The sequence below is a fragment of the Mesorhizobium sp. CO1-1-8 genome, assembly GCF_020164875.1.
In the GTDB taxonomy this organism is placed as follows: domain Bacteria; phylum Pseudomonadota; class Alphaproteobacteria; order Rhizobiales; family Rhizobiaceae; genus Mesorhizobium.
On record NZ_JAIUGZ010000004.1, the window covers coordinates 223128 to 331131 of the forward strand.

The 108004-nt window shown below is 63.9% G+C and carries 117 protein-coding genes, 1 tRNA gene, 2 pseudogenes and 1 other annotated feature (1 of these 121 running past the window's edge); of the genes and pseudogenes, 60 read left to right on the plus strand and 60 right to left on the minus strand.

All coding sequences use genetic code 11. The annotated features are described in order from the left end of the window. From LB558_RS09980 to cysK (LB558_RS10005), 6 genes are all read right to left on the minus strand, one after another. Window positions 1-990, minus strand: partial view of a hydantoinase/oxoprolinase family protein gene (locus LB558_RS09980; protein WP_224697403.1) — the 5' portion only. 1053 nt of this gene lie to the left of the window's left edge; 990 of the gene's 2043 nt are visible here — the first part of the coding sequence; it begins with the start codon at window positions 988-990; its stop codon lies beyond the left edge, outside the window. 162 nt (window positions 991-1152) lie between these two features. Next, the gene (locus LB558_RS09985) at window positions 1153-1779 is read right to left on the minus strand and encodes a CDGSH iron-sulfur domain-containing protein (RefSeq protein WP_224697404.1); all 627 of its coding nucleotides are present in this window, start codon (window positions 1777-1779) and stop codon (window positions 1153-1155) included. A gap of 110 nt (window positions 1780-1889) precedes the next feature. Further along, complete coding sequence (locus LB558_RS09990) at window positions 1890-2261, minus strand: hypothetical protein (protein WP_224697405.1); 372 nt, start codon at window positions 2259-2261, stop codon at window positions 1890-1892. Between the two features lie 125 nt (window positions 2262-2386). Next, on the minus strand, window positions 2387-2743 hold the full coding sequence (locus LB558_RS09995) for a hypothetical protein (RefSeq protein ID WP_224697406.1): 357 nt from the start codon (window positions 2741-2743) through the stop codon (window positions 2387-2389). A gap of 49 nt (window positions 2744-2792) precedes the next feature. Continuing rightward, the gene (locus LB558_RS10000) at window positions 2793-4280 is read right to left on the minus strand and encodes a pyridoxal phosphate-dependent decarboxylase family protein (protein WP_224697407.1); all 1488 of its coding nucleotides are present in this window, start codon (window positions 4278-4280) and stop codon (window positions 2793-2795) included. Window positions 4281-4293: 13 nt separating this feature from the next. Further along, a complete protein-coding gene (cysK, locus tag LB558_RS10005) occupies window positions 4294-5382 on the minus strand; it encodes a cysteine synthase A (RefSeq protein ID WP_224697408.1) in 1089 nt (362 codons plus the stop codon). Window positions 5383-5636: 254 nt separating this feature from the next. On the opposite strand from cysK (LB558_RS10005), the gene LB558_RS10010 reads away from it, so the two are divergent. The 3 genes from LB558_RS10010 to LB558_RS10020 all read left to right on the plus strand — a co-directional run bounded on the left by LB558_RS10010 (window position 5637) and on the right by LB558_RS10020 (window position 8401). Beyond that, window positions 5637-7625, plus strand: coding sequence for a BTAD domain-containing putative transcriptional regulator (locus LB558_RS10010; RefSeq protein WP_224697675.1), 1989 nt, complete (start codon window positions 5637-5639; stop codon window positions 7623-7625). Between the two features lie 131 nt (window positions 7626-7756). After that, complete coding sequence (locus LB558_RS10015) at window positions 7757-7936, plus strand: hypothetical protein (RefSeq protein ID WP_023814179.1); 180 nt, start codon at window positions 7757-7759, stop codon at window positions 7934-7936. A 90-nt stretch (window positions 7937-8026) separates the two neighbouring features. Beyond that, window positions 8027-8401 (plus strand): YkvA family protein, encoded by a 375-nt coding sequence (locus tag LB558_RS10020; RefSeq protein ID WP_224697409.1) that lies wholly within the window; start codon window positions 8027-8029, stop codon window positions 8399-8401. An 88-nt stretch (window positions 8402-8489) separates the two neighbouring features. On the opposite strand, the gene LB558_RS10025 is transcribed toward LB558_RS10020, so the two are convergent. The 4 genes and pseudogenes from LB558_RS10025 to LB558_RS10040 all read right to left on the minus strand — a co-directional run. After that, window positions 8490-8798, minus strand: a complete 309-nt coding sequence (locus tag LB558_RS10025; protein ID WP_027161196.1) for a UBP-type zinc finger domain-containing protein — start codon at window positions 8796-8798, stop codon at window positions 8490-8492. Continuing rightward, on the minus strand, window positions 8788-10473 hold the full coding sequence (locus tag LB558_RS10030; RefSeq protein ID WP_224697410.1) for an FAD-dependent oxidoreductase: 1686 nt from the start codon (window positions 10471-10473) through the stop codon (window positions 8788-8790). Before LB558_RS10030 ends, LB558_RS10025 begins: the two co-directional genes overlap by 11 nt. Before the next feature lie 158 nt (window positions 10474-10631). Then, entirely contained in the window at window positions 10632-12116 is a 1485-nt protein-coding gene (locus LB558_RS10035) for a SulP family inorganic anion transporter (protein ID WP_224697411.1), read from the minus strand. A gap of 70 nt (window positions 12117-12186) precedes the next feature. Further along, window positions 12187-12242, minus strand: a sequence feature (sul1 is cis-regulatory element that is thought to sense ions involved in sulfur or methionine metabolism; They are found in Alphaproteobacteria). Between the two features lie 162 nt (window positions 12243-12404). Then, window positions 12405-13249, minus strand: a pseudogene (locus LB558_RS10040) (IS3 family transposase); the annotation flags it as partial. A gap of 39 nt (window positions 13250-13288) precedes the next feature. Here LB558_RS10040 and LB558_RS10045 point away from each other — a divergent pair. The 3 genes from LB558_RS10045 to LB558_RS10055 all read left to right on the plus strand — a co-directional run bounded on the left by LB558_RS10045 (window position 13289) and on the right by LB558_RS10055 (window position 14358). Next, window positions 13289-13636 carry an aminotransferase class V-fold PLP-dependent enzyme gene (locus tag LB558_RS10045; protein WP_224697412.1) on the plus strand — a complete coding sequence of 116 codons (348 nt, stop codon included), beginning with the start codon at window positions 13289-13291 and terminating at the stop codon, window positions 13634-13636. Window positions 13637-13647: 11 nt separating this feature from the next. After that, window positions 13648-14046 (plus strand): hypothetical protein, encoded by a 399-nt coding sequence (locus tag LB558_RS10050; protein WP_224697413.1) that lies wholly within the window; start codon window positions 13648-13650, stop codon window positions 14044-14046. Window positions 14047-14163: 117 nt separating this feature from the next. Further along, window positions 14164-14358: a hypothetical protein gene (locus LB558_RS10055; RefSeq protein WP_224697414.1), complete on the plus strand. Its 195-nt coding sequence runs from the start codon at window positions 14164-14166 to the stop codon at window positions 14356-14358. Between the two features lie 888 nt (window positions 14359-15246). On the opposite strand, the gene LB558_RS10060 is transcribed toward LB558_RS10055, so the two are convergent. Next, window positions 15247-16851, minus strand: coding sequence for an FAD-dependent oxidoreductase (locus tag LB558_RS10060; RefSeq protein ID WP_224697415.1), 1605 nt, complete (start codon window positions 16849-16851; stop codon window positions 15247-15249). 151 nt (window positions 16852-17002) lie between these two features. Here LB558_RS10060 and LB558_RS10065 point away from each other — a divergent pair, with 151 nt between their 5' ends. From LB558_RS10065 to LB558_RS10080, 4 genes are read left to right on the plus strand one after another with little or no spacing between them, the layout of a single operon-like run. Next, the gene (locus tag LB558_RS10065; protein ID WP_224697416.1) at window positions 17003-17539 is read left to right on the plus strand and encodes a cupin domain-containing protein; all 537 of its coding nucleotides are present in this window, start codon (window positions 17003-17005) and stop codon (window positions 17537-17539) included. An 11-nt stretch (window positions 17540-17550) separates the two neighbouring features. Then, entirely contained in the window at window positions 17551-18327 is a 777-nt protein-coding gene (locus tag LB558_RS10070; protein ID WP_224697417.1) for an aspartate dehydrogenase, read from the plus strand. After that, a complete protein-coding gene (locus tag LB558_RS10075; RefSeq protein WP_224697418.1) occupies window positions 18327-19139 on the plus strand; it encodes an alpha/beta fold hydrolase in 813 nt (270 codons plus the stop codon). The genes LB558_RS10070 and LB558_RS10075 overlap by 1 nt, the downstream gene beginning before the upstream one ends. After that, window positions 19129-20868, plus strand: coding sequence for a cobalamin B12-binding domain-containing protein (locus LB558_RS10080; RefSeq protein ID WP_224697419.1), 1740 nt, complete (start codon window positions 19129-19131; stop codon window positions 20866-20868). The genes LB558_RS10075 and LB558_RS10080 overlap by 11 nt, the downstream gene beginning before the upstream one ends. A gap of 29 nt (window positions 20869-20897) precedes the next feature. Here LB558_RS10080 and LB558_RS10085 read toward each other — a convergent pair whose 3' ends face one another. Beyond that, window positions 20898-21644, minus strand: a complete 747-nt coding sequence (locus LB558_RS10085) for an SDR family oxidoreductase (RefSeq protein ID WP_224697420.1) — start codon at window positions 21642-21644, stop codon at window positions 20898-20900. A 102-nt stretch (window positions 21645-21746) separates the two neighbouring features. On the opposite strand from LB558_RS10085, the gene LB558_RS10090 reads away from it, so the two are divergent. The 7 genes from LB558_RS10090 (at window position 21747) to LB558_RS10120 (ending at window position 27971) form a co-directional block, all read left to right on the plus strand. Continuing rightward, a complete protein-coding gene (locus LB558_RS10090; protein WP_224697421.1) occupies window positions 21747-22718 on the plus strand; it encodes a thiamine pyrophosphate-dependent dehydrogenase E1 component subunit alpha in 972 nt (323 codons plus the stop codon). Between the two features lies 1 nt (window position 22719). Next, a complete protein-coding gene (locus LB558_RS10095) occupies window positions 22720-23694 on the plus strand; it encodes an alpha-ketoacid dehydrogenase subunit beta (protein ID WP_224697422.1) in 975 nt (324 codons plus the stop codon). 11 nt (window positions 23695-23705) lie between these two features. Then, entirely contained in the window at window positions 23706-25004 is a 1299-nt protein-coding gene (locus tag LB558_RS10100) for an acetoin dehydrogenase dihydrolipoyllysine-residue acetyltransferase subunit (RefSeq protein WP_224697423.1), read from the plus strand. A 78-nt stretch (window positions 25005-25082) separates the two neighbouring features. Then, window positions 25083-25406 (plus strand): NIPSNAP family protein, encoded by a 324-nt coding sequence (locus LB558_RS10105; protein WP_172349171.1) that lies wholly within the window; start codon window positions 25083-25085, stop codon window positions 25404-25406. 1 nt (window position 25407) lies between these two features. Further along, window positions 25408-26274, plus strand: coding sequence for a hypothetical protein (locus LB558_RS10110; protein ID WP_224697424.1), 867 nt, complete (start codon window positions 25408-25410; stop codon window positions 26272-26274). After that, on the plus strand, window positions 26274-27197 hold the full coding sequence (locus LB558_RS10115) for a 3-hydroxyacyl-CoA dehydrogenase NAD-binding domain-containing protein (RefSeq protein WP_224697425.1): 924 nt from the start codon (window positions 26274-26276) through the stop codon (window positions 27195-27197). Before LB558_RS10110 ends, LB558_RS10115 begins: the two co-directional genes overlap by 1 nt. Window positions 27198-27221: 24 nt before the next feature. After that, window positions 27222-27971: an SDR family oxidoreductase gene (locus tag LB558_RS10120; protein WP_224697426.1), complete on the plus strand. Its 750-nt coding sequence runs from the start codon at window positions 27222-27224 to the stop codon at window positions 27969-27971. A 7-nt stretch (window positions 27972-27978) separates the two neighbouring features. Here LB558_RS10120 and LB558_RS10125 read toward each other — a convergent pair whose 3' ends face one another. Further along, window positions 27979-28731 carry a pyrroline-5-carboxylate reductase family protein gene (locus LB558_RS10125; RefSeq protein WP_224697427.1) on the minus strand — a complete coding sequence of 251 codons (753 nt, stop codon included), beginning with the start codon at window positions 28729-28731 and terminating at the stop codon, window positions 27979-27981. 110 nt (window positions 28732-28841) lie between these two features. On the opposite strand from LB558_RS10125, the gene LB558_RS10130 reads away from it, so the two are divergent. The 8 genes from LB558_RS10130 to LB558_RS10165 all read left to right on the plus strand — a co-directional run bounded on the left by LB558_RS10130 (window position 28842) and on the right by LB558_RS10165 (window position 36341). After that, window positions 28842-29615, plus strand: coding sequence for a GntR family transcriptional regulator (locus LB558_RS10130; RefSeq protein WP_224697428.1), 774 nt, complete (start codon window positions 28842-28844; stop codon window positions 29613-29615). A gap of 141 nt (window positions 29616-29756) precedes the next feature. Next, window positions 29757-30869, plus strand: coding sequence for a branched-chain amino acid ABC transporter substrate-binding protein (locus tag LB558_RS10135; protein ID WP_224697429.1), 1113 nt, complete (start codon window positions 29757-29759; stop codon window positions 30867-30869). Between the two features lie 150 nt (window positions 30870-31019). Continuing rightward, entirely contained in the window at window positions 31020-31970 is a 951-nt protein-coding gene (locus tag LB558_RS10140) for a branched-chain amino acid ABC transporter permease (RefSeq protein ID WP_224697430.1), read from the plus strand. Then, window positions 31970-32965, plus strand: a complete 996-nt coding sequence (locus LB558_RS10145; RefSeq protein ID WP_224697431.1) for a branched-chain amino acid ABC transporter permease — start codon at window positions 31970-31972, stop codon at window positions 32963-32965. The genes LB558_RS10140 and LB558_RS10145 overlap by 1 nt, the downstream gene beginning before the upstream one ends. Further along, window positions 32962-33792, plus strand: a complete 831-nt coding sequence (locus LB558_RS10150) for an ABC transporter ATP-binding protein (protein ID WP_224697432.1) — start codon at window positions 32962-32964, stop codon at window positions 33790-33792. Before LB558_RS10145 ends, LB558_RS10150 begins: the two co-directional genes overlap by 4 nt. Beyond that, window positions 33716-34465: an ABC transporter ATP-binding protein gene (locus LB558_RS10155; RefSeq protein ID WP_224697433.1), complete on the plus strand. Its 750-nt coding sequence runs from the start codon at window positions 33716-33718 to the stop codon at window positions 34463-34465. Before LB558_RS10150 ends, LB558_RS10155 begins: the two co-directional genes overlap by 77 nt. Beyond that, on the plus strand, window positions 34458-35759 hold the full coding sequence (locus LB558_RS10160) for an NAD(P)/FAD-dependent oxidoreductase (protein WP_224697434.1): 1302 nt from the start codon (window positions 34458-34460) through the stop codon (window positions 35757-35759). The genes LB558_RS10155 and LB558_RS10160 overlap by 8 nt, the downstream gene beginning before the upstream one ends. A gap of 417 nt (window positions 35760-36176) precedes the next feature. Then, a complete protein-coding gene (locus LB558_RS10165; protein ID WP_224697435.1) occupies window positions 36177-36341 on the plus strand; it encodes a hypothetical protein in 165 nt (54 codons plus the stop codon). 435 nt (window positions 36342-36776) lie between these two features. Here the strand turns inward: LB558_RS10165 and LB558_RS10170 are convergent, their stop codons facing one another. From LB558_RS10170 to LB558_RS10255, 18 genes are all read right to left on the minus strand, one after another. Beyond that, window positions 36777-37616: a restriction endonuclease gene (locus LB558_RS10170; RefSeq protein WP_224697436.1), complete on the minus strand. Its 840-nt coding sequence runs from the start codon at window positions 37614-37616 to the stop codon at window positions 36777-36779. 142 nt (window positions 37617-37758) lie between these two features. Further along, window positions 37759-38133 (minus strand): hypothetical protein, encoded by a 375-nt coding sequence (locus LB558_RS10175; RefSeq protein ID WP_224697437.1) that lies wholly within the window; start codon window positions 38131-38133, stop codon window positions 37759-37761. A gap of 89 nt (window positions 38134-38222) precedes the next feature. Further along, window positions 38223-38693, minus strand: coding sequence for a hypothetical protein (locus LB558_RS10180; protein WP_224697438.1), 471 nt, complete (start codon window positions 38691-38693; stop codon window positions 38223-38225). 72 nt (window positions 38694-38765) lie between these two features. Further along, window positions 38766-39149, minus strand: a complete 384-nt coding sequence (locus tag LB558_RS10185; protein WP_224697439.1) for a hypothetical protein — start codon at window positions 39147-39149, stop codon at window positions 38766-38768. Continuing rightward, a complete protein-coding gene (locus LB558_RS10190; RefSeq protein ID WP_224697440.1) occupies window positions 39146-39928 on the minus strand; it encodes a hypothetical protein in 783 nt (260 codons plus the stop codon). The genes LB558_RS10185 and LB558_RS10190 overlap by 4 nt, the downstream gene beginning before the upstream one ends. Before the next feature lie 89 nt (window positions 39929-40017). Next, the gene (locus LB558_RS10195) at window positions 40018-40785 is read right to left on the minus strand and encodes a ParB/RepB/Spo0J family partition protein (protein ID WP_224697441.1); all 768 of its coding nucleotides are present in this window, start codon (window positions 40783-40785) and stop codon (window positions 40018-40020) included. 369 nt (window positions 40786-41154) lie between these two features. Continuing rightward, complete coding sequence (locus LB558_RS10200; protein ID WP_224697442.1) at window positions 41155-41802, minus strand: recombinase family protein; 648 nt, start codon at window positions 41800-41802, stop codon at window positions 41155-41157. Between the two features lie 416 nt (window positions 41803-42218). After that, a complete protein-coding gene (locus LB558_RS10205) occupies window positions 42219-43097 on the minus strand; it encodes a toll/interleukin-1 receptor domain-containing protein (RefSeq protein WP_224697443.1) in 879 nt (292 codons plus the stop codon). Between the two features lie 74 nt (window positions 43098-43171). Continuing rightward, window positions 43172-44464, minus strand: coding sequence for a site-specific integrase (locus tag LB558_RS10210; RefSeq protein WP_224697444.1), 1293 nt, complete (start codon window positions 44462-44464; stop codon window positions 43172-43174). A gap of 90 nt (window positions 44465-44554) precedes the next feature. Then, window positions 44555-44639: transfer RNA gene (locus LB558_RS10215), tRNA-Leu, on the minus strand. An 84-nt stretch (window positions 44640-44723) separates the two neighbouring features. Further along, a complete protein-coding gene (locus LB558_RS10220) occupies window positions 44724-45344 on the minus strand; it encodes a 2,3-bisphosphoglycerate-dependent phosphoglycerate mutase (protein WP_224697445.1) in 621 nt (206 codons plus the stop codon). A gap of 33 nt (window positions 45345-45377) precedes the next feature. Beyond that, the gene (gene dapB, locus LB558_RS10225; protein ID WP_224697446.1) at window positions 45378-46220 is read right to left on the minus strand and encodes a 4-hydroxy-tetrahydrodipicolinate reductase; all 843 of its coding nucleotides are present in this window, start codon (window positions 46218-46220) and stop codon (window positions 45378-45380) included. Then, window positions 46217-48076, minus strand: coding sequence for an ABC transporter ATP-binding protein (locus tag LB558_RS10230; protein WP_224697447.1), 1860 nt, complete (start codon window positions 48074-48076; stop codon window positions 46217-46219). Before LB558_RS10230 ends, dapB begins: the two co-directional genes overlap by 4 nt. Window positions 48077-48154: 78 nt before the next feature. Next, window positions 48155-49201 (minus strand): glucokinase, encoded by a 1047-nt coding sequence (locus LB558_RS10235; RefSeq protein ID WP_224697448.1) that lies wholly within the window; start codon window positions 49199-49201, stop codon window positions 48155-48157. Between the two features lie 187 nt (window positions 49202-49388). Then, a complete protein-coding gene (gene mepA, locus LB558_RS10240) occupies window positions 49389-50483 on the minus strand; it encodes a penicillin-insensitive murein endopeptidase (protein ID WP_224697449.1) in 1095 nt (364 codons plus the stop codon). Between the two features lie 79 nt (window positions 50484-50562). Next, window positions 50563-51483, minus strand: a complete 921-nt coding sequence (locus LB558_RS10245) for an SDR family oxidoreductase (RefSeq protein WP_224697450.1) — start codon at window positions 51481-51483, stop codon at window positions 50563-50565. Then, window positions 51480-52634, minus strand: coding sequence for a tRNA epoxyqueuosine(34) reductase QueG (queG, locus tag LB558_RS10250; protein WP_224697451.1), 1155 nt, complete (start codon window positions 52632-52634; stop codon window positions 51480-51482). Before queG ends, LB558_RS10245 begins: the two co-directional genes overlap by 4 nt. Beyond that, window positions 52615-53307: a glutathione S-transferase family protein gene (locus LB558_RS10255; protein ID WP_109667600.1), complete on the minus strand. Its 693-nt coding sequence runs from the start codon at window positions 53305-53307 to the stop codon at window positions 52615-52617. Before LB558_RS10255 ends, queG begins: the two co-directional genes overlap by 20 nt. A gap of 217 nt (window positions 53308-53524) precedes the next feature. Between LB558_RS10255 and LB558_RS10260 the strand changes: the two genes are divergently transcribed. Next, window positions 53525-54331, plus strand: a complete 807-nt coding sequence (locus tag LB558_RS10260) for an undecaprenyl-diphosphate phosphatase (protein ID WP_224697452.1) — start codon at window positions 53525-53527, stop codon at window positions 54329-54331. A gap of 99 nt (window positions 54332-54430) precedes the next feature. On the opposite strand, the gene LB558_RS10265 is transcribed toward LB558_RS10260, so the two are convergent. Continuing rightward, the gene (locus tag LB558_RS10265; RefSeq protein WP_224697453.1) at window positions 54431-54808 is read right to left on the minus strand and encodes a YraN family protein; all 378 of its coding nucleotides are present in this window, start codon (window positions 54806-54808) and stop codon (window positions 54431-54433) included. Then, window positions 54801-55727, minus strand: a complete 927-nt coding sequence (gene rsmI, locus LB558_RS10270; RefSeq protein ID WP_224697454.1) for a 16S rRNA (cytidine(1402)-2'-O)-methyltransferase — start codon at window positions 55725-55727, stop codon at window positions 54801-54803. The genes LB558_RS10265 and rsmI overlap by 8 nt, the downstream gene beginning before the upstream one ends. Window positions 55728-55860: 133 nt before the next feature. On the opposite strand from rsmI, the gene LB558_RS10275 reads away from it, so the two are divergent. Beyond that, entirely contained in the window at window positions 55861-56043 is a 183-nt protein-coding gene (locus LB558_RS10275) for a hypothetical protein (RefSeq protein ID WP_224697455.1), read from the plus strand. Window positions 56044-56116: 73 nt separating this feature from the next. Here the strand turns inward: LB558_RS10275 and LB558_RS10280 are convergent, their stop codons facing one another. The 6 genes from LB558_RS10280 to rph form a co-directional block, all read right to left on the minus strand. After that, window positions 56117-56554, minus strand: a complete 438-nt coding sequence (locus tag LB558_RS10280) for an EamA family transporter (RefSeq protein WP_224697456.1) — start codon at window positions 56552-56554, stop codon at window positions 56117-56119. A 25-nt stretch (window positions 56555-56579) separates the two neighbouring features. Continuing rightward, window positions 56580-56903: a low molecular weight protein tyrosine phosphatase family protein gene (locus LB558_RS10285; RefSeq protein ID WP_224697457.1), complete on the minus strand. Its 324-nt coding sequence runs from the start codon at window positions 56901-56903 to the stop codon at window positions 56580-56582. Between the two features lie 3 nt (window positions 56904-56906). After that, a complete protein-coding gene (gene hemW / locus LB558_RS10290) occupies window positions 56907-58070 on the minus strand; it encodes a radical SAM family heme chaperone HemW (protein WP_224697458.1) in 1164 nt (387 codons plus the stop codon). After that, window positions 58067-58714: an RdgB/HAM1 family non-canonical purine NTP pyrophosphatase gene (gene rdgB / locus LB558_RS10295; RefSeq protein ID WP_224697459.1), complete on the minus strand. Its 648-nt coding sequence runs from the start codon at window positions 58712-58714 to the stop codon at window positions 58067-58069. The genes hemW and rdgB overlap by 4 nt, the downstream gene beginning before the upstream one ends. Further along, entirely contained in the window at window positions 58714-59124 is a 411-nt protein-coding gene (locus tag LB558_RS10300) for a VOC family protein (protein WP_224697460.1), read from the minus strand. The genes rdgB and LB558_RS10300 overlap by 1 nt, the downstream gene beginning before the upstream one ends. A 264-nt stretch (window positions 59125-59388) precedes the next feature. Then, window positions 59389-60105 carry a ribonuclease PH gene (gene rph, locus LB558_RS10305; RefSeq protein ID WP_056585385.1) on the minus strand — a complete coding sequence of 239 codons (717 nt, stop codon included), beginning with the start codon at window positions 60103-60105 and terminating at the stop codon, window positions 59389-59391. Window positions 60106-60303: 198 nt separating this feature from the next. On the opposite strand from rph, the gene hrcA reads away from it, so the two are divergent. The 6 genes and pseudogenes from hrcA (at window position 60304) to LB558_RS10335 (ending at window position 65711) form a co-directional block, all read left to right on the plus strand. Beyond that, window positions 60304-61386: a heat-inducible transcriptional repressor HrcA gene (gene hrcA, locus LB558_RS10310; RefSeq protein WP_224697461.1), complete on the plus strand. Its 1083-nt coding sequence runs from the start codon at window positions 60304-60306 to the stop codon at window positions 61384-61386. Between the two features lie 24 nt (window positions 61387-61410). Then, window positions 61411-61608 (plus strand): hypothetical protein, encoded by a 198-nt coding sequence (locus LB558_RS10315; protein WP_224697462.1) that lies wholly within the window; start codon window positions 61411-61413, stop codon window positions 61606-61608. Between the two features lie 98 nt (window positions 61609-61706). Then, window positions 61707-63059, plus strand: coding sequence for a PQQ-dependent sugar dehydrogenase (locus LB558_RS10320; protein ID WP_224697463.1), 1353 nt, complete (start codon window positions 61707-61709; stop codon window positions 63057-63059). 100 nt (window positions 63060-63159) lie between these two features. Beyond that, window positions 63160-63777, plus strand: a pseudogene (locus tag LB558_RS10325) (LysE family translocator). 197 nt (window positions 63778-63974) lie between these two features. Beyond that, complete coding sequence (gene cysK, locus LB558_RS10330) at window positions 63975-64955, plus strand: cysteine synthase A (RefSeq protein ID WP_127297572.1); 981 nt, start codon at window positions 63975-63977, stop codon at window positions 64953-64955. A 129-nt stretch (window positions 64956-65084) separates the two neighbouring features. Continuing rightward, window positions 65085-65711, plus strand: a complete 627-nt coding sequence (locus LB558_RS10335; RefSeq protein ID WP_224697464.1) for a glutathione S-transferase family protein — start codon at window positions 65085-65087, stop codon at window positions 65709-65711. 31 nt (window positions 65712-65742) lie between these two features. Here the strand turns inward: LB558_RS10335 and LB558_RS10340 are convergent, their stop codons facing one another. Next, a complete protein-coding gene (locus LB558_RS10340; RefSeq protein ID WP_224697676.1) occupies window positions 65743-66987 on the minus strand; it encodes an RNA polymerase sigma factor in 1245 nt (414 codons plus the stop codon). Further along, window positions 66987-67340 (minus strand): YciI family protein, encoded by a 354-nt coding sequence (locus LB558_RS10345; RefSeq protein ID WP_224697465.1) that lies wholly within the window; start codon window positions 67338-67340, stop codon window positions 66987-66989. Before LB558_RS10345 ends, LB558_RS10340 begins: the two co-directional genes overlap by 1 nt. Window positions 67341-67596: 256 nt before the next feature. On the opposite strand from LB558_RS10345, the gene LB558_RS10350 reads away from it, so the two are divergent. From LB558_RS10350 to LB558_RS10360, 3 genes are all read left to right on the plus strand, one after another. Next, window positions 67597-68556 (plus strand): TAXI family TRAP transporter solute-binding subunit, encoded by a 960-nt coding sequence (locus tag LB558_RS10350; RefSeq protein ID WP_224697466.1) that lies wholly within the window; start codon window positions 67597-67599, stop codon window positions 68554-68556. Between the two features lie 79 nt (window positions 68557-68635). After that, complete coding sequence (locus tag LB558_RS10355; protein WP_224697467.1) at window positions 68636-70756, plus strand: TRAP transporter permease; 2121 nt, start codon at window positions 68636-68638, stop codon at window positions 70754-70756. Continuing rightward, window positions 70753-71136 (plus strand): DUF1850 domain-containing protein, encoded by a 384-nt coding sequence (locus LB558_RS10360; RefSeq protein ID WP_224697468.1) that lies wholly within the window; start codon window positions 70753-70755, stop codon window positions 71134-71136. Before LB558_RS10355 ends, LB558_RS10360 begins: the two co-directional genes overlap by 4 nt. 177 nt (window positions 71137-71313) lie before the next feature. Here the strand turns inward: LB558_RS10360 and LB558_RS10365 are convergent, their stop codons facing one another. Then, complete coding sequence (locus LB558_RS10365; protein ID WP_224697469.1) at window positions 71314-71754, minus strand: thiol-disulfide oxidoreductase DCC family protein; 441 nt, start codon at window positions 71752-71754, stop codon at window positions 71314-71316. Between the two features lie 179 nt (window positions 71755-71933). After that, on the minus strand, window positions 71934-72074 hold the full coding sequence (locus LB558_RS10370; RefSeq protein WP_224697470.1) for a hypothetical protein: 141 nt from the start codon (window positions 72072-72074) through the stop codon (window positions 71934-71936). Between the two features lie 377 nt (window positions 72075-72451). On the opposite strand from LB558_RS10370, the gene LB558_RS10375 reads away from it, so the two are divergent. Next, the gene (locus tag LB558_RS10375) at window positions 72452-73321 is read left to right on the plus strand and encodes a Ku protein (RefSeq protein ID WP_224697471.1); all 870 of its coding nucleotides are present in this window, start codon (window positions 72452-72454) and stop codon (window positions 73319-73321) included. 12 nt (window positions 73322-73333) lie between these two features. Beyond that, the gene (ligD, locus tag LB558_RS10380) at window positions 73334-75850 is read left to right on the plus strand and encodes a DNA ligase D (RefSeq protein WP_224697472.1); all 2517 of its coding nucleotides are present in this window, start codon (window positions 73334-73336) and stop codon (window positions 75848-75850) included. Window positions 75851-75862: 12 nt separating this feature from the next. On the opposite strand, the gene LB558_RS10385 is transcribed toward ligD, so the two are convergent. Further along, a complete protein-coding gene (locus LB558_RS10385; protein WP_224697473.1) occupies window positions 75863-76537 on the minus strand; it encodes an ArsR/SmtB family transcription factor in 675 nt (224 codons plus the stop codon). A gap of 68 nt (window positions 76538-76605) precedes the next feature. Between LB558_RS10385 and LB558_RS10390 the strand changes: the two genes are divergently transcribed. The 3 genes from LB558_RS10390 to LB558_RS10400 all read left to right on the plus strand — a co-directional run bounded on the left by LB558_RS10390 (window position 76606) and on the right by LB558_RS10400 (window position 77558). Next, complete coding sequence (locus LB558_RS10390; protein ID WP_224697474.1) at window positions 76606-76821, plus strand: DUF1127 domain-containing protein; 216 nt, start codon at window positions 76606-76608, stop codon at window positions 76819-76821. Window positions 76822-76884: 63 nt separating this feature from the next. Then, window positions 76885-77217, plus strand: coding sequence for an NIPSNAP family protein (locus LB558_RS10395; RefSeq protein WP_224697475.1), 333 nt, complete (start codon window positions 76885-76887; stop codon window positions 77215-77217). Beyond that, on the plus strand, window positions 77214-77558 hold the full coding sequence (locus LB558_RS10400; RefSeq protein ID WP_224697476.1) for an antibiotic biosynthesis monooxygenase family protein: 345 nt from the start codon (window positions 77214-77216) through the stop codon (window positions 77556-77558). The genes LB558_RS10395 and LB558_RS10400 overlap by 4 nt, the downstream gene beginning before the upstream one ends. Window positions 77559-77563: 5 nt before the next feature. Here LB558_RS10400 and mbfA read toward each other — a convergent pair whose 3' ends face one another. Further along, a complete protein-coding gene (gene mbfA / locus LB558_RS10405; RefSeq protein ID WP_224697477.1) occupies window positions 77564-78547 on the minus strand; it encodes an iron exporter MbfA in 984 nt (327 codons plus the stop codon). Between the two features lie 171 nt (window positions 78548-78718). On the opposite strand from mbfA, the gene LB558_RS10410 reads away from it, so the two are divergent. The 3 genes from LB558_RS10410 (at window position 78719) to LB558_RS10420 (ending at window position 80991) form a co-directional block, all read left to right on the plus strand. Further along, on the plus strand, window positions 78719-79042 hold the full coding sequence (locus LB558_RS10410; protein ID WP_024502197.1) for a hypothetical protein: 324 nt from the start codon (window positions 78719-78721) through the stop codon (window positions 79040-79042). A gap of 268 nt (window positions 79043-79310) precedes the next feature. Then, window positions 79311-80294: a threonine/serine dehydratase gene (locus tag LB558_RS10415; RefSeq protein WP_224697478.1), complete on the plus strand. Its 984-nt coding sequence runs from the start codon at window positions 79311-79313 to the stop codon at window positions 80292-80294. A gap of 97 nt (window positions 80295-80391) precedes the next feature. Beyond that, window positions 80392-80991 (plus strand): DNA-3-methyladenine glycosylase, encoded by a 600-nt coding sequence (locus LB558_RS10420; RefSeq protein WP_224697479.1) that lies wholly within the window; start codon window positions 80392-80394, stop codon window positions 80989-80991. Window positions 80992-81259: 268 nt separating this feature from the next. Here the strand turns inward: LB558_RS10420 and LB558_RS10425 are convergent, their stop codons facing one another. Genes LB558_RS10425 through LB558_RS10440 form a run of 4 tightly spaced genes read right to left on the minus strand, consistent with a single transcriptional unit; the run spans window position 81260 to window position 84964 of the window. Then, on the minus strand, window positions 81260-82396 hold the full coding sequence (locus LB558_RS10425) for an ABC transporter permease (RefSeq protein WP_224697480.1): 1137 nt from the start codon (window positions 82394-82396) through the stop codon (window positions 81260-81262). Beyond that, window positions 82393-83313, minus strand: a complete 921-nt coding sequence (locus LB558_RS10430) for an ABC transporter ATP-binding protein (protein ID WP_224697481.1) — start codon at window positions 83311-83313, stop codon at window positions 82393-82395. Before LB558_RS10430 ends, LB558_RS10425 begins: the two co-directional genes overlap by 4 nt. Then, the gene (locus tag LB558_RS10435; RefSeq protein WP_224697482.1) at window positions 83310-84263 is read right to left on the minus strand and encodes an HlyD family secretion protein; all 954 of its coding nucleotides are present in this window, start codon (window positions 84261-84263) and stop codon (window positions 83310-83312) included. The genes LB558_RS10430 and LB558_RS10435 overlap by 4 nt, the downstream gene beginning before the upstream one ends. Further along, the gene (locus LB558_RS10440) at window positions 84260-84964 is read right to left on the minus strand and encodes a CerR family C-terminal domain-containing protein (protein WP_224697483.1); all 705 of its coding nucleotides are present in this window, start codon (window positions 84962-84964) and stop codon (window positions 84260-84262) included. Before LB558_RS10440 ends, LB558_RS10435 begins: the two co-directional genes overlap by 4 nt. Window positions 84965-85068: 104 nt before the next feature. On the opposite strand from LB558_RS10440, the gene LB558_RS10445 reads away from it, so the two are divergent. The 3 genes from LB558_RS10445 to LB558_RS10455 all read left to right on the plus strand — a co-directional run bounded on the left by LB558_RS10445 (window position 85069) and on the right by LB558_RS10455 (window position 87367). Continuing rightward, complete coding sequence (locus tag LB558_RS10445) at window positions 85069-85542, plus strand: CYTH domain-containing protein (protein ID WP_224697484.1); 474 nt, start codon at window positions 85069-85071, stop codon at window positions 85540-85542. Next, window positions 85539-86471: a CHAD domain-containing protein gene (locus LB558_RS10450; protein ID WP_224697485.1), complete on the plus strand. Its 933-nt coding sequence runs from the start codon at window positions 85539-85541 to the stop codon at window positions 86469-86471. Before LB558_RS10445 ends, LB558_RS10450 begins: the two co-directional genes overlap by 4 nt. 89 nt (window positions 86472-86560) lie before the next feature. Further along, complete coding sequence (locus LB558_RS10455) at window positions 86561-87367, plus strand: YiiX/YebB-like N1pC/P60 family cysteine hydrolase (protein ID WP_224697486.1); 807 nt, start codon at window positions 86561-86563, stop codon at window positions 87365-87367. A 54-nt stretch (window positions 87368-87421) separates the two neighbouring features. On the opposite strand, the gene LB558_RS10460 is transcribed toward LB558_RS10455, so the two are convergent. Continuing rightward, on the minus strand, window positions 87422-88423 hold the full coding sequence (locus tag LB558_RS10460) for a helix-turn-helix transcriptional regulator (RefSeq protein ID WP_224697487.1): 1002 nt from the start codon (window positions 88421-88423) through the stop codon (window positions 87422-87424). Window positions 88424-88569: 146 nt separating this feature from the next. On the opposite strand from LB558_RS10460, the gene LB558_RS10465 reads away from it, so the two are divergent. Genes LB558_RS10465 through LB558_RS10480 form a run of 4 tightly spaced genes read left to right on the plus strand, consistent with a single transcriptional unit; the run spans window position 88570 to window position 89841 of the window. After that, window positions 88570-88713, plus strand: coding sequence for a hypothetical protein (locus tag LB558_RS10465; protein ID WP_224697488.1), 144 nt, complete (start codon window positions 88570-88572; stop codon window positions 88711-88713). Window positions 88714-88724: 11 nt separating this feature from the next. Next, a complete protein-coding gene (locus LB558_RS10470; RefSeq protein WP_224697489.1) occupies window positions 88725-89069 on the plus strand; it encodes a hypothetical protein in 345 nt (114 codons plus the stop codon). After that, complete coding sequence (locus tag LB558_RS10475; RefSeq protein ID WP_224697490.1) at window positions 89062-89580, plus strand: hypothetical protein; 519 nt, start codon at window positions 89062-89064, stop codon at window positions 89578-89580. The genes LB558_RS10470 and LB558_RS10475 overlap by 8 nt, the downstream gene beginning before the upstream one ends. A gap of 3 nt (window positions 89581-89583) precedes the next feature. Beyond that, window positions 89584-89841 (plus strand): hypothetical protein, encoded by a 258-nt coding sequence (locus LB558_RS10480; protein WP_224697491.1) that lies wholly within the window; start codon window positions 89584-89586, stop codon window positions 89839-89841. Window positions 89842-89862: 21 nt separating this feature from the next. On the opposite strand, the gene LB558_RS10485 is transcribed toward LB558_RS10480, so the two are convergent. Continuing rightward, complete coding sequence (locus LB558_RS10485) at window positions 89863-90669, minus strand: helix-turn-helix domain-containing protein (protein ID WP_224697492.1); 807 nt, start codon at window positions 90667-90669, stop codon at window positions 89863-89865. Window positions 90670-90782: 113 nt separating this feature from the next. On the opposite strand from LB558_RS10485, the gene LB558_RS10490 reads away from it, so the two are divergent. Next, window positions 90783-91643 carry an SMP-30/gluconolactonase/LRE family protein gene (locus LB558_RS10490; protein WP_224697493.1) on the plus strand — a complete coding sequence of 287 codons (861 nt, stop codon included), beginning with the start codon at window positions 90783-90785 and terminating at the stop codon, window positions 91641-91643. A gap of 131 nt (window positions 91644-91774) precedes the next feature. Here LB558_RS10490 and LB558_RS10495 read toward each other — a convergent pair whose 3' ends face one another. Further along, entirely contained in the window at window positions 91775-92056 is a 282-nt protein-coding gene (locus LB558_RS10495; RefSeq protein WP_127261235.1) for a hypothetical protein, read from the minus strand. A 152-nt stretch (window positions 92057-92208) separates the two neighbouring features. Between LB558_RS10495 and LB558_RS33045 the strand changes: the two genes are divergently transcribed. Continuing rightward, a complete protein-coding gene (locus tag LB558_RS33045) occupies window positions 92209-92568 on the plus strand; it encodes an aminopeptidase (protein ID WP_318011628.1) in 360 nt (119 codons plus the stop codon). A 91-nt stretch (window positions 92569-92659) separates the two neighbouring features. Here LB558_RS33045 and LB558_RS10505 read toward each other — a convergent pair whose 3' ends face one another. Both LB558_RS10505 and LB558_RS10510 read right to left on the minus strand, forming a co-directional pair. After that, complete coding sequence (locus LB558_RS10505) at window positions 92660-93379, minus strand: phosphatase PAP2 family protein (protein ID WP_224697494.1); 720 nt, start codon at window positions 93377-93379, stop codon at window positions 92660-92662. A 14-nt stretch (window positions 93380-93393) separates the two neighbouring features. After that, on the minus strand, window positions 93394-93735 hold the full coding sequence (locus LB558_RS10510; protein WP_013528672.1) for a hypothetical protein: 342 nt from the start codon (window positions 93733-93735) through the stop codon (window positions 93394-93396). A gap of 168 nt (window positions 93736-93903) precedes the next feature. Between LB558_RS10510 and LB558_RS10515 the strand changes: the two genes are divergently transcribed. Beyond that, window positions 93904-95298, plus strand: coding sequence for a sensor histidine kinase (locus LB558_RS10515; protein WP_224697495.1), 1395 nt, complete (start codon window positions 93904-93906; stop codon window positions 95296-95298). Next, a complete protein-coding gene (locus LB558_RS10520) occupies window positions 95295-95954 on the plus strand; it encodes a response regulator (RefSeq protein WP_224697496.1) in 660 nt (219 codons plus the stop codon). Before LB558_RS10515 ends, LB558_RS10520 begins: the two co-directional genes overlap by 4 nt. A gap of 228 nt (window positions 95955-96182) precedes the next feature. Here LB558_RS10520 and LB558_RS10525 read toward each other — a convergent pair whose 3' ends face one another. Then, on the minus strand, window positions 96183-96800 hold the full coding sequence (locus LB558_RS10525; RefSeq protein WP_412033458.1) for a hypothetical protein: 618 nt from the start codon (window positions 96798-96800) through the stop codon (window positions 96183-96185). Between the two features lie 442 nt (window positions 96801-97242). Between LB558_RS10525 and LB558_RS10530 the strand changes: the two genes are divergently transcribed. Continuing rightward, window positions 97243-99246 (plus strand): PhoX family protein, encoded by a 2004-nt coding sequence (locus LB558_RS10530; RefSeq protein WP_224697497.1) that lies wholly within the window; start codon window positions 97243-97245, stop codon window positions 99244-99246. A 224-nt stretch (window positions 99247-99470) separates the two neighbouring features. After that, a complete protein-coding gene (locus tag LB558_RS10535; protein ID WP_027040313.1) occupies window positions 99471-99695 on the plus strand; it encodes a hypothetical protein in 225 nt (74 codons plus the stop codon). Here LB558_RS10535 and LB558_RS10540 read toward each other — a convergent pair. After that, window positions 99687-100877, minus strand: coding sequence for a flavin-containing monooxygenase (locus LB558_RS10540; protein ID WP_224697498.1), 1191 nt, complete (start codon window positions 100875-100877; stop codon window positions 99687-99689). The genes LB558_RS10535 and LB558_RS10540 overlap by 9 nt on opposite strands. A gap of 350 nt (window positions 100878-101227) precedes the next feature. Between LB558_RS10540 and LB558_RS10545 the strand changes: the two genes are divergently transcribed. Continuing rightward, the gene (locus tag LB558_RS10545) at window positions 101228-102265 is read left to right on the plus strand and encodes a phosphatidylglycerol lysyltransferase domain-containing protein (RefSeq protein WP_224697499.1); all 1038 of its coding nucleotides are present in this window, start codon (window positions 101228-101230) and stop codon (window positions 102263-102265) included. A gap of 31 nt (window positions 102266-102296) precedes the next feature. Here LB558_RS10545 and LB558_RS10550 read toward each other — a convergent pair whose 3' ends face one another. Beyond that, a complete protein-coding gene (locus LB558_RS10550) occupies window positions 102297-103058 on the minus strand; it encodes an ABC transporter permease (RefSeq protein ID WP_224697500.1) in 762 nt (253 codons plus the stop codon). Further along, window positions 103055-103981 carry an ABC transporter ATP-binding protein gene (locus LB558_RS10555; protein WP_224697501.1) on the minus strand — a complete coding sequence of 309 codons (927 nt, stop codon included), beginning with the start codon at window positions 103979-103981 and terminating at the stop codon, window positions 103055-103057. The genes LB558_RS10550 and LB558_RS10555 overlap by 4 nt, the downstream gene beginning before the upstream one ends. A 259-nt stretch (window positions 103982-104240) precedes the next feature. Here LB558_RS10555 and LB558_RS10560 point away from each other — a divergent pair, with 259 nt between their 5' ends. Further along, window positions 104241-105602 carry a cytochrome ubiquinol oxidase subunit I gene (locus LB558_RS10560; protein ID WP_224697502.1) on the plus strand — a complete coding sequence of 454 codons (1362 nt, stop codon included), beginning with the start codon at window positions 104241-104243 and terminating at the stop codon, window positions 105600-105602. A 9-nt stretch (window positions 105603-105611) separates the two neighbouring features. After that, window positions 105612-106616, plus strand: coding sequence for a cytochrome d ubiquinol oxidase subunit II (locus tag LB558_RS10565; protein WP_224697503.1), 1005 nt, complete (start codon window positions 105612-105614; stop codon window positions 106614-106616). Between the two features lie 190 nt (window positions 106617-106806). On the opposite strand, the gene msrA is transcribed toward LB558_RS10565, so the two are convergent. Further along, window positions 106807-107544, minus strand: coding sequence for a peptide-methionine (S)-S-oxide reductase MsrA (gene msrA, locus LB558_RS10570; protein ID WP_224697504.1), 738 nt, complete (start codon window positions 107542-107544; stop codon window positions 106807-106809). 142 nt (window positions 107545-107686) lie between these two features. Further along, window positions 107687-107944, minus strand: a complete 258-nt coding sequence (locus LB558_RS10575) for a hypothetical protein (protein ID WP_127261255.1) — start codon at window positions 107942-107944, stop codon at window positions 107687-107689. Window positions 107945-108004: the final 60 nt, after the last annotated feature.

Below are 108004 nucleotides of genomic sequence, written 5' to 3' on the forward strand. Positions count from 1 at the left end.
GGAATCGCCGCCGAGGCCGAAGGTGCGCATGGCGACAGCCTCGACCATGGTGCGGAAGCCGCCGACGGTGGCGCCTTCCGGATCGAGCCTGGGACGGCCGCCGTCGAGCACGGCGACGTCGGTGGTGGTGCCGCCGATGTCGGACACCACGGCATTGTCGAGCCCGGTCATGTGGCGGGCGCCGACCAGGCTGGCGGCCGGGCCGGACAGGATGGTCTCGATCGGCCGCTGGCGGGCAAACGCCGCCGAAACCAGGGCGCCATCGCCGCGCACCACCATCAGCGGTGCCGCAATGTTGCGCGCCTCGAGAAAACCTTCGGTCGCCGCCACCAGCCGGTCGATCATCGAGATCAGCCTGGCGTTGAGCAGCGTCGTCAGCGCCCGGCGCGGGCCACCGAGCTTGGCCGACAGCTCGTGGCTCGATGTGACCGGCAGCCCGGTCTTTTCGCGGATCAGTTCGCGGGCGGCGATCTCGTGTGCCGGATTGCGGGTGGCGAAATAGGCGCAGACGGCAAAGCCGGACACCGAGGCGCCGAGTTCGGGCAGCACTGCCTCCAGCCCGGACAGATCGAGTTTCGCCGCGTTGCCGTGCACATCATGGCCGCCCGGACAAAAAACCACCGGGTCGGTGCCGAGTGCTGCCTTCAGCCCGTCGCGAGCCAGGTCGCCCTCGGAAAAGCCGACCATCACCAGCGCGACGCGGCCGCCCTGGCCCTCGACCAGTGCGTTGGTGGCCAGCGTCGTCGACATCGACACCAGCTTGATGGCGGCGGGATCGGTGCCGGCCTTTTGCAGCACCGCGTCGACGGCGCCGGAAATGCCGACGGCGAGATCATGCCTTGTGGTCAGCGCCTTGGCCTTGGCCAGCACCTTGCCCTTGTTCGGCCCTTCTTGCGGGCCTTCCGTCTCAGACCACAACACGGCATCGGTGTAGGTGCCGCCGGTGTCGATCCCGAGGAACAGCGGCTTTGGCTTGGTCTTGGCTGTCATTTTTGGCGGCGGTCCGGCTGGGGAGTTTGTCTGCCCCTGCCTTTAGCCGAAGCAGGCCGGTCGATAAAGCTGCGAGCGCTGGGCCACGACAGAGTTCGATCTCCCCCTCGTCGGGGAAATGTCCGGCATCTCCCCGACGAGGGGGAGATTGGCAGCATCAACCTACCCCACAAACCCAACCTTCTTGTGCGTACCATCGCAGAACGGTTTGTTGGCGGAATGGCCGCAGCGGCAGAGGAAGGTGCGTTGCGTGCGGTCGACCGTGTGGCCGGTGCCGGTGACGATCTCGAGATTGCCCTCAAGCTTGAGCGGGCCATTGGTGGTCGGCGTCACTTTCAGCGGGCCATTCCTCGCCTCCAGCGCCGGCGTGTCCTTCAGCGTCGGCTCGCCGGTGGCGGCAAAACCGGATTTGGTGTGGCTGCCGTCGCAGAACGGCTTGCTTTCCGAAGCGCCGCAGCGGCAGAGCGTGGCACGATAAGAAGTCTCGCCGTCGAGCACGATCTCGGCGTGTACCGCCAGCGGGCCGTTTTCCCGCAGCCGCACCGTGTTGACCACCGGTGGTTGCTCCTGCGGTCCGCCATCCTTCCTGACATAGATGATGGCGCCCGAGGGGCAGCTTTCGGCGATGGCGACGACCTTCTCGACGCTGGCCGCCTCGGGATGGATCCACTGGCCCGGCGCGTTGGGCACGAAGACGCGCGGATCGCCGAGCACGCAGTTGCGCGAATGGATGCAGCGCTTGCCGGAGAATCCGACGTCGATCTTGTCGCTTTCGACCATGCCGGCCATAGCTGGGCTCCTTTTGCCTGAAGCACGTCGCATCCGATGGACGCGGCGCGCTCTGGGTATCTGTCCAGGCTATGGCTCCAGCAGGAAAAACCGTCAAGCTGGCAAGCCGGTCAGGGGACCAGATCGATTTCCTCGGTCTCGCCGCCGCTGCAGGTATAGCAGCAATCCTCGCATTTTTCCTTGTTGCCGGGACCAACGCCCCAATAAGTGCCCTCGTCGCCATCGACCCAGGCGCCGTAGCAGATCGATTCGCCCTCGTTGCACGATATCGGCAGCTGTTTGGTCTCGCCATCGTCGAGGAAGTAGTCCTTGTCGTCGCCCGGCCAGACATAGTCGCGGTCCTGGCTGTAGAGTTCGACGCGCATGGCGTTGGGGTGGCTGTTCTTGATGGCGAAGGTGATATCGGCGGCGTGTGCGGCCGGCGCAAACAGCGCGGCAAGCGACAGCGCGACCAGCGTGCGGCGCGCATAGGCGTAAAACATGATAACCCCCTGAATAAGCGGCCCACCCGGCCGCGGGGCGACCATTGCATGCAGCGCTGAATCGCGGAAGTGGGCCGGACTGGCCGATCCCCGACTTAATTTGGGTCGAATGAAACTTCCGCGTTCTACGGCACCAGATCGATCGTCTCGGTCGAGTGTTCCACGCAGATGAAGCAGCAAGTGTCGCAGGGCTGGTCATTGTCCGGCCCGACGCCGGCCGAGAGGCTGTCATTGCCGTCAACCCAGGCGCCATAGCAGATATGTTCGCCCTGATTGCACGAGAGCGGCACGGATTTCTGCGACCCGGGGGCAATCAGGAACACCTTGTCATTGCCCGGCCAAACCGTCTCACGGTCGCGGCTGAACAGCTCGACCGCGACAGATTCCTTGCGCAGGTTCTTGACGAAGAAGGCCATGTCGGCGGCCTGCGCCGGGGCGGTGAAGACCAGCGCCGCCAGCGCAACCATACGAAACAGCGTCACGGCCTGGATCTCCCGAATCATCGAGGCAGAATCGCATGCCTGCCCGTAACTAGGAAGGCGCGGAACCCTGCGTCGCGATCTCAAGCCCTAGCCGCACCGTTTCACGCACCAGCAGGTCGAGATCCTCGCGCCGTGTGCGGTGGTTGGTGATAGCCACGCGCAACCAGTGCTCGCCATGCACCGTGGTGTCCGAAAGGGCTGCAAGGCCCTGCTCCTGCAGCCGCAGCATGATCTCGGTGTTGAGCGCCTTCAGAGCCTCGCCCGTCAGACCGGGCTGGTAGCGGAAGCAGACGATGTTGACGGTCGGCGATGCCGCCAGTTGCAACCGCGGCGCGGCCTCGATCAAGCCGGCAAGATAGACGGCCTGGGCAATGTTCTGGTCGATCAGGCGGCCGAATTTCTCGACGCCGTGCTGCTTCAGCGCCATCCACACCTTCAGCGCGCGAAAACCGCGCGACGTCTGCAGGCCGTAATCGTGCAGCCATTCGCCAGAAGCGAGGCCGCGCGGCGTCGATTCCAGATATTCCGGCGTCACCGCGAAGGTCCCCCGATGCGCGGCGGCATCCCTGACCAGGGCGCAGCCGACCTCGAACGGCGCGTGCAGCCATTTGTGCGGATCGAGCGCGACCGAATCCGCCCGTTCGATGCCGGCGACGCGATGGGCATTTTCAGGCGCAATCGCGATCAGCGCGCCGATGCAGCCGTCGACATGGAACCAGAGGCCTTCCTCATGGGCCAGCTTCGCAAGCGCCTGCAAATCGTCGATCGCCCCGGTGTTGACGGTGCCGGCCGTACCGATGACGCAGGCCGGCTTGAACCCTGCCGCGCGGTCTTCGGCAATGGCCGCACGCAAGGCATTGATATCAATGCGCAGCCCGGCATCGGTCGGGATGCGGCGCAGCGCGCGATTGCCGTGGCCGAGCGCTTCCATCGCCTTGCGGTGGCACGAGTGGATCTGCTCCGAGCCGTAGAAGCGCAGCGGCTTTTCGATGGCGGCGACACCATGCTCGCGCACGTCGATGCCGGCCTTGACGTTGCGCGCCACGGTCAGCCCGATGATGTTGGCCATCGAGCCGCCGCTGACCAGCGTGCCGCTGGCCGAAGCGGGAAAGCCCAGCATCTCCTTGCACCAGTTCACCACCTGGCTGTCCATCAGCCCGGCGGCGTGGTTGCCGCCGCCCAGGTTCGAGCCCTGGATAGCCGCTAGGAAGTCGCCGAGCGCGCCGGTGAAGTTGCTCGACCCCATATACCAGGACCAGAAGCGCGGGTGGATGTTGCCCATCGGGTAGGACATCACCGTGCGGGACACCTCGGAATAGACAGCATCCAGCGGCGCCGGCGTGCGCGGCAGCGGCGCCGAGAAGGCCTCTCTCACATCGGCCGGCATCTCCCGCCAGACCGGGCGGTCGCGCACATCGCGGAGATAATCGACCGCATCGTCGATGACCCGGTGCGACAGAGCCTGCACATCGGCCCAGTCCGGGGGATCGAGCGTTTCCTCGGCCACCAGGCCGAGGTTTTCTTGCACGGCATCCATACCAGATCTCCCGTCAAACCGCCGGGAACTGGCAGCCGGGCGTCGAGCGCGACAGGGTGGTCTCGTCGGCATCCATCTCGGCCTCGATGCCGTTGAACAGCGGCGTCGACATGTAGCGCTCGCCGGTGTCGGGCAGCATGCACAGGATCACCGCGCCAGCCGGCGCCTTCTCCGCGACCTGCCGTGCCACGGCGAAGGTCGCGCCGCCGGAAATGCCGGTGAAGATGCCCTCTTTCCGCGCCAGTTCCCTGGCCCATTTGATGCCCTCGGGCCCGGCGATCGGCATCACCTCGTCATAGAGGCTGGTGTCGATGGCTTCCTGCAGCACGTTGGGGATGAAATCCGGCGTCCAGCCCTGGATCGGGTGCGGCTCGAAGGCTGGGTGGCTGGCGGCGGGGGCACCATCGGCGCCGCGCTGCTGCACCTTGCCGCTGCCGATGAGCTGCGCGTTGGCCGGCTCGGAGAGCACGATACGGGTTTCCGGACGCTCGCGGCGCAGCACGCGTGCCACGCCGACGACCGTGCCGCCGGTGCCATAGCCGGTGACGAAGCAATCGAGCCGCGAGCCGGCGAAATCATTGACGATCTCGCGCGCCGTCGTTGTCTCGTGGATGGCGGCGTTGGCGGCCGTCTCGAACTGGCGGGCAAGGAACCAGCCATTGGCCTCGGCCAGTTCCACCGCCTTCTTGTACATGCCGAAACCTTTTTCGGCGCGCGGCGTCAGCACCACCTTGGCGCCCAGCATCCGCATCAGCTTGCGGCGCTCGACCGAGAAACTGTCGGCCATGGTGACGACCAGCGGATAACCCTTTTGCGCGCAGACCATGGCGAGGCCGATGCCGGTGTTGCCGCTGGTCGCCTCGACCACCGTCTGGCCCGGCTTCAGCGCACCGCTGCGCTCACCCTCCTCGATGATGTTGAGCGCCAGCCGGTCCTTCACCGAGGCGCCGGGATTGAAGTACTCGGCCTTGACGTAGATCGTCGCGTGGGACGGTCCGAGATTGTTGATGCGTACCACCGGCGTGTCGCCGACGGTGTCGAGAATGCTGTCGAAAAGGCGGCCACGGCCGGCCGTGGTCCTGATCTTCTGCTGCTGCAACATCTTGGTCTCCCTGATTGTCATCGCGTTTTGTCTTCACAGGCCGGTTACAAACCGGCGGGTTGGGCGGCGAGGTTTGGTGACCTTGCCGCGATAGGACTGACATGCCGCACAGCGGCAATGGCGGTTTCCGGCGCTGAAATCCGCTGCCGGATGCGCCGTGTCGCGTTTGGTGATACAGGAGAGGCCGACAGGCCAGCGTGGGAGCAGGCGTGGAAACGCACGTGGAATCCATCCGATCGAGGCCGGACGGCGAGATGCCGATCCTTTCCGTGCGCCTGCTCGGGCCGCTGATGATCTCCTGCAACGACATGTCCGTTGCGCTGCCGTCGTCACGCAAGCTGCGCGCGCTGCTCGCCTATCTGGCGCTGGCGCCGCATCCGGTCGGCCGCAGTCGCCTGTGCGAGTTGTTGTGGGATGTGCCGAACGACCCAAGGGGCGAACTGCGCTGGTGCCTGAGCAAGCTGCGCGGCGTGCTTGATATGCCGGGCCGGCGTCGGGTCTCCACCCAAGGCGACACGGTCGCACTCGATCTGAGCGATTGCCTGGTCGACGCGCTGGAGGTCAGCCGCGCCGCCACGCAGGGGCTCGGCACCCTTGATGTCGACCGCTTGCGGGCGCTGGCCAAACTGTTTGCCGGCGATTTCCTCGACGGGCTGGAGCTCGAGCGCAGCCCGCATGTCAACAGCTGGCTGATCGCACAGCGACGCCGCTTCAGCGCTTGCCACGCTGCCGTGCTGGAACAGCTTGTTGGAAGTCTGCCGGCCGATGGCGACGAGGCGATCGCGCATCTCGACACCTGGGTGGAACTGGCGCCGTTCGACACGCGTGCGCATGCAGCACTTCTGGCCGGTCTGGCCGGGCGCGGCGAGGCCGGTGCGGCCGAAGAGCATCTGGCGGCGGCGGAACGATTGTTTCGGTCGGAGGAGCTGGATTTCGCACCGCTTCGCGCGGCCTGGCGGGCGATCCGTGACCGACAGCCGGGCACCTCGCTTCGGGCGGCCTGCCTGTCCACGTTATTGCCACTGGCGGCCACCATGCCCACCGCACCCGGCCCGGTCGAGCCCAGCAACGCTTCGCTGGCGGTGATGCCGTTTGTCGAGGAGAGCGGCGGCACGCGCGGCGGATTGGCCGACGGTTTCACCCACGACATCATCACGCGCCTGGCCAAGCTCAGGGATTTCTTCGTCATCGCGCGCGGATCGGTGTTTGCGCTGGCAGAGCAGAACATCGCGCCCGAGGATGCCGGCCGCCGGCTGAATGTCGACTATGTCGCCACCGGCACGGTGCGCAGCCCGTCCGGCCGCCTCATCGTCAGCGTCGAACTGATCGAGGTGCGCAGCGCCAGGATCGTCTGGGCCGAGACCTTCGAGCGCAGGCCCGATGACATCTTTTCCGTGCTCGACGACATCGGCAACAGCATCGTCTCCTCGATCTCGGCCGAGATCGAAACCGTCGAGCGCAACCGCGCCATGCTGAAGGCGCCCAGCTCGCTCAACGCCTGGGAGGCCTATCATCGCGGCCTCTGGCACATGTACCGCTTCACCCAGGCGGAAAACGAGCAGGCGCGGCATTTCTTTGCCCGGGCTTTGCAGCTCGACCCGACCTTTGCCCGCGCCTATGCCGGCCTGTCCTTCACCCACTGGCAGAGCGCCTTCCAGCGCTGGGGCGACCGCGACCGCGAAAGCGCGCTGGCCTTCGAGAGCGCCGGACACAGCCTACTGGTCGACGACCACAATCCGGCCGCGCACTGGGCAATGGGCCGGGCGCTGTGGCTGCGCGGCGAGCAGGACGGTTCGCTGCTCGAACTGGAGCGGGCGGTCGATCTCAGCCCCAACTTCGCGCTTGGCCATTACGCCCTGTCCTTCGTGCATTCGCAGTCGGGCGACCCGCAAGCGGCGATAGGCTCTTCCGATCATTCGCGCCATCTCAGCCCGTTCGACCCATTGTTGTTCGGCATGCTGGGGGCACGCGCCATGGCGCATGTCCGGCTCGGCCAGTTCGAGGAAGCGGCCGAATGGGCGGTGAAGGCGGCGGCGCGGCCCAATGCCCACGCCATCATACTGGCGATCGCCGCGCACTGCCTGGCGCTGGCCGGACGGCTCGACGAGGCGCGCGGCTTCGCCGCCGCCATCCGCAAGACAAGGCCGGACTATTGCGCCGACGATTTCATCGGCACCTTCCGCTTCGAACCGGACGCCGTAGCGCTGTTCCGGCAGGGCGCCAGCCGCATCGGGCTGAACTGAAGCCCGGGATCGCCATCTGGGGGATCGCCTGGGAATTTCGCCTCAAATCCGCCGGGTTAACGAAGTCGGAAGGAGTTGTTTAACCGTTCGCGGCTATGTCATCGGCCCGGGGGGCCGACAAAGTGAGTATGATGAGCAACAGCCCCGACAAGCGCAATGAATGGCGCGCCATATTTTACGTGCAAGCTCGCGTTGCCATCCTGTTTGTCCCGGTGGTCGCCAGCCTGCTGATCATAGCGGCGCTTGCCGGAAACGAACGCAAGTCGGTTCCCAGCATGATCGACCCGACCGTCACCGGCTCCGTGCGGTAGACCGGCGGTCATCGGCTCTTCGAGATGCTCTCGCAGGCGGGCGCCTGGCGTGCGCTATCGGCGGTCTTCATTTGGCGCTAAAATCATCCGATGGCACTGAATGAGTGGGCCCGAACGATCAAGCGCGATGTGCATGCGCTCTACCTCGCCGCTCGCGATCCCCGAACGCCCTGGTACGCCAAGGCGCTTGCGGTGTGTGTTGCAAGCTATGCCTTGTCGCCAATCGACCTGATCCCCGATTTCATTCCGGTGATCGGCTATCTCGACGACGTAATCCTTGTCCCTTTGGGCGTCCTTGCCGTGGTCAGGATGATACCGCCCGAGGTGATGGCGGAACACAGAAAGACCGCCGCGCTGGCCGCCGACAGGCCGGTGAGCCGCTACGCGGCGGTCATCATTGTTTGCATCTGGGCTGCCTCGATCGTGCTGGCCGGGTGGCTGGGGTATCTGTATTTCGTCGACTGACTGCCAAGCCGTTCAGCAGGGAGGCCGCCGCCAGGAAAGCCCGGATGGATCGCGCTTTTCTCGGGATTCCTTCGCCATGCGGCGCCGCTCAAACAAAGCGCGGGATCGGGCCGTTCTGCGGGGTCACGTCGTCGCCGAGGTCGACAAACACCTCGTCGACATAGCACCATGCCCAGCCTTCCGGGGGATCGTAGCCCTCGATGATCGGATGCTTGGTGGCGTGGAAATGCTTGGTGGCGTGGCGGTTGGGCGAGTCGTCGCAGCAGCCGACATGTCCGCAGGTGCGGCAGAGCCGCAGATGCACCCATTGTGACCCGCTCTTCAGGCACTCCTCGCAGCCGAGCGCGCTCGGCGTCACCTTCCTGATGTCGCGCGTATGTCTGCATTCATCCATCATGGTCTCCTGCCATTCGAGGTGTGTCGGCGTTGCCGCGCGCGAGATAGGCATGCAAGGCCGCGACCACCTGGGCGCCTTCGCCGACGGCCGCCGCGACACGCTTGACCGAGCCGGCACGGACATCGCCGATGGCGAACACGCCGCTGCGGCTCGTCTCCATCTGCGCCGATCCTATGTCCGAGCCGGTGCGCACGAAACCCCTGGCGTCCAGCGCCACATCGCACTTCGCCAGCCAATCGGTGTTCGGGTCGGCGCCGATGAACAAAAAGAGATGGCGGATCGGGCGCGTCGTTTCCGTGCCGCTGGCGCGGTTGCGCCAGTGCACCGTGGCAAGATTGCCTTCGTCGCCTTCCAGAGCCACGATTTCGGTCCCGGTCAGCACCTCGATGTTCGGCTGCGCCCGGATGCGCTCGACCAGATAACGCGACATGCTGGCATCAAGGCTGCCGCCGCGCGCCAGCAGCGCCACTTTGCGCGCATGGCTGGCCAGATAGACGGCCGCCTGCCCGGCCGAATTGCCGGCGCCGACCAGCGCCACTTCCTGGCCGACGCAAAGCCGGCCCTCGATGGGCGACGCCCAATAATGCACGGACGTTCCCTCGAACCGCGCCAGATTGGCGACATCGAGGCGGCGGTAGCGCGCGCCGCTGGCGATCACCACGCTGCGCGTGCGCACGGTCTCGCCGTCGCCGACATCGAGCCTGTAGCGGGCACCGTCGGTGGCGGCGCTCAAAAGCTTCGCCTCGTCCGGGATCACCATTTCGACGCCGAATTTCTGCGCCTGATTGTAGGCGCGCGCCATCAGCGCCATGCCCGAAATGCCTGTGGGGAAACCGAGATAGTTCTCGATGCGCGAGGAGGCGCCGGCCTGTCCGCCGAAGGCACGGCAATCGAGCACGATCGTCGACAGCCCTTCGGAGGCCGCATAGACCGCGGCCGCCAGCCCCGCCGGTCCGGCGCCGACAATGGCGACGTCATACACCGTATCGGCATCGATCGGCCGCAGCAGGCCGATGCAGCGGGCGAGGTCCTTCTCGCCGGGGTTCATCAGCAGCCTGCCGTTCGGACACAGCACGATCGGCAGGTGGTGCGGATCGACCTCGAAGCGTTCGACCAAGGTTTTGGCGCAGGGATCGCTGTCGGAATCGAGCACGCGGTGCGGCTGGCCGCTGCGGGCGAGGAACCCCTGCAGCCGCAACACGTCGGCATTGTCCTGGGGTCCGATGATGATGGGCCCGCTGGTGGCGCTCTCCAAAAGCCCGACGCGGCGCAGTATCAGCGCCCGCATGATGCGCTCGCCGAGATTGGCCTCCTGCACCATCAGGTCGCGCAGCCGCTGCGAGGCGATGACGAACGCCTCCACCGGTTCGGCGGCCTGCGCATTGACCAGCGAGGGGCGAGCCGAAAGCTGCGCCAGCTCGCCGACGAAGCTGCCCGGCCCATGCGTGACGATCGTCTCGCGCCGGCCAAGCCCGCCGTCCTGGGTGATGTCCACGCTGCCCGACAGCACGACGATCAGACCGGGCGCCACAGCGCCTGCCGTGACGATGTTCTCGCCGGCCGCATAGAAGCTGGCCTCGCCGAACCGGCGCATGCGGTCGATGTCCACCTCGGCCAGCGTGGGGAACGCCTGGTCACGGCGGGCACCGAAGATCTGGGTGGTGGATTGAGACATGGTCTCGAGCGTAGCGAAGCGGGCGCTGAGTTTGAAGCGGTTTGTTGGAGCCCTGACCAGGAGGGGAGGTCTGGCTGGCAGACACCACGCCGTCATCATCCTCGGGCGAGGAACCAAACCGAGACATCAGCCGAAGAACCTCAGTCGGAGGACCTTCGTCAGTGGCTGAAGACTCGTTCCAAAGCACCCGGCTCATTGTGCATGGCAAGTTTGTCCATGATGGTGACGCTGGCCTCGTTGAGACCGACCACCTCCACCTCGACGCCCTCGCGGCGGAACTTAAGAACGGCAGTGTCGACTGCGCCGACGCCAGTGAGGTCCCAGATATGAGCGTGAGTGACGTCGACAAGGGCGCGCTGGAGGCGCTCCTTGAAATCGAACGCGTTCAGGAAATCCTCCGCTGAAGCGAAGAATAACTGGCCCTCGATAAGGTAATGGCGCTCCGCGCCGTCGCTACTGAGGGTCGAGGTGACGCGGAAAATCTGCGACACTTTCCAAGCGAAGAAGATGCCCGAGAGCAGCACGCCCACCCCGACACCAAGCGCGAGATTGTGGGTCCCGACCACGGTGATCACTGTCGCCAGCATGACGATGCTTGAACGACGGGGGTGCTTCCTGAGATCGTTCAGAGAAGACCAGCTGAACGTACCGATCGATACCATGATCATGATGGCGACCAGGGCCGGCATGGGAATGACGCGCAGCCAGTCGCCGAGCGACATGAGCATGAACAACAGGAACGCCCCGGCCACAAATGTGGAAAGCCGCGTGCGCCCACCAGATTTGACGTTGATAACCGACTGGCCGATCATGGCGCAGCCGGCCATGCCGCCCAGGAACCCGGTTACGAAGTTGGCGATACCCTGGCCAACACATTCACGGTTCTTGTCGCTTTTTGTGTCGGTCATCTGGTCGACAATGGACGCCGTCAGCAGGCTTTCGAGCAGGCCAACCGCGGCCACGCCTAGTGAATAAGGCAAAATGATCCACAGCGTTTCCAGCGTGAAAGGCACGTCTGGCAGCAGGAAGGTCGGCAGGCTCGACGGCAGTTCGCCGAGGTCGCCCACCGTCCGCACGTCGATGTGAAGCAGCAGCGATAGGATGGTGAGCACGATGATGCACACCAGGGGCGAAGGCACCGCCTTCGTGATGCGGGGAAACAGATAGATGATGGCAAGGCCGAGACTGATCATCGCATAGGTCTGCCACGGCATGCCGACCAGTTCCGGCAGTTGAGCCATGAAGATCAGAATCGCAAGCGCGTTGACAAATCCGGTCATCACCGAGCGCGACACGAACCGCATCACATACCCCAGCCTAGCGAAGCCGGCCGCGACCTGGACCACGCCGGCCAGAATGGTTGCCGCGAGCAGGTATTGCAGACCATGGTCGCGCACCAGCGTGACCATGAGCACGGCTGTCGCCGCGGTCGCTGCTGAAATCATCGCCGGCCGGCCGCCGGTGATGGAGATAATCATGGCGATGGAGAAAGAAGCGTAGAGCCCAATCTTGGGGTCGACGCCGGCAATGACAGAAAACCCGATGGCTTCTGGTATCAGCGCCAGGGCGACAACAATGCCCGCGAGCACGTCGCCGCGCAGGTTGCCGCGCCACTCGTCGCGGTAGGTTTTGAATGTGAGCATGGAATTCCGGTCAATCATTTCCAGACCGCGACGGACCGCAGGTCCATCATTGTCAGCGCAGATCTGGTTTTGTTGTCCGGCGGATCGGCGGCCGGAAGAGCCACCCGGAATTGCACCGGGTCCATCTTGGATTTCTGCACATAGCCGCAATTTTTGGTGCAGCGCAACAAGTCTTTGCTGCACGGCGTAGGCGCTGGCCCCGCTGAAACGGCCGTCTGAGAGGTGACCCTGAGCCGCGCCGCAACAAAAAACCCGCCACGGTGAACTGACCCCTTAGAGTTGGACGGTTCATTGAGTTGGTAGGTTTAAGGGCTGGTTCCTGTATTGCACAGGGGCCAGCCCTTTGAGTTTCAGTTTGATGCGGCGGTGGTTGTAGTAGTCGATGTAGTCCGTGATGGCGTCGTCCAGGCTTTGGACGGTGTCGAAGGTTCCGGGATGGAAGAGCTCGGACTTGAGGATTGCGAAGAAGCTCTCCATCGGGGCGTTGTCGAGGCAATTGCCTTTGCGTGACATGCTTTGTTGGAGGCCTCTGGCTTCCAGCCTGCGTTGGAATGCTGGCATCTGATACTGCCATCCCTGATCGGAATGCAGGATCGGCCGTTCGTTCTCACCAAGCCGGGCGAGGGCTTTGGTCAGCATATTGTCCACCATATTGAAGCGAGGGCGCTGCGCGGTCTCGAACGCGACGATCTCGCCATTGTAGAGGTCCATGACCGGGGACAGGTAGAGCTTGTCGCCGGCCAGGCTGAACTCCGTCACGTCGGTCACCCATTTGCGGTTGGCGCGGTCGGCGCCGAACTTGCGCTGCAAGAGATCGGGAGCTGTCCGCCCAGCCTCACCTCTGTAGGAACGATACTTCTTCGGCCTGACCAGCGACTTCAATCCCATCCCGGCCATCAGGCTCTGGACGGTCTTGTGGTTGACGCACCGGCCCAACCGGCGCAGTTGCGCAGTCACCGGCGGTAGCCGTAGCGGCCCTTGTGGTTGTCGAAGATGGTCTTGATCGCCTCCTTCAACGCCGCATGGCGATCCGGACGCGTCGCTGCTTTCTGTCTGTAATAGAACGTGCTGCGCGCCACCTTCGCCAGCTCGAGCAACCCCTCAAGCGGATGCAACGGCCTTAACGCCTGGACGCCGGTGTAGGCGCGCAAGCCTCTCTGCGGACGCGGATCGTGGCGGGCCTGGAAGCCGCCTATGAGGCGCGGCTAATGGACCGTTTTCTTGCCGGTGCAACGGCCGTACCGGGCCTGACGCTCTACGGAATCGCTAGCCGCAACCGACTGCACGCGCGCGTGCCCACCTTCAGCTTCCGGCTGGCTAACCGGTCGCCGCAGGAGATCGCGGTTGCGTTGGCGGGCCAAAACATCTTCGGCTGGGCGGGCGATTTCTATGCCCACGAAGCTTCGGGCCAACTCGGCCTGCGCGAGAAGGGCGGCGTCGCCCGGCTCGGACTTTCGCACTACGCCACAGCCGAAGAAGTCGATCAGGCCGTCGAGGCCGTCGCCCGGCTGGCAGCCTGACGGGGGAATGCATGGACTACGCACGCATGGTGATCGAGAAGGAATCGCCAGAGGAATACGACTACGGCCGCATTCGCTTCAACCTCTCGGAGAGTTCGGTGCGGGACCGCAGGCTGTCCGATTTCAACCTTTCGGTTCCCGACCTCCTGCTGCCCTATGGCGAGCACTGCGGCGACCCCGAGCTTCGTGCGTACGTCGCGGCGCAGAGCAAAGGGCTTGCCGCGCATGATGTGCTGGTGGCCGCGGGCGCGGCTGGCGCGCTGTTCATCATCGGCAAATTCATCCATCGCCGCGAGCCGGCTGCTATCGACAACCAGGCCATATCCATGAGCCGCGTGAGACCGCCATTCCTGCATTCAACCGGATCATGGACCACATGGAGACGAACAAGCAACTGCAAGATAATGTGACTTTCAGCCACGCCTATTCGCTGGCCGAACTCTCCAGGACGAACTCAACAACATTGCTGCCCGCATGAAGGCGCTGGGCGTCACCCTCGCCAGCGCGGTCCCGTTGGTAAAGGAGCTATGCCGCTTCGTGAACTGCAGGAGGCCGGTATCAAGGTGATCTGCGGTACCGACAGCGTGATGGACTGGTGGGATTCCTTCGGCAATTGCGACATTCTGCAGAAAGCCCACGAAATCGCCCGGATTCAGTATCGCAGCACGGAATATGGGATCAACCGCGCGCTTGGTTACGCGACCGGCTTCGTCTCGTCCTAAAGACCGGCAAAGCCGACCGAATAGGCGCGTTGTCGCGGCATTCTGAACCCGGAAACATCGATCGCAAATGCAAGGACGAAAGCTGCCTCGTTTCATGCGGAGGCGAATGGAAGACAAGGCGTAGGTGAAATCGCATTCAACAATAGGAGGTCTTGTGCACGAACTTTGCATACAATTTTGACAGGAGCTTTTTCGATGACATAGCTTGGATGCGAGCGCCGAAGCGCGAGGCCGAGACGCCGAAGCCCGAATAGCCGCCGACATAGACCGCTTTGTCTCGATGATAGCGCTGGAAATGCACGGCCATGCGCGTGGCGAGGTCGATCGGTCCGCTCCAGGCATGGCTGAGGCGAAGACTTCGAGTTGCGGGAAGGCGGAGAAGAAGGCGCCGGCCGGCGGCACGTAGGTATCCAGCGCGCGGTCCAGGCCGGCGAGATTTCGCGCCAGGCGTAGGCAAGACCTCCGATCAGACGCATGTAGTTCATCTGCGTGCGCGTGTCGTAGACGCCTTGGCGGTTGCGCCAGCCGATCGACTGCATCTGCGCGGCGGAGAGTGGCCCGGAGGCAAGGACCCGGTCGCGCACGGCAACCACGCGTCGCTTGATGCGGCGGTCGCCTTCCGCGAATGCGGGGTGTTCTCGTAAAACGTCTGTCTTCGTTCAGATTTTCCAAGCGTTGGCGCGGCACCCTAGCTTGCCCGTCCCAAACTGCTCCCCTACGGAGCTGTGGGTTTCGATCCGGCGATAAGCGTCACAATCTGTATCGTGTTTTTGGTCGAGGTGGTCAAGGCCATGGGGATGTACGAGACGACAGCCAAGTTCACAAACTGAGCGGTCGCCGAGTTAACATGGAAATTGCGGTCGAGACCCGGGGATCGATGATCGCCGCTCATCGGTTCTGATGCAGGATCGTGTCGGCGGCGATGAAGCCCCATGTCAAATTGGGACCCAGCGTCGTGCCGGCTCCTACGGCGCGCGTACCGATGGGGTTGGCCATGGCGAGCCCGGCCGCATAGAGGCCGGGAATTATCGAGCCGTCCGGTCTCAGCACCTGCGCGCGCTCGTTGGTGCGGGCGCCGCCCTTGGTGCCGAGGATCGAGCGATTGATCGTCATGCCAAGATAGGGAGGCTTGTCGATCGGCTTCAGCCGGTTTTCGGGACCGTGCGCCTTGTATGCCTCCCAGCCATTTTCCCCGCGGTTGAAATCCGCGTCGTGCCCCTTCGCGCAAAAGCCATTCCAGCGGGCGATCGTCTCCTCGAGTGCCGCGGCAGGCAGCCCGAGCTTGGCGGCAAGGCCAGCGATCGTATCGGCCTTCTTGATCCAATCGCGCTCGTAGGAGGCGTACCAGCGAAAAGGCAGCGACGTTTTCAGGAAACGATGGTCGCCTAGCAGGTAACAGGGCAGATGGATCGGTGCTCCATCCGGCCCGCGGGCATCGATCGCCTCGCCGATATTGAAGGCGTTTTCGCTGACAAACCGCTTTCCATCGCGATCGACCACGATCGAATGCGGCTCGGCCTGAAAGGTCATCGGCAAGCCGTGCTTCTGTCCCTGGTAGCGCGTCGGCAGGCAGGGATAGACGTTCGCCTGGTCCATGCGGTCCAACTGCGCGCCGACGGAAGCCGCAAGCTTCTGGCCGTCGCCCTCATTGCCGCGCGGACTACCGATCCGGTCGAAGGCGCCGGGGAAGTGGCGCGCACGCATCTCGGCGTCCCATTCGAAGCCGCCGGTGGCGATGACGACGCCTCGGCGCGCGACAATCCTCTTTCGTTGACCCTCGTTTTCCACCTCCGCGCCAGTGATACGTGAGTCCGAATCCTGCAGCAGGGTGACGGCGCGCGTTCTCAGCTTAAAGGCGACGCCGGCATCGAGACAGCCCTTGATGAGCCCGGTCATCAGTGCCGTGCCCTGGCCGCCCGAATTCGTCAGCCATCGCCATAGAAGCTTCGGCCAGACCTTGAACCCGGCGCGGATGGGATGATGATAGAGATCCAGGTCGACGATCTCCTGGTAGGTGAAGCTGTGCGGCAAGGTGGAGCGGCGCAGGCTCCGTGCAAACTTGCCCAGGATACGGCGGCTGAGCGGCCTCGGCGAGAGCATGCGGCCGTAGAGCTTGCCGCCAGGCGCTTCGGCAAAGGGGTCGGGTTCGTTGATCAGGCGGAAGTCGAGCGGCGTGTTGCCGGAGAGGAAGCGCAGCATATCCGGCGCCGCCTGGGCGAAAGCAGTCCAGAGCGCGTCTTCCTTCCGCTCCCACCCTTCGGGCGCGACGGCGCGCAGGTAGGCGAGCGCGTCCTCGCGGCTGTCGGGGATGCCGGCTTCGGCCGCGACATGATTGGCCGGTATCCATACACCCGCTCCGGACATGGCCGATGTACCGCCCAGCCATTCGGTCTTCTCGATGACCAGCACTTTGAGACCGCCTTTGGCGGCCCGCAGGGCCGCCGAGCAGGCAGCCGAGCCCGAACCGATGACCAGAACGTCGCATTCGTCCATTGGCGTTCCCCTGCTTTTTCATAGCCGTGTCACTATAGGAACAGGAAATTGGATCTGTCTACTCTTGTGTCGACACTTTTTGCATTGTAGCTTCTCTGAAGTCGCCAGCGTCCCCGGCATGATCCCGCAACTCTTTCGACAGGCAGAAACCATGGACGATACCCGCCTCTCAGCCGCTCCGTCCGGCATCCATGTTTCCGGATCCGAAACCCGCGAAAGCTACTGGCAGCCGGTACCGGCAAACGGCCATATCGACGTGGCGTTGGCGCCGCATATCGTCGGCATGGAGCACCCCTTCGCACTGGGCACGCAATCGGTCGCGCCCGGCGGCTATGTGCGCGAGCACACGCATGACCGCAATGAGGAAACGATCTATGTCATCGAAGGCCATGGCCGTGCCGTCATCGACGGCAAGGAATATCCGCTGACCCCGGACAGCGTGGTGTTCCTGCCGAAAAATGTCAGGCACATGTTCATCAACGATGGCGAGACGCGGCTGCGCTGGATCTGGCTGATAGTGCCCAATGGTCTGGAGGACTTCTTCCGCCTGATCGGCAAACCGCGCAAGCCAGGCGAGCCCGTGCCGTCCAACTTTCCGCGTCCGGAAAACGTGCTGGAGATCGAGCGCAAGACGGTGTTCGGGGCTGATCTCGCCGACAAGTTCGATCCCACGAAACAGATCCCCTGAAGCAGGCCAGGATGCTGACGATTGGCCTCATCGGCTACGGTGCGATCGCGCACGAGGTCGTCCGCGCTTTCCCGCCGGATGCGGTTCGCTGGGTGGCGCTGTTGCGCGAAGGCGCCAGCCCGGCATTGCCGGCACATGTCGGCGCGGTGACGCGGCTTGACGCATTGATCGACGCGCGCCCCACGGCAGCGGTGGAAGCGGCGGGCCAGCAAGCGGTGGCCGCCTGCGTGCCCGCGCTTCTTGAAGCCGGCATCCCCGCCATCATCGCTTCTGTCGGCGCGCTGTCCGATTCGGCGCTTGCCGCCCGACTGACTGATGCCGCGCGCATCGGAGGCGTGCGCCTGGTCCTCCCGTCGGGCGCCCTGGGAGGCCTCGACTATTTGCGGGCGATAGCGGTCCTTCCCGATGCGCGCGTCCGCTATACCTCGCGCAAGCCGCCAGCCGCCTGGACAGCGGAGCTGGCTTCCGCCAGCCGTTCAACCGACAATGGCGCCATAACCCTCTTCGAGGGCACACCCTCCGAGGCGGCAAGGCGCTATCCAAAGAACCTCAATGCCGCTTTCGCCGTGGCGCTGGCGGCGGGCGCCGACAAGGTGACGGTGCGTGTGGTTGCCGATCCGGCGGCTTGCGGCAACACCCACGAAATCGAAGTCGAGAGTGCCGCTGGCACCGCCTCCTTCCATCTCGTCAACGCGCCCTCGCCCGACAATCCCAAGACTTCGGCGCTCACCGCGCTCAGCCTCGTCGCGGCCCTTCGCGAATTGCTCGACCAAGAAGGCCATCACTGATGCCCTTCTTCGCCGCCGCCGATGGTTGCCGCATCCACTACGAGAAGTTCGGCAGCCATGGCCCGCGCCTGATTCTCATCCCCGGGCTCGGCGGCGATGGGAGGTTCTGGGCTGGTGTCGTTCGGCTGCTCGAGGCCCACCATCGCATCATCGTCACCGATCATCGCGGCGCGGGGCGCAGCGATCGCCCGAACAGCCCCTATTCCATTGCCCTGATCGCCAGCGACATTGCCGGCCTGCTGGCGCAAACGGGCGGTCCCGGTCATATTGTTGGGCATTCGACCGGTGGTGCCATCGCGCAGGTGCTGGCGCTCGATCATGCCGAGGTCGGCTTGAGCTATACGATCAGCAGCTCCTGGGGGCGGGCCGACGCCCGTTTCCGCACGCTCTTTGGCGCCCGTGCCGAACTGCTCGATGCCGGCATGGCCGAGACGTTCCAGCGCCTTGGCCATGTGCTGTGCCACGAACCGTCCTACCTCGAGACACATGCCGGGCAACTCGACGCGGCGGTCGCGGGCGCCCCGCATACGCTGGCGCCACTCGCCGTCGCGGCGGCGCGCGTGCGCATGCTGCTCGACCACGATCGCCTTGCCGACCTGCCGCGCATCGCCGCCCCGGTGCAGGTGATTGCGGCCGCTGGCGATATCCTGACGCCGCCCACCCTTTCGCAGGCTATCGCCGGGGCTATACCGGGTGCCGACCATGTAACTGTTCCCGGCGCGCATTTTCATCCTCTCGCCGACCCCGAGGGTTTTGCCGCCATCCTTCGCCGTTTCATCGCCGAAGCCGAGAACAAATATCATGACCGCTGAAATCGCCGCCGCTCTCATCGATCCGCGCCTGAAGCCGGGCGCCGACCTTCTCGCCGAAGGGCGCGCCATGGCGCGCGACTGGCGACTCGGCAGCTGCCTCTTCCTCACTGAAACCGGCATGCCTTCGGAGGCCGCCTGGAAGCGCAAGGCAGCGGCCGAGAAGCGCGTCATGCAGCACGCCCATATCGGCTTCAGAAGCGTCGACCGCACCATCGCGGCGATTGCGGAGGTGCACGGGCAATGCCGCGAGGCTGGGGTGACAGTGGACCGTTTCGGCATCACCCTCGACTGGTCGATGGGCTATCCGCAGGCCATGCGCGCCAAGGCGGCGCGCGGCACTGGCATCGTGCTCACCAGTCCCGAGGATTTTGCGCGCATCACCAATGCCGCGCCCGCCGCCGCCCATTTCGGCGACTTCATGCTCGGCCTGCCGGGTGCCCTGGAAAACACCCGCTCGGCTATCGCCGCCGGAGCGACGGCGGTCGGCAATCTGGGGCAGTATTTCACTTTCCGGCTGCCCTATTGGGACGACGATGTGGCGACCACCGAGGCGACCGTCACCGCGCTCGGCCTGATCGCCGCTCAGGATACCGAGATCCTCGTCCATTCCAATCTCGACGACGGATTTGCCGGGCTGTTTATCGACATGGCCTGCGCGCTGGGCATGGTGCTGATCGAAAAGCACATCGTCGAGAAGTTGATCGGAGCGCGGCTCGCCCATTGCTACGGCCACCATTTCAGCGATCCGCTGTCGCGCACCGCCTTCCATGCCGCGCTGGTGCGGGTCAACGACACGCCGGGCACCATGATCTTCGGCAACACTGTCTCCTACCAGTCGACCCCGGCGGGCAACTACGCCAGCCTGGCAAGCTATCTCCTGGCCGACATACTGGCGGTCGGGCGGTGGCCGTCCGGCCATGCGATCAATCCCGTGCCGGTGACCGAGAACCAGCGCATTCCCGACGTCGACGAGATCATCGACGCGCAGACCTTCGCGCACCGGCTGACACTGCACGCCCCTTTCTACGACCCGGTCTTCGACTGGACCAAGGCAGAGGCTATGGCCGACGTGCTGGTCGAAGGCGGACGCCGTTTTGCCGACGCCGTCATGAAGGGGCTCGCCGAGTGGGGGGTGGATACCGGAGACCCGGCCGCGCTGATGCTCGCCATCCGCCGCATGGGACCGAAGCGCCTGGAGGACCTTTTCGGCCCGGGCGCGGCAAGCGGGCGCGGACGCACGCCACTGATCCATGCCGAATGGGCCCGCGAGCTCAACCACAAGGCGGCAAGCTGGGTTTCGACGCAGACACCGTTGGCAAGCCGGGAACCCCTGATCGTCTGCATCGGCACGACCGATGTGCACGAGCACGGCAAGTATCTCGTCGAGCAGGCGCTGGCCGGCCTGGGCGTCACCATTACCGATGCCGGCGTGGCCGTCGACCCGGAAGCGCTTGTCGCCCATGCGGCGCAGACCGGGGCCAGCGCCATCGCCGTCAGCACCTACAATGGCGTGGCGCTTCGCTACGCACTGGCCGTGAAGGCAGCCATGGTGGCGCGCGGACTTGTCCTGCCCGTGCTTATCGGCGGAAGGCTGAACGAAGTCCCGAAGGACTCCAATTCCGGCCTGCCGGTGGATGTGACCGAGGACATCGCAAAGCTCGGCTGCGTGCCATGCGCCGATCTCGATGCGATGCTCGTCGCCCTGCGCTCCATCCCGAACGGCCGGTGACGCCAGCCATGGCCGGACGGGCGCGCATCTCACCAGGCCGTCATGCCGCCGTCGACTGTCAGGATCGAGCCGGTCGCAAAGGAGGATTCGTCGCTGGCAAGCCACAAGATCGCCTGCGCGATCTCGACGGGCTGGGCAACGCGGTTCATCGGCGCGCGTGCATTCAACGCCGTGACGAAGCCCTGGGGGTCCGAATGGGTTTCGAGAATCTTGTCGAAATAGCTCGACCAAGTGGTGCCGGGCGCCACTGCGTTGACGCGAATCTTCTCCGCCGCGTGGTCGAGCGCCATGGCGCGTGTCAGCGCCGCGACGCCGCCCTTCGACGCGACATAGGCCGCGCGGTCGGCAATCCCGACATGGGCGACGTTGGAGGCGGTGTTCACGATCGCTCCGCCGCCGCCCGCGGCCATGACCGGAACGGCATATTTGGAGCAGAGGAAGACGCCCTTGAGGTTGACGGCCATCAGCGTGTCCCAGTCTTGCGCCGCGGTGGTGACGACGGAGCCCCGTATGCCGTAGCCGGCATTGTTGACGAGTATGTCTATCCGCCCGAACGCCTCCCGCGCGCGCGCCACCATGGCCATGACGGAACCCTCGTCCGAGACATCGGCCTCCATCGCCAGCTGACCCGTTCTCTGTGCAACCTCCCGGGCTTTGGCGCCGTCCCGGTCAACGACCAGGACACGCGCGCCCTGCTGTGCGAACAGTTCCGCCACGGCCGCGCCGATGCCGGCCCCCGCGCCTGTCACGATCGCCATCCTGTCCTTCAAACGCATTGTTGATCCTGTTTTCCAGATTGTTTCGTCTCCATCTTGCAGAACCCCTTGCAAAGTGTCGACACTTTTGTATTTAATTTCGGCACGAGATCGGAGATATCAGTGAAAAACACTCCTTCCGTCGAACAGCACCTGGAAATCTATCGTCGCATGCTGCTGGTGCGGCATCTGGAAGAGAGCCTTGGCGCGCTCCACAAGGAAGGACGCACGCGCGGTCCGATCCATCGCTGCGACGGCCAGGAGGCCGTCGGTGTCGCGGCAACGGCGGTGCTGGAGGCGGGTGACAAGGTCGCCACCACCCATCGCGGCCACGCGGTCTATATCGGCAAGGGCATGGCCATGCGCCCCGTGGTTGCCGAAATCCTCGGCCGCGCCACCGGCGCCTGCGGCGGGCGCGCCGGCCACATGCTGATCGCCGATGCCGAGAAGGGGGTGATCGGCGGCAATGCCATTGTCGGCGCCGGCATCCCGGCGGCAACCGGCATGGCCCTTTCCATGCAGATTCTCGGCACCGGCAACGTCGCCATGTGCATCTTCGGCGACGGCGCCGCCCAGACCGGCATCTGCCACGAGGCTATGAACATGGCCGGGCTTTGGAAGTTGCCCGTCGTCTTCGTGCTCGAGCATAACCAGTTCGGCCTGACCGTCCCCTCGGATGTGCAGTCGCCGGTCGCGGATCTGTCGATGCGCGCCGCCGGCTATGCGATGCCGGCCGAGATCGTCGACGGCAACGATGCTGTCGCCGTCTACCGCGCCGTGTCTGCCATGACCGAGCGTGCTAGGCGCGGCGAAGGCCCTGGCATGGTCGAATGCAAGACCTATCGCATCGAAGGCTTTTCCACCTCTGACATGGGCGGCTACCAGAAGCCGCAGGACATCGCCGCCTGGAAGGCACGCGACCCGCTGCTGGTTTCGCGCGAGGCACTTCTTGGCGATGTCGGCGAGACCAAGCTGGCCGACATCGAGGCGGCGGCCGAGGCCGAGGTGGCTGAAGCCTTCGAGGCCGCGCTGTCCGATCCCCTGCCGGAATTTTCCGTCGACGAAGCCTGCAATCCCTACAGCGGAGCGCACTGACATGGCCATGATGCGGTACGCCGAGGCGCTCAACGCGGCGCTGCGCGAAGAGATGCAGGCCGATCCTTCCGTCTTCCTCTTCGGTGAGGACATCGGCCGCTATGGCGGCGTCTTCAAGGTGACAAAGGGGCTGATGGAGGAGTTCGGCGAGACGCGCGTGCGCGACACGCCGATCTCCGAACAGGCGATGACCGCCATGGCGGTGACCGCGGCCATGACCGGCACCCGTCCGGTGCTGGAAATCATGTATGCGGACTTCATACCGCTGACGCTCGATGCGCTGGTCAACCAGGCCTCGATCTACAACTACATCTGGAATGGTCAGGTGAAGATGCCTTTCGTGCTGCGCACGCAAGGCGGCGGCGGCGCCGGTGCCGGCGCGCAGCACTCCAAGGCGCTCGATTCCATGCTTGCCCACATACCCGGCATCAAGGTCGTCGCCCCGTCGACGCCCGCCGACGCCAAGGGCATGCTGAAGGCCGCGATCCGCGACGACCAGCCGGTGGTCTTCCTTGAGCACAAGCTGCTCTACAACATTCGCGGCGAGGTGCCGGACGGCGATGTGATTGTGCCGCTCGGCAAGGCGGCGACCATGCGCGAGGGCAGCGACATTTCGATCTTCGCCACCTCCAAGATGGTGGTGGAGGCGTTGAAGGCCGCCGACCTGCTGGCCGCTGACGGCGTTTCGGCCGAAATCGTCGACCTGCGGTCGCTGCGCCCGCTCGATGTCGACGCCATCGTCGCCTCCATCTCGAAAACGCACCATGCCGTGGTGGTCAACGAAGGCTGGCGCTTCTGCGGCTACGCCGCCGAGCTTTCGGCAACGATCATGGACCACGCCTTTGACGAACTCGACGCGCCGGTCGCACGCGTCACCCTGCCGGACATGCCGATCCCCTACTCCGAACCGCTGGAAACGGCGATGCTACCGAATGCCGAAAAGATCCGCACTGCCGCGCTGAAGACGCTGAAGTGACGGAGGCGGCGATGACAACCCATCCGATCACGATCGACAGCGCCGGTGGCGAATACATGGAAGCCGTGCTCGTGATCGCCTGGGCGGTGAAGCCAGGCGATCCGGTCAAGGCCGGCGATCTGGTCGTCACCGTCGAGACGGCCAAGGCCGCTACCGAAATCGAAGCCGACCGCGACGGCTGGCTGGCTGACATCTTCTTCGCCGAAGGACAGGAAGCGCCGGTGGGCGCCGTGCTCGGCACGATCGCGGACGAGAAGCCGATGGCTGGCCAGCCAGCCTCGCCCGGGCCGGCGGCAGCAGCCGCCACGGCAGCCAATCCGCGCGAACTTGTGGCTGACGAAGCCTCTTCCTCCATCCGGCAGCCCGGCAGCCGCCCGATCGCCAGCCCGCTTGCACGGCGGCTTGCCGCCGCGGCCGGGCTCGACCTTGCCGCCATTTCGGGAAGCGGGCCGCGCGGACGCATCAAAAAGCGCGACATCGATGCCACCGTCGCCGCTCGCACGAACGAACGGGATGCCGCGGTCCAACGAACGCCGGCCCCGGGCCAGACATCGTCTGTTGCCGCGCCGACGTTGGCCAGACAAGCCGTGCCGGTGGTTTTCATCCATGGCTTCGGGGCGGATCGCTCCGTGTGGCGGCAGGTCGTTCCACTGCTCGGGTCGGGAATCGAGACAATCAGCCTCGACCTGCCCGGCCACGGCGGTGAAGCCTCCACGACGACGAGCAGCATCGAAGAGATCGCTTTCCTCCTCTCCGACCGGCTGGAGGAAATGGGCGTGGGCAATGCCCATCTCGTCGGCCATTCCCTCGGCGGCGCGGCGGCCCTCGCGCTTGCCCGGCTTGGCCGGCTCGCGATCCGTTCCGTCACGCTTCTCGCGCCCGGCGGGCTCGGCCCCGAGATCAATGCGGGCTTCATTGCCGGGCTCGCCCGCGCAACAACCGTCCAGGCGCTGGAGCGGTGGCTGGCGGTCATGGTCGGCGATCCCTCGGCCTTGCCGGGCGGCTATGCGCAGGCCGCGCTGCGGCAGATCGAAAAGACCGGCAATCGCGACACGCTCGCTGCGATGGCAGAAAGCCTGTTCCCGGACGGCACGCAAGGCTTCGATCTTGGCAGCGCGCTCGCGGAACTCGCAGTCCCGACGCGGCTCATCTGGGGCAGGCTCGATCGTATCATCCCGGTCGCCCATGCGGCGCGCGCGCCAGGCTTTGCCGCCGTCCATCTTCTCGATGGCATCGGCCATGTCGCGCAGATGGAGGCGCCGGCGCTCACGGCCCGGCTGATAACCGAGACGGTGCGAAGCGCCGGCTGAGCCGGCGACCGCGGAAGGCGGACAGACCATTCTAACCGGCGCCGGAGCGCCGGAGCAGATGCCAGAAGGAGTGCCAAGATGATCTTTGACCACCGCATTTACACCGCCCGCCCGAACAAGCTGTCGCATTTCCTCACCCTCTACGAGGAGGTCGGCCTGCCGATGCAGCGGCATTATCTGGGCGAGCCCTTCGGCTTCTTCCAGACACATATCGGCGACCTCTCGCGCACCGTGCATCTGTGGAAATATGACAGCCTTGCCGACCGGGAAGAGCGGCGCGACCGCATGGAGGCCGATCCTGAATGGCAGGCCTACCGGCGCAAGGTGATCGAGACCGACTATCTGCTCGACATGCGCAACCAGATCCTCAAGCCCGTCTCGTTCTTCAATCCTGGAAAATAAGATGGACCTGATTTTCTCGGCCGAGGGGCAAAGCTGGCCGCTGCGGCTCAGCGGCAATGCCGGCCGCACCCGCCGCGCCTTGCTTTCGGCGCTGCCAATGCGCCTGCAACTCCATACGCCCAAGATCGCCGGCAGCCATATCTACTGGCATGCGCCCTTCGTGGAGGATGTCGAGGGTGCCACGCATGTGCTTGCCGCGACCGCCGGCGCCTTCATCTACTGGCCGGTGCGCCAGTTCCTCGAAATCACCTTCGCGCCGCTTCAGGCGGAGAATGCCGAGATCACCGTTCTCGGCCACCTTGACGCACCGGTGGAAGGCATAGCCGAGCTCGCCGCGACACTGAAACGGGACCAGGGCCGACGCATTCTGGAAGGCACGCTGGTCCAATCGGATGGCGGCGTGCCCGGGCCGTCGGCGCCGTCGCCGCTCCCGCGGGATATCATCGCCGCGCGCAAGGCGTTGTGGGCGGCTTGTCCCGCCGATATCAGCAATGTCACCGCGTCCCGCGCGATCATGCACCCGGCAGGTCCCGTCTTCACAGCGGAGTCGGAAGCGCGGGTGCTGCACGAGCTGCTGTGGTGGATCCGCGCGGCGCGCGGCAGGGACGAGGCCGTGCGGCGGCAGACGGCCGCGCTCGCGCTCAACAAGACCGGCACCCGCCTGCGCGACTTCTGCCACATGGAAGAAACGCCGGCTCTGCTTTTCCGGCTCGAGGCGGCGATGGGCGACGGCCATCCCTTCGATGCCCTGATCGACGAGGCAATCCTGGTCGCTGGCCGGATCGGTGCTTGGCTCGATCTCTTGATCCCATGGAACGACCTCAACGAGGCCTTTCGCGTCGCGCTTGATGGCAGAAAGGTCAGCTGATGGAAAAGCTGACTATCGGCATTGTCGGCTTCGGCGTGATCGGTCAGCGTTGGGCGGCTTGCTTTGCCCATGCCGGCCATGCGGTTCGCGTGTTCGATCCCACCGATCGGCGCGAGACGGCATTCAGCGAGGTGTTACCCGCCCTCATGGCCGACCTCGACGCGTTGAAGGGTCCCTCGCAGGCAGCCGGTGCGCTCCATCTTTTCCCGACGCTCGCCGAGACGCTCGAAGGCGTCGGCTTCGTGCAGGAGAACGGGCCGGAAAACCTCGCCCTCAAGCGCCGGCTGCTCACCGAAATCGAAGACCATGTCGGTGACGAGGTCATCATCGCCTCCTCCTCCTCGGCGCTGCTGGTGTCCGACATGCAGGCCGAATGCCGCCTGCCCGGCCGCATCGTGCTCGGTCATCCCTTCAACCCGGCGCATCTGATGCCGCTTGTCGAGATCGTCGGCGGCAACGCGACCGATCCACAGGCGATCGCCTGGGCGCGCGCCCTCTATGAGGCGATCGGCAAGAAGCCGGTGACGCTCAACCGGGAAGTGACCGGTCATATCGCCCTGCGCCTGATGGGCGCCATGTGGCGCGAGGCGATTGCGCTGGTGCGCGACGGCGTCGCCTCCGTTGAGGACGTGGATCGAGCCTTCATGTACGGGCCGGGACCGAAGTGGACGCTGCAGGGCTCGTTCATTTCCAACAGCCTCAACGCCGATGGCATCGAGGATTTCCTGCACAAATATGGCCCGACCTATCAGGCGATCTGGGACACGCTGCTCGATGCCAAGCTCGACGTCGAGACGATCCGCGCGATCACGGCTTCGACGGATGCAGCCGTTGGAGAGCGCAGCCAGCGTGAACTGAAGGCGGCACGCGAGGGCGGCCTCGTCGACATTTTGAAAACGGTGGCCGAACGCGGCGCGCTTTGATCATAGCGACTTTGGAGAGCAACCATGGATTACCGTACAGCCCTTGTTACCGGCGCCTCGAAGGGCATCGGCGCGGCAATCGTCGAGAGCCTGGTGGCCGAAGGATTGACCGTCCATGCGCTGGCGCGCAGCGAGGACGCGCTACAGGTCTTGCAGCAACGGCTCGGGCCCCGCGTCAAGCCGCTTGTCGCCGATGTGCGCGACCATCAGGCGATCGCCTCGGCACTCGGTTCGACGGAAATCGACGTGCTGGTGAACAATGCCGGCGGTCTGGCCACAGTGCGTCCTCTTCAGGAGCAGGATGCCGAGGAAACAGCCGGGGTGGTGGCGCTGAACCTCACCGCGCCGTTGCAGCTCATCCGCCTGTTGCTGCCCGGCATGATCGCGCGCAAGCGCGGCCACATCTTCAACCTGACCAGCACGGCAGCCGGCGCCGTGTTTCCCGGCACGGCGACCTATGGCGCGGCCAAGGCCGGCCTCTCCCAAGCCGGCCGCATCCTGCGCTTCGATCTCGCTGGCACCGGCGTGCGCCTGACCGAGATCGCGCCCGGCCGTGTGGAAACGGATTTCTACCTGAAGGCCTTCGACGGCGACCGCGAGGGCCTGCGCAGGCGCATGTACAGCGAGCAGCGGCCGCTCGGCCCGGCCGATATCGCGGCCGTGCTTGTCGTCGCGCTGCGGATGCCGGACCATGTCGACATCGCCGAACTGACCGTCACGCCCAGCGAACAGGCCGCCGGTGGCCACACCTATCCACCAGCCCCGCAGCGGTGACCGCGCATCAGCCAGGTCGGGTCAATTTGTCGAGCACGGCCGCGCAGGCCTCCTCCCAGGCCGCCGGCACCCCGCGCGCCGAAAGAACCTGCAGCCCCCGCTCGGTGATGCCGCCCGGCGTCACCAGCTCTTCGAGCATCTGATCCATCGGCTCGCTCTTCTCCGCGATCAGCCGCCCGGCCGCCACGAAGGTCATTGCCGCCAGCCGGCGCGCGATTGCCGGGTCGAGACCTCTGGCGCTTGACCAATCGGCTGTGTTGCGGATCAGATCCTGCGCCCAGCCGTACACGGCGGCGCTGACCGTCGCCACCTCGAAGTCGGTTTCGCTGGCAAGAGCGATCGAGGGGCCGAGCCGGTCAAGAACCGTCCGCGCCTGCTCCAGATCGGGGAAATAGACCGTCGGACTGGAGGCAATCTCCGAAGCGGTGAATGGCATGGCGCGCACAGCGAGCGCGGGAGCGACATCGAGCCGTGACAGCAGAACCCCGGCGCAGACCGAAACCACCACCTGACCTTCGCGCCACGGCAAGCCTTGAACTGCATCCGGCGCATGGGTGGGCCGCACGGACAGAATGACGAGATCGGACCGTTCGACGAGATCGCGATTGTCCACCGCCAATTGAAAGCCATGGCGGGCGGCAAGTGCCGCGGCCTTGCCGCGCGGCGACAGGATGAATGCCGCGGGGTCAAGCCCGGAACGCAGGAACCCAGCCAGCATGGAGGCCGCCAGATGCCCGACGCCAAGAATACCGATGATCATACTTGCCTCCCGGGCTGCGACCTGTGGCTTGCCATTCCCCTGAAGTTGGGAAAGAAAGGTGCATCATAAAGTGTCGACACAACCTGCAGACAAACCGGACTGGAACCTTCATGACCGAACGAGCCGAGACTGGCGCCGACAACGTCCCGTCCTTCGCGAACGAGGCCGAGACGCGCCGCGCCGCCGACAGCAGCGAGCGCGCTTACCTCACCATCCGCAAGCTTCTGGTCGAGTTCAAGCTGAAGCCTGGCGAACGCATCAACGAGGTCCAGCTTTCGCGCAGCCTCGGCGTGTCGCGCACGCCGATCCGCGAGGCACTGAACCGGCTCGCCTCCGAAGGCTTCGTTTCGCTCACACCCAATCGCGGCTTCTTCGTCAGGAGCCTCAGCACCGAGGGCCTGCTCGATCTCTATGAGCTGCGCTCCATCATCGAATGCGCCGCCTTCAAGCTGATGTGCGAGCGCGCGGACGACAGCGAGATCGACCGATTGCGGCAGTATTGGGAAGCGATTGTCGATGTCTACCCGAACCAGCCTCCGGATATCATCCTGGCCGAGGACGAAGGCTTTCATTTGCTCATCACCGAACTGTCCGGAAATCCTGAGCTCGTCGGACAGCTAAGCTCCATCAATGCCCGCATTCGCTTTATCCGGCGCATCCAGATCGAACACCCCTCGCATGACAAGGCACAGATCACCTCCCATTCGGCCATCGTCGAAGCCGCGGTCAAGCGCGATGCCGAGAACGGCGCGAAACTGTTGCGTGAACATATCGAAATGACCGTCTCCGCCACGCAGCAGGCGCTCAAGGACGCCCTGCTCAAGGTTTTCGCGCCCGACAACGGCGCCGAGTTGAAGCGTCGCCGAAGGGTTCGCGACGCATAATCGATATCTGAGCACAAAATTGAACGCAATAGTGTCGACACTTTCTTGACGGCGCTCTCTTTGTCTGCTTCGATGGGCTTACACGGGGAAGAAGACCGGAACGGCCTCCCCTGTCGTAGTCAGCAGCTAAGGGGAACCATGATGAAAAAATCTATCGCCACACTTCTTCTCGGCGCCACGCTTTTTGCAGCGCCGGCCATGGCCGAGCAGATCACCGTCGGAATGTCCGCGCCGCTCTCGGGCGCGCAGGCCTATTTCGGCAGCACTTGGCACAATGGCTTCAAGCTCTACGTCGACAAGCTGAACGCCGATGGCGGCGTCAATGGCGTAACCATTGCCTATGACCAGCAGGACGACAAGGCCGACCCGCGCGAGGGAACGCTCGTGGCCCAAAAATTCTGCGACAATGATAAGGTCGTGCTTGGCCTGGTGAACTTCAATTCCGGCGTCGCCCAGTCGACGCTGCCGATCTATGAAGACTGCACGTTGCCGACCATGACCTTCGGCTCCAATCCGTCTCTCACCAAGCAAGGTTACAAGTTCATGGTGCGCCCGGTGGCCAACGACCTGGCCGGGGCATTGTTGCCGGCCGAATATGCGCTGGGCAAGCTCGGCGCCAAGACTGCCGTGATCGTGAACGACAAGCAGGTCTTCGGCCAGGGCATTTCCGAAATCTTCGCCAAGAACTTCGAAGCCGGCGGGGGCAAGGTCCTCGATACCATTGCCGTGGGGCCGTCCGACGTGGACTTCACCGCCGTGCTGGCCCAGATCAAATCCAAGAAGCCCGATGCGATCTATCTCGGCGCCGTCATGCCGCAGCTTGCGCTGTTTGCCAAGCAGATGCACGAGCAAGGCATCGCCGCCGCGCTGATGGTACCGGATGGCGGCTACACGCCCGACCTCATCAAGCAGGCCGGCGAAGCCAATGTGCAGGGCACTCTTGTCGCGATCCAGGTGCCGCCGATGGATGCCTCCCCCGAGATCGCCGATTTCGCCAAGCTCTACAAGGCAAAGTATGGCGAGGAAGCCGGCCCGTATTCGATCTACGGCTATGTGCAGGGCCAGATCCTGGAACAAGTGCTGAAAACGACGAAAGGCCTGACGCGTGAGGACCTCAACGCGGCATTGCATGCGGTCAAGGCGAAGACGGTCGTCGGCGAGCTGGAATTCGACGAAACCGGCGAACTCAAAGTCGCCCCATCCTACCTCTACAAGGTGGAGGGAACGGGCTTCCAGCTCGTCGGTTCGAAGTAGCAGCCAGACCGCCGGAGCCGCATCGCGACGCGCGAAGCGGCTCCTTCATCTGTTGACGGGCGTGCCTGCCGCAAATACGGGCGGCCTCGTCGACCATTCCCCTTCCCGGTTCGACCGGTCCATGGGGTTGCAGGCACAGGACGCCGGCCCATGCTGGGAAACCTTATCCAACAAACGGTAAATGCCCTGACCATCGGCTCGATCTACGCCCTGATCGCGCTCGGCTACACCATGGTCTACGGCGTGTTGCGCATGATCAACTTCGCCCATGGCGAGATGTTCATGCTCGGCGCCTATGCCGCGTTTCTGGCGCTTAGCCTGCTGGTCGGCGATGTCGGGATGTCGGGCGCGCTGGCGCTTACCGCGGCCTTTCTCGTGGCGATCTTCCTCGTCGGCCTCATCGGCGTCGGCATCGAAAGGGTCGCCTACAAACCGCTGAGAAGCTCCACCCGGCTCGCGCCGATGCTGTCCTCGCTCGGCGTCTCATTGTCGCTCGTCACCGGGGTGCAGATCCTAGCCGGCCCACAGCCGGTCGCCTTTCCCAGCTTCTTTCCCGTCGTCCGCTATCAGGTGATGGGCGGCACCATCACCTTGATGCAGATCGGCATCCTGATCGCCGCCTTCGTGCTGATGTTCGGCCTGCATGTCCTGGTCAACCGCAGCCGTATCGGCATCATCGTGCGCGCCGTTTCGGAAAGCCGCCCGACCGCGCAGCTGCTTGGCATTAACGTCAACGGCGCCATCTCGATGGTGTTCTTTGTCGGGCCGCTTCTGGGTGCCGCCGGCGGCATCCTCTATTCCAGCTATTATGGCATCATGTCGCCCAGCATGGGCGCCGTCATCGGGCTGAAGGCTTTCACCGCGGCTATCCTCGGCGGCATCGGCTCGATCCCCGGCGCCATGCTCGGCGCCTTCATCCTGGCTTTCATCGAAGTGTGGGGAACCGCGCTGCTGCCCATTGTCACAAACGGCGTGCTCGGCACCGAATATCGCGACGTTCTCGCCTTTGCGATCCTCATACTCGTGCTCCTGGTCCGTCCCGCCGGCATACTCGGCGAGGCCGTCTCCGAGGAAAGCATCGTGTACAAGAGGGAATTCTGATGGCCGCCGCCGACACCCTCGCCACGGCTCGCCCGCGTGCGAACCGGACCATCTCCTGGCTCGTCCTCGCCATCGCGATCGCGCTGATCGTGGCCACGCCGTTCCTCCCCAACTACCATGTGCGTGTTCTCAACAGCCTGCTGATCTACATCCTGCTCGGCATTGGCCTGAACATCGTGATCGGCTATACGGGACTGCTGGATCTCGGCTTCGTCGCCTTCTACGCGGTCGGCGCCTACAGCTACGGGCTGCTGGCAAGCCCCCAGCTCGGCCTGCATATGCCGTTCCTGCTCATCCTGCTCGTCGCCGCCTGCATTGGCGCGGTCACCGGCATATTGCTTGGCATTCCGGTGTTGCGATTGCGCGGCGACTATCTGGCCATCGTCACACTTGGCTTCGGCGAGATCATCCGCATCATCATCAACAATCTCGACTGGCTAACCGGAGGGCCGCAAGGCATTGCCCGCCTCGACAAGGCTTCGATCCTCGGCATTCAGATTGCCCGGCCGATCGACTTCTTCTGGTTGCTGCTGATCACCGTGCTCATCGTCGGCACCGTGGTCTGGCGGCTCGAACGCTCCATCCTCGGCAAGGCGTGGGCGGCGATCCGCGAGGACCAGGACGCCGCGCGCGGCATCGGCATCAACACCACCAATGCCAAGCTTGCCGCTTTCGCCACCTCGGCCACGATCGGCTCCATAGCCGGCGCGATCTTCGCCGCATCGCAGCGTTTCGTCAGCCCGGAAAGCTTCACGCTGCAGGAATCGGTGCTGATAGTGCTGATGATCGTGGTCGGCGGCATCGGCAACATCTTCGGCATCGTCGCCGGCGCGGCAATCCTGATCCTGCTGCCGGAGCTGCTGCGCGAATTCGCCGAATGGCGCATCCTCTTCCTCGGTCTTTTGATGATCTCGCTGATCATCGCGCGCCCGGCCGGCATCGTGCCGCGCAGCTTCGGACCGGAGAAACTGATCCGGGGACTTTTCGGAAAATGACGCTGGTTTTTCAGAGCCTTCGCAAGGTGTATGGCGAGGTCGTCGCCATCGACGACGTGTCGACCGCCTTCGTCCCCGGCATGATCCACGGCGTGATCGGACCGAACGGCGCCGGCAAGTCGACGCTGATCAACATGACGGCGGGTTCCTACACGGTGTCCTCCGGTTCGATCACGCTCGACGGCAAGCGTCTCGACAAGCTCAAGAAATACCAGATCGCCAATTCGGGAATTGCCCGCACCTATCAGAACATCCGCCTCTTCGACCAGATGACGGTTATCGAGAATCTCGAGGTCTGTTTCTATCCCGCCGAGGTTGCGGCCGCCTGGAGGGAAGTGATCTGGCCACCCTTTGCCAACGCCCAGCGCCGGCGCCGGCGTGAAAAATGTATGGAAATCCTGCGGTTTTTTGACCTTCAGGGCTATGCCGACGTCGATGCCGGCGGCCTGCCCTATGGCCGACAACGCATGCTGGAGATCGCCCGCGCGCTGGCCGCCAATCCGCGCGTCCTGCTGCTCGACGAGCCCGCCGCCGGATTGAACCACCACGAGACGGCGGAGCTGACGGCAAAACTCACCGCGTTGCGTTCGCCCGACCGCATCATGATCGTCGTCGAGCACGACATGGATCTCGTCATGACGCTCTGCGACAGCATCATCGTCATGCATCACGGAAAACTGCTCTTCCGGGGCACGCCCACCGAGGTGCAGGCAAGCACCGACGTCCAACTCGCCTATCTGGGAACCGCCAATGACATCGACGACATCCGAGCCGCTGCTCAGGATCGCCGGGCTCAGCTCGGGATACGGGCGCGTCGGCGTTCTTGAGGACATCAGCATTGACGTCGATCCGCACGAGATCGTCGTCATCCTGGGTCCCAACGGCGCCGGCAAGACGACGCTGCTAAACTCCGTCTCCGGCGTGGCGCGGCCCACCGCCGGCAGTATCGCGTTCGAGGGACGCGACATCACCGGGATGCGCCCCGAACAGGTCGTGCGTCTCGGCATCACCCACTGCCCGGAAGGCCGGCAGATCTTCCAGCGCCTGACGGTAGAGGAAAACATGGTCGCAGCCCATATCGGTCGCGGCGGGAAGAGTTTCGAGGCGTTGCGCGCGGAGGTGTTCGAGTTGTTTCCGGTGCTCAAGGAACGGCGCAACGGCATGGCAAGCCGTATGTCCGGCGGCCAGCAGCAAATGCTGGCGATCGGCCGCGCGCTGATGGCCGAGCCGAAGCTTCTGATGCTCGACGAACCGTCTCTCGGTCTCGCCCCGAAGATCGTCCACCAGATCTTCCGCATCATCCTCGACCTGTCGCGTAACGGCATTTCGATCCTGCTCGTCGAGCAGAACGTTCAGCTGGCGCTCGAATGCGGCGACTACACCTACCTGCTCAACACCGGCAAGGTGAAGCTGCATGGTCCGGCGCAGGAAATGGCCGCGCATTCGGCCCTGAGGGAGCACTATCTCGGTGGCGCCAGCGAGGACGTCCTTCATGTTTGAGGTCGACTGGAAGACACCGCATCTGTGGCGCAAGACCGCGAACAGGCGCCCGGCCGCACCGGCGCTGCAAGGCGATCTGAAGACAGACGTGCTGGTGGTCGGCGGCGGCTTCACCGGCATGGCCGCGGCACTCGGCGCGCGCGACAGCGGCGTCAACGTCATCCTGCTTGAGAGCAACGAGATCGGATCAGCGGCGTCGGGCCGCAACAACGGCCTTGTCATCTCCCACCATTCCAAGGCCTCGCCGGCTGAGTTCGAGGCCGTCTACGGCAAGACGATCGGCGAGCGCTACAATCGCATGGTTGCGGATGCGGCCGGCGTCGCCTTCGGCCTCATGCAGCGCTTCAACATCGACGCCCACCAGGTCCAGGAAGGCTGGATCCAGCCCGCGCACACCGAGGCCACGCTTGCCCGCGCGCGCCAGTTCCACGAGGAGTGGAAAGCCTTCGGCGCCAATGTCTCCTGGCTTGACCGGGCCGAAGCCACCGCGCGCATCGGCAGCCCCTATCTCGGCGGCTGGATGGTGCACAATTCCGGCCACATCAATCCGTTCGCCATGACCATTGGCCTTGCCGGCGCCCTTGAGCGCGAAGGCGTGACCATCTTCGAGAACGCCCCGGCGTCTCGCATCGAGAAGGTCGAAGGCGGCTGGCGCGTCTTCACCGCGACGGGAAGCGTCACGGCGCCAGAAGTGGTGCTTGCCACGAATGCGCTTACCGGCAACCTCTGGCCTGGGCTGAAGAAGACACTGATGCCGTTCAAGGTCTTCCAGGCCGCGACAAACCCGCTACCGGAAGACCTGCGCACCAAGATCCTTGTCGGCAACCCCGCGGTGTCCGACATGCGCAACGACATCCGCTATTTCCACTACGACGTCGACGGCCGGTTGGTGAGCGGCGGCACGCATACATTCTGGTTCGACGAGGCCGACCGCGGTCGCGCCAAGGTCTCAAGCATGCTGGGCAAGGCTTTTCGGGCATTCGGCGGCGAACCGGCGATCGTGGAATACTGGCATGGCACCTTTGCCGTGGTGCCTGATCGCAGGCCTCGCCTCTATCGCCTGGCGCCCGGCCTCGTGTTTGGCGGCGTCTATTCCGGCCGCGGCGTGGCATTGGCAATGTCACTAGGCCAGGAAATCGGCCGCTGGGCAGCAGGCCGACGCGGGGACGAGCAGATGCCTTTGCCGGTCACCAACATGAAGCCGGTTCCGTTTCATTCGATCGCGGTGCAGGTCGCCAACCGCATGCATCCCTGGAACCGGTTCCGGGACCGCCGCTCCGGCCCGGCATCCTGATGCGCATCGCGTCGATAGACGACTTCACTTTTTCGGCAACACCGAAGATATTTTCGGCGGGGTGATCCTGCGCGGGACGATATTGCTGATCGACGTTGCTCCTTTGGAAGGGCCATTCCAGACTGCCCTTTTATGCGCATTCGAAGCACAAAAGGCGAACATGGTCCGTTTTCGAGGTCAATAGCACTGGCTCCGTTCCGCGGCTCCGGTGAGCATTATCAGTGGGGGATGGGAAAGCCATGGCAGCCACCGTTTCCAAGGCTCCGGGGCTGCAGATGCCAGTTCCAAGAGCAGAGCAACTTCATCGTTCTCATATGCGAGCATCTTTGTACCCGGCTTCAGTTTCCGAGAGACGCGGACACCCTCTGCTGGATCCGCATCCATCAACCTTTTCGCTACGCCGAACCGGAACAATGCATGAGCGCAACCCAAATGCCCGTTCGAAATTGTCTTGGAAGCTTTTCCGGATTTTACCAAGGCATGCTTCCAGTCGACGATATCGCCCGCGTCGATCGTGCGGATATCATTGGCTTTGAGGCCAAGGCGCCCTTTCAAACTTCGCACGATGCCGCGCCAGGATGACAATGTGCTGGCGCTCGGGTCGCTTTCCTTTTCCCAGCGCTGGAAAAATCATCCAATGACACGGTTACTGGTTTCGGAGCGGTGGGCTGGCACAAAGCGGGACCATTTGGTTGACCGCCCCGTCTAGTTCGCCTTGCGCAACCGAGAATCGGGCTGCGTCGATCTCTTCATCCTGAAGTGACTGCAACTGGGCCAAATTGCCGAGCGACATCAAAAACGTTTCACCATCATACACTTGGGGTATGATGGTGCCCAGAAGAGGCGTGACGGATCAAAATCGAACCGGCTGCCGATCTGGCGCAAAGCCTTACATACCAAGGGATTGGAGCGGCTAAGTGTCTCCGGAGGTTCCTGCTTCGGTGGACCTCTAAGATGGCTTAACGGTGGACCTCGGTCAAGCCGCATCTTCATGAAGGGGCGACTGCCCGCCGCACTTCACACCTTGCTGAACCAACCGGGGTCAACCAGAACCTTCTCAACCATCTCCGTCGAGACCCCAAGCCTTAGCTGCTTGAGAAGATCGCATAGCTGTTCGCCGTCAATCAACTCGATCGCAGGGGCACCGTCGCGCGTGGCCTCCTTCTTCGCCTCGGCAGTAAAGGTGCCGGTGGTTATCAACAGTCCCTTATCGCTCCGCCCGACCATTGCGCCACGGAAGTCACGGATCGTGCTGGGTCCTACCGAACCGCTGTAACGCTTGCATTGAAACAGGACCTGAAAGGAAAGGAGGTTCAGTCTCAACACTCCAATGCCATCGATGCCACCGTCGCCAGCGCGGCCTGTCACCTCGACCTTGATAAAGCCAGCCTCACGCAACAGGCGCTGCGACAGTCTCTCGAAGGCGTCTGGCTGGATCTTCCTGAGGCAGTCTAGCAGTTCGTCTTTCCAATTTATGTCGATCGTGTCAGGAGCGGGTTCTTCGCTGCTCACGGGTGCAGCTTTCCTCGCGTCGGCGTCCATCTTTCTGACCAGTGAAGGAACCTGAGCTACCGCCGCTTCCGAGACCTTCTCTCCGGCGTCGGTGAGCGCCCATACTCCACGCACACTGTTGTCCACGTACCCTGCCTTCTTGAGGTAGGTCTTGGCCCAATGAAGATTGTAGCTGACTTTGGACTGTCGCCCGTCCGTGTGGGGAACGTTCTGGACCTCAGCCGAGAGATGCATTACCTCGATTACTTTCGTGAGCAATTCGTCGTTGGTCGCGGACCCACCAAGCTCTTTGAGCGCGACAACCGCTGGCCACAACATCTGGCTATAGGCCGGTACCAATACCATTCCACCCTCCCCAATCCTGAGCATCGTGTACACGGCGGCACATCACGCGAGCAAGCCCCACATCCGATGGCTGGGTCTTGCGGTTGTCCAATGGCCCGCCTCCGACACACCTCTTGGGGCGGCGCATCGGAGGCGAGAAGGTTCATTCGTCTACTTGACTAAGTGCGGTTCTAACCCGCTGCGCGTGTTCCGCGATGGTCTTCCAATCGCCCTTCACGACAAGCGACCGGATCGCTGGTAAGTCCGCCTCGTCACAACAGTCAAGGTAGTCGCTTAGGGTGAGCCCCACGGGTGCCAGACATTCGCTCGTCATGCGGTTCTCAAATGCCTTCACGGTCGCGTCGAGGGTCTGCTGGTCGACCCCGATGACGCTGGCGTCTAGCGTCCCGTCAAGGGTGAACTTAGCCACGATGACGTCAGCCGTGTCTCGGTCCATGGTCTCGTTGAACGCGGTGATCGCCTTATCCGCAATCGCCTCGATCTCGGATGGGTCCATGGCTTCAAGGTCATCTGGCACTTCGGCCTTGTCAGCCTCGTCGGTGTTGCTGGCCGTAGTCGGAACCGGAGCGGTGTCACCCGCCTCGGCATTCTGGTCCGCTACGGCACTTAAAAAGACGGTGGTGCCTTGAACCCACGCTTCGCCAAGCCATCCGCCACCGCCGCATTAAACTCGGCCTTGCTGATCTGCCCAGTCTCGGCCATGTCCTTGGCTTGGGTGAAGCTCACCTCATAATTCGAGAGCGACGGTATGCGGACGTTCGTGCTTTCGATGGTCTCCTTTGTCGCGATCACTCCGACGTCCTGAGACCGGATCGCCCCCTGGGTCTTCACTCCAAGACGCTGCGCGGCGATTTGCTGGTTGAACTTAGACATGGAAAGCTCAACTGCACGGTCAATCTCTTCCTTCTGAGCGCGTTCCTTGGCCTCGAACGCAAGGGCCATCTGCTTCGCCTTGTCAGCCTCGGCCTGCGCTTCCTGTGCCCTGAACATGGCCTGAGCCACGGGCGTGTTGTCGGTCTGGTACTTGTTCGGGTTATCGTCATAGTGGGTCATGTTGTTCGTTCCTTCAATGATCATGCGTCGACCCCGGAGCGGCATTGCCCCGAGACCTGTTCAATTGCTGTTGATGTGCGGTGGTGGTGGACGCGGTCAGCGTCGAGGCGTGAACCCGTAGGTCATCGTCTCTTGGCCTTCAGGGCTGGCGTCGGGTGTGGCCGGGGTCAATGATGCGGAAACGCCGCCGCTGCCTCCGGTGGCCTCTCTGCGTGGCGCTGTAGGCCTCATAGACGCCTCGACAATTCGCCTTGCACGGGCCACCGGCTCGAGTTCGGGATATCCGTAGATTTCATAGCACCGCTCGGCAGCCACGCAGAAATCTTCGGTCCAAGTTATGCCGATACCTGCCAGCCTCCGGTCGAGCTTGGTGGTGGTTTCCCAGTCGTCCGCCTTGATCCACTCGACCAAGGCAAGGGCCGCTTCCCGGGTCGGATAGGTCGACACATGGTCCCGCCGCTTGATCCAATCCGGCGTCACGCTCGGTCCCCCTTTGAGGTCATCCGACCCATTCGGTAGAGATACGCAATCGGGGACCCCTCAGGGTTCTCCGCCTCATCCACGGTGAGCGGATCGAGGGTGCCCATGGCAACCAGTCGGTCGATGGTCTGATGGTATTGCTTGACTTGATCTGGGCTCATTGCCCGCCATTTCTCCTTGCTTGGTTGGATCACGACACCCTCGGCAATCTTTCGCCTATGGTCTCGCCGCTCCTTCGCTTCCTTAAGTGACTTCGTTCGGCGCATCTTCGCGCGCTGTGAAAGGGCCTCGTCGGGGATCACCCGCTGGCCCGGTATGTGGTCGAGCGTCAGCCGTTCCCGGCCTCCCCGCTCGGCCCTGTCGTCATGGTCGAGCTTGTGCCGTTTGCTCCGTCTGTCGGCGTCCTGGCGGACCTTGGCTGCAAGCCTCTTGCCTTCGACCATCTCGTCCCAGTCGGCGGCGATGTAGCTTTCGTTCTCGGTCGAGGTCATGACCAGATGAACAACCTGTATCGAGGTAAGGTCACCGGGATCGGACACGGTGTCGAGGATGGCCCATAGGGTCGGCAGATAAGTCTGCTCGCCTGCTGCATTCCGTGGCCCCGTCCAGGGTTCGACTGGGCTGCTCTTCTCATACAGCGGTCGTCCATCCGGGTATCGGTCGAGGTATTCCGCCATGAATGCCGTGACGGCCTCATGGGTGACATATCGGTCAACGTGGTCGTTCGGGTCCCATCGGGGCAACCGTAGCGTGACCAGCGCTTTCTCATCTGGGCTCATTGTCTCCTTTCGTGGTGATGTGGAAAGGGCGCCCCGGGGTCGGAACGCCCTATACAATTAGTACAGCGTAAGGTGTGTACAGGGTCCTGTCAGAACTCCCCTTCGTCCCCCTCGGGCAGGAACCCTTGGAGTTCCGAAACGACATCCTGAAGGCGTCTTCCGAAGTATGCCGAAAGGGCCATGGCGGCAATCTCGGGGTCCCTCGCAAGGCGCGTCGAGAAGGTCTTTGCAAGCATGTCCGTATATCGGTCTGCCATCTGCTGTTTCCATTGATCGATCTCAGCTTCTGACATTTCTCCCGCATCCTTTCTCGAAGCCGTATTTCTTGCCTTGAACCATGTCGGATAGTCGTCGGCCTGCTCACCCAAACTCGCCTTGACCTTCCGCATCGTGGCAACCTGAGAAGTCGAGATACCAGACGCCTTGGCCACTGCGGCCTTGCTATGCCTGCCGATCACCACCAGCCGCCAAGCGAAGTTCTGACGGTCGGTATTGTCCATCGGCAGCTTGGCCTTGGAATTGGCCTCTCCAGCCGCCACGAGGGCATCTTCGGGTGAACCATCGAAATACCTGACAGGCACCGGCTGGTTCCATTGAGCGGCTCCGTAGGCCTCAATGCGGTGGTGTCCATCGATCAGAATGGTCCTGTTCCCGACCACCATGACGGTGACCGGGTCGAGGCTCCCGACTGCCTTGATTGCCTTGACCAGTTCCGACACGTGCCGCTCGCTAATCCCGCCCCTCGGCTGGAACAACTCGGGGACCGTCTCGATAGCCTTTAGGCGCAGTTCGGGCGGACCCGTACCGGCACCCGTGAACTGCATGGTCAATTCCTGGAGGGTCTCTCCAGCGCTCATTCTCGCTCCTTCATGTTATGATCTTTCTTGATCTGGAGGTTAGTGCACCTGACGCACTAAGCTTCGTTCAGCCTGTCCACCGGGAAAGGCATCGATAAGCAGGCACACGCCTGAACATTGTGAAGATGGAGGAGAGCGCACCCGATGCGCTGTCTTTCCGTCCTGGGCCAGCACCTCACCAAGACCGACCACCCCGAACGCGCAGCGTGAACGCTTTGCGGCGACACCTTCAAGCGCCTCGGAAGGAGCAACGAGGGTGCCTGTCGGGTCTGCACAGGATGGTCGATCTGGGCGAAGAGCGTTGCGTGGTGCTAGTGGGTCCGTTATTCAGCGAAGTCTAATGTAAGACCGTCATAGCTAGTGGGCCACCTATTCGCTCGCTTGCCTCGCAAGGATGCGGCTCACCGTCTTCATGTCCATGCCGACCTCCTGCCCAATCCTGTTGTAGCTCTGGTTGTCGGCGCGCATGGCCACCATACGGGCCAGCGTGGCCTGCTGGGCCTCATTCGGTACCAGTCCACCCTCAACCACATCAAATCCAAAGGGGGCCTTGCCGCCGTTGTAGAGGCCACGGGACGCCATGCTCCGCTTCACATCCCGGATGCGTTCCCTGATGCGGTCGCGCTCATTCTCTGCCACGGCTGACAGGATCGTGAACACCAGCTTGGAAATGCCGTTGCCGCACACGTCGCCGCCAAGGTCCAGCATGTGCAACTCAACCTTGGACCCCTTCAGTTCCTCAAGGGTAACCAAGGCGTCGGTCGCATTGCGAAACATGCGGTCGAGCTTGGGTGTGATGATGATGTCACCAGACGTTGTGCCTGCCAACATGCGCTGACCCTCGGGACGCTCGGCCAACGGGACCGAACCGGACACACCGGCCTCTGTGAACGTCTCCGTAATCGTCCAGCCCTTCATCATGGCATATCCTTCAATTGCCCGCTTCTGGGTCTCAAGGCTCTCGCCTGAATTGGCCTGTTCGAAGGTGGAAACGCGGATGTAGCCGAAGACATTCATGGTGCATTCCTATGGCTGTGCAGCAGCAATGCCATAAGATGACCCAATGCCATAGAGAAATCAAGGGGTTTGCGAGGCTCGGCGCTCGAATGCTGTTGCCCTGTGCTAGTGGAGGCCCCAATGGGTCCGCGCCGATCCCTCGCCAGCGCGGGCACCTTTCAAGGCGCGGCAATGGCCAAGGTCAGGCGCAGCCGGTCAGGGCTCTTATCGTGAACCCTGAGGCGGGTACGGGGGGTCGTGGCGCGTGCCTCTTATCCGATCACCCGTAAGGAAATTTTCTTAGGATATTTCCGCCCCCCTAAATCACCCACTCTGGTGATCCAGAAATACGGGCTGCGGAAACCCGCAGGGCGGATGGTGTGGGACTTCGACCACAAAAAGGACAATTCAGCGTAAGGGTGGCCCTGCACTTACGCCTACCTCTCGTCGTCGTCCACATCAATGACGTGTTCGGGCAAGAAGGTCACTTGGCTGCCATGAGCCAAGTCATGCCAATCCGCTATGCAAACCGGGTCATTGTGAAGAGTGCCGACGAAGTACGGTCCTCGGAGCGCACTTATTTCCACCCACATGCGCTCGCCCGTCAAACCATCGTGGTCCCACTCGTCGGGGTATTCATAGTCAAACATGAGCTTGACGACGTCGCCTACCTTGAGTGTTCGTCGTCTTGCTTCGTCCGGGATGTGAAAGGTGTCCGGGTGCAGTTCGTTTCTGACCACCCCACTTTGGAGTTCCCAGTGCTCTACATCTCGATGGGCGAGCCTCAGTAGGGCGTTTCCGAACGCTGGATCATTAACAAAGGCCGGTGGGCCACCAAGTTGCGGACGAGCAATTGCGGGCACGCCATAAATATGCCGCAGGAGGTTCTCGAACTGCACTTCGAAGTCTTCATCTTTGCGGATGTCCAGAGCCAATACGCCCTGGAGATAGGCCGGTATAGCTGCGTCGGGATCGTCTGGGCGAAGGGCTCCGGTTCGCAGCACCGGGACGAACCTATGGCGTGCAATCGAAGCCGCAATGCGCGCGGAGATGATTTGGGCCTCATACCCGACGCCACCCTGCCGGATTGTCGCCTTCGACTTGTAAGCAGGCGTGCAGACCACCAGAACGAAATCACTCTCTGGCAGGCACGTATCCATGAACTGAGTAAGGCTCTCACCATACCGCACGTCCCATTGGTCAAGATGAACGTGTACGCCGTTTGCGACCAGCCGCTCGGCGAGTGCCCTGACCCATGCCTTATGGTCCTCGCTGTCCCAGGAGTAGGAGATGAAGATCGACTTGAGTTGTTGCATCGGTTGCTCTTCGATGAGGACGTTCGGTAGGTTGCATGGGCATTCCGACCCGGTCAACCACCTTGCCGACTTCCTCAAGATGCGACTTGGAGAGCCTTCCGTAGCGCCCTTGTCGCCACTTCAAGCCTCGCCTCGGGTCCACCGTAAGCCTCACTGACGGCACCCGACGAATGACCAAGGATCATGTTCTGCACGGCCTCGGGCACATCGGCCCTGACGAGCTTGTCCTTGAGCGTGTGCCGCAGCGAATGCACCGTGACCTTGCGATCAGCAACCACCTTGCGGACATGCTTCATAAGTGTGGCTGAGGCTGCCGTAGCGCCCCCTTCACGGGCGTAGGTCTCGAATAGCATCGCGCCTTCGCCTGCCGCCTTGAGCGCCTCCTGAGCGGCTTTGAGCGCGTCCCCGACCAGCGGCACCCGGCGAACACTCCCGGCGTTCTTCAGGCGTCTATGCGGGTGAACCTTGAGGTCGAGATAGGTGATGCCATCAACATGGACATCCTCGACCATGAGCCCGGTGACCTCGGCCAGCCGGCACCCGGTCTGCTCCAGCATCCGCCAGATACGTTGAAGGTCGGCCGAAGCGTGACCCAGAACCCGTGCCCTGGCTGCCTTAAGCTGACCCTCGGTGAACGGCTTGCGGTCCTCCTTGGCCAGCGTCTGCTTCTTGACCTCCAGCCCGTTGAACGGACTAAGCCAACCCCTCACCTCGTCCATCTCCCCGCTGGCGTAATTGAGGATCGCCCTGAGGTCATTCAGATAGCGATGAACCGTGGCGGGGGCCATGTCCTTGTCTGCCAGCATGTGATCCCTGACCTCCCGGGCATCGGCCTTTGTCAGTGATCTGATCTGAGGATCACCCCGACCCAGCGCTTTCTTGACGTGACCCTGCACCCTTTCCACCCGTTGTCGCTTCTTGGTCTCGTCAGCCGTACCCTCGACCTTCTCCTTGAGGTAGAGCTTGACGGCATCCGCAAGGGTCGGCTCGGGCTTGCGATCTGGCACCACCAAGGCACGGTAAAGCTCTACCTGCCCGGTTTCCTCCAGATGGTCGGCCAATGCGTCAGCCACATCGGAGGTCATCGGTCCCCATTCGGCAACCTGTCGTGTGGCCCATTGGTAGCGCTCAAGATCGGTCTTGGGCTGGGCCTTTGCAGACTGCCCCTTCGTTGCCGCCTTCAACTCGGCCTCGGCTTGCCTGTGCACCCGGTCGTAATGTCGCAGCACCTCGGCGGGCGTCCTGCCCAACGGGAGAATGATTTCTGTCTTTCCAAGCGCCTGCCTCAGGAATGCCGGCACCTTTCGCCGATAGCGATAGTGCGTCTTGCCTGCGGGTTGGTGAACGTAGGGGAGATTTATGTTCAAGGGTGAGCCTCCAGAGGGACCTTCAGGTGGACCTCCGGGGACGCTCAACGCCTTGATTTCCTTGGATATAGTGGCTTCTCCGAAGAGAAATGGTGCCCAGAAGAGGACTCGAACCTCCACTCCTTGCGGAACACGGACCTGAACCGTGCGCGTCTACCAATTCCGCCATCTGGGCTGGTGCGGGCTCATGTAAGCGGGCAAGCGATGTGTGTCAACGCGCTTTTTTGATGCGTTGCTCGGTTGCCGGCTCAAGAGACCATTAGTCCGCCAGCACTTCCTTGGACGCGACGGTCGAATCGGCGTTGAGCTGGTAGATGACCGGCACGCCGGTGCCGAGTTCCAGCTTGACAATCTCCTCGCCAGACTTGCCGTCGAGCGCCATGATCAGCGCGCGCAGCGAGTTGCCGTGCGCGGCGACCAGCACGGTGCCGCCGCGCAGCACGTGCGGCTGCAGGTCGTGCAGGTAGTATGGCCAGACGCGGGCGCCGGTGTCCTTCAGGCTCTCGCCGGCGGGCGGCGGCACGTCGTAGGAACGGCGCCAGACATGCACCTGCTCCTCGCCCCACTTCTTGCGGGCATCGTCCTTGTTGAGGCCCGAGAGGTCGCCATAGTCGCGCTCATTCAGCGCCTGGTCGCGGACGGTCTTCAGGTCGCTCTGGCCGACCGCGTCGAGAATGTGCTGGCAGGTCTTTTGCGCCCGGATCAGCGCCGAGGTGAAGGCGATGTCGAATTTCAGGCCGCGCGCCTTGAGCTTCTGGCCGGCGGCCTTGGCCTCGGCGTGGCCCTGCTCGGTCAGGTCGACGTCACGCCAGCCGGTGAACAGGTTCTTCAAATTCCATTCGCTCTGGCCGTGGCGCACGAGCACGAGGGTTCTCGACATGTTTGCTCCATTCAAAGTTGGCAGTTTGGCCGCTTAGCTGAGGCCGAGCACGTCCCGCATCGAATACAGTCCTGGCTTCTTGCCGCGCGCCCAAAGCGCCGCCTTGACGGCGCCTCGAGCGAAGATGGCGCGGTCCTCGGCGTGGTGGGCCAACGTGATGCGCTCGCCGGTGCCGGCCAGCAGCACGCTGTGATCGCCGACGACAGAGCCGCCGCGCAGCGTGGCAAAGCCGATCGAGCCCGTCTTGCGCACCCCGGTGTGGCCGTCGCGGACGCGTACGTCATTGCCTGAAAGCTCGATACCACGCCCGGCGGCGGCGGCTTCACCCAGCAGCAGCGCTGTGCCCGATGGCGCATCGACCTTATGCTTATGGTGCATTTCGAGGATCTCGATGTCGAAATCCTCGGCGTCGAGCGCGCGCGCCGCCTGTTCGACCAGCACCGCCAGAAGATTGACGCCGAGGCTCATATTGCCCGACTTGACGATCGTCGCGTGGCGCGCCGCCGCCGCGATCCTGGCATTGTCGTCGGCCGTGCAACCGGTCGTGCCGATGATATGGACGATGCGCGCCTGTGCCGCGTAGCCGGCGAATTCGACCGTCGAAGCAGGCGTGGTGAAGTCGAGCACGCCATCGGCTTTGGCGAAGACCGGTAGCGGATCGCCGCTGATCGCCACATCGATGCGGCCAATGCCGGCGAGTTCGCCGGCGTCCTTGCCCAGATGGGGCGAATCCGCCCGCTCGACCGCGCCGATGACCCGCGCGCCAGTGATGGTGTGGATGGCGCGGATCAGCGTCTGGCCCATGCGGCCGGCAGCGCCCACCACGACCAGGCCCATATCCTTTGCCGGTCCGTCGGTTGCTGATGTCTCGCTCATGTCGTGCTCCCGGCGATATTCTGCGTCTCAATGTTCGGAGCCGAAATCCGGATCGGCGCGCTGTCATCGACAAGCCCCAGGCCCTTGACGCCCTGGATGCGGTGGAAGCGGGCATAGACGCTGTGCGGATCGGCCATCAGCGAGGCGTGCGTGCCCTCTTCGACCAGCCGGCCCTGTTCCATGACGATGATATGGTCGGCATTGACCACCGTCGACAGCCGGTGCGCGATGACGATGGTGGTGCGCCCTTCCATGACCTTTGTCAGCGCCTGCTGGACACGGGCCTCGGCCTCGTTGTCGAGCGCCGATGTCGCCTCGTCGAGCAACAGGATCGGCGCCTGCCGCACGATGGCCCGAGCGATCGACACGCGCTGGCGCTGGCCACCCGACAGCGTCACGCCGTTCTCGCCGACCGGCGTGTCGTAGCCCTGCGGCTGCTGGCGGATGAAGTCGTCGGCCGCGGCCTGCCTTGCGGCCTGTTCGATCTCGGCATCGGTGGCGCTCAGCCGGCCGTAGCGGATGTTGTCGCGGATGGTGCCCTCGAACAGATAGGGCTGCTGCGAGACATAGGCGATGGAGCCGCGCAGCGACTGTTTGGTGACCTTTGAGATGTCCTGGCCATCGATCTCGATCGTGCCCGCCTCGACGTCGTAGAAGCGCTGCAGCAGCGCCACCAGCGTCGTCTTGCCGGCGCCCGAAGCGCCGACGATGGCCGTCACCTTGCCGGCGGCGGCGACGAAGCTCAGATCCTGCAGCACCGGCGCTTCCTCGACATAGCGGAAGGACACATTGTTGAAGCGCACTTCGCCAGAGGTGAATTTCGCCTCGGCGGCGCCTTGGGCGTCGCTCTGCTGCGGCTCGATGTCGAGAAGCTCGTAGATCATGCGCGCATTGACCAGCGCGCGCTCCATGCCGACCTGCATGCGCGCCAGCCGGCGGGCCGGATCATAGGCAAGCGTCAGCGCCGTGATGAAGGAAAACACCGCGCCCGGCGGCTGGCCGAGAACGGTGGCCCGGTAGCCGGAATAAGCGATGACGCTGGCGAATGCGATGCCGGCCAGCAGTTCGGAAACCGGCGTCAGCCGCTCGGAGACGCGGGCGATCTTGTTCGACCGCTGTTCGGCATCCTCGGCGAGCTGGCTGATCCGGCGCGACAGCTCGTCCTCCATGGTGAAGGCCTTGACGATGGCGATGCCTTGCGTGGCTTCCTGCATGGCGCCGATCAGCCGCGAGTTGATCTGCACCGATTCGCGCGTGATGCGGCGCACCCGGCGCATCAGATAGGTGACGGTCCAGATCAGCGGCGGCCCGATCAGCAGCGAACTCAAGGAGAGTATCGGATCCTGGTAGATCATCACGCCGACCAGGCCGACCAGCGAGACGGCATCACGTGCGGTCGAGGTCACCGTCATCGACAAAAGGTCGCGAATGCCGTTGACGTTCTCGTTGACCTGCGCGGCCAGCCGCCCGGACCTTGTGTCGTTGAAGAAGGAGACGCCAAGCTTCATCAGGTGGTTGAAGATGCGCTGCTGATAGCGCGCCACCAGATTGTTGCCGATCCTGGCCATCGTCACCGCCTGGCCGTAGCCGGCAAGGCCGCGCAGGATAAAGGCACCGAGCAGTGCGGCGCAGATCCATGGGATCAGGTCGCCGCGCCGTTCGTAGAAGATCTGGTTGACGACCGGACTCATGATCCAGGCGGCGAGCGCCGTCGTCGCCGACACGGTCAGCAGGCAGAGGATGGTGAAAATATACGCGCCCCGATAATCGCGGCCATTTTCCTGGAGGATGCGGCGGATGACCGCCACGATCTCGCCCGCACGGGGTTTCGACAAATTGGGGGGCTGAAATGTCAAATCGGAACGCTTCGTAGATTTCCGCTTCCCGCGGCCGGGCAATTCGGCACCCCTCTTAACGCCAAGCAGCCGGCTTGCCTATGCCTCGGGGTGACTAACTTCGTCGCGCCAACGCCGGCCCTCGGTCTGGACACCGAACAGCGAGGGGTTCCTGGCATAGGCGGCAAGGCCCAGAAGTGCGGCCAGCGGGTGGGTGATGACGTACACCGGCATGGTGCGCATCATCGCGCTGTGCGGCGCCTTATCCTCGAAGGCAGTGCGGAAATTGCCGGCTTTCAGCGCCGGCACGATCTTCTGCGCGATGCCGCCGGTGAGAAACACGCCGCCGCGACTCATGAACACCAGAGCAAGGTCGCCTGCGGTGCGCCCAAGGCAGGTGACGAAGGTCTCCAGCGCTTCCTCGGCAACCGGATCGGTTTTCGCAAGTGCCGCGGCAGTGATCTCGGCCGGCGTGGTGAAAGGTGATGGCTTGCCGTCTGCCTTGGCAACCGCCCGATAGACATTGACCAGACCGCGTCCGCACAGGATCTGCTCGCCGGAAATGCGGCCCTCCAGCTTCTCGATATGCGGGAAAACCTCGAAATCGCGCGGCGTGCGCGGACCTATATCCATGTGGCCGCCCTCGCCCGGCACCGGTATCCAGTGGTGCAGCGCGTGGACCAGCCCGGCGACGCCGAGCCCGGTTCCGGGGCCGAGCACGACGCGCCCGGCATTGGGCTCCGGCGTGCCGCCGCCGATCTTTTCCATGTGCTCCTCGCCGAGCGCGACGACGGCCAGCGCCTGCGCCTCGAAATCGTTGAGCACGACGACATCGCTCAGGCCGAGGCTGGCGAACATTTTTCGCGGCTTGACGATCCAGGGGCAGTTGGTCAGCTCGATCTCGTCGCCGTCGACCGGACCGGCCACCGCCAGCACCGCCGAATTGGGGCGCACCGACGAGCGGTCGAGCACGGCCGCCTGGATCGCCTCGTCGATGGTGTTGTAGGTCGCCGTCTGGACGATGGCCGGCTCGCCTGCCTCGGAATTGGCGTCGAGCACGATCGAAAAGCGCGCATTGGTGCCGCCGATGTCCCCGATAAGGATCGGAAACCGCAACAAAGTATCGTCGTCGCCTGTGCCTGGCATGCTCTCGTCCGTCTCCGGCGCCCCCGGCGGCATGTAGCCGTTCTTCCGTTGACTAGCGCATGGGTTTGAAAAGGGAAACGGTTTTCGACCCCGGCGGCGCGCAGACACAGCTTCTGCGGCCAAATGGCCACTATTCACAAAAACGGCACGTTAAACCGATTGAGTCCGCCGATGGGCGCCGCGACCGTCAGTTCCCCGGGGGCCGTGGCCGCGGCAGCGGCACGCCGATCTCGGGGGTCTCTGTGAAGGCGTTCACCGCGCTTGGCAATCCGGCCGCGCCACTAGCTGCCGTGGCGGGCAGCGACGGCGCTTCGGGTTCGGGCGCTGCCACCGCAACCGGCACGCCGCCGCCACGGTAGGTCGCGGCCTCGGCGGAGGCCGGCCCCGGCGCGTCGAGCACGGCGCGGCACTCGCTCGGCAGGTTCGCCATCGTCATCACGTCGCGGGCCTTCGGTGCATCCGGGTTCTTGTTGGGACGCCACGGCTCCTCGGTAAACCACCAGGCCAGCGGTTTACCGCAGCCATCATCGTCCGGCGTCGCTTCCTGCGCCTTGCAGCCGGGCGAACCCGGCTGACAGCCGATGCGCATGTGGAAATGATAGTCGTGGCCCCAGAACGGCCTGATCTTGCGCAGCCAGCCGCGGTCGCCCCTGACGGTGTCGCAGAGCTTCTTCTTGATGCCCGGATTGACCAGGATACGCTCGACCTGGCTGTAGCTCGCCGCCCGCTTCAGAAGCCTTGTGTGCGCCGGCGTCCACAGCGCGTCCTTCACCAGATGGGTCTTCTCGTCGACCATCAAGGTGGCACTCATCGATTCGCGCTGCGCCATCGAGAGCGGGCGGCTGGGCATCGGCGTCAGCCATATGTCGGCGTCGAGCCCGATCTGGTGCGAGGCATGCCCGGTCATCATCGGGCCGCCGCGCGGCTGCGAAATGTCGCCGATCAGCAAGCCCGGCCAACCATCGGCTGCCGCGTCGCGAGACAGTTTCTCGATCACCGCGATCATCGCCGGATGGCCCCAGCGACGGTTGCGCGAAGGCCGCATCACCTCCCAGGTCGGACCGTCCATGGGAATGGCGACGCCGCCGGCAAAACAGCCCTTCGAATAGAAGCCGATCGATTGCGCCGCAGTCGCGGCCGGCAGTTTCTTGGCGCCGAACAGGTCCTTTGCCCGTTCTTCGGCCGCGACTGGCTGTACGGCTAGACCGGCAAGGACGAACAGGCCGAGAGCGGCCGCCAGCCGGAATTTTTTTCCGAGAAATGGCCGTATCGCTGTTTTCATGAAACCGGGTCCCCGCCGCAATCCAAGGCCGAATCATAGCATGCAACGCGCAACGCTTCGATCGATAGAGCGGTTGCGTTTAGCGCTTCATCGGGCTGCGCGCCTCGCCGTCGCGCCAGTCGCCGCTCGCCCACATATGGTCGAAGGCGGCACGGTAGTCCGGAAAGCGCAGGGAATAGCCCGCCGCCTTGATCGCCGCGTTGGCGACACGCTTGTTCTCGCCATAGAAGGACCGCGCCATGGGCGAAAGTTGGGCGGCGTCGAAGGGAATTTCGGACGGCGGTTCGATACCCATCAATGAAGCGGCATAGGCGACGACGTCCTGCGGCGGCGCCGGCAGATCGTCGGTGACGTTGAAGATGCCGCCGGTATTGCCAGTGATGAGCTGCCACAGGGCGCCTGCAATGTCGTCGCAATGGACGCGATTGAACACCTGGTCCGGCTTGACCAGCCGCCTTGCGCTGCCGTTGTCCAGATTGACCAAGGCGTTACGGCCCGGGCCGTAAATCCCGGAAAGCCGCAGGATCGCCGCAGGTCGGCCGATCTCGCGGCCCAGTTCCAGCCAGTCTCGTTCGGCGGCCACCCGCATCACCGAGCGCTTAGATACCGGCCGGCATTCAGCCGTTTCATCGACCCACGCGCCGTCATAATTGCCGTAAACCCCGACCGTGGAGAGATAGCCGATCCATTCCAGCAAAGGCATTTGAGCGATTGCCTCTCGCGCGGCATTCAGAACGGGATCGCCGGCCTCTTCCGGCGCAACCGAGATCAGCAGATGCGTTGTTTTCCCCAATGCATCACCGATTTCGCCGGTCATCGCGCCGTCGAACAGCAGCGGCGCGATGCCGGCCTGCCGTAGCGTCTCGAATTTTTCCGGCGAGCGTGTCGTGCCGAAGATCGTCGCGGCGCCTGTGTTAGCTCGGGCAAAAGCCCTGCTGGCTCGGGCGAAGGCCTTGCCGGAATAGCCGGCGCCGAAGATGAAGACCTGTTTTTCGCTCATGCATTCGCCCTGGTTGGCCGCGCCAGACGCCATTCGTCGCGCACGGCTTCGTCGCTCTCGGTTTTCAGGCCGATGGCTGCCCGTTCGGAGTATTCGGCATCGGGCACCAGCCGCGCCAGCGCCCATATTGCCGCGCCCCGCACCAGCGGCGACGGATCGTCGAGCAGCGTACGCACCGCGCCAGACAGCGACGCTTCGCCGGAATTGCCGGCGGCGATCAATACATTGCGGACAAAGCGATCGCGGCCGATGCGTTTTATCGGCGAACCCGAGAAAAAGACGCGGAAAGACGCGTCATCGAGGCCCAGCAGGTCGGCGAGCAGCGGTTCGCGCAGATCGTCGCGGGCAGCGAGCTTTGCCTCCGAAGCCGTCCTGGCGAACTTGTTCCACGGGCACGCGGCGAGGCAATCGTCGCAGCCATAGATGCGGTTGCCGATCTTTTCGCGGAATTCGTGCGGAATTGGCCCTTTGTTCTCGATGGTGAGATAGGAAATGCAGCGCCGCGCATCGAGCCGGTAGGGCGCCGGAAAAGCATCGGTCGGGCAGGCGTCGAGGCAGGCGCGGCAAGAGCCGCAGTGGTCGATCTCGGCGCGGTCGGGCACGAGTTCGGCTGTGGTGAAGATGGTGCCGAGGAACAGCCAGGAGCCGTGCTCGCGGCTGACCAGATTGGTGTGCTTGCCTTGCCAGCCGAGCCCGGCGGCCTCGGCCAACGGCTTTTCCATGACAGGTGCGGTGTCGACGAATACCTTCACATCACCGCCGGCACGCGCCACGATCTTGCCGGCGATCTCCTTCAGCCGTCCCTTCATCACATCGTGATAGTCGCGGTTCTGCGCATAGACCGAGATCGCGCCGCGGTCGCGCTTGGCCAGCACGCCGAGCGGATCATGATCGGGGCCATAATTCATCGCCAGCACGATGATCGAGCGCACCTGCGGCCACAGTGCCGTCGGTTCGGCACGGCGTTGCAGCGTCTCGGCGATCCAGTCCATTGAGCCGTGAAACCCGTCGGCGACGAATTCAGCCAGGCGCGCCGGCGCCAGCGGGATCGCATCGGGAGAGGTGACGGCGACGGCATCGAAGCCGGCGCGCTGCGCCTCCGCATCGATCAGCGCGCGCAGTTTTGCGGCGTCAGAAGTCGAGGTCCGCATAATGCGACACCGGTGACAGGCCGCGCACGCGGTCGGTCAAAAGCGGCCGGAAAGAGGGCCGCGACTTCACCCGTGTGTACCATTCGCGCGCCGCGGCGTGCTCGCGCCAGTCGATCTCGCCGAGATAATCGAGCACCGACAGCGTGGCGGCGGCCGCCAGATCGGCATAGGTGACCCTTGAGCCCGCCAGCCAATGACGGGTGCCGGCCAGCCAATTGGTGTATTTCATATGCTGGCGGATGTTGGCGCGCGCGGCACGGATCGCGCCCGAATCGGGTGAGCCGCCGCCCGCCGTTTCCGGCATCACCGGCTTCAGCACGCGCTCACGCACCAGATGGCGGGTGACTTCGCTTTCGGCCTTGTTGAGGTACCAGTCGATCAGCCGGCGGATTTCTGCGCGCTGCATCGGATCTTCGGCGAACAGCCGCTTGTCGCGCTTCAGGACGCCGCGCGTTTCATCGAGATACTCCGAGATCACCGTCGCTCCGACGATCGGCACGTCGCCCTCGGCCAAGAGGATCGGCAGCGTGCCGGCCGGGTTCAGCGCCAGGAACTCCTTGCGCCGGGTCCACGGCTTTTCCTCGATCAGGGCCAGCTCCTCGCCATACTCGCCGAAAGCGAGGCGGACGAAGCGACAGGTGGCGAACATGGGATGGTGGAAAAGCGTCAGCATGGTTCCGCGATGATAAAGCGCACTGGCGAATCGCAGGGCGCACCGGTAAGTCTTGGCCGCCCGGTTAGCGGGCCGTCAGGGTGTTGCGACCTATAGGGGGACTTCAACGCCATGACAAGCAAGCCGTTTCTCTAGAGATAGAGCATGATGTCGTCCGAAAACCGCTTCACACTTTTCGGCATCATGCTCTAGCCGTCACGCCAATGCCGAGGTAGCCATGGAAAGCCAGACCATCGTCGAAGCCCTGCTGCTCGGCCTGCTGGAGGGGCTGACCGAATTCATCCCGGTGTCGTCGACCGGCCATATCCTGCTTGCCGGCCATTTCCTCGGCTTCCACTCGACCGGCAAGGCCTTCGAGATCCTGATCCAGCTCGGTGCGATCCTGGCGATCCTCAGCGTCTATTTCCGCCGGCTGTGGCAGATGCTGCTCGACCTGCCGCATGACCGGCTGACGCGGCATTTCGTCATCGGCATCCTGGTCGCCTTCCTGCCGGCGGCGATCATCGGCGCGCTGGCGCATGATTTCATCAAGACGGTGCTGTTCGAATCGCCGAGGCTGATCTGCGTCATGCTGATCATCGGCGGCGTCGTGCTGCTGGTGGTCGACCGCATGAACCTCAAGCCGGTCTACCGCGACGTCGAGCGGTTCCCGACCAGGCTTTACCTGCAGATCGGGCTTTTCCAGTGCCTGTCGCTCATTCCCGGCACATCGCGTTCGGGCTCGACCATCGTCGGCGCGCTGCTTTTGGGCGTCGATAAGCGCGCGGCCGCTGAATTTTCCTTCTTCCTTGCGATCCCGACCATGGTCGGCGCCTTCGCCTTCGACCTGTTCAAGAACCGCAACGTGCTGAGCAGTGCCGACCTGCCGATCATCGCCGTAGGCTTCGTCGCCGCCTTCGTCACGGCGCTCATCGTTGTGCGCTTCCTGCTCGATTACGTCTCGCGCAACGGCTACTCGCTGTTCGGCTGGTGGCGGCTGGTGGTGGGCGGCGTTGGTCTGGTGGCGTTGATGATCTGGGGGTGAGGAGTGGTCCGCGAAGCGGACGGAAAGCCAATTGCTTGGCTTTCCGAACGACGAACGCCCTGAGCCTGCGAAGGGCGAGCAACGCCCGTCAGTGGCCCCTCAATTCCTTCCATAAAACGCGTTCTCGACATGCACGGGCCAGCGCCAGGGCAGCACCGCGACCATGTCGAAGCGCATCGACAGTCTCCCGTAGTCCGCTTGGCGCGACAGCCAGATGTCGGCTGCGCCTTCTATTCGACGCTCCGATTCGTGGCCGATCGCCTCCATGGCTTCCATCAGCGTGCGCCGCGCCTTGACCTCGACGAACAGCACCAGATCGCCGCGCCGCGCGATCAGGTCGATCTCGCCGAAGCGCGTGCGGTGACGGCGCGCCAGGATCCGGTAGCCCTTGAGCATCAGCGCTAATGCGGCCAGCCATTCGCCGCGATGGCCGCGCCGATAGGCATTTTGGCGGCTGGCGACCGGGCGTTCAGCCAACGCCCTCTCCGGAAGCATCCTTGAGCTCCAGCAATCGCCGATAGAGCGCCTGTTTCTGGCCGCCGGTCATCTTCGCGGCTTCCGCCGCCGCCTTGGAGGCCGGCATCTCGGCGGCAAGCGACAGAAGCAGACGGTCGATGTCGGCGGGCTCGTCCGCCCTGGCCTCGGCCGGACCGACGCAGACGACGATCTCGCCCTTCGGCGTATCGGCCGCAGCATAGTGGTCGGCCAGCGCCTGCAACGTGCCGGTGCGCATCTCCTCGAAGGTCTTGGTCAATTCACGGCCGATCGCCGCCTTTCGCTCGCCGCCCAGCGCTTCGACCATGGCACCGAGGGATTCGGCCAGCCGGCGCGGCGATTCGAAGAAGATCAGCGTCGCCGGCACGGCTTTCAGCGCCTCCAGCCGCGTCAGCCGCTGCCCTGATTTGACCGGCAAAAATCCGGCGAACATGAAGGCATCGGAGGGCAGGCCGGATGCGGTCAACGCCGCGAGCGGCGCCGACGGGCCGGGGATCGGCACGACGCGAATGCCGTGGTCGAGCGCCTCGCCGACCAGCCGGTAGCCGGGATCGGATACCAGCGGCGTGCCGGCGTCGGAGATCAGCGCCACGCTCTGTCCGGCCTGGAGCGCCGCGATCAGCTTCGGCCCGGCCTCTCCGGCATTATGCTCATGATAGGCCGTGGTTCGGCGGCGGATGCCATAACGGTCGAGCAGCACGCGCGACACCCGCGTGTCTTCGCAAGCGACGATGTCGGCGGCGGCCAGGCTCTCCAGCGCGCGCAGCGTGATGTCGGCGAGATTGCCGATCGGCGTCGCCACCAGATAAAGCGCTGGTTCCAGCGGCCGGGCCGCGATCTCCGTCTGCCCGACCACATAGCTGCGCTTGCCCGTCTCTGCGGTCACTGATGACTTCTCCATTCAGCCCTGTTTGGCACGGCTGACGCGGGCTTGCAAAGCTGACGCCGATGTAAGGAATTCGCCTTTCCTTTGCCACAGTGGGGAACCAAACCGGCGTTGGCAGATTAGCCCCCTGATTCCGGAGGAGGACAGGATGGACAGCCTGAAGATTCAGGACGCTTTCGAGCCCTACTATGCCGGCCGCAACCGCGTTGCCGCCACGGCCAAGCGCCCGCCCGCCAAGACCGAGAACAGCCTGACCAAAGAGCGGACCGAGAGCACCTCGCCGACGAACGGCAGGCACAGCAACAAACCTGACAGCACGACGGAGCACTGACCGGACGATGCCCAATCGCTTCGATATCTTCATCACCCGTCTTGAAACAAAGAGCGCCCGCAACGGCGCGCAACTACCCTCGATAGGCGACCAGCACCGCGCCCGCCGCGATAAGGGCGACGCCAAGCCAGTTCGCTCCGGTGAGTCGCTCGCCGAGAAAGGCCGCGCCAAACACCGCCACAAGCACGACGCTTAGCTTGTCGATCGGCGCCACCTGCGCCGCATTGCCGATCTTCAGGGCACGAAAATAGCAGAGCCATGAGGCGCCGGTCGCCAGACCGGACAGGCCGAGGAAGGCCCAGGTCTTTCCCGAGATCGTAGCCGGCGACTGGAACTGGCCGCTGGCGAGCAGGACGGCGCCGAGCACGATCAGGATGATGACCGTGCGGATGAAGGTGGCGAAATCGGAATTGATGTTCTCGATGCCGACCTTGGCGAAGATCGCCGTCAGGGCCGCGAATGCCGCCGAGAGCAGGGCCCAGAATTGCCAGGAGGATACGGTCAGGTTCATGCCGATGGCCTTCGCGGTTGTCGTCTCAACCGAGATACCGTGAAACGCGTGCCTTCAGAAGGCTAATCAACTCCAGATCCATGAATTCATAGTTATCAGGTATATCGAGGCAGATCACGCGAGCCTTCTTCAGGCTGGCCTTGAATTTCTTCTGCAACTTGGTGCGGTGCGCCTTTTCCATGACGACGATGAGGTCGGCCCAAGCCACCAATTCATGCGTCAGCGGCGTGTCCGCATCGTGGTTGGTTCCAGCCGACGCGACCTCGATATCCCGGCGCGTTGAAAACACCTGTTCGGCGGTCGGGCTGCGCAAGCGGTTCTGGCTGCATACGAAGAGGACGTTCTTCAAGGGTTAGCGCGCCAGGTCCGCGACCACGGCGTCGAGCACGATCATGCCGGCGGCCGTGGCGCGGAGACGCGCATTGCCGATCGGCGCCACCAGCCCCTCTCCCTGCAGCATCGACAGCCGCGCGCTCGACAGGCCGCGTCCGGAGAACGCCTCGTAGCGGGAGAGGTCGATGCCTTCGGCCAGCCGCAGGCCCATCAACAGGAATTCGTCGGCCTCTTCCGAGCGCGTCAGGATTTCGCCGCCGGTGACGCCATGGCCCTTGGCCTCGACCAGATTGGCCCAGGTTTCCGGCATCCGCTCGGCGATCGTCACCGTGCGGCGGCCGTTCTCGACGAAGCGGCCATGCGCGCCGGGGCCGACGCCGACATATTCGCCATAGCGCCAATAGGTGAGGTTGTGCCGGCTCTCGGCGCCCGGTCTGGCGTGGTTGGAAATCTCGTAGGCCGGCAGGCCATGCGCCGTGGTGATCTCCTGCGTCAGCGCATAGAGGTCGGCGGCGTGGTCGTTGTCGGGAATTATGAATTTCTTCGCCGCATGCAGCGCGTGGAAGGGCGTGCCTTCCTCGATGGTCAGCTGGTAGAGCGACAGATGATCGGCGGCATGGCCGATCGCCTGTTCCAGCTCCGCTGCCCAAGCCTCCGGCGTCTGGCCGGGGCGGGCGTAGATGAGATCGAAGGACAGCCGCGGAAAAATCCCGCGCGCGAGCCCGATGGCGTGCAGCGCCTCGTCGACATTGTGCAGCCGGCCGAGGAAGCGCAGATCCTTGTCGTTCAGCGCCTGCACGCCGAGCGACACGCGATTGATCCCGGCCACCCGATATCCGCGAAAGCGCTCGGCCTCGACCGAGGAGGGATTGGCCTCCAGCGTCACCTCGATGCCATCTGGAACGGTCCAGTTCTTGGCCACCGCGTCCAGAACCCTGGCCACGGTTTCGGGCTTCATCAGCGACGGCGTGCCGCCGCCGAGAAAAATGCTGGTCACCTCGCGCGGCCCGGTGCGCTCGCGCATCGTTGCCAGCTCAGCCTCGAAGGCGCTGGCAAAGCGGTCCTGGTCGACCGGCTGGTGGCGGACATGGCTGTTGAAATCGCAATAGGGGCATTTGGCCGCGCAGAACGGCCAATGGACATAGACGCCGAAGCCGGGCGCCCGGTCGAGCAGCATGCTCATGCCGAGCCCAATCTCGCTCTGGCGAACTTCTGGAAGGCGCGGGCGCGATGCGACAGCGCCGTGGCCTGGCCGGGCTTCCAGCCATGCTTTTCCTCAGCGCTCATTTCGCCGAAGGTTTTTTCGAAGCCATCGGGCAGGAACACAGGATCATAGCCGAAGCCGAGTTCGCCGCGCGGCGGCCAGACCAGCGTGCCTTCGGCCTCGCCGCGATAATATTCCGCCTCGCCGTCGGGAAACGCCAGGCAGATGACGGCGACGAAGCGTCCCTTGCGCTGTTGCGGCAAGGCCGCTCCAACTTCCTGCAACGCCACTTCGGTGCGTTGCATGGCCATGCCGAAATCTCTGCTGCCATCCGGGGTCTCGGCCCAGTTGGCGGTGTAGACGCCAGGCGCACCATCAAGCGCGTCGACGCACAGGCCGGAATCGTCCGACAATGCCGGCAGGCCGGTCGCCTGGGCGGCGGCCAGCGCCTTGATGTAAGCGTTCTCCTCGAAGGTGGTGCCGGTCTCATCCGGCTCCGGCAGGCCATACTCCTTGGCCGACTTCGCTTCGAAGCCGAACGGCCCCATCAGATCGGCGAATTCACGCAGCTTGCCGTCATTGTGGCTGGCGACGACGATCTTCTTGCCATCGAGAGAATGCATCAAAGGCCCCAGATTCTTGGCTCGGCAAATTCGATCGAATTGCCCGAGGGGTCGCGTATATAGATCGAACGGCCGCCCTGCGGCCACTCGAATTCGCTTTCGATGGCGATCCTCTTCGCCGCGAGATGCGCTTTCCAGCCAGCGATTTCATCGGCGGTTGCCGCAAAGCACAGATGACCCTGGCCTACCGCACCGTGCGGCGGCACCGGCAGCCGGGCGTCGGGCGCCGGCGGCACTTTCGTCGCTGCGGCATTGAAGACGAGCAGCACGCCCGGTCCGCAGCGGAAGAAGAGATGGCGGCCTTCGACTTTGCCGAGGAGATTGAGGCCGAGGATGTCGGTGTAGAACTTCTCGGCAGCGTCAAGGTCGGTGACGTAAAGGGCTGATTCCAGGATTGCCGAGGGAATCACGAGGCACCCCCCTCTGTCCTGCCGGCCCCGGCCCTTCGCTGCCGCTCCGGGCGTTCGTCGTTCGGAAAGCCAAGCAATTGGCTTTCCGTCCGCTTCGCGGACCCCGCCTCACCCCCCTCAAGTGGGGAGATTGGCGGCTTCGGCGCCGCTCCAGATCCTGCACCGTCGACAGTTGGCGAAAGCCGATCGAATACCCGATCTCCCCCCTGGAGGGGGAGATGGCCGGCAGGCCAGAGGGGGGCGCTCAAGCTCGGCATTGAGAACCTAAGCCACTGCCATCTGCTGCAGGCTGACTAGGCGCTGGATGCCTTTCTTGGCCAGGCCCATCAAGTCCGCGAACTGCTCTTCGGAGAAAGGCTCGCCCTCGGCGGTGCCCTGGATCTCGACGATGCCGCCCTTGCCGGTCATGACGAAATTGGCGTCGGTGCCGGCGGAGGAATCCTCGATATAGTCGAGGTCGATGACCGGCTGGCCGTCATGGATGCCGCAGGAGATCGCAGCGACATGGTCCTTCAGCACCTTGGCGACGCTGGCCATCTGGCGCGCTTCCATCCAGCGCAGGCAGTCATACAGCGCCACCCAGCCGCCGGTGATCGAGGCGGTGCGGGTGCCGCCATCGGCCTGGATGACGTCGCAGTCGACGGTGATCTGCTGCTCGCCCAGCGCCTGGAGGTCGACCACGGCGCGCAGGGAGCGGCCGATCAGCCGCTGGATTTCCAGCGTGCGGCCGCCCTGCTTGCCGGCCGAAGCCTCGCGGCGCATGCGCTCGCCGGTCGAGCGCGGCAGCATGCCGTATTCCGCCGTCACCCAGCCTTTGCCGGAATTGCGCATCCAGCCCGGCACTTTTTCCTCGAGGCTGGCCGTGCACAGGACATGCGTGTCGCCGAACTTCACCAGGCATGAGCCTTCGGCATGCTTGGAGACGCCGCGCTCGAAGGAGATGGCACGCATTTCGTCGAATTGGCGTTTGGAAGGGCGCATTCAGGCTGCTTTCTTGTCATTTTTCGGAATCTTGGCCGGCTTGTAACCGCATGGGACGCGTGGCGCAAAGGAAAATGGCCTGACGATCTGACACAGACACAGAGTGCTCTCACAAAGACACCGGGTGATCTGACACAGACACCGGGTTGCGCGGGTGCAGTGTAAGTCTATATCCTTGGGCCGGAGGTTTTTGGCCGTATGACCAAGGCAGTCGATCCGAGTTCGCAGTCGCCCGCGCTTCAGTCGCTCGATATGCGTTCCCGCGACATCTTCCGGCGCATCGTCGATTCCTACCTCAGGGACGGTGAACCGGTGGGCTCGCGCAGCCTGTCGCGCATCCTGCCGTCCTCGCTGTCGCCGGCGACCATCCGCAATGTCATGAGCGACCTCGAGCATCTCGGCCTGATCTACGCGCCGCACATCTCGGCCGGCCGGCTGCCGACGCAGGCCGGCCTGCGTTTTTTTGTCGATGCCTTCATGGAGCTTGGCGACCTTTCCGACGAGGAGCGCCGCGCCATCGAGGCACAGGTTCGGGCGTCCGGCTCGGGCGCGACGCTGGAGCACATGCTGACCGAGGCCAGCCAGATGCTGTCGGGCATGTCGCGCGGCGCCGGCCTGGTGCTGGCCGCCAAAAACGAGGTGGCGCTGAAGCACATCGAATTCATCCAGCTCGAACCGACCAAGGCGCTGGCGGTGCTGGTGTCGCAGAATGGCGACGTCGAGAACCGCGTCGTCGAACTGCCCGCGGGCATCACCGTCTCGCAACTGCACGAGGCCTCGAATTTCCTCAACGCCCATATACGCGGCCGCACGCTGGCCGAGGCGCGGATCGAGATCGCCCGTATCAAGGAAGAGACCAGGGCCGCGCTCGACACGCTGTCGCAGGACCTGGTCGAGAAGGGGCTGGCGGTGTGGGCCGGCGCCGACAGCGGCCTGCCGGCACGGCTCATCGTGCGCGGGCGGGCCAATCTGCTCGAAAACGTCACCGCCCAGGCCGACATCGAACTGCTGCGCCATCTGTTCGAGGACATGGAGACGCAGGACGGACTGATCCAGCTGCTTGATCTCGCCGAGCAGGGCTCGGGCGTGCGCATCTTCATCGGCTCGGAAAACAAGCTGTTTTCGCTGTCGGGCTCGTCGCTGGTGGTCGCCCCCTATCGCGACAAGGATGCCCGCGTCGTCGGCGCGCTCGGCGTCATCGGCCCGACCCGGCTCAACTATGCCCGCATCGTGCCGATGGTCGATTACACGGCGCAGCTGATATCGCGCATGCTCCGTTGAGCTGATCTAACCGAGGAGACGACGATGGCGCTCGAAGAATTCAAGGCCCGGATCAGCCTGCTGCTGGAGGAGATGGTCAACCAGCCGGAGGACCAGCACGAGATCCAGGAGCAGTTGCTTGAAAAACTGCAGGAAATGCGCGCCATGGGCTTGCCGCTGCCGGCTGATCTCGTCGAGTTGGAAAAACGCCTCGACGACGATTTTTACGCCGCCGGGACCTGAGCCGGGAAACCGGAAGCTTCCTTCACCTCATCGTGTGCCGTGGAACGATCGACGAAACCGCTCGTTCCTGTTCTCACGCCCGAACATTGGAGGACCGAATGATGCGTTTTGCCGGCCCCGCAATTTCCGCCGCACTGTTTCTCTCGACTGCGTCATTCGCCCAGCAGGCGGACGAACCGGTGCTCAAAGGCGCGGCCGCCTTCGGCGACTGGCGGGCGGACAAGCCGGGCACACGCCGCCTGATCAGACCGGACGATTTGCCTAAGCCCTATGCCACCCGGTCGACCTCGAACAGCGCCGGCGTCGCGGACACGCCGGCAGACGCGAAGCTGCAACTGCCGCCGGGGTTCTCGGCCGAGCTGGTTGCATCTGGCATCGACAATCCACGCGTCGTGCGCGTCGCGCCGAATGGTGACCTGTTCGTCGCCGACAGCGAGGCCAACCAGGTCCGCATCTATCGCCTCGCCGAAGGCAGTGCGAAGCCGGCGCAGGACGGCATCTTTGCCGGCAATCTCAACCAGCCCTACGGCATTGCCTTTTATCCGCCGGGCGCTGACCCGCAATGGGTCTATGTCGCCAACAGCGACAGCATCGTGCGCTTTGCCTACCGCAATGGCGACCTGAAGGCCTCCGGCGATCCAGAAACCATCGTCGACAACATCCCGGCCAATCATCATTGGACCCGCGATATCGCCTTCTCGTCGGACGGCAAGACGCTATATCTGTCGGTCGGATCGGGATCGAATGTCGCCGAGGACATGGGCCAGGAGCCGAAAGGCGGACTCGATGCCTGGGCGAAATCGCAGCCGCTGGGTGCAGCCTGGGGATCCGAAGACGGCCGCGCCGACGTGCTGGCCTTCGATCCCGATGGCAAGAACGGCCGTATCTTTGCCACCGGCCTGCGCAACTGCTCGGGTATGACCGTGCAGCCGGCGACCGGCGCGCTGTGGTGCGTCGTCAACGAACGCGATGCGCTTGGCGACAATGTACCGCCCGAATACGCGACCGTGGTCAAGGAGGGCGCCTTCTATGGCTGGCCCTGGTACTACATCGGCGACAATGAGGATCCGCGCCACAAGGGTGCGCGCCCCGATCTTGCCGGCAAAACGACCGTTCCCGATGTGCTGATGCAGGCGCATTCGGCGCCGCTCAACATCGCCTTCTACGAGGGGAAGAGCTTTCCGGCTGAATACAAGGGCGATGCTTTCGTCGCTTTGCACGGTTCATGGAACCGCGGCAACCGGACCGGCTACAAGGTGGTGCGGTTGCTGTTCAAGGACGGCAAGCCAACCGGCGAATATGAGGATTTCATCACCGGTTTCGTCGTCTCAGACGGCGAGGTCTGGGGCCGGCCGGTCGGCGTGGCGGTGGCCCTGGATGGTGCGCTGATCGTCACTGAGGACGGCAACGGCACCATCTGGCGTATCACCCATGGCGGCGGTCGTTCCTGAGCGCAGTTCGCACAATCGAATCCGATTTTCAGGGAATTCACGACCGCCGGACTTTGTGCGATAGGATGCCGCGATAGCAGCGTCGCGCAAGGTTGCAACCATGACCCTTACCGGATTCCTCGCCTACAGCGCCGCTCTTGGCATCGCCGCCGCGATTCCTGGTCCCGGCATCACCGCGCTGGTCGCCCGTGCGCTCGGCTCCGGCTTCCGCTCGTCGCTGGCGATGTCCTTTGGCCTGATGGTTGGCGACATCACCTATCTGACCGCCGTGGTGCTTGGCCTCGCCTTCGTCGCCCAGAGTTTCGGCATGGTCTTTCTCGCCATCAAATGGCTTGGCGTCGCCTATCTTGCCTTTCTCGGCTGACGGTTCTGGAACAGCGGCATCACGCCCGAGACTGTCGAGGCCAGAAAAGGCAAGGGTGGCTTGCTGTCGAGCTTTGCCGCCGGCCTGACCGTCACACTCGGCAATCCGAAGACGATGATCTTCTACCTTGCGATTACGCCGACCATCGTCGACCTGAAGACCATCACGCTGGCCGACTACGGCATTCTCGTCGCGCTGACGGTCGTCGTGCTTCTGGTGGTGCTGGTGCCGTATCTGGCGCTGGCCGCCAAGGCGCGCTGGTTCCTGAAATCGCCGCGCGCGCTCAAGGCGCTGAACCGCGCGGCCGCCGGCTTCATGGTCGGTGCCGCTGCGGCGATTGCCGCCCGCCAATAGAGGCTTTCGGCCAAAGCATTTCGCAAACCCGCCTTTGCGGGAAATGCTTTTCCGAGACAGGGATGTTTTCGACACGGCGCCCACTCGGATATTTTCGGCCGACAGCTTATGTTGCGCGGCTGAAAGCCCTATCCTGCCGGCTGGAAGGCCACTTGCCTGAAATTCTCCACTTGCCTGAAATTCTGGGAGCGAAACCAATGAACAAGCCCGTCACATCCGCCCGCGTGCCCGGCCGCGGCCGCGTCTATGATTCCATCACCGACACGATCGGCGACACGCCGCTGGTGCGGCTCGACAAATTCGCTCGGGAAAAGGGCATCGTCGCCAATCTCATCGCCAAGCTCGAATTCTTCAATCCGATCGCCTCGGTCAAGGACCGTATCGGCGTGGCGATGATCGAGGCGCTGGAGGCGTCAGGCAAGATTTCTCCCGGCAAGACGACGCTGATCGAACCGACGTCAGGCAACACCGGCATCGCGCTTGCCTTCGCCGCTGCCGCCAAGGGCTACAAGCTGATCCTGACGATGCCCGAAACGATGTCGATCGAGCGCCGGAAAATGCTGGCGCTGCTCGGCGCCGAACTGGTGCTGACGGAAGGCCCGAAAGGCATGAAGGGCGCCATCGCCAAGGCCGACGAACTGGCCGCGACGATCCCCAATGCGATCATCCCGCAGCAGTTCGAGAACCCGGCCAATCCGGAAATCCATCGCACGACGACGGCCGAGGAAATCTGGAACGATACGCATGGCGAGGTCGATATCTTCGTCGCCGGCATCGGCACCGGCGGCACCATCACCGGCGTCGGCCAGGTGCTGAAGAAGCGCAAGCCTTCCGTGCATGTCGTCGCCGTCGAGCCGGACTCCTCGCCGGTTCTGTCGGGCGGCCAGCCCGGCCCGCACAAGATCCAGGGCATCGGCGCCGGCTTTGCGCCCAAAATCCTCGACACGACGATCTATGACGAGATCGTCAAGGTGTCGAACGAGGATTCCGTGGCCAATGCCCGCCTCGTCGCCCGCCTCGAAGGCGTGCCGGTCGGCATCTCTTCGGGCGCCGCCCTGCAGGCGGCCATCGTCGTCGGCTCGCGGCCGGAGAACAAGGGCAAGAATCTTGTGGTGGTCATCCCATCCTTCGCCGAGCGTTATCTGTCGACAATCCTGTTCGAGGGGCTGGGATCGTAATCCGACGCTTCTTCGTGACCAGGCTGGCCCGCTGAAAAAACGCCCGTGGCCGCCATCGGCGGCTTGAGCGCGACACCGCTTCCGGTTCATATCGCCCCTGGCCTGCTTTGCACGGCCGGGGGAGAATTTATGTACAAGCTCTACACCCGTCCTGGCAGCGGCGGCTTCGTCGTCGAGGCGGCGCTGGTGCTGGCGAATGCACCGTTCGAGCAGATCGATGTGCCGAAGACCGACCGGCCCGATCCCGCCTTCCTCGACATCAGTCCGTTGAACCAGGTGCCGGTGCTGACCTTGCCGGACGGAAGCTCGATGACCGAATCGGCGGCGATCTGCATCCTGCTTGCCGAGCGTCATCCCGATGCCAATTTGGCGCCGGCGGTCGACGCGCCTGCCCGCGCCGATTTCCTGCGCTGGATGGCCTTCATGTCGTCGGTGCTCTATCCGGCGGTGCTGCGTTTCTACTACGCGTATCGGTACACGGCCGATGCCGACGGCACCAACGCGGTCAAGCAGGCAGCCGTCGCCGAGATGGACCGTGGCTTTGCCGTTCTCGATGCCGCGTTCCAAGGCCGTGACTGGCTGGTCGGGGACCGGATGTCGCTGGCCGACATCTATCTGGTCATGCTGGTGGCCTGGCATCCCGACATCGACAAGGCGCGGGCGGCCTGGCCTGAGATCGAGCGTCTGTGGTCGAAGCTGCGCGGGCACCCCCTGATGAAGACGCTCAACAGGTCGCATGAGATGTGGCCAGGCTGAACGAGCCGGCAAGGCGCCGCCTTGGCGAGGCTCAGTTTCGAAGCACCGCTCTTTTACCTTGCAGGAACCGGCGCACCGCCGGGTCGCGTTCGAGGCCGATCGCCCGATCATAGGCCTCGGTTGCCTGTGGCACCTGACCAAGCCTGGCCAGCAGACCAGCGCGGGCTGCCCAATAGGGCTGATAGTCTTCAAGCCGCTTGTCGTCGCCCAGCACGTAAAGGGCTGCCAATCCGGCCACGGCGCCCTCGGCCTCGGCGATCGCCACCGCGCGGTTGATCGCCACCACCGGCGATCCTGCGATCGAAAGCAGCGCGTCGTAGAGCTCGCGGATCGCCGCCCAGTCGGTGCGGCCGGTGAGCCTTCGTGCCGCATGCGCGGACTGCACGGCCGCCTCGAGCTGGTAGCGGCCGATGACGCCCATGGTGGCGGCGCGGCCGAGCAACGCTTCCGCCTCATCGACCAAAGCGCGATCCCAGAGCGTATGGTCCTGCTCGGCCAGCGGCACATAATCGCCGGCCGCATCGCGCCGTGCGGCGCGGCGCGCTTCGGCGAACAGCATCAGCGACAACAGGCCAAGCGCCTCGGGCTCCTCAGGCAACAGCGAAGCCACCAGGCGGCCGAGCCAGATGCCTTCGGTCGCCAGATTACGGCGCCGCGTTTCGGTGCCGGCCGGATCGGACCAGCCTTCGGCGAAGGCGGCGTAGATCGCTTCCAGCACCGCGTCCAGCCGTTCGCCGAGCTCGGCCCGCTCCGGCACGCGGAACGGGATGCCGGTTTCACGGATGCGGCTCTTGGCGCGCACCAGGCGCTGGCCCATCGTTGCCGGCGAGACCAGAAAGGCGGAAGCGATCGTCGCGGCGTCGAACCCCAGCACCGTCTGCAGGATGAGCGGCGAACGCACGCTGGATTCGATCGCCGGATGAGCGCAGGCGAACATCAGCCGCAACCGTTCGTCGGGCAGGTCTTCGTCGGTCATGCGCGCCTCCGCTTCCTGCGCAAACAGCTTGAGATGCTCGCGGCCGGCCTCGCTGGTCAGCCGGCGCCGCACCGCATCGACGCCGCGCCGCCTTGCCACCGCCAGCAGCCAGGCTTCCGGTTTCTTGGGTACGCCGGTTCGAGGCCATCGCTCCAGTGCGGCTGCAAAGGCATCGGCCAGCGCGTCCTCGGCGCCAGCCACGTCGCGCGTGCGCGCCGCGAGCCAGGCGACAAGCTTACCGTAGCTTTGCCGGGCGGCGGTTTCCGCCGCCGCCCGCGCGATCTCCAGGCCATTCTCCATCACATGGTCTGTTCCCAGATCGGCCGCAGCTCGACCGTGCCGGTGCTGGCGGCGGGGCAGCGCGCCGCCCAGGCGATAGCGGCATCGGCGTCTTCAGCCTCGATCATGTAGAAACCGGCGAGCTGCTCCTTGGTGTCGGCATAGGGGCCATCGAGCACGTTGGTCTTGCCATTGGCCATCCGCACCGAAGTGGCCGCCTGGGTCGGCTTCAGCCGGTCGCCGGCCAGCCAGGCGCCGGATTTCTTCAAAGCATCGGTATAGGCGCCGTAGGCAGCGCTGATCTCATAGGTCTTATCGGTCGGCGCGGCCGCCATCGCGGCTTCGTTGACGTAGATCAAAAGCATGTATCGCATGGTCTTCTCCCGTTTTCTCGAAGGCCGCTTCGTTGCTGGCCGATCCTATGTCGCGTGGCCTGGACCGATTTCGACAGGCGCCGCGAAAATCTTTTCGGCCTTGGTCGTGCCATGCGCAAGCCGGCGCCCACCGCGGCAGCACTCAACCGTTCGTCTAATGGGTGCAATTGCGGGTTGGCATTTGCCGTCTGCCGTCTAAACTCGCCCCTGTTCGCGTCAGGGAGGTGATGCGGCCGCTATTAAGGGAGGAAATCAGATGTTCCATTTCAGAACGAAATTTGTTGCTGTCGGCGCAATGGCGCTGTCGCTTGGCCTCGGCACCGTATCGGCCGGCGCGCAGGAATTCATCAATGTGCTGACCGGAGGCACATCCGGCGTCTATTATCCGCTCGGCGTGGCGCTGTCGGAAATCTACGGCAAGGGCATCCAAGGCGCCCGCACCCAGGTGCAGGCGACCAAGGCTTCGGTCGAAAACCTCAATCTGCTGCAGCAGGGCAAGGGCGAGATCGCCTTTGCGCTCGGCGATTCCGTCAAGCTTGCCGCCGAAGGCAATGCCGAGGCCGGTTTCCCCGGCAAGCTCGACAAATTGCGCGGCATCGCCGCCATCTATCCCAATTACATCCAGATCGTCGCCAGCCAGGAGTCCGGCATCAAGACGCTGGCCGACCTCAAGGGCAAGAGCCTGTCGGTCGGCGCGCCGGCGTCCGGTACCGAGCTCAACGCCCGCGCCATCTTCGCCGCCGCCGGACTGAAATACGAAGATCTCGGCCGCGTCGAATATCTGCCCTTCGCCGAATCGGTGGAGCTGATCAAGAACCGCCAACTCGACGCCACGCTGCAATCGGCCGGGCTCGGCGTCGCCTCGATCCGCGACCTCGCCACCTCCGTGCCGATCAATGTCGTTGCGGTTCCCGCCGAGGACGTCGCCAAGATCGGCTCACCCTATCTTTCCGTGGTCATTCCCAAGGGTACCTATGAGGGCCAGAGCGAGGATGTCGCGACCGCCGCAGTCGGCAATTTCCTCATCACCCGCGCCGATGTCTCCGACGAGACCGCCTATCAGATGACCAAGCTGATGTTCGACCATCTCGACCAGCTGGCCGCAGCACATGCCGCCGCCAAGGCGATCGACCCGGCCAAGGCGCTCGCCGGCATGCCGGTGCCGCTGCACCCCGGTGCCGAGCGGTACTACAAGGAGAAGGGGCTGCTGAAGTAGGGCGGGGAGCAGTTCGGCAATTCGACATGTCTTCGCCAAGCACCTCGCACCACAATTCGCTCGCTTTGGAGTGCATCGGATGAGCGAAGCAACGCCTGCGACAACAGCCGACGGCAAATCCACCACCTTCCATCTCCCTGTCGTCGAAGAGCAGGTCGAAGGGTTGCCACCCGGTTTCGGCGGCGGCATCGCCGGCAAGGCTGCCTTTCTCATCGCCGTCGCCTTTTCCGTGTTCCAGATTTATGTCGCCGCCTATGGCAGCATTCCGAGCCAGGTGGTGCGGGCCATGCATGTCGGCTTCCTGCTCCTGCTCGGCTTCGGCCTGATCGCCAATCTGCGTACCAAAAGCATGCCGGCCAAGGCCATTTTCTGGACGCTCGGGGGGCTCGGCTTCGGCACCGGCCTGTACAATTGGGTGTTCTACACCGACCTCATCCGGCGCTCCGGCTTCCTGACCACGCCGGACCTGATCGTCGGCGCGGTGCTGGTGGTGCTGGTCTTCGAGGCGGCGAGGCGGCTGATGGGCCTGCCGCTGGCGGTCATAGCCTTCATCTTCCTTGCCTATTGCTTCGTCGGGAACCATCTGCCGCCGCCGCTCATCCATCGCGGCTATGATTTCGCCCAGCTCGTCGACACCTTCGCCTACGGCACCGAGGGCATCTACGGCACGCCGATCTATGTCTCGGCCGCCTACATCTTCATCTTCGTCGTCTTCGCCGCTTTCCTCGAACGCGCCGGCATGATCGCGCTGTTCAACGATTTCGCGCTCGGCCTGGTCGGTTCGTGGCGCGGCGGCCCGGCGCAGGTCTGCGTGCTGTCGTCGGCGCTGATGGGCACCATTTCCGGCTCTGGCGTCGCCAATGTGGTGGCCAGCGGCCAGTTCACCATCCCGCTGATGAAGCGCTTCGGCTTCCGCTCGGCTTTTGCCGGCGCCGTCGAGGCGACCTCCTCGATGGGCGGCCAGATCATGCCGCCGGTGATGGGCGCGGTCGCCTTCATCATGGCCGAAACGCTGAACGTGGCTTACGCCGAGGTGGTCAAGGCGGCGATCATCCCGGCGCTGCTCTATTTCGGCGCCTGCTTCTGGCAGGTGCATCTGGAAGCCGGCAAGGCCGGCCTGCATGGCATGGCCAAGGCGGACCTGCCCAATCCGTGGGACGCGGTTCGGCAACACTGGCCGCTGGTGCTGCCGCTGGCAGCGCTGATCTACCTGCTGTTTGCCGGCTATACGCCGATCTTCGCCGGCACGATGGGCCTGGCGCTGACCATCGTGCTCATCCTCGGCACGCCGCTGGCGGCGGCGATCGGGCCGCTTGCCTTCCGCATCGTCTTCTGGATCGCGCTCGGGCTTGCCGCCGCCTCGTTCATGAAGTTCGGCGTCAACCTCCTCGGCCTAGTGATCGCCGCGCTGATCGTCGCCTGCTTCACGTTCAAGGGCGGCCGCGAGACGTTGCAAATCTGTGTCGACTCGCTCGCCGAAGGGGCCAAGAACGCGCTGCCGGTCGGCATTGCCTGCGCCATTGTCGGCATCGTCATCGGCACGCTGACGCTCACCGGCATCGCCTCGACCTTCATCGGCTGGATCATCTCGATCGGCGAGGACAATCTGTTCCTGTCGCTGGTGCTGACCATGGTCACCTGTCTGGTGCTCGGCATGGGCATCCCGACCATTCCCAATTACATCATCACCTCGTCGCTGGCCGGGCCGGCGCTGCTGGAGCTCGGCGTGCCGCTGCTGGTCAGCCACATGTTCGTGTTCTATTTCGGCATCATGGCCGACCTGACGCCGCCCGTGGCGCTGGCAGCGTTTGCCGCCGCACCGATGGCTAGGGAAAGCGGCCTGAAGATCGGCATCCAGGCGACCAAGCTTGCCATTGCCGGCTTCGTCGTGCCGTTCATGGCCGTCTACACGCCGGGGCTGATGCTGCAGGACGCCGGGCCGATCGCTGCCCAGTTCGGCTATCCGGTCGAGGTCGCTTACATCGTCGCAAAAGCGTGCATGGGCATCGCGCTGTGGGGTGCCGCCGCCGTCGGTTTCCTCGCCAGCCGCATGGCGTTGTGGGAACGGCTCGTCGCCTTCGCCGCCGGCGTGCTGCTGGTCGCCGCGGTGCCGCTCACCGACGAGGCCGGCTGGGTGCTGGCGCTGGCGTGGATCAGCTGGCACTGTTTTCGAGCGCGGCGGGCTTCAGTTAGACCATGAGCCTGTGCATCCTGGCCGCCGGCAAGACGGTAACGCTCTCCGTCGCCGCCTTCACGCTGTCCTGGACGCATTCGGTGGAACGGACGCGCTGGGAGGAGGACTGGAAAGTCACGCCTACCGGCCTGCAGCTGGTCGAGGCTCGGATCAAGGGTTCGGGCGCCGGCATGGAACCACCGGAAGGCGCGGTGCTGAAGGATGGCTGGTGGATCTATGCGCCTGATGTCGGCCCGCAGCGACGCGTCGTGCTTGCCGCCTCCGGCGCGACTGGTGACGGCTGGACACTGTGCTCGGTTCAGGACTGCAGGGAACTGGGCAAGGAGGCCGGCGATACGATCGCGCTGGAGCCGTGCGGATCGGACGGCACAAGCCAGCCGCGATAACGCATCGGCCGGGTAAGAAATCTCGCCGGGAATGCGGAAGCGGCTTCATCGGAGGCTTCGAACGATGTGGGCCGCGATCACAGCCACATCGGCAACGCAAATAAACGATGCGGCAGCCAGAAGCCGTCGGCATCGACGATGAGACGCTTCACGCGCTGCTTCCCAGAGCCACGTTTTCTAGCCAAGGAACCGCTCCCGCAGCTCGGGTGCGGGGATCTCGCAGCTGTCCTTCCTGCCGAACAGAGCGTAGCGGTTCCTGGCGATGCGGTCGTAGAGCCAACCACGCAGCGGGCGCGGCAGCAACAGCAGAGCTTTCATCGCCCGCCAGGGCCAGCCGAGTTCCGCCATGACGGCGACGAAACTGTCGAGGCGCGTGGAGGCGACGCCGTCGATCAGGACGAGATTGGTTTCATAAGAGTCCGTGCGCAGTCCATGCTTCCGGAACAGCGTTTCACCGAAGGGCGACTGCGCGGTGGCGAAGCGGAAACGGCCTTGGCGGTCGAGCCTGACCACCATGCGCACGAAGCCGGAGCAGAGCACACATACGCCATCGAAGACAATCAGCGGCTGGCTTTTATCAAAGGGCTCAGAGGGACTTGATTGGGAATGGTCGGTCACGCTGGCCTCGGCTGCTCGTGTCCTATGACACTAAGCCGGCCGAAGGCGGCATCAAAGCCGTGGCAATGTCGCGCGCCGCCGGTCGGCAAGAGCGGGACGCTCGGCGCGATAGGCGGTGGCGCGGGTAGTGGCGGCCGGCCTGCAGATCCTGCTGTTGTGGCGATTTTCGAAAGCCATGATCAGTGCGCGCCCAGCGAGTTGCCGCGACGGGCGCAGGCCGGGCCGGGGCCGCGCATGTAGTAGCGCTCGGGCCGATAGGTCGGCGCGACGAATTCGCGGATGGCGACGGCATAGCCGATGAGGTGCGCGAGGAAGTTCATTACCCTTGTCCCTGTCCCGATTTTCGGATGTCCCTTCCGAATTGCGGTCATCATAGCGTTGAGGCGTGAATAGTCGGTGAACGTGATGTTAATATCTGGTCGAAAATGCCTTGCTTCGTGGCTGGAATGCGGCTGATTCGGGGTCTTTCCGTGCAGTTGGTCGGCATTCCGGCCAATGTGGCTTTTGCATCACATATGTTTCGTTTGAATGTCGCCGGGGCGCGGTTCTGTTTCAGCTTTTGCGGTGTCTGTGAAATTTAGGCGCTTGGCGACTTGGCGCCCGGGAACGACCTTTGTGCATCTGAACGCCCGCGTGGCGGAACTGGAGCGTGGTCTGTCCGTTCTCACCTTCATCTGGTTCTGGAAGGGAAGATCTCATGGCGCCACGTCCGGCCTGGAAGGGCTATCTGAAGCTGTCGCTGGTCACCTGTGCCGTCGAACTGACCAACGTCGTCACCCACACGGAGCGGGTCTCCTTCCGCATCCTCAACCGAAAGACCGGCAATACGGTGAAGCGCATCTATGTCGATGCGGAAACCGGCAAGCCTCTGGGCGACGACGACGAGATCAAGGGCTATGAACTGGACGATGGCGATTTCGTCCATATCGAGGAAGATGAGATCGAGGCGGTGCAGATCGAGTCCTCGCACACGATGGCGCTTGACGGCTTCGTCGACAAATCTTCGATCCAGCAGATCTATCTCGACACGCCCTATTATGTGGCGCCGGCCGACCAGGTGTCGGAAGAGGCATTCGCCGTCATCCGCGATGCGATGGCAGGCAAGAAGATGGCCGGGCTGGCGCGCATCGTGCTCTATCAACGCGAACGCCCGGTGGTCATCGAGCCGCTCGGCAAAGGCATGGTGCTGACAACGCTGCGCTACGACAACACGGTGCGCCAGCCGGACACCGTGTTCGGTGACATCAAATCAGTGAAGACCGATCAGGAGATGACCGATCTCGCCGAGTTGATCATCGACAAGAAGAAGACCAGGTTCGACCCCTCGAAATTCGACGACAAATACGAGGACGCGCTGCTGGAGCTGATCCGCGCCAAGAAGGCCGGCCACAAGGCGCCGAAGGCCAAGGCGGCACCCAAACCTTCCAATGTCGTCAACCTGTTCGACGCGCTGAAGAAGAGCCTGTCAGATTCCGGATCATCGAAAACGTCTTCGTCGGCGAAAGGCAAGCCGGCGGCCAAACGCGCCAAGCCGAAAGCCAGCGCGCCCAAACGCCAATCGGCCTGAGGACACGGACGAATGGCCAGCCTCGAACAATATCACTCCAAGCGCGATTTCAAGAAGACCGCCGAACCGGCCGGCAAGGTCGCCCGGACCAAGCAGGGCGGCGCGGGCGGCATCTTCGTCATCCACAAGCATGCCGCGACGCGGCTGCACTACGATCTGCGGCTCGAGCATGACGGCGTGCTGTGGAGCTGGGCGGTGACGCGCGGCCCGAGCCTTGATCCGCATGAGAAGCGCCTGGCCGTCCATGTCGAGGACCACCCGATCGACTATGCGCCGTTCGAGGGCACTATTCCCAAGGGCGAATATGGCGGCGGTTCGGTCATTGTCTGGGACGAGGGGACCTGGACCCCCGAGATCGACCCGGCCAAGGCGATGAAGAAGGGCCATATCAGCTTCGAGCTCAAGGGACACAAGCTGCACGGCCTCTGGCACCTGGTGCGGCTGAAGCCGCGAGCGGGTGAGAAACGCGACAATTGGCTGCTGATCAAGTCGGACGATGCTGCCGCGCGTCCCGGCGAGGATATCCTCAAGGAGGCGCCGGAATCGGTGAAGTCCGGCCTGACGATCGAAGAGGTCGGCGAGGGCAAGACCGCCAAGGGCGAGAAGCCAAAGGTCTGGCATTCCAACAAGCCGGCCGCCGTCAAAATGAAGGCCGGGGCGAAGAAACTCGACTTCATCGAGCCGCAGCTGGCCACGCTGGAGCGCGATGCGCCGCCGGGCAAGGACTGGCTGCATGAGGTGAAGTTCGACGGCTATCGCATGCAGGCGCAGATAGCCGGCACCGATGTGCGGCTGCTGACCCGCACCGGCCTCGACTGGACGAAGAAATTCGGCGGCGAGATCGTCGCGGAACTGGCCGGCCTGAAGTGCAGCGACGCCATCGTCGATGGCGAGGTGGTCGTGCTCGCCGACAGCGGCGTCTCGTCTTTCGCGCTGCTGCAGCAGGATCTGTCGGCGAAGCGGACAAATCGCTTCATCTATTACGTGTTCGACCTGATGCGCCTCGATGGGCGGGATCTTCGGAGCGAGCCGCTGGTCGAGCGCAAGCAGGCCTTACAGGAGCTGCTCGGCCAACAGTCCGACAATGCGGCGGTCCGCTTCAGCGACCATTTCGCTGAACCTGGCAAGATCATGCTGGAGCATGCCTGCCGCATGGGCCTGGAAGGCGTCGTCTCCAAGCGTGCCGATGCACCCTACCGCAGCGGCCGCGGCCCGACATGGGTGAAGTCGAAATGCACGGCGCGGCAGGAATTCGTCATCGGCGGCTACCTGCCGTCGGACAAGACGGGGCGCGGACTGCGCTCGATCCTCGTCGGCTTCCACGAGGGCGGCACGCTGCATTATGCCGGCCGCGTCGGCACTGGTTTCTCCGGCAAAGGCGCCAATGAGCTGAAGGCAAAACTCGATGCGTTGACGGCGAAATCATCGCCCTTCTCCACCGCCGTGCCGAAGGGCAAGGGCCTGGTCTGGGTCAAGCCCGAGCTCGTCGGTGAAGTGGAGTTTCGCAGCTGGACCTCGGACCGTATAATACGCCACGCCTCGTTTCAGGGATTGCGCGAGGACAAGCCGGCGGAGGAAGTGGTGCAGGAAAAGCCCAAAGCGTCGACAGGCAAGCCATCGACAGGCAAGAGCACGGCCAAGCCGGCATCAGGTGGCACAGCCGCCGGATCGATGACCACCACGATCAAACTCTCGCATCCCGACAAACTGTTGTGGCCGGACGAAAACATATCCAAGCGGGGCCTGCTCGACCATTACGCGCAGGTGTGGCCGCGCATGGAACAGTTTGTCGTCAACCGGCCGCTGAGCCTGGTGCGGGCGCCGGACGGTGTTGGTGGCCAGCGTTTCTTCCAGAAACATGCCTCGGCCGGCATGAGCGACAAGATCGCGCGCATGAAGGACCCTACCGACGGCGAGGAGATCCTGTACATCCGGGATTTCGATGGTGTTGCCGCACTGGTCCAGTATGGCGTGGTCGAGATCCACATCTGGGGATGCACGATCGATGAGATCGAAAAGCCCGACCAGATCATCTTCGATCTCGATCCCGATGAAGGTGTCGACGTGAAGGCGGTCCGCGAGGCGGCACTCGATATCAGGGGCAAGCTCGACGAGCTGTCGCTGTCGAACTTCGTCAAGACCTCGGGCGGCAAGGGTTACCATGTGCTGGTGCCGCTGAAGCCATCGGCGGATTGGGATGCGGTGAAGAGCTTCGCCCATGATTTTGCCCGCGCGCTGGAGCAAGGTGCCCCCGACCGCTACACGGCGACGCTGTCGAAAAAAGCGCGCACGGGAAAGATCTTCGTCGACTACCTGCGCAACGGCAGGGGCTCGACGACGGTTGCGCCCTATTCGTCACGCGCCAAGAAGGGCGCCACCGTGTCGATGCCGGTGACCTGGCCAGAGATCGAGGCCGGCCTGGCGCCGAACGCTTTCCCGATCGGCGACAAGACGACGTTGAAGCAGCTGGCGAAAGCCGATCCGTGGTCGGATTTCTTTAAGCAGGGCAGGGCTCTGAAGCGGGGTTAACGCTTCGCCCGTTCAGGACAGAAACACCTTCTCGAAAGCCTGCTTGCCCGGCGGCGAGAAGATCACCGCGCGGCTGTCCTTCTCGCGGCGCGCCCATTTCTCGGCAAGGATCTTGTCGAGGATGGCGGCGCCCAGTGTGCCGGCGAGATGCGAGCGCCGCACGCTCCAGTCGAGGCAAGCGCGGCATACCGGCCGGCGCGGCTTGGTATAAACGTCGATGCCGATGGCAGCGAAATGCGAAGCCGCCGATGGCCCGAGCCTGATCTCCTGTTCGTCGCGGACCAGTACGTTCTTGGCGACGAGCCGATCGAGCGTCGCCACCGCCTGCTCGCCGGCGAGGTGATCGTAGCAGACGCGCGCCACGCGCATCGCGCCGTCGCGCGGACCCGGGCGCACACGCTTTGGACCTACGGCTTCCGCAACCCCGGTGATCGCCTCGATCATGCCGGCCACCTGCGGTCCGGCGAGGCCGTAATAGCGATGCCGGCCCTGGCTCACCACCGTGAGCAGCCCACCTTCCATCAGTTTGCCCAGGTGCGAGCTGGCGGTCGGCAGCGAAACGCCGGCCTCGAGCGCCAGTTCGCTCGCGGTCAGCGCCGTGCCGCCCATCAGGGCATTCAGCATGTTTGCCCGCGCCGGGTCACCGACCAGGCTGGCGATGCGGGCGATGTCGGGTCCTTCGCGCATAGTTCGTTCCCCATCGAAGCATTCTTGTCAGATAACCACTATTCTCCGATCAGATCAAGGAGACGACGATGACAGCACGAACCGCTTTCCCCTCGGCACCGCTCGCCAGCCGCCAATCCTTCCCGTTCGTCACCTGGTTGCGCTCCCGGCTGCTGGCCCGTTGGTATGACCGCCATCTGCAGCGTCTCGACCTTGCCGAGATCGATGACCACCTGCTGCGCGACCTTGGCCTTACGCGGCAAGACGTGCGCCGCGAATGCGCGAAATCTTTCTGGCAGCCCTAGCAGACCAGGCGACACGACGTTTCGATACCGCTTGAACTATCGACGCAACCCCAAGGATCCACAATGACCATCACCTGCTTCATCCGTTACGAAATCGACCCGTTCGGCAAGGCGGCCTTCGAGGAGTATGCGCGTAATTGGGGCCAGGCCATTCCACGCTGCGGCGCCGATCTGATTGGTTATTACGGGCCGCATGAGGGCTCGGCGACGACCGCCTATGCCGTCTACAACATCGACAGCCCGGCGGCCTACGAAGCCTATCGCGCCCGGCTTGCCGCCGATCCCGCCGGCAAGGCAAACTACGAGTTCGCCAAGCGCGAGAGATTCATCCTGAAGGAGGACCGCATGTTCCTGAAACACGTCTCGGCCCCGCACGCGAAACTGGTGCTGCCGTGATTGCCGTCATCTTCGAGGTCGAGCCGGCGGGGGGCCGGCGTGATGCCTATCTGAGCATCGCCGCCGATTTGCGTCCGCTGCTTGACGGCATAGACGGCTTTCTTTCCATCGAGCGTTTTCAGAGCCTGGCCGATCCGAACCGCATCCTGTCGCTGTCGTTCTGGCGCGACGAGGAAGCCGTGAAGGCCTGGCGCAACACCGAGGAACACCGGCAGGCGCAGAAGGCCGGTCGTGGCGGCATCTTTGCCGGCTACCGATTGCGCATCGCCCATGTGGTGCGCGACTATGGACTGACCGGGAGGGACGAGGCGCCGGCCGACAGTCGGGCGGTGAATGGGTGAACGACTCACGCATTCCCGATCAGCACGCCGGCCGCGAACACCAAGGCGCCGCCCAGCACCACCTGGAAGGCGGCACGCAGGAAGGGCGTCTGCATGTAGCGGTTCTGGACAAAAGCGATCGCCCACAATTCGAAGAACACCACCACCGCGGCAACCCCGGTCGCCGTCCAGAAATGCGGAATGAGATAGGGGAGTGCGTGGCCGAGACCGCCCAGCGTCGTCATGATGCCGACGGTCAGACCGCGCTTGATCGGCGAGCCGCGGCCCGACAGCTTGCCGTCGTCTGAAGCGACTTCGGTGAAGCCCATGGAAATGCCGGCGCCAATCGAGGCGGCAAGCCCGACCAACAGCGTCTGCCAGGTGTCATGCGTGGCGAAGGCGGCAGCAAAGATCGGCGCCAGAGTGGACACCGATCCGTCCATCAGCCCGGCCAGCCCCGGCTGCACATAGGTGAGGATGAACTGACGCTGCTCGGCGCTGGCTTCCTCATCCTTGACGGCGCCCGGCACATGTTTCTGCTCCAGACGCTGCGCCAGCGTCTCATGGCCTAGTTCGGCCACCGCCAGATCGTCGAGCAGTTTTCGCGTCGAGGCATCTGCCGTGCGCTTGGCCGCCTCGACATAGAAAAGGTAGGCTTGCCGCTCCATCGCCTCGGCCTGGCTGCGCACGTGCTCGATGCCGAGCGGCCGCACCAGCCAGTCGGGCTTGCGCTCGTAATAGCCCTTCACATGTTCGCGCCGGATCAGCGGAATGCGCTCGCCGAACCGTTTGCGGAAAAGCTCGATCAGCGCATCGCGATGGCCATCCTCTTCCTCGGCCATCTCCTCGAACACTTTTGCCGATTGGGGGAAGTTTTCCGTCAGGCCGTCGGCATAGGCCCGATAGATGCGACCGTCATCCTCCTCGGACGAAATGGCCAGCGCCAGGATCTCCTGTTCGGAGAGCGATTCGAAGGGACGGCGGCCGAAGCCGAAAACACGGGAAAGCATGAGGAATTCACCCTAGTTTAGAATAGTTCTAAACTAGAACTTGATATGCCTCCGGTCAATTGCGTGCTCGGTCGCGGTCAAGAATTGTTGAAGCTCGCAAGCCGGGCTGGCCCTTCATTCAGTGAATGTTCACCTATATAACTTGACCCAACCAGAACAAGGAACCGGCAGATGACGGCAAAACAGCCTCCGCATCCCTATGACCCAAAGCCCGTTCTCGATCTCATCGCCAGCATCGAGGCCGATCTGCAGCGCCTGAAAGGCCTTGTCGAGCAGCAGGTCGAGAAATTCGACCCCGCCAATCCGCACAACAAGGCGCCGGACGGCAAACTGACCGAGGAAGGCGTCGAGTGCTGCTACCGCATGTTCGACGAGGGCAAGTCGCGCTACTCGGTTGCCCAGCAGATGAAAATCTCCTTTGCCGCCGCCAGCCACCGGTTCAACAACTGGCGCAAGCTGGGTGGGAGCAAGAGGCAGCGGACGTTGCTGGGGTGAACTTGCGAGATGTCGGCGGGACAGCGCCCCCCTCTGTCCTGCCGGACATCTCCCCCTCAAGGGGGGAGATTAGACGTCACGAACGGTCTCACCAACTTACAACGGCGACAAGAGAAGCGCCGAAGTCGAAACTGGCAGGCCAGAGGGGGGGCGTGCAGCCGCGGCGTTGGCGACCGCCCGCCAAACTTTGTAACGGTCACATTTTTTCATTGGTGCGCCACATCTGTTTGCAGGCATCATGGAGAGACCTCTGTCCACTGGACCTCACATGACCGACACCACCCCTCCCGGCATCGCCGACATCCACGCCGCCGCCGCGCGTCTCTTCGGCCTGATCGTTGAAACCCCCTTGATCGAATCGCAGGAGCTGAACAAGCGCTTCGGCGGCCGCATCCTGTTCAAGCCGGAGACGCTGCAGCGCACCGGCTCGTTCAAGTTCCGTGGCGCCTACAACAAGCTGTCGTCGCTCAGCGAGGAGGAGCGCCGCCGAGGCGTCGTCGCCTTCTCGTCGGGCAATCATGCGCAGGGCGTCGCGGCGTCGGCGGCGATGTTCGGCGTCAAGGCGGTGATCGCCATGCCTTCAGACGCGCCGGCGATGAAGATCGCCAACGTCCGCAAGATGGGGGCGGAGGTGGTGCCGTTCGACCGCTTTCGCGACGACCGCATGACCGTGGTGCGGCCTTACATGGAAAGAGGCATGGTGCTGGTGCCGCCCTTCGACGACCCGGCCATCATTGCCGGCCAGGGCACTATCGGCCTCGAATTGATGCGCCAGGTAAAAGCGCTTGGCGTCGACCTCGACGCGGTTGTCGTTCCCTGCGGCGGCGGCGGCTTGTCGAGTGGCATTTCGGTAGCCGTCAAGGACGCCTCGCCGGACACCGCGGTCTGGGCTGTGGAGCCCGAGCATTTCGACGACACCCGCCGGTCGCTGGCCGCCGGCGCCAGGGTTTCGAACGAGCCCGGCCACAGCTCCATCTGCGACGCGCTGCTGACCGCCGAGCCCGGCCTGATCACCTTCGAGATCAACCGCAGGAACCTCACTGGGGCCATCGCCGTCTCGGACCAGGCGGCGGCGCAGGCGGTGCGCGACGCCATGGCCCATCTCAAGCTGGTGGTCGAGCCCGGCGGCTGCGTGGCGCTGGCGGCACTGTCATCGGGCGAGATCGACCTGTCGGGCAAATGCGTTGCCGTGGTGCTGTCCGGCGGCAATGTCGATTTCGGCACGTATGCCGGGATCATGGAGGCTGCTTGAGACGGCGATGTCCATGGGGATCTGATATGGAGTATCTGGCGACAGGCGCCGCCTTGGATCACTCCTCGCCCGCCGCCAAATCGTCGCCGCGCTGAGCATGGTCCTCTACCGCCCGTTCACGCGTTCCGAGCTGCCTGACGATACAGCATCCCTTGCCCGCACCCTCATCGGCAAGATCGTGGTGCGCGAACTGCCCGAAGGCATCGCCAGCGGCCGCATCGTCGAGACAGAGGCCTACGTCGTCGGCGATGCCGCCGGGCACGGCTACCGGGGCCAGACGCCGCGCAACCGTTCGCTGTTTCTCGGTGCTGGGCACGCCTATGTCTATCTCGCCTACGGCATCTCCTACATGCTCAATGTCTCGAGCGAGATGCCGGGGGTCGGAACCGGCGTGCTGATCAGAGCGCTCGAGCCGCTCGAAGGCATTGCGATCATGCGGCTCAATCGCGGCATCGAGCGCTTGCGCGACCTGGCGCGGGGACCGGGAAGGCTGGCCCAGGCGTTGCGGATCGATCGTTCGCTCGACGGGCTCGATCTTTGCCGCAAAGGCCCGCTATGGCTGGCAACCGACGAGCATCAAACCGGCGACATCGCCCAAGGCATCCGGATCGGCATTACAAAGGATGCCGATCGCCCGCTGCGGTTTTACGTCAAGGGGAGCGCCTTCGTCAGCGGCCCGAAATCGCTCAACGGTTAGAGCAGTTCACCGTTTCACAGAAACGGCGACCCGCTCTACCTCCTTGTTTTACGCAATTCCGGACGGAAAACCGTTTCACAATTTTCCTGGAATTGCTCTCGTGGCAGTTACAAACCATGGAGATTGGCGAAGGCATTTCTCCCCGTCGTCATCCACGGGCGGAGCAAGGAGCTAAGCGACGCAGCGCAGACCCCTGGAGCTGCTCCGCAGCCCAAGGGATGACGACGCCGCAAAGGCTGGTACCAAGACTGTGGAGGTCGTGCGGCGTCTAATCCAGCGTCCGCCTGAACCGCACCAATGCTACGCCGGCAAACAAAGCCACGAACACCACCAGCCAGCCGATCTCCGTTGCCACCGCTGGCAATTGCGCGCCCTTCAGCATCACCGCGCGGGTGATGCGCAGGAAATGTGTCAGCGGGAAGATCTCGCCGAAGATTTGTGCCCAGTCCGGCATGCCGCGATAGGGAAACATGAAACCCGACAGCATGATCGACGGCAGGAAGAAGAAGAAGGTCAGCTGGAGCGCCTGCATCTGCGTGCGGGCGATGGTCGAAATCGTATAGCCGAGCAGCACCAGCGCCAGCACGAAGATCAGCACGGCGGTCAGGAGCAACGACATCGATCCGGTGAAGGGGATTGCGAACAGAAGCTTCGCCGCCGCCAGCACCACCACCACCTGCACGCCGCCGACCGCCAGATAGGGCAGCACCTTGCCCATCATGATCTCAAGCGGGCTGGACGGCATCGCCAGAAGGTTTTCCATCGTGCCGCGTTCGGTCTCGCGCGTCAGCGCGATCGAGGTCATCATCACCATCGTCATCTGCAGGATGACGCCGAGCAGGCCGGGCACGATGTTGTATTGCGAGATGCCTTCGGGATTATAGCGCCGGTGTACGACGACATCGAGCTGACCCTTGGCGGTCTCGGCGGCGGCTTCCTGCGTGCCTTGCGCCCTCAGCAGCGCCTGGCTGGCGACGGTGCCGAGCGTCGAGATGGCGCCGCTGGCCACCGCCGGGTCGGTGGCGTCGGCCTCGATGAGTATCTGCGGATTGTTGCCGCTCTCCACCCTCCTGGCGAAATCGGCGGGGATGGTGACGACGAAGGCGACGTCGCCGCGCGATATCAGGAACTCGGCCTCGGCGGCACTTTGCGCGACATGGTCGAAACGATAGTAGCCGGTGGTCTGCAGCGCCGCGACAATGGCGCGCGTGTAGGGATCGTTGCTCGTCGCCACGAGTGCTGCCGGCAGGCTTTTCGGGTCGTTGTTGATGGCGTAGCCGAACAGCACCAACTGTATCAGCGGCACGCCCAGCATCATGGCGAAGGTGATGCGGTCGCGCCGCATCTGGATGAATTCCTTGATCAGCAGGGCGCCAAGCCGGGCGAAGGAAAAGACGCTGTTCATGCCATGTTGTCCTTCGAGCCGGACATGAACTGGATGAAAACGTCCTCGAGGCTGGTTTCGCCGGGCGAAACTTTCACGCCCTTGTGCTCTCTCTCGACATCGGCGAGTGCGGCTTCGAGCTTCTTTTTGTCGGAACCGACGACATGCAGCGTCGCGCCGAACGGCGCCACCTGGTCGACGCCGGGGCGGCCCTGCAGCGCTTCGGCGACCTGATCGAGCCGTGGACCTTGCAGCACAAACGTGGTCAGCCCGGCATTTTTCACCACTTCGGCGACGGTGCCGGTGGCCAGCATCTTGCCGTAGGAAATATAACTGATGCGATGGCAGCGCTCGGCCTCGTCCATGTAGTGGGTGGAGACCAGCACGGTCAGCCCGCCGCTGGCGAGGCGATGGATCTCGTCCCAGAACTCGCGCCGCGCCTTCGGGTCGACGCCGGCCGTAGGCTCGTCGAGCAGCAGCAGCTTCGGCTTGTGCATGATGCAGGCGGCCAGCGCCAGCCGCTGCTTCCAGCCGCCCGACAAGGTGCCGGCGAGCTGGTTGCGGCGCGACGTCAGGCCGAGGTCCTCCAGCGTGCGCGCGACATGCTCCTCGACCGGCTTCAGCCGGTAGAGCCGCGCCACGAATTCGAGATTCTCGCCGATCGTCAGATCCTCGTAGAACGAGAATTTCTGCGTCATGTAGCCGACTTCGCGCTTGATGCGCAGGCTGTCGGTGCGGATGTTGAAGCCGAGCACCGTGCCTTCGCCTTCGTCCGGCGTCAGCAGGCCGCACATGATGCGGATGGTGGTGGTCTTGCCTGAACCGTTGGGGCCGAGAAAGCCGACGATCTCGCCCTCGGCGACAGACATCGTCACATGGTCGACGACGGTCTTGTCGCCAAAACGCTTGACCAGGCCGTGGACGTCGATGGCGTTCATCTTGCGTTGTCCGCCAGATCGACATCGACGATCTGGCCCGGTTGCAGCGGGCCGGCATCGCCCTCCGGCCGCGCCTCGACCAGGTAAACCAGCTTCTGCCGGTTCTCGAGCGAATAGATCACCGGCGGGGTGAATTCCGGATCCGGCGAGACGTAGCTGACGCGCGCCTTCACATCCGGGCCGCAGCCGTCGCAATGGACGCCGAGCAAGGTGCCGACCTTGACCGAGGAGAAGGCGGCTTCGGGTATATAGACGCTGAGCTTCACCGCACCGTCGGGCAGGATCGAAATGACCGGTGCGGTCGGGCCAGCCGTGTCGCCCGGATTGCGGATGACATCGTTGACGCGGCCGGGCGAAGGCGCTGCCAGCACGCGCTTCGACAGCCGCCATTGCGCCTGCTCCAGGGCCGCCTGCGCCTGCTTGACCTGGTTGTCGGCGGCCTTGATCGTCTCAGGCCGCGCCGGCAGGCCGCCGACGGCGAGATTGGCATTGGCCTGACCGACCTGCGCATTGGCCGTTTCGAGCGTGGCCGACGCGGTGTCGAAATCCGCTTGCGTGCCGGCACCGCGCTTGAACAGATCGGCGGCGCGGTCGTATTTGCGCTTGGCGTCGGCGGCCTGGGCGCTGGCCATATCGACCTCGGCCCTCAGCACCGCGATCTCTTCCGGCCGCTTGCCGATCTGCAGGTCGGCCAGTTGCGCCTGCGCCTGGGCAAGGCCGGCCTGCGCCTGCGCCACGGCGATCTTGGCATCGGCGCTCTCCAGCGTCACAACGGTGGTGCCGGGCGTGACACGGTCGCCGCGTTTGACGGTCACGGTCTCGACCTGCGCCACCTCGATCGGCGCCAGGAGCACGTAGTCGCCTTCGACATAGCCGACGGCCAGCGGTGCCGCCGGGGCACAGGCCGAGAAGAGCTGTGCGGCGAGCGGCAGCGAACACAGAAAGCTCATGGTCTTTGCCCCTTTGTCTTTGCCCCTTTTCTGGCGGCCAATATGGCCTTGAGATTGCCCGAAGTGACCGCCACCACCTTGGCGGCCTCCGCTGCACCGATATCGGGCCAGCCCATGCGGCGCATCACCGCCTCGCGGCCGATGCGGAAATAGATGACCTGGCCGATCAGCGTGAACACGGTCAGCCTTGTGGCCTCGCTTTCGGCGGGCTCGCCGGTTGCCTGTTCCCAGAGCTGGCACAGCCGGCGATGGCTCGGCTCGAAGACGCCGTCATAGATACGATCGAGGGCCGCCGTTGGATGGGAAAGTTCGCGCAGGATGAACTGCACGATCTCGCCGGCCTGCGGACTGGCCACGACAAAGCCGACCATTCGCTCCAGCGCCGCGAAGAGCTGCGCCTGCGCTGCCTCAGGTCCGACCGGCGCGGGCGCCTCCGCATTGCCGAGCGCCGGGCCGGCGACCGTCTGGATGGTTTCGACGATAAAGTCGGCGGCGGCCGTGCGAAGACCCTCCTTGCCGCCGAAGTGATAGGCGATCGAGCCGATATTGGCTTGCGCCTCGGCGGCGATCTCGCGCGTTGAGGTGCCGTCGAAGCCCTGCCTTCCGAACAGCTTCAGTGCCGCCTGGACAAGGGCGGCGCGCGTCATCTCGGCGGGAGATGCTTCGCGGCGAAGGTTTTTGGCATCGGGCTGCTTGATCATCTCGTGACTTTAATCAATCGATTGATTAAAGTCAATTCACGAACGTCGATCCGTGTATGTCACCGTCTTGCCATGGGGAGCGGCAACCGCTTTAGTGCGCGGCCATGGGCAAGGAAGTCGAACGAAAATTCCTGGTCACCAGCACCGCATGGCGGGAGCTGGCCGAGGCGGATATCCGCATCCTGCAGTTCTACCTCGCCGCCGGCCCCGGGCGCACGGTGCGCATCCGCATCAGCGATGGCACTTCCGCCAAGCTGACGCTCAAATTCGGCAGCAAGGCGCGCGAGCGCGACGAATTCGAGTACCCGATCCCGTTGGCGGAGGCGGTGGAGATGCTGGATTTCGCCATCGGACGTGTCATCGAGAAGACACGTCACCATGTTAGGCACCGTGGCTATCTCTACGAAGTCGATGTCTTTGGCGGTGCGCTTGCGGGACTGGTGATCGCCGAACTTGAGACGCCGGAGGACGTGCCGGACGAAATGCTGCCTGAATGGCTCGGCCGTGAAGTCACCGGCGAGTCAAAATTCTACAACGCGTCGCTCGCCCTCGGGGGGATACCGGAGATCGCCGCATGAGCTTTCGCATCGATCCGCGCCTGCCGCTGACCGGCGAGGTCAGGCGTATCCTTGCCGAGGAAATCGGCAAGGCATTGGCCCATCTTGACGCCGCAAGCAGCCGTCCGGAGCAGGCGCTGCACAAATGCCGCAAGCGGTTGAAGAGCGCGCGCGCCTTGCTGTCCCTTGTTCGTTCCGGTGACGAAACATTCTGCGAGACCGAAAATCAGTGCTATCGCAACGTGGCGGGCCTGCTTGCCGGGCCGCGCGAGGCGACAGCGCTGATCGAAACCATCGACCGGCTGGCGGCAAGCTTTCCCAAGGAGAGCGCCGACGATGGGCTTACCGCTGCGCGCGACAGGCTGATCGCGCGCCAGCATGAATTGCACGAAGGCAGCGGGCTCGAAGCGGCGATCGGTGCTGCGACCGCCGCCTGCGAGGAGGGCCTGCACCGCATCGACACGCTGGCCTTGCCCGACCAGCCGGAACAGGCGGCCGACGTGCTTGCCGAAGGCGCCCGCGTCACGCTGCGCCGTGCCAGGAAGGCGCTGGACAAGGCCGGATCGCGCGGCGAGGCCAATGATTTCCACGATTTGCGCAAGGCAGCCAAGACGCACGGCATGCATCTGTCGCTGCTCGGCAGGCTGTGGCCGACGCCGATCAAGGCCCGGCGCAAGGCGGTCGACGAACTGGGCGAGCGGCTGGGCGACCTGCACGATATACTGGTGATGCGCGCCCTGCTCGAGGCCGACGACCAGCCGCTCGGGCCGCCAGAGGACACGAAGCTTCTGGCCAAGCTGTTGAAACGGTCGGAGAAGCAGCTGAAGAAGAGCTGCCTGGCCGAGGCGGCCGAGCTGTTCGGCGACAGTCCCAAACGCTCGACACGCAAACTGGCCCGCAAGGCGCGCAACGATCTGGCTGCGCCGCCGGAAGAGGCCACGGCATCGTAGGCTGACTTGGCGCTTTTCCTCTCGGTCCGGAGGGGGAGGAAAGGCGTACGCTAGCCCTCGTCACCCGCCCATGCTAATCGCCATGGAGCATGACCGAGCCCGGCGACACGCTTCTGGATCGACTTGGCCGCTGGCTTGCCGGCCGGCTGCAGGAAGAATCGTCCGGCTACGAGCCCTACACACCGTCCGATGCCGAAACGCTGCGCCGCACGCTTGAGCCCGGCGACATCCTGCTGATCGAGGGCAACCAGAAAATCTCGGCGGCGATCAAGTACCTGACCCAGTCGACCTGGTCGCATGCGGCCTTCTATGTCGGCGATGCCTTGCCCGCGCCGGCAGACGGCTCAGAGCGGCCGCGCCTGATCGAGGTCACGATCGGCGAAGGCTGCGTCGCCGTGCCATTGTCGCGCTACCGCACCTACAACACCCGCATCTGCCGAGCAAACGGACTGGCGCCGGAGGATCGCGACAAGGTCGTCGCCTTCATGATCGGCAAGCTCGGCCTGAAATACGACCTCAAGAACATTTTGGACATGCTGCGTTTTTTCTTCCCGACGCCGCCGGTGCCGGTGCGCTGGCGGCGCCGCATGCTGGCCTTCGGCTCCGGCGACCCGACACGGGCGATCTGCTCGACACTGATCGCAGAGGCCTATGGCCAGATCCGCTATCCGATCCTGCCCGAGATCACCCGTGCGCCCGGCCGCGCTTCGGCGCAGTCTAATTATTCGCGCAAGGAAATCCTGCACATCCGCCACCACTCGCTGTACACGCCGCGCGATTTCGACCTGTCGCCCTATTTCCGCATCGTCAAGCCGACGCTGGAATATGGTTTCGACTACCGGGCGGTGACCTGGGACGACAAGCTTGCCGATCCCGGGGCGAAGGCGGCCGAATAAACGCGATCAAATGAGTCCGCCGCGTGCAGGGGAGTGCTGGCCGGCGGCCGGACGTCAGTGCTTGCAAGCCGCGGCCCGCACGTCCGAGGGTGTGGCATCATAACGGCGGCGGAACGCCCGGTTGAAATAGGAAAGGTCGTTGAAGCCGGCCTCGTAGGCGATCGCGGTGATGCTGCGTCCGGCATGGCGCGGATCGCCGAGCATGCGATGGGCGCGCGCCAGCCGCTGGGTCATCATGAAATCAATCAAGGATGTGCCATCGCTCTCGAACAGCTTGCGGACGTAGCGGGCCGACAGTCCGTGGCGGGCGGCGACGTCCTGCGCCGACAGGTCGACATGGCCGCCATGCGCGACGATATCGGCCTTGATGGCGCGCAAGCGGGCAACGCTGACGCCGCGGCCGCGCGATATCTGGGCCGCATCCCTGGTCGCGCCCATGGCGAGTGCGGCAAGGTCGAAGACATGCGTCGCCGCAAGGTGGCAGGCCTCCGCGGTCAACTCGTCTCCGACCTCCTGGATCGAGCTGATATAGTCGAGCAACAGCCGCATGGCCCCGCTCTGGGTCGGCAAGGGCCGCATAAGAACCGCGGCCGGATCGCCGATCAGAGGCGAAAGCTGCTTGCGCGAAAAACTCAGATTGACGAAGCGGAACCCGCCGGCGCCAATCAGGTTGAGGCCAACCTCTTCACCGCTCATCATCAGTGCCTGGCCGTTGCCGACCGCCTCCTCGCGGCCGCGATGCTTCATCACACTGCCCCCGTCGAGGGCCGCCAGAAGAACGAAGTCGTCGTTGTCGATCAGCGACGACGTGTGATGCACCCGGAATTCCGATGAGCTGCCGGTGGCGATGCCGAGGCCCGGCAACGCGCGCACCCGCATGTCGATCTGCGCCGGCGCCAGCGGATCAAGGTCCACCCTCAGAACCGTGCGGCCGTAAACCTCGCGCGTGATCTCGACGCGATCCCGCTCCGGAAACATCTCCGTCGCCAGCCTGAACGAAGCTGACGGCCCCATCGTCGCAGTCATCGACACCCCCATGCCCAAGAGGGCGGTCATATGCGCTGCGGCCTGCAAAACGTCAATCCCGGGCCGTTTTGGCCGCTTTCAGTGCCGTTCTGTCCAAGCTGACCCCCTTCGATGCCCCTAGTTTGCGGCGCGATTCCAAAACCGGAACCGCGTTGGCGGCAATCCAAGGGGGCACGATGTTTCATTTGCAACTGTTCAAGACGCTGTCGGCACTGGCCGCGGCGGGCTTCAATCCACGCGTCTATCTGCTGTCGATCGCCTTGGGCAACACGGTGACCGATCATCGCGAGGCCAAGCTGCCGCCGCGCGCTGCCCGATGATGAGCAGCACCATGAAAAAGAGCATTTTCCTGGCCCTGACCATTGCCCTGGCGGGCTGCCAAACGGGCCAGGTCGACGACAACCCGAGATCGATCGCGAGTGCGGCCGGCAGCAAGAAGGCCCAGAACGAACCGACGACGGAAACGGCTTGCGCCGATGCCGCCAAGAAGGCGGCGAAGGCGCAGACCAATGCAGCTCTGCTCGGCGGTGTCCTGTCGATGGCGGGGGGTCTTGGCGGTCTGGCTGGCAATGGTGGGGTCATTGCCGGCCAGGCCGCCTCGATCGGCGGCTCGGTTCTGCAGTCCCAGGCGACGAGCAGTGCCCGGGCCGGCATTGCGGAGGATTGTTATGGCTGAGCGGCGTTTCGCAGCCATGCGCCGGCTGGCCGGCGCGCTCGCACTTGCCGGCATGATCTTCGACAGCCCGCAGGCCTTGGCGCTGACAGCGCGGGATGCGTCGGCGGTCGTCGGCCTGATCGAGGCCTTGCAGCCCGAATTCGGTCAGTTCGCCTATGACGAGGAGATCGCCGCCGACTGGTATGAGCGCGATGCCGCGGACAAGGGCCTGATCGGCACAGCCGGTTTCACCGCCGACAGCTGGAAGATCGCGCTTGGCGAGACCATGCGCGGGTTCCTGGCGACGATGCCGGTCGCAGAACTCGATGCCATTTTCGCCAAGCTCAGGAATGCCATATCCGGCATGAGGGAGCTGACCGACGCACAGAAGACAGAGACCATCGCCGCCATCGACGAAGAGGTCGAAGGATTGATGGCTTTGCGGGCCGAGGGCGACCCCTTCGCCGATGTCGTCAGGCCGCTGACGCCAAAAATCCGCAGCCTCATCCTCGGCCCGGTAATGGGGCGATAGGATGTGGGCCAACAGGCAACGGGTGGCGGGAAAAGCAACTCCGAGGGGAGCCTCGGGGCCGACATCGCGGCATTTTCCAGCCACAGCGCGGGGCAGGCGGGGCAGCCCGATCGCAATGCTTATCTGCCTGCTGGCGTCCAGCTGCAGCCAGACGGCCGCCCGCCGATCACGCCAGACCAGTATGCGCAATTGGCGAAGCCGGCGGTCGGCACCGCCAGGGCCGTGCGCGGCAAGCTCAGCCGCCAGATGCAATCGTGCTGAGGCGATTGGCTTGGTGTCTGCTCAGACCGGCAGCGACAGCCGGCCTTTTGCAGTCAGGGCGCTTTGGCTGTCGGCCCTTGCACTGGCATCGCGCGGATGCGGCCCGATCGGCATGATCGCCGGAAATGGCGTTGCACCGAAGGCAAACGTCCATTTGTAGCCAACCAGCCCATCCTCCGGCGTGGTGTGCTGGTCGTGATGGGCCAGCAGTTTGGCGCGGTCGGCGAGATCCTCCGCCTCGCGCCGCACCATCTCCGCCGTCTCCGGCCGCATCCGCCTCGAGAAGCTGACGAAGGTCGCTTCGTTGTCGATATGGGTGATCGCCCAGCCGATGAAATTCTTGTTGGTCATTTCGAACAGCGGCCTTAGCGGCCCTTCAAAATTCCACTGGATCGGCGTCTCGACCAGCACTCTCGCAGTCAGACCCCGGCCGAGCGCGACCAGGCCCAGCTCCTCAAGATCGCGCAGATAGAGGAACATCGAGGCTTCGCTCAGGCCTTGCGAGCGCATGATGCCTTCGGGCGTGAATTTTTCCGACAGCATGACGAAGATGAACAGCAAGGCCGGCCGGCCGGCGAGCTTGCGCTCGATCTCGGGCGCGATGTGGTTGACCGGCCCTGGCCCCCGGTTCATCGAGCCGAGCACGTTCTCCAGCTCGACACCGGCGGCCGCGCAGATCTCCACCAGCCGGTCGAGCTTGCAGTTGCGCTCGTGGAAGATGCGCTTCACCGTCGGCTCGGAAACGCCCATGCGTTCGGCGAGCTCGCGATAGGTGACGCCCTTCGCCTTCAGCGTCCGCTTCAGCGCCTCGAAGATAAGACCGTTCATCGGATACACCTCTTGCCGGCAGTTTGGTATCGACTTTCGATACTAGCGCTAATCAGCCTTTCGGAAAAGTATCGAAAATCATAGCTCTGCCGCGTCATCACAGGAGAGCAGCCATGAACACCCTCGTCACCTCAGCCTTTCTCGCCGTCATCGGCAGCGCGTCGGTGCCTGCCGCCCAGGCCGGCGAACTCTGGCGCACCGCTGGCCTCGAACAGCCGGAATCGGCGCTGTTCGACGCCGCCAACAACCGCATCATCGTCTCCAACATATCAGGCAATCCCGGCGAGGCCGACGGCAACGGCTATCTCTCCGTGCTGTCCGTTGACGGCAAGACGATCACCCAACACTGGGCCGACGGCATGGATGCACCCAAGGGCATGGCGATAGCGGGCGGCAAGCTCTATATCGCCGACATCACGAAAGTCCGCGTCGTCGACCTTGCCAGCGGCAAGCTCGTCGCCAGCATCGCGGTGCCGAACGCGGTCTTCCTCAACGACATGACATCGGACCCATCCGGCAAGGTCTACGTCACGGATATGCTGGCCGACGCCATCTATCGCATCGACGGCGACCGGCCGGAGCTGTTCGTCAGAGATCCGATGCTGGCGTCGCCGAACGGCGTCTTCGCCGATGGCAACAGGCTGATCGTCGCCTCTTGGGGCAAGGGCATCAAGCCCGACTTCAGCACGGCGGAGCCGGGCAGCCTGCTGTCGGTCGACCTTTCAAGCAAGGTGGTTTCACCCTTGCCGGGCGCCCAGAAATTCGCCGACCTCGACGGCGTCATTGCCATCGGCGACACCATCTACGCCACCGCCTACATGACCGGCACGCTCTACCGCTATCATGCCGGCGGCGTGCCGGAAGCGGTGGCGCATTTCAAGCCGGGCAGCGCCGACATCGGCACGGACGGCAAGTCGATCCTCTATGTGCCGCGAATGAACGAGAGCGAAGTGGCGGCCATGAAGCTCGATTGAGAGATGTAACCGGTGGCCTGGAGGCGAGCCACAAAACCTTCACCAGCAGTCGTGAGGCGGACCGTCATTCCTCGGCGAGGACCGCCGACCCGCATTGTGGGAAGTTAGGCGACGCCTCCGGGTTGGTGCCTCTACGTCCCCTTCACGATCCTCGGCTTAATCGGTCGACGGGATTGAGGCTCGCTCTCTAGGGCCAACCGTTTCTCGTCTTCGATGGCGCGATCGACCGCCTCGATTTCCTCTTGGAGCACCTTCAGCTCGGCTCCGTAGCTGGAGCCGTCGCTGTCCCCGATCTGAAAGCCACTTGCCCGCATTGCGTCGCGAGTATGGTGGACGTTACGGACTCCTTCGCGTCGAGTGGCGACCAGGATTTCCCTGAACTCTCCAAGACGTTCAACGTGACTGCGAGCCATTTGAGTTCTCCTATTTCGTCGTCATCGTCGCTGACGGCGATTCAGCACGGCAAAAACCTACGGCGCAGAAGGTTTAAGCGGCTCTAAGAGATACGCTCGACAGAGCATGAATGCGGAAGCTCAAATTTGAACGTCCTGCATGGCCTGGCGCAATGGCCGCATTTGCCAATTCCGCAAAAATCGAAAGTCTGATCCACTGCCGAAACAACAGCTACCGCAGCTATGTCGACATCGGTCGGGACGCTGTGACCTGGGCCGTCTTTGCCGCGCCGCAATTCTCCCTGACGCCACGAACAGGGTGCTTTCCGGTTTCCGGCTGCGTTCCGTACCGGGGCTACTTTTCTCGGAGTACAGTCATGGTGATGTTTCAACCATCACAATGCATATATGAAACATGTCCCCTCTCGGGAAGCCGGGTGGCGGGGATCAAGACAGGCATGCTAGGCTGGTCATTACCGGGAAGATATCGACGCAGCCTTCCCTTTTCAGCATCGACCGGAGTGAGCAGTTGAAGATTTCCACGGCTTGGATGACATCGGCAGCCTTGCTGTCGGCGGTTTTGCTGTTGGCGGGTTGCGGGCACGGGTTGATCAACCGGCTGATCTAATCTCCAGTCTCGCTGTCGCCGTCCGGGCGCTGCCCGCGCCATCGCTGCCACACCCGGGCAGAGAGCCAGCAAAGCATCGCCCAGACAAAGCCGGCGCACCAGCCGGCCAGCACGTCCGACGGCCAGTGCACACCGAGATAGATGCGGCTGATGCCAACCAGCAGCGTCGTCAGCACCGCCAGCGACAGCACATAGATCTTCGTCGTCCGTCCCGGCAGGAAGCGTGCCGCCAGCGCGCCGAGCGTCAGATAGGTCACCGCCGACAGCATGGCGTGGCCGCTCGGAAAAGACAGCGTCGTTTCGTTGACGAGATGCGAGACGAGTTCGGGGCGCGGCCGGTCGATGCCGGCTTTCAGCAAGCTCGACAGCACCTGACCGCCGGCCACCGCCACGAAGATGAAAAGGGCGGTCGCCGGCCTGCGGATAAGCAGGAGATAGACGATTACCGCCGTCACGATCAGCACCAGCACGCTGCCGCTGCCAAGGCTTGTGATGTCGCGCATCGCCCCTTGCAGCCACAGCGGGCCGATTGGGCTGTCAGGGCGCCCCGCCTGGCGGAAGGCGAGCAGGATCTCGGTGTCGAAGGCGTGCGGCGTGGTGGCGCGCGCCATCTCCATCAGCTCCTCGAAGCCCCACAGGCCGGCGGCGATCGCCAGGCCGGCCAGCAGCACCGGGAATTCAACCCGGTTGAGCAGAGTGTTCGCGGCGTTCTTCATCGGCAATTCGCCTGTTACAGCCGGCCTTGCAGATAGGGTCCGAGCGTGATTAGCGCCACCGCGGCGATCGCCAGCATGATGCCGGTCGCCTGCAGCGCGTTGACGCGCTCGCCGAAGAAGACCAGTGCCACGACGTTCACCGACACCAGCTGGATGACGGCAGACAGGCTGAACGACACCGACATGCCGAATTCGCGGATCAGCCGCAGCATGATCAGATTGCCAAGCGAATAGAGTGCCAGCGTCAGCGCGATCTTGCCAAGGCTCGGCGCCAGGCCCCATTGCTTGGCGGCTGTCGCGGCCAGCAGGAAAATGACCGTCGAAAAGCCGAGCTGCAGCAATCCTGAAAAACTCAACGCTCCGTCCCCTCTCGAAGCGGCTCCAGCCGCGTGTGTCGCGGACGTTGTTTCCGAAGCGCGCCGGGACGTCAAGCGCTCTCCCAAACGAAGCTCTTGGCAATGGCATGAGGGAGGCTCAATGTGTGTAATCGCCCAGCCTGTCGATTGAAGGGCGGTCAGGGGTTCATGATTCGTATTCTTCAGAACTTGACGCGACGCTGGAGCGAACTCTCTCTTGCCCTGCAATTCGTCGTTGCCGGCGGCTTTGGCCTGCTGGCCGTCATGCTGGTGGTGGGCGCCTGGGTGACGGCGCAGATCAGGGACGGCGTCATCCGCAATTCGGCCGCCACGACGGCGCTCTATGTCGACAGCGTGATTGCGCCGCTGCTTCCCGACTTGCGCAAGGAGCAGGAACTCAGCGACTCCGTCAAGCAGGCGCTGGACGAGACGCTGGGCCAGGGCGCGCTCGGCAAGCGCCTCGAATCGTTCGTGCTCTGGCGCCGCGACGGGACGGTTCTCTACGCGAAGGAGACGGCCCTGATTGGCCGCCGCTTCGCTCCGAGCGACAATCTGCGTTCCGCCTTCGAAGGCAATGTCGTCGCTGAATTCAATACATTCGATGATGATGAACGCGAGCAAAAGGCTACCGGCTTGCCATTGCTGGAGATCTACAATCCCGTGCGCGAGCCCTGGTCGGGCGAGGTGGTGGCGGTCACCGAGTTCTATGAGATCGCCGACGATTTCCAGGCCACCCTGGCATCCGCTCTGTGGTCGAGCTGGCTGATCGTGGCCGGCGCGACCCTGGCAGCATTCCTGCTCCTGTCGGGCATCGTCCTGCGCGGCAGCCGCACCATCGACGACCAGCGTGGAGCGCTGCGCCGCCAGGTGTCGGAGCTGCAGGGTCTGGTGGCGCAAAACAGCGCCTTGCGACTGCGCGTGCAACGGGCCTCTCGCCGCGCCACCGCGCTCAACGAAAGATATCTGCGCCGCATCGGCGCCGACCTCCATGACGGCCCGGCCCAACTCGTGGCCCTGGCGGCACTGCGCATGGATAGTCCGATATTTTCCAGCGACGGCCATTCGGGCGAAAGCCGTTCGACCGAGGTCGCGATGATCCGCAAGACGCTGGAGGATGCGATGCGCGAAATACGCGGCATCTGCACCGGCCTTGTGCTGCCGCAGATCGAGACGGCTGCCGCAACCGACATTCTGCGGCTGGCCGTCAGGGAGCACGAGCAGAGGACGGGAACGTCGGTGACGCTGACGCTGGCCGGACAGTTGCCAGAACCGGGCGCTTCCGAGAAGATCTGCATCTATCGTTTCGTTCAGGAAGGGCTGAACAACGCCTATCGCCACGGGTTGGGCAAGGATCAAGCGGTGAGTGCCGGGATGAAAGGTGGCAGGCTTTTTGTCGAAGTGTCGGATGGTGGGCCGGGTTTCGATCCGGCGGCACGGGTCGAGGGCCTCGGGCTCGCCGGCCTCAGGGAGCGGGTTGAAAGCATTGGCGGACAGTTTGAAACCTTGACCGGGCCGCAAGGTACGCGTTTGGTGATCCGTCTGTCAGTCGAGGAGCAAGCATGACTGGGACCATTCGCATCGCCATTGTCGACGATCATCCCCTCTTTCGCGAAGGTGTGACGCGCAGCCTGTCGGAGATCGGAGGCTTCGAGATCGTTGGCGAGGGCGCCACGGCGCAGGATGCCGAACGCCTCGCCGCGACGGTGCGGCCCGACATCTTGCTGCTCGATATCTCCATGCCGGGCGGCGGGCTGACCGCGGTCGCAAGCATCCTAGCCAGCCATCCCGCCCAGAAGATCGTCATGCTGACCGTTTCGGAGGCCAATGCCGATGTGACCAAGGCGCTGAACGCAGGGGTGAATGGCTATGTCCTCAAAGGCGTCGGGTCACGCGGGCTCGCCGACATCCTGCGCAATGTCGCAGCCGGCGAAAGCTATCTCTCGCCGACACTGTCGGCCCGGCTGCTTTCGGATCTCCAGTCCCAGCAGCCGACCGACGGCATAGCGGAACGGCTGCGGCAGCTCACCGAGCGGCAGACGGAAATCCTGCGGCTGGTGGCGGAGGGGCTGAGCAACAAGGAAGTCGCCTTGCGGCTTGAGCTGCAGGAGAAGACCGTCAAGCATCACATGACAGGGGTGCTGTCGAAGCTCAATGTGCGAAACCGCACCGAAGCGGCCTTGATGATGCGTGAGTGGCGCGACCGCGACAGACCTTCCTAGTCTAGACGGAACACCACTTCACACTTTTCCTAGAATTGCTCCAGGCCAGGTCCGGGGAAAATGCGCAGCGGTTTCCCGCCCTGGATTGCGCAAAAGCGCGGCGCGTCTCGGGACTGCAGCCATTGCGCGGTGCCGAAAACCGGGACGACGCCGGCCGAAAACGAGGTCACCTCCGCCGGGGGGCGGCGGAGGTGACGTGCGAAGCTGACCGTTGCCTGTTGGCCAGCTTCACAAGGCCTTGAGACGATTGGCATCGGCCGGCGTGGCCTGGCGGTCGATGATCGTGCGACCGAGAGCGTCCTTCATGCTGAAACGACCGTTCTCGAGCTTTTCCGTTATGCCGTCGGGATGCCGGACTGTGATCTTGTTGCCGGTCACGTCGACCTTGTCACCAGTCTTCGCATTGACATGGCTGCCGCTCTTACCCTGATTGGATCCTGATTTGCCGTTGCCGTTATTGCCGTTATTGCCGTTATTGCCATTCCCATTTCCGTTGCCGCTATTGCCGCTGTTCCCGCTATTGCCTCCGCCGGAACCGCCGCCGTTGCCGTTTCCACCGCCATTGTTGCCGCCGCCATTGCCACCCTTGCCGGCGTATGCGCTGGCGGGGTGGATGCCGGAAACGGAACCGTCCAGGACAATCTGGTAGGGCGCGATCGTCAACGCCAGCGCCGCTGCCGATTTGAGCGCCAGCCGGCAACAACGGATCGTGACCGATCTGTGCATTCTGATCTCCGACGACTGAGCCCGGCGCGCGCCACCCAACGTTGCAGTGCAACCAACATTGCCGAAAGACGCGGCGCCCGGAAGCGACCTCCGACCGTTGCGGTTGTCAACCAGGACCATTGCAAGAGCAAGGTTGGACTAAAGTCCCAAGCATATGCTACATTAGCTTCGCATGAACGGCGCCGCGACCGCCATCGCTAAACGGGAGACTGGCTTTCCCGACGCCGACGGCAGACGCCGAACATCAAGTCACCTCCGCCGGGGGCGGCGGAGGTGACTTGTCGAGCTGGCCCTTGCCCGTTGACTCGTTGTTTGCAAACGACTGATGTCAGCGCCGTCGGGGGATGCGCGGCCCAAACATGCCGCCGAAGGTTTCCTCTATCTCGAAACGACGATCCTGGAGCAGTTCCACGGTCTCGGCGAATTGCTTAGCCAGGGCTGCACGCAATGCCTGTCGCGTCTGAAAGGTTTCCCGATGTCACGAAAATGTGACCCGGCGATTATAAGGGGGTCAAACAGATACCCACGCTCCAGCCAATCCAACAGCCAGAGGCAAGCCACCATGACTGACCTTCGCTCCCCCGACACCCGATTTCGCACCAGCCTGCTCGAGGAAAACGACGGCCCGGCCATCAACGCTTCCGACAACCGCACCATGGGCGAGATCGTCGCGGCGCGGTTCTCGCGTCGCGGCTTCCTCAAGGGTTCGCTGGCTGTCTCGGCCATCGCCGCCACCGTCAGCCCGCTGGCGCTGATCAGCGCCGACGAGGCCCGGGCAGCGGAAGGCTCGGCCTTCATTTTCGACGAACTCGAGGCCGGCATCGACGACAAGCATCATGTCGCGCCGGGTTACGATGCCGATGTCTTGCTGCGCTGGGGCGATCCGCTGTTTGCCGATTCGCCCGACTTCGACCCGACGAAACAGTCGGCCGAGGCCCAGGCGAAACAGTTCGGCTACAACAACGATTATGTCGGCTACATCCCGATCGACGGCTCGGCCGAACATGGCCTGCTGGTGGTCAACCACGAATACACCAATCCGCATCTGATGTTCCCGGACATCGTGAAGATCGTCGAAAAGGACGGCAAGAAGTCGGCAGAAGTCGCACCCCTCTCGAAGGAGCAGGTCGATGTCGAGATGGCCGCCCATGGCGGCACCATCGTCGAGATCCGCAAGGATGGTGGCAAATGGCAGGTGGTGCGCGACGGCAAGCTCAACCGCCGCATCACCTCCAACACCGAAATGGCGCTGTCCGGTCCGGTTGCCGGCCATGACCGCGTCAAGACCAATGCCGATCCGTCCGGCACCAAGGTGTTCGGCACGTTCAACAATTGCGCCGGCGGCGTCACGCCCTGGGGCACCTATGTGATGGCCGAGGAGAACATCCATGGCTATTTTTCCGGCGAGCTGCCGGAAGGCCACAAGGAAGCCGCGAACTACAAGCGTCTCGGCATTCCCGAAGGCGCCTATGAATGGGCGGCGCATTACGAGCGTTTCGACCTCGCCAAGGAACCCAATGAGGCCAACCGCTTCGGCTGGATCGTCGAGGTCGATGTCAACGACCCGACCTCGACGCCGAGGAAGCGCACCGCCATGGGCCGCTTCAAGCATGAGGGGGCCGAATCGATTGTCGCCAGGGACGGCCGCGTCGTCTTCTATCTCGGTGACGACGAGCGCTTCGACTATGTCTACAAGTTCGTGACCAAGGGTATGTTCAATCCCGATGACCTCGCGGCCAACAAGGACCTGCTCGACGATGGCACGCTGCATGTCGCCAGGTTCGCCGAAGATGGCACGGTCGAATGGCTGCCGATCGTCTTCGGCCAGGGGCCGCTGACGGCCGAAAACGGTTTTGCCAGCCAGGCCGACGTGCTGATCGAGACGCGCCGCGCCGCCGACCTGCTCGGTGCCACCAAGATGGACCGCCCCGAAGACATCCAGCCCAATGCCGTCAACGGCAAGGTCTATGTCATGCTGACCAACAATTCGAAGCGCAAGGCCGACCAGGTCGACGCCGCCAATCCGCGCGCCGAAAACGCCTTCGGCCACATCATCGAGATCGCCGAGGACGGCGGTGATTTCACTGCCGCCAAGGGCAAGTGGGAAGTGCTGCTGAAATGCGGCGATCCGGCGGTTGCCGATGTCGGCGCCACCTTCTCGACGGCGACGACGGCCAATGGCTGGTTCGGCATGCCCGACAATTGCGCGGTCGATTCGGCCGGGCGCCTGTGGGTCGCCACCGACGGCCAGGGTCCGAAAGCCACCGGCCGCACCGATGGGCTGTGGGCGGTCGACACGGAAGGTGCCGCGCGGGCGACCTCGAAGCTGTTCTTCCGCGTGCCGATCGGCGCCGAAATGTGCGGCCCGCTGTTTGCGCCCGACGACCAGACCGCCTTCGTCGCCGTCCAACATCCGGGCGACGGCGGCGAGGATTGGGAAGGCTTCGGCCGTCCGTCCTACTATGAGGATCTGTCGACGCGCTGGCCCGACTTCAAGCCCGACATGCCGGTGCGGCCGTCGGTGGTCGCCATCACCAGACAGGGCGGCGGCAAGATCGCGGTCTGATTGCCCACCAGCATGGGTGCAGCGGGGCAGAATTTGCACCGCTGCTGTGCCTTGAAGCCGCGGCATGGATCCCTTGGCCTGCGGAGCAGCTCCAGGGGTCTGCGCCGCGTCGCTTCGCTCCTTGCTCTGCCCAGGACGACGAGGCGACGGGGTGAAGACGGTCAAGCCTCGGGAAAGATTGGCAATTTAAACGTGGCGCCCTAGATCTTTATCAGGAGATCGCCATGTCGAAGTCCGTCTATGACCGTGGCTTGCTCAAGCCAGCCGATATCGCCAAGCTGCAGCGCGTGTTCGACGAGGCCTGCCGGCGGCGCGAGGCACATCCCGATTCCGCCGAAGCGCGGGAGATCGCGCTTAACCTGCTCGCCCTGCACAATGCCGGCATGGTGGAAGAGGACATGCTGATGGAAGCCGTCGGTTTCCGGCGGCTGGAACCCAAATCAGCGTAATGCGCTGGGTTGGTGCGAGGCCGACCCTGCAATCCGTTTGGCGATCGCCTTGGCCATGATACCGGCATTGGCGAAGCAGCCGCGAATGCTTGGCCGCATGCCGGTGAACCACAGACCGGGCAATTTGGGATCGGCTTCGCCACCGTTGAAGACCGGGACGCCCTTGGCGTCGAGCACGCCAAGCTTGCCTACCATGGGCTCCAGCCCGGTGCGGTAGCCTGTCGCGGCAATGACGATGTCGGGATCGATCAGGCTCCCATTGGCCAGGATCACGCCGTCACGGGTGAATTCCCGTATGCCGGGCACGACGGTGATCTTGCCGGCCTTGATGGCGCTGACGGCCCCGTCGTCGGCGGCGATCGCGGTGTAGTCCGAGGTCAGGCGGCTGGCGCCGCCCGCAGGTGCCGGCGGCATGCCGAATTTGGTCAGGTCGCCGAAAACCAGGCGCTGCGTTGCCGCCATCACCGCATCGGCCACCCGCAAGGGCAGGCGCGCCATGATCGGCGAAAGCCGGTGCACGGCGATCTTGCCGATGCGCTTGGGCAGCAGGGCGGGACCGTTGCGGGCCGACAGCCAGATAGCGGCCGTGTCTATGCCGGCCAGATGATTGAGCGCATCGAAGCCCGAATTGCCGGCGCCGACGACCAGCACTCTTTGGCCCGCATAGCCCTGCGCGTCACCGAAATCCGCCGAATGGATGATGCGCCCGACGAAATCCCTCATGCCTTTCCATTCCGGAGTGAACGGTTGCCTGTCGCGGCCGGTGGCGATGACGACATTGCGGGCCAGGCGCGCTCCGGCGCTGGTGCGCAATGCCCAATGATCGCCCTTGAAGGTGATCTCTTCGACCGCGATGCCAAACTGTACCGGCAGCCGGTTCTCCTTCTGGAAATCATTCATGTGGCGGATGACGACCATCCTTTGCGGAAAGGCAGGCGTGCCAGGCGGAAAGGCGAGACCAGGCAGCGAAGAAAGATCGCGGTGGGTGTTGAGATGCAATTGCTGGTGCCGCCGGTGCCATGGCTCGGCCAGCCGGTTTTCCTTTTCCAGGACCGCCGTCGGCACGCCGGCGTTCATCAAGGCGTGCGCGACGGCCAGTCCGGCAGCACCGGCGCCGACGACGATTGCCGGCTCGACCGTGGTCGGCAAATCCGCAACCGATCTGATTGTCGTATCAGTCATTCACTCGAATCCCGTTCGACGTCCCGCCGCAAGGCTCGCAGGACGCTGTAACCGTTTGATCCCGCGCAGTATCCTGCAGCAAACCGCGGCCGAATTTCGAGCGATGCGATTTAGCGCCATACGCCGGGCCGCGGTTGCGCTCTATATGGCATATGCGCGATATCAACGGTAATCAGGTCGCGGCAATGTGATTGATTCGAGGCTCTGGGTGGCTGGCGGGTCTCGACTATCCCCCACGCGCATGCCCGAAATCGAGTCCGATTTTCGAGCCGTGCGCAGAATCAAAGTGTTACAGCACCTCGGCGCGTCCTGGACGGCCGGCGCTGTAGGCGGCACGCGGAATCTCGACCATGCCCTCCTTGCGGTTCTATTTCGACAAGATCCTTGAGGCCGCCGCGCCCGAGGTCGAGCGGCAGGCGCTGACCCATGTCGAACGGCTGGCACTGGTGCGCCGCTATGGCGACTTCTCGCTCGCCTATTCCACCGCCGTGCAAGGCAAGCTTTCCTATTTCGGCGACGCCGACGGCTACATCGCCTTCGGCACCAAGATGAAGCACCATTTTGCGCTCGGCGACCCGGTGGCGGCTCCGGCACGTCGGGCCGATTACATCAGACGTTTCGCCGAGACCGCCGGCAGCCCGTGGTTCGTGCAGATCGGCGAGGAGACCGCACGCGTGCTGGCCGGACTGGGCTACAAGGTCAATCGCCTCGGCATCGACACCCGCCTCGCCCTGCCTGCGCATGATTTTTCCGGGAAGCGCAACGAGACCGTGCGCTACTCCGAGCGCTGGCTGCTGAAGAAGGGCTTTTCATTCGGAGAGGACAAGCGCACGATCTATCTCGACGAGATCGCCCGGCTTTCGGAAAACTGGCGTGGCGACCGCATCGTCAAGCGCTGGGAGATGGGCTTTCTCAACCGCAACTTTGCCGACCATCTCGGCACCGACATGCGCCGCTTCGTGCTGCACGGGCCCGACGGCGAACTGGTAGCTTTGCTCGACTTCGACCCGCTGTGTCGCGACGGCAGGGTCATCGGCTACACGACCGCCTTCAAGCGCAAGCATATCGATGCCTCGCCGCATGCCGAGATCGGCCTGACCAAATTCGCCGTCGACCGGTTTCGCGAAGAGGGCATCTCGGTGGTCACGCTCGGCCTGTCGCCGATGCTCGATATCGGGCCAAGCGGATTTGCCGAAAGCGATTTCTGGCGCAATGCCTTCCAGCGCGCCTACTCTTCGCCCTGGGTCAACCGCCGCAGGTTCAACCTGCAGGGCCAGGCGGCGTTCAAACGCCGCTTCCACGGCGTCGAGGAGCCGGTCTACATCGCCTTCCGCAAGGGAACGTATGTCGAGATGCTGGGGTTGTTGCGGCTGATCAAGGCAATCTAGGTCTGGCGGTGCTTCAAGATGCTTTCCGCGGTCAGTTCCTGAGCCGATAGCCAGTCCTGAAGATCCAGGCGACGATGGTTATGCAGACTAGCAGGAAGACAACGGTCATGCCGAGGCTGACGCCGACCGAGACATCGGACTTGCCGTAGAAGCTCCAGCGGAAACCGCTGATCAGATAGACGACCGGATTGAACAGCGTCACCGTGCGCCAGACCTCGGGCAGCATGTTGATCGAATAGAAGCTGCCGCCGAGGAAGGTCAGCGGCGTGATGATCAGCAGCGGCACCAGCTGCAGCTGCTCGAAGCTCTTGGCCCAGATGCCGATGATGAAGCCGAACAGGCTGAAGGTCACCGCCGTCAGCACCAGGAAGGCGAGCATCCAGAACGGGTGCAGGATGGTGAGCGGCACGAACAGCGAGGCGGTGGCCAGGATGATCAGGCCGAGGATGATCGACTTGGTCGCGGCACCGCCGACATAGGCGATGACGATCTCCAGATAGGAGACCGGCGCCGACAGAAGCTCGTAGATCGAGCCGACGAATTTCGGGAAGTAGATGGCAAAGGAGGCGTTGGAGATCGACTGCGTCAACAGCGACAGCATGATCAGACCCGGCACGATGAAGGCGCCGTAGCTGATGCCGTCGATCTCGGTGATGCGTGAGCCGATGGCCGAGCCGAAGACAACGAAATACAGCGACGTCGAGATGACCGGCGAGACGATGCTCTGCAGCACGGTGCGGAAAGCGCGCGCCATTTCCATCCGGTAGATCGCCCATACTGCGCGAAGGTTCATGGCTCCCTCCTCACCAGATTGACGAAGATCTCCTCGAGCGAAGAGTTTTGCGTGTCGATATCGCGGAACTGGATGCCGCCGGCCTCGAGGTCGCGCATCAACGAGGCGACGCCGGGCCTCTCGGCCTGGTTGTCATAGGTGTAGGTCAGCTGCCCGCCATCCGGCGACAGGTCCAGCGCATAGCGCGAGAACGCCTCGGGAATGGCCGTCAGCGGATTGCGCAGCTCCAGCACCAGCCGCTTGCGGCCGAGCTTGCGCATCAGTTCGGCCTTGTGCTCGACCAGGATGATCTCGCCGCGATTGATGACGCCGACGCGGTCGGCCATCGCCTCGGCTTCCTCGATATAGTGCGTGGTGAGGATGATGGTGACGCCGTCCTCGCGCAGCCGGCGCACCATGGCCCACATGTCCTGGCGCAGCTCGACGTCGACGCCGGCGGTCGGCTCGTCGAGGAACAGGATGCGCGGCTCATGGGACAGCGCCTTGGCGATCATCAGCCGGCGCTTCATGCCGCCCGACAGGGTGATCGCCTTGGCGTCCTTCTTGTCCCACAGCGACAGGTCGCGCAGCACCTTCTCGACGAAAGCTGGGTTGGCCGGCTTGCCGAACAGGCCACGGCTGTAATTGACCGTCGCCCAGACGCTCTCGAAGGCGTCGATGGTCAGTTCCTGCGGCACCAGTCCGATCAGGCTGCGCGCGGCGCGATAATCCTTGTTGATGTCGTGGCCATCGACGGTGACGGTGCCCGACGAGCGGTTGACGATGCCGCAGACGATCGAGATCAGCGTCGTCTTGCCGGCGCCATTGGGCCCAAGCAGCGCGAAGATCTCGCCGCGCTGAATGTCGAGATTGACTTGCTTGAGCGCGGTAAAACCGGTGGCGTAGGTCTTGGAGACCCCGGAAATGGACAGGATGGAAGGCATGGGTGAAAACGGCTGCTTGAAAGAGGTCCCCTGATATAGGCCGAATGTCGGTGCATGCAACCGCAAGTCAATGCCCTGCTGACAGTTCTCGACAATCGTTGCCGGCCGGCCATTGCAGGTGCAGCGCACAGGCCCGGAGTTGCGCGGCATGCAACCGGCAAAATTGTCCTGTGGCGTTCAGCCTCGCGGCAGGACGCCGCTTTGACCCAACGGCGCTACAGGCCTATTCTTACCTCATTAGAAGCAGCCGGAGCCCACCATGGACCCGCTCATCCTGTCGCGCATGCAATTCGGCGCGAATATTTCATTCCACATTCTATTTCCGACGATCACCATTGCGCTGGGTTGGGTGCTGCTGTTCTTCAAGCTGCGCTACAACGCGACCAACGATTCCGCCTGGATGCGCGCCTATTTCACCTGGGTGAAGGTGTTCGCGCTGTCCTTCGCCATGGGCGTGGTTTCGGGCGTCACCATGAGCTTCCAGTTCGGCACCAACTGGCCGGGCTACATGCAAAAGGTCGGCAACATAGCCGGGCCGCTGCTGGCCTACGAGATTCTTACCGCCTTCTTCCTCGAAGCGGCCTTCCTCGGCATCATGCTGTTCGGCTTCCGCCGCGTCTCCAACCGCATCCACACGCTGGCGACGGTGCTTGTCGCCGGCGGCACCACCGTCTCGGCCTTCTGGATCATCGCGCTCAATTCCTGGATGCAGACGCCGGCCGGCTTCGAGATGCGCGACGGCGTGGCGCATGCGGTCGACTGGTGGGCAATCATCTTCAACCCGTCGATGCCCTACAGGCTGACCCACATGCTGCTCGCCTCCGGGCTGACGGTATCGTTCCTGATCGCCGGTCTGTCGGCACTGCGCTATCTCACCGGCGACCGCTCGGAATCGATGTGGAAGGCGTTGCGCACCGGCGTCTTCACCGCGGCGATCCTGATCCCGATCCAGATCTTCGCCGGCGACCAGCATGGGCTGAACACGCTGGAGCACCAGCCGCAGAAGATCGCCGCCATGGAGGCCAACTGGAACACCGGCCCCAACGTGCCGCTGGTGCTTTTTGCGCTCCCCGACGAGGCAGCCAAGGAAAACAAATTCGAGATCGCCATTCCCGACGGCGCCAGCCTTATCCTGCGGCACTCGACCAGCGGTGTCGTCCCGGGGCTGAACGACTATCCCGGCAACCACCCGCCGGTCTTTCCGGTGTTCTGGGGTTTCCGTATCATGGTCGGCACAGGCATACTGATGCTGCTCGTCTCATGGTCGGCGGCCTTCTTCCTCAAGCGCCGGCACAGCCTGCCGAAGCCGCTGGCGATGCTGATGGTGCCGATGGCGCTGTCGGGCTGGCTGGCGACGCTGGCCGGCTGGTACACCACCGAAATCGGCCGCCAGCCCTGGCTGGTGACGGGCGTGCTGAAGACCGTCGACGCGGTCGGCCCGGTGGCCGGCAGCCATGTCGCGCTGACGCTCGCCATATACCTCGTTCTCTATGTGCTGTTGCTGATCGCCTATCTCGGCGTGCTGGTGCACCTGGCGCTGAAGGCGGCGAAGGACGGCGATTCATCGCCGCTGCCGGGCGTCATGAACGCCGCCATGTCGCAGCCGGCGGCTGGCGAGTAGGAGAAGAAAATGAGCTTCGACTGGCCAACCGCGCTCCCCTTGATCTTCGCCGGCCTGATGGGCCTCGCCATCCTGATCTACGTCATTCTCGACGGTTTCGATCTCGGCATCGGCATCCTGTTCGCCGCCGCTGAAGACGCCGAACAGGATACGATGATCGCGGCAATAGGCCCGTTCTGGGACGCCAACGAAACCTGGCTGGTGCTGGCCGTCGGCCTGTTGCTGGTCGCTTTCCCGATGGCGCATGGCGTCATCCTGACCGCGCTCTACATTCCGGTGTTCGTGCTTCTGGTCGGCCTGATCCTGCGCGGCGTCGCCTTCGATTTCCGCGCCAAGGTGCCGACCGAGCGCAAGCACCGCTGGAACCGTATTTTCTTCCTCGGCTCGCTCATCGCCTCGCTGGCGCAGGGCTATATGCTGGGCGTCTATGTGCTCGGCCTCGATGTCGGCCTCGGCGGCATGGCGTTCGGCGTGCTGGTGGCGTTCTGCCTTGCCGCCGCCTACGCGGCGATGGGCGCGGCCTGGGTGATCTACAAGACCGAGGGCGAGCTGCAGAAGAAGGCGGTGCGCTGGCTCCGCACCGCACTGGTGCTGACCGCGCTCGGCATGGCGGCGGTGTCGCTGGCGACACCCTTCGCCAGCCCGCGCATCTTCGCCAAATGGTTCGTCTGGCCAGAGATGCTTTATCTGTCGCCGCTGCCGATCCTGTCGGCGGTTTTGTTCCTGTGGCTGTGGCGGCAGACCTTCCACCTGCCAAAGCCCGACGACCGCCATTCACTGACGCCGTTCCTGACGCTGGCCGCCATCTTCGCGCTCGGCTTTGCCGGTTTGGCCTGGTCGTTCTACCCGTTCGTGGTGCCGGATCGCCTGACCATCTGGCAGGCGGCCTCGGCACCGGAAAGCCTGGCAATCATCCTGGCCGGCACCGTGATCGTGCTGCCGGTCATCATCTTCTATTCGTTCTATGCCTACCGGGTGTTCAGCGGCAAGGCGACGGATCTGACGTATGATTGAGGGGGGGTGGCGCGAGCTGATCTCCCCCCTCGAGGGGGAGATGTCGCCGAAGGCGACAGAGGGGGTCGCCACACGTAGAGCGCTAACCTCCTTCCGTCGCAAAAGGCCGAGCCCAGTCGGACCGACCCCCTCTGGCCGCTTCGCGGCCATCTCCCCCTCAAGGGGGGAGATTACGCGCGTCCGCCAAACCTTAATTGCTCGCCGACAGCACCAGCACCGGCTTGTCGCTGTAGAGCGCCGGGAACAGCGCCTTGAGGTTCGCCACCTTGGGCAGGTCGTTGTAGACGATGTAGGGATAGGTCGGGTTCAGCGTCAGGAAATCCTGATGATAATTTTCGGCCGGATAGAAGGTCTTGCCGGTTTCCAGCGTGGTGACGATCGGCTCGGGAAACACCTTGGCCTTGTCGAGCTGGGCGATGTAGCTCTGCGCGATTTTCTTCTGTGCATCGTTTTCGGCAAAGATCGTCGAGCGGTACTGAGTGCCGGAGTCCGGACCCTGGAAATTCAGCTGGGTCGGGTTGTGGGCGACCGAGAAATAGACCTGCAGCAACTGGCCGTAGGTCACCTTGGACGGATCGTAGGTGATCTCGACGGATTCGGCATGCCCGGTGCGGCCTGAGCCGACTGTCTCGTAGACGGCGGTGTCCTTGTCGCCGCCGGTGTAGCCGGAGACGGCCTTGGTGACGCCCTTGACGTGCTGGAACACGCCCTGCACGCCCCAGAAACAACCGCCGGCAAAGATTGCCTTTTCAGTGCCGGCAGAAGCCTTTTCATCCAGTGCCGGCGGCGGGATCTTCACCGCGTCCTCGGCCGAAACCGCCGGCGTCAGCCAGAAGGCGGCGCCCGCGGCCGCCAGCGCAAGCGCGGCGAGCGCGCTGCGGAAGACGTGCGACGATTGTCTGGTGACTGGTTTTTGAATGTCGGTCATGGCTTGAACTCCTGTGACGTCCATCATGTGGAGTCTATTGGATAAGATACGATCATGCGACGGGCGAGTTGCGGCCGAAGCCTCACTTTCACGTGCATCCGGATTCGGACCCGCGGGACCGAAGCCGGAAACAGCACCACCTTTACTTGGCCGGAGCCATCGCATCCGTTGCCGGCTTCATGGCGTCGGCGGCCGGCTTCATCGAATTGGTGGCCATCGGGTCGGCCGGCTTCATGGCATCGGTTGCAGGCTTCATCGCATCCGCGGCCGGTTTCATGGCATTTGCAGCCGGCTTCATCGCATTGGTCGCGTCGTCGGCACGGGCGATGCCGCCGGCAAACAGCGCCGTCGAGCACAGGGCAAGAGCGAGCGCCGGCAGCGTCAGGCGGGAAGTGGTCATGATGGTCTCCTTGGGGTTGGTCGTTGAAGGCGCGTCCTCTTGACGGCCGTGCTATGCGGC

What these genes read in the sequence shown, in the direction of transcription:
- LB558_RS10130 (WP_224697428.1), top strand. Translation starts at nt 28,842, where the DNA reads ATGACCGAACGAGCCGAGACTGGCGCCGACAACGTCCCGTCCTTCGCG.
- LB558_RS10105 (WP_172349171.1), top strand. Translation starts at nt 25,083, where the DNA reads ATGATCTTTGACCACCGCATTTACACCGCCCGCCCGAACAAGCTGTCG.
- LB558_RS10015 (WP_023814179.1), top strand. Translation starts at nt 7,757, where the DNA reads ATGAGCAACAGCCCCGACAAGCGCAATGAATGGCGCGCCATATTTTAC.
- LB558_RS10020 (WP_224697409.1), top strand. Translation starts at nt 8,027, where the DNA reads ATGGCACTGAATGAGTGGGCCCGAACGATCAAGCGCGATGTGCATGCG.
- dapB (WP_224697446.1), bottom strand. Translation starts at nt 46,220, where the DNA reads ATGAGCGAGACATCAGCAACCGACGGACCGGCAAAGGATATGGGCCTG.
- LB558_RS10035 (WP_224697411.1), bottom strand. Translation starts at nt 12,116, where the DNA reads ATGCTCACATTCAAAACCTACCGCGACGAGTGGCGCGGCAACCTGCGC.
- LB558_RS10340 (WP_224697676.1), bottom strand. Translation starts at nt 66,987, where the DNA reads ATGGAGAATGGCCTGGAGATCGCGCGGGCGGCGGCGGAAACCGCCGCC.
- LB558_RS10460 (WP_224697487.1), bottom strand. Translation starts at nt 88,423, where the DNA reads ATGACCGCCCTCTTGGGCATGGGGGTGTCGATGACTGCGACGATGGGG.
- LB558_RS10355 (WP_224697467.1), top strand. Translation starts at nt 68,636, where the DNA reads ATGAGCGAAGCAACGCCTGCGACAACAGCCGACGGCAAATCCACCACC.
- LB558_RS10490 (WP_224697493.1), top strand. Translation starts at nt 90,783, where the DNA reads ATGAACACCCTCGTCACCTCAGCCTTTCTCGCCGTCATCGGCAGCGCG.
- LB558_RS10200 (WP_224697442.1), bottom strand. Translation starts at nt 41,802, where the DNA reads ATGAATGTCTTCGGCTACATCCGCGTTTCCACCTTCGAACAGGCCAAT.
- mbfA (WP_224697477.1), bottom strand. Translation starts at nt 78,547, where the DNA reads ATGCTTTCCCGTGTTTTCGGCTTCGGCCGCCGTCCCTTCGAATCGCTC.
- LB558_RS10540 (WP_224697498.1), bottom strand. Translation starts at nt 100,877, where the DNA reads ATGACTGATACGACAATCAGATCGGTTGCGGATTTGCCGACCACGGTC.
- LB558_RS10100 (WP_224697423.1), top strand. Translation starts at nt 23,706, where the DNA reads ATGACAACCCATCCGATCACGATCGACAGCGCCGGTGGCGAATACATG.
- LB558_RS10450 (WP_224697485.1), top strand. Translation starts at nt 85,539, where the DNA reads ATGAGCTTTCGCATCGATCCGCGCCTGCCGCTGACCGGCGAGGTCAGG.
- LB558_RS10470 (WP_224697489.1), top strand. Translation starts at nt 88,725, where the DNA reads ATGAAAAAGAGCATTTTCCTGGCCCTGACCATTGCCCTGGCGGGCTGC.
- LB558_RS10000 (WP_224697407.1), bottom strand. Translation starts at nt 4,280, where the DNA reads ATGGATGCCGTGCAAGAAAACCTCGGCCTGGTGGCCGAGGAAACGCTC.
- LB558_RS10410 (WP_024502197.1), top strand. Translation starts at nt 78,719, where the DNA reads ATGACGGCAAAACAGCCTCCGCATCCCTATGACCCAAAGCCCGTTCTC.
- LB558_RS10050 (WP_224697413.1), top strand. Translation starts at nt 13,648, where the DNA reads ATGGACTACGCACGCATGGTGATCGAGAAGGAATCGCCAGAGGAATAC.
- rdgB (WP_224697459.1), bottom strand. Translation starts at nt 58,714, where the DNA reads ATGCATTCTCTCGATGGCAAGAAGATCGTCGTCGCCAGCCACAATGAC.
- LB558_RS10070 (WP_224697417.1), top strand. Translation starts at nt 17,551, where the DNA reads ATGCTGACGATTGGCCTCATCGGCTACGGTGCGATCGCGCACGAGGTC.
- mepA (WP_224697449.1), bottom strand. Translation starts at nt 50,483, where the DNA reads ATGAAAACAGCGATACGGCCATTTCTCGGAAAAAAATTCCGGCTGGCG.
- LB558_RS10115 (WP_224697425.1), top strand. Translation starts at nt 26,274, where the DNA reads ATGGAAAAGCTGACTATCGGCATTGTCGGCTTCGGCGTGATCGGTCAG.
- LB558_RS10030 (WP_224697410.1), bottom strand. Translation starts at nt 10,473, where the DNA reads ATGTCTCAATCCACCACCCAGATCTTCGGTGCCCGCCGTGACCAGGCG.
- LB558_RS10150 (WP_224697432.1), top strand. Translation starts at nt 32,962, where the DNA reads ATGACGCTGGTTTTTCAGAGCCTTCGCAAGGTGTATGGCGAGGTCGTC.
- LB558_RS10085 (WP_224697420.1), bottom strand. Translation starts at nt 21,644, where the DNA reads ATGCGTTTGAAGGACAGGATGGCGATCGTGACAGGCGCGGGGGCCGGC.
- LB558_RS10415 (WP_224697478.1), top strand. Translation starts at nt 79,311, where the DNA reads ATGACCGACACCACCCCTCCCGGCATCGCCGACATCCACGCCGCCGCC.
- LB558_RS10110 (WP_224697424.1), top strand. Translation starts at nt 25,408, where the DNA reads ATGGACCTGATTTTCTCGGCCGAGGGGCAAAGCTGGCCGCTGCGGCTC.
- LB558_RS10120 (WP_224697426.1), top strand. Translation starts at nt 27,222, where the DNA reads ATGGATTACCGTACAGCCCTTGTTACCGGCGCCTCGAAGGGCATCGGC.
- LB558_RS10350 (WP_224697466.1), top strand. Translation starts at nt 67,597, where the DNA reads ATGTTCCATTTCAGAACGAAATTTGTTGCTGTCGGCGCAATGGCGCTG.
- LB558_RS10375 (WP_224697471.1), top strand. Translation starts at nt 72,452, where the DNA reads ATGGCGCCACGTCCGGCCTGGAAGGGCTATCTGAAGCTGTCGCTGGTC.
- LB558_RS10390 (WP_224697474.1), top strand. Translation starts at nt 76,606, where the DNA reads ATGACAGCACGAACCGCTTTCCCCTCGGCACCGCTCGCCAGCCGCCAA.
- LB558_RS10515 (WP_224697495.1), top strand. Translation starts at nt 93,904, where the DNA reads ATGATTCGTATTCTTCAGAACTTGACGCGACGCTGGAGCGAACTCTCT.
- LB558_RS10195 (WP_224697441.1), bottom strand. Translation starts at nt 40,785, where the DNA reads ATGAGCGCTGGAGAGACCCTCCAGGAATTGACCATGCAGTTCACGGGT.
- LB558_RS10080 (WP_224697419.1), top strand. Translation starts at nt 19,129, where the DNA reads ATGACCGCTGAAATCGCCGCCGCTCTCATCGATCCGCGCCTGAAGCCG.
- LB558_RS10075 (WP_224697418.1), top strand. Translation starts at nt 18,327, where the DNA reads ATGCCCTTCTTCGCCGCCGCCGATGGTTGCCGCATCCACTACGAGAAG.
- ligD (WP_224697472.1), top strand. Translation starts at nt 73,334, where the DNA reads ATGGCCAGCCTCGAACAATATCACTCCAAGCGCGATTTCAAGAAGACC.
- LB558_RS10360 (WP_224697468.1), top strand. Translation starts at nt 70,753, where the DNA reads ATGAGCCTGTGCATCCTGGCCGCCGGCAAGACGGTAACGCTCTCCGTC.
- LB558_RS10370 (WP_224697470.1), bottom strand. Translation starts at nt 72,074, where the DNA reads ATGAACTTCCTCGCGCACCTCATCGGCTATGCCGTCGCCATCCGCGAA.
- LB558_RS09985 (WP_224697404.1), bottom strand. Translation starts at nt 1,779, where the DNA reads ATGGCCGGCATGGTCGAAAGCGACAAGATCGACGTCGGATTCTCCGGC.
- LB558_RS10345 (WP_224697465.1), bottom strand. Translation starts at nt 67,340, where the DNA reads ATGCGATACATGCTTTTGATCTACGTCAACGAAGCCGCGATGGCGGCC.
- LB558_RS10160 (WP_224697434.1), top strand. Translation starts at nt 34,458, where the DNA reads ATGTTTGAGGTCGACTGGAAGACACCGCATCTGTGGCGCAAGACCGCG.
- LB558_RS10555 (WP_224697501.1), bottom strand. Translation starts at nt 103,981, where the DNA reads ATGCCTTCCATCCTGTCCATTTCCGGGGTCTCCAAGACCTACGCCACC.
- LB558_RS10255 (WP_109667600.1), bottom strand. Translation starts at nt 53,307, where the DNA reads ATGCTGACGCTTTTCCACCATCCCATGTTCGCCACCTGTCGCTTCGTC.
- LB558_RS33045 (WP_318011628.1), top strand. Translation starts at nt 92,209, where the DNA reads ATGGCCGCATTTGCCAATTCCGCAAAAATCGAAAGTCTGATCCACTGC.
- rsmI (WP_224697454.1), bottom strand. Translation starts at nt 55,727, where the DNA reads ATGGAGAAGTCATCAGTGACCGCAGAGACGGGCAAGCGCAGCTATGTG.
- LB558_RS10455 (WP_224697486.1), top strand. Translation starts at nt 86,561, where the DNA reads ATGACCGAGCCCGGCGACACGCTTCTGGATCGACTTGGCCGCTGGCTT.
- LB558_RS10140 (WP_224697430.1), top strand. Translation starts at nt 31,020, where the DNA reads ATGCTGGGAAACCTTATCCAACAAACGGTAAATGCCCTGACCATCGGC.
- LB558_RS10435 (WP_224697482.1), bottom strand. Translation starts at nt 84,263, where the DNA reads ATGAGCTTTCTGTGTTCGCTGCCGCTCGCCGCACAGCTCTTCTCGGCC.
- LB558_RS10495 (WP_127261235.1), bottom strand. Translation starts at nt 92,056, where the DNA reads ATGGCTCGCAGTCACGTTGAACGTCTTGGAGAGTTCAGGGAAATCCTG.
- LB558_RS10565 (WP_224697503.1), top strand. Translation starts at nt 105,612, where the DNA reads ATGAGCTTCGACTGGCCAACCGCGCTCCCCTTGATCTTCGCCGGCCTG.
- hemW (WP_224697458.1), bottom strand. Translation starts at nt 58,070, where the DNA reads ATGAGCATGCTGCTCGACCGGGCGCCCGGCTTCGGCGTCTATGTCCAT.
- LB558_RS10520 (WP_224697496.1), top strand. Translation starts at nt 95,295, where the DNA reads ATGACTGGGACCATTCGCATCGCCATTGTCGACGATCATCCCCTCTTT.
- LB558_RS10095 (WP_224697422.1), top strand. Translation starts at nt 22,720, where the DNA reads ATGGCCATGATGCGGTACGCCGAGGCGCTCAACGCGGCGCTGCGCGAA.
- LB558_RS10190 (WP_224697440.1), bottom strand. Translation starts at nt 39,928, where the DNA reads ATGAGCCCAGATGAGAAAGCGCTGGTCACGCTACGGTTGCCCCGATGG.
- LB558_RS10275 (WP_224697455.1), top strand. Translation starts at nt 55,861, where the DNA reads ATGGACAGCCTGAAGATTCAGGACGCTTTCGAGCCCTACTATGCCGGC.
- LB558_RS10145 (WP_224697431.1), top strand. Translation starts at nt 31,970, where the DNA reads ATGGCCGCCGCCGACACCCTCGCCACGGCTCGCCCGCGTGCGAACCGG.
- LB558_RS10420 (WP_224697479.1), top strand. Translation starts at nt 80,392, where the DNA reads ATGGTCCTCTACCGCCCGTTCACGCGTTCCGAGCTGCCTGACGATACA.
- LB558_RS10425 (WP_224697480.1), bottom strand. Translation starts at nt 82,396, where the DNA reads ATGAACAGCGTCTTTTCCTTCGCCCGGCTTGGCGCCCTGCTGATCAAG.
- LB558_RS10025 (WP_027161196.1), bottom strand. Translation starts at nt 8,798, where the DNA reads ATGATGGATGAATGCAGACATACGCGCGACATCAGGAAGGTGACGCCG.
- hrcA (WP_224697461.1), top strand. Translation starts at nt 60,304, where the DNA reads ATGACCAAGGCAGTCGATCCGAGTTCGCAGTCGCCCGCGCTTCAGTCG.
- cysK (WP_127297572.1), top strand. Translation starts at nt 63,975, where the DNA reads ATGAACAAGCCCGTCACATCCGCCCGCGTGCCCGGCCGCGGCCGCGTC.
- LB558_RS10525 (WP_412033458.1), bottom strand. Translation starts at nt 96,800, where the DNA reads ATGGTCCTGGTTGACAACCGCAACGGTCGGAGGTCGCTTCCGGGCGCC.
- LB558_RS10235 (WP_224697448.1), bottom strand. Translation starts at nt 49,201, where the DNA reads ATGCCAGGCACAGGCGACGACGATACTTTGTTGCGGTTTCCGATCCTT.
- LB558_RS09990 (WP_224697405.1), bottom strand. Translation starts at nt 2,261, where the DNA reads ATGTTTTACGCCTATGCGCGCCGCACGCTGGTCGCGCTGTCGCTTGCC.
- LB558_RS10385 (WP_224697473.1), bottom strand. Translation starts at nt 76,537, where the DNA reads ATGCGCGAAGGACCCGACATCGCCCGCATCGCCAGCCTGGTCGGTGAC.
- LB558_RS10320 (WP_224697463.1), top strand. Translation starts at nt 61,707, where the DNA reads ATGATGCGTTTTGCCGGCCCCGCAATTTCCGCCGCACTGTTTCTCTCG.
- LB558_RS10260 (WP_224697452.1), top strand. Translation starts at nt 53,525, where the DNA reads ATGGAAAGCCAGACCATCGTCGAAGCCCTGCTGCTCGGCCTGCTGGAG.
- LB558_RS10545 (WP_224697499.1), top strand. Translation starts at nt 101,228, where the DNA reads ATGCCCTCCTTGCGGTTCTATTTCGACAAGATCCTTGAGGCCGCCGCG.
- LB558_RS10060 (WP_224697415.1), bottom strand. Translation starts at nt 16,851, where the DNA reads ATGGACGAATGCGACGTTCTGGTCATCGGTTCGGGCTCGGCTGCCTGC.
- LB558_RS10280 (WP_224697456.1), bottom strand. Translation starts at nt 56,554, where the DNA reads ATGAACCTGACCGTATCCTCCTGGCAATTCTGGGCCCTGCTCTCGGCG.
- LB558_RS10575 (WP_127261255.1), bottom strand. Translation starts at nt 107,944, where the DNA reads ATGACCACTTCCCGCCTGACGCTGCCGGCGCTCGCTCTTGCCCTGTGC.
- cysK (WP_224697408.1), bottom strand. Translation starts at nt 5,382, where the DNA reads ATGTTGCAGCAGCAGAAGATCAGGACCACGGCCGGCCGTGGCCGCCTT.
- LB558_RS10135 (WP_224697429.1), top strand. Translation starts at nt 29,757, where the DNA reads ATGAAAAAATCTATCGCCACACTTCTTCTCGGCGCCACGCTTTTTGCA.
- LB558_RS10530 (WP_224697497.1), top strand. Translation starts at nt 97,243, where the DNA reads ATGACTGACCTTCGCTCCCCCGACACCCGATTTCGCACCAGCCTGCTC.
- LB558_RS10155 (WP_224697433.1), top strand. Translation starts at nt 33,716, where the DNA reads ATGACATCGACGACATCCGAGCCGCTGCTCAGGATCGCCGGGCTCAGC.
- LB558_RS10445 (WP_224697484.1), top strand. Translation starts at nt 85,069, where the DNA reads ATGGGCAAGGAAGTCGAACGAAAATTCCTGGTCACCAGCACCGCATGG.
- queG (WP_224697451.1), bottom strand. Translation starts at nt 52,634, where the DNA reads ATGCGGACCTCGACTTCTGACGCCGCAAAACTGCGCGCGCTGATCGAT.
- LB558_RS10485 (WP_224697492.1), bottom strand. Translation starts at nt 90,669, where the DNA reads ATGAACGGTCTTATCTTCGAGGCGCTGAAGCGGACGCTGAAGGCGAAG.
- rph (WP_056585385.1), bottom strand. Translation starts at nt 60,105, where the DNA reads ATGCGCCCTTCCAAACGCCAATTCGACGAAATGCGTGCCATCTCCTTC.
- LB558_RS10010 (WP_224697675.1), top strand. Translation starts at nt 5,637, where the DNA reads ATGCCGATCCTTTCCGTGCGCCTGCTCGGGCCGCTGATGATCTCCTGC.
- LB558_RS10465 (WP_224697488.1), top strand. Translation starts at nt 88,570, where the DNA reads ATGTTTCATTTGCAACTGTTCAAGACGCTGTCGGCACTGGCCGCGGCG.
- LB558_RS10440 (WP_224697483.1), bottom strand. Translation starts at nt 84,964, where the DNA reads ATGATCAAGCAGCCCGATGCCAAAAACCTTCGCCGCGAAGCATCTCCC.
- LB558_RS10430 (WP_224697481.1), bottom strand. Translation starts at nt 83,313, where the DNA reads ATGAACGCCATCGACGTCCACGGCCTGGTCAAGCGTTTTGGCGACAAG.
- LB558_RS10315 (WP_224697462.1), top strand. Translation starts at nt 61,411, where the DNA reads ATGGCGCTCGAAGAATTCAAGGCCCGGATCAGCCTGCTGCTGGAGGAG.
- LB558_RS10125 (WP_224697427.1), bottom strand. Translation starts at nt 28,731, where the DNA reads ATGATCATCGGTATTCTTGGCGTCGGGCATCTGGCGGCCTCCATGCTG.
- LB558_RS10550 (WP_224697500.1), bottom strand. Translation starts at nt 103,058, where the DNA reads ATGAACCTTCGCGCAGTATGGGCGATCTACCGGATGGAAATGGCGCGC.
- LB558_RS10475 (WP_224697490.1), top strand. Translation starts at nt 89,062, where the DNA reads ATGGCTGAGCGGCGTTTCGCAGCCATGCGCCGGCTGGCCGGCGCGCTC.
- msrA (WP_224697504.1), bottom strand. Translation starts at nt 107,544, where the DNA reads ATGACCGACATTCAAAAACCAGTCACCAGACAATCGTCGCACGTCTTC.
- LB558_RS10505 (WP_224697494.1), bottom strand. Translation starts at nt 93,379, where the DNA reads ATGAAGAACGCCGCGAACACTCTGCTCAACCGGGTTGAATTCCCGGTG.
- LB558_RS10220 (WP_224697445.1), bottom strand. Translation starts at nt 45,344, where the DNA reads ATGTCGAGAACCCTCGTGCTCGTGCGCCACGGCCAGAGCGAATGGAAT.
- LB558_RS10335 (WP_224697464.1), top strand. Translation starts at nt 65,085, where the DNA reads ATGTACAAGCTCTACACCCGTCCTGGCAGCGGCGGCTTCGTCGTCGAG.
- LB558_RS10560 (WP_224697502.1), top strand. Translation starts at nt 104,241, where the DNA reads ATGGACCCGCTCATCCTGTCGCGCATGCAATTCGGCGCGAATATTTCA.
- LB558_RS10170 (WP_224697436.1), bottom strand. Translation starts at nt 37,616, where the DNA reads ATGGTATTGGTACCGGCCTATAGCCAGATGTTGTGGCCAGCGGTTGTC.
- LB558_RS10065 (WP_224697416.1), top strand. Translation starts at nt 17,003, where the DNA reads ATGGACGATACCCGCCTCTCAGCCGCTCCGTCCGGCATCCATGTTTCC.
- LB558_RS10180 (WP_224697438.1), bottom strand. Translation starts at nt 38,693, where the DNA reads ATGATCATTGAAGGAACGAACAACATGACCCACTATGACGATAACCCG.
- LB558_RS10245 (WP_224697450.1), bottom strand. Translation starts at nt 51,483, where the DNA reads ATGAGCGAAAAACAGGTCTTCATCTTCGGCGCCGGCTATTCCGGCAAG.
- LB558_RS10205 (WP_224697443.1), bottom strand. Translation starts at nt 43,097, where the DNA reads ATGCAACAACTCAAGTCGATCTTCATCTCCTACTCCTGGGACAGCGAG.
- LB558_RS10395 (WP_224697475.1), top strand. Translation starts at nt 76,885, where the DNA reads ATGACCATCACCTGCTTCATCCGTTACGAAATCGACCCGTTCGGCAAG.
- LB558_RS10055 (WP_224697414.1), top strand. Translation starts at nt 14,164, where the DNA reads ATGCCGCTTCGTGAACTGCAGGAGGCCGGTATCAAGGTGATCTGCGGT.
- LB558_RS10535 (WP_027040313.1), top strand. Translation starts at nt 99,471, where the DNA reads ATGTCGAAGTCCGTCTATGACCGTGGCTTGCTCAAGCCAGCCGATATC.
- LB558_RS10165 (WP_224697435.1), top strand. Translation starts at nt 36,177, where the DNA reads ATGAGCGCAACCCAAATGCCCGTTCGAAATTGTCTTGGAAGCTTTTCC.